This window comes from Georgenia wangjunii (assembly GCF_036421975.1).
GTDB lineage: Bacteria > Actinomycetota > Actinomycetes > Actinomycetales > Actinomycetaceae > Georgenia_A > Georgenia_A wangjunii.
In genome coordinates, this window is record NZ_JAZGON010000001.1 from 683,313 (window position 1) to 798,655 (window position 115,343).

The window sequence follows — 115,343 nt, forward strand, 5'->3', positions numbered from 1 at the left end:
TCGGCCGCCCGGGCGGCTCCCGGTACCGGCGCGCGCCCCGACGTGGCCGCGGACAGCGTCCCCCGCCCGGGGGCGGCCGACGTCGTGTTCTTCCCGGCGTGCATCGGGGCGCTGTTCGGGCCCGAGGGGACGAGCGGCGGTGTCAGCGAGGCGTTCGTGCGCCTGTGCGAGCGCGCCGGGCTGGCCGTCGCCGTCCCGGAGGGCATCGACGGCCTCTGCTGCGGCACGGTCTGGGAGTCCAAGGGACTCACCGACGGCGCGGCGACGATGGCGCGGCGCGTGGCGGCCGCGGTATGGGACCTCACGGACGGGGCGCGGCTGCCACTCGTGAGCGACGCCTCGAGCTGTACCCACGGCCTCACGAAGATCGGCGCCTCGCTCAGCGGCGAGGACGCCCGCCGGTGGGCGCGGCTGCGCGTCGTCGACGCCGTGACGTTCACGCGCGAGCGGCTGCTCCCGGCGCTCGACGTGCCCGCGGACCGCCGCCTCGACCGCCTCGTCGTCCACCCGACGTGCTCGGCCGTCCACCTCGGCGCCGTCGAGGACCTCGCACAGGTCGCGCAGGCCGCCGCCCAGACGGTCACCGTGCCCGTCGGGTGGGGATGCTGCGGGACCGCCGGCGACCGCGGGATGCTCCACCCCGAGCTGCCCGCCGGTGCGACCGAGCTCGAGGCCACCGAGGTCGCCGAGCTCGAGAGCGCGGGCGGCGCTTTCGACTCCTACGTCTCGTGCAACCGCACGTGCGAGATGGGGATGACGGCGGCGACCGGGCGGCCCTACCGGCACGTGCTCGAGGTGCTGGAGGAAGTCACGCGCTGAGGTGCTGCTCGCCGGGCCGGGGCCGGGGCCGGGTAGCGGGCGGGCCGGGCTGCGCCCGGTCTTCCATCCGCCGCTCGTTCCTCGCGGCTCCCGCCAGGCCCGCCACGACGCGGGCGCAGCCCGGCCCGCCCGCCCGGTCATCCATCCGCCGCTCGTTCCTCGCGGCTCCCGCCAGGCCCGCCACGACGCGGGCGCAGCCCGGCCCGCCCGCCCGGTCATCCGCCGTTCGTTCCTCTCCACCGGGCCCTGCGAAAGTCCGACCCATCCGGGTGGCCGTCGGCTCCGAACTTCCGGTGACAGATGAGGAACGACCACGGAGGAACCGATCATGAGCACCATCCGCCCCACCCGAGCCACCGCCTCGCTCGCCATCGCGCTGGCCCTCACCCTCGGCCTGTCCGCCTGCGGCAGCGACATGGAGGACGAGGCGACGCCGCAGAGCACGCAGTCGACGACCACGACGCCGGCACCCGAGATGACCGACCACTCCACGATGGACGGGGCGGCGAGCGCCGTCATGCCGATGGGCACCGGCGACCCCTTCGCCGACGCGCGCACCGCGGCGCAGCACATGCCCGAGACGGCGCTGACGCTCGCCTCCGGCTTCGTCACCGCGCTCGAGATCCCGGGCGAGGTCGACTCCGACGCTGCGGGCCTGCGCGCAGCCCTCACCTCCCTGCTCCAGGAGCATGTCTACCTCGCCGGCATCGCCGTCGCGACGGCGTACGTCGCCGGGCCGGACTCGGCCGAGTTCGAGGGCGCGGCCGCCACGCTCGACGTCAACTCCGTCGCCCTCTCCGAGGCCATCGGCTCGCTCGCCGGCGCGGAGAAGGGGGACGCGTTCCTCGCCCTGTGGCGCGAGCACGTCGGCTACTTCGTCGACTACGCCGTCGCCGCCCAGGCCGGGGACACCACCGCGCTCGAGGAGGCCACGGCCAACCTCGAGGGCTACACCCAGGACGCCGGCGCGTTCTTCGAGGACATCAGCGCCGGGGCCCTGCCCGCCGCGGACATCGCCATGTCGCTCCAGATGCACGTGACCACGCTCAGCGCCGCGATCGACGACCTCGCCGCCGGCAGCCCGGAGGCGTACGCCTCCCTCCAGGAGGCAGCCGCCCACGTCGGTGAGGGCGCGGCGACCATCGCCGCCGGTCTCGCGACCGCCACGGAGATGACGGGAGACCCGAACGACGAGGCCTCGACCCTGCGCGCCCAGCTGACCGCCGGGTTGCAGGAGCACGTCTACCTCGCCGGGATCGCCGTCTTCACCGCCTACACGACCGAGGGCGGTACGGAGTCGGAGGCCTTCACGGCCGCGGCGGGCGTCCTCGACGCCAACTCGGTCGCGCTCTCCGAGGCGGTCGGCTCCCTCGCCGGTGAGGAGCAGGGCGCGGCGTTCCTCGAGCTGTGGCGCGAGCACATCGGCTACTTCGTCGACTACGCGAATGCCATCGCGACGGGCGACGACGAGGCGGCCCAGGCGGCCCTCGTCGAGCTCGACGACTACCGCCCCACGGCGGGTGCGTTCTTCGAGGAGATCTCCGGCGGCGAGCTTCCCGCCGACGCGATCGCCGAGGGCCTGGCCATGCACGTGCAGACCCTGGCCGGCGCGATCGACTCCCTCGCCGCGGCCCTCGTCACCACGCGCTGACGGACCACTCCGGCGGGGCCGCGGATCCCCGGCCCCGCTGGACGGCTGTGGACAGCCCCGGTCGGACGCGGGTGCCCCGACCGAGGCCCGCGTCTGCGGGGCCGGCTCCCGCAGGGCACACTTGCGCGGTGACCTCGCCCGGGCGTGACTCCGCCGGTACGGCGCCCCGGACCGAGCGGGGCGCCCGCGCGACGACGCTGCTCGCCCGGGTCGCGGACGGGGACGAGGTCGCGTTCGCGGCGCTCTACGACGAGGCCGCACCGACCGTCTACGGGACGGCGCTGCGGGTCCTGCGGGACCGGGACCACGCCGCCGAGGTGACCCAGGAGGTCATGACCGAGGTGTGGCGGACCGCGGCCCGGTTCGACGCCGCCCGCGGGTCGGCCCTCGCGTGGATCTCCACGATGGGTCACCGCCGCGCGGTGGACCGGGTGCGGGCCGTGCAGTCCCAGCGCGACCGCGACGGCCTCGCCGCCCAGCGGTCCTACGAGCGTCCCTACGACGACGTCCAGGAGACGGTGGAGCGAACGGTGGAGCAGAGCAGGGTGCAGGAGTGCCTCGGCGGGCTGAGCGACCTCCAGCGCGACGCCGTCCTTCGGGCCTTCTACGGCGGCCGGAGCTACCGTGAGGTGGCGGCCGACACCGGCGCCGCCCTTCCGACCATCAAGTCCCGCATCCGTGACGGGCTCATCCGGCTCCGCGACTGCCTGGGGGTGGACTGACCGTGCGTGAGCAGGACGAGCGCGACCTCCTCGGCGCGTGGGCCCTCGACGCCCTCGACGGGCCCGAGCGCGACGCCGTCGAGCGGGCGATGGCGCGCGACCCCGAGCTCGCCGCTGAGGGCCGCGCGCTCCAGGAGGTGGCCGCCCTGCTGGCCGCCGACTCCGCCGCGCCCCCGCCGGGGGCGGTGCGGGCCCGCACGCTCGACGCGATCGCGCGGACCCCGCAGGAGCGGCCCGCACCCGGGGCCGCGGAGGGCGGGCCCGCTTCGGCGCCCGCCGGGAGCGGCGGGCCGTCCCGGGCACCCGCTCGCGACGCGGGGCCGGCCGCGACGACCGCCCAGGGACGCGGCTCTGCGAAGGGCGGCTCCGCCGACGTCGTCCCGCTCGGTGCCTACCGCGCGCGCCGGAGGGAGCGGTGGCTCGCCGCCGCGGCCGTCCTCGTGGCCGCAGCCGTCCCGAGCGTCCTCGCCATCGAGCAGGGCAGGCGGGCGGACGAGGCCGAGGAGCAGGTCGCGATCGTGGCGGAGGCGCTCGCCGAGCCGGGTGCGACGCTCGTGAGCGAGGACGTGGCCGGGGGCGGGCGGGCCGTCGCCGTCGTCGGTGCGGAGGCCGCCGTGTTCGCCGCGGACGGGCTCGGCGAGCTCGCCGCCGACGAGGTCTACCAGCTGTGGGTCATCGACGACGGCGGCCCCGAGTCCGCGGGCGTCCTCGTCGTCGCCGACGGGCGGGTCAGCGCCGAGGTCGAGGACCTTCCGGCCGGGGCCGTGCTCGCCATGACGGTCGAGCCCGCCGGCGGGTCGACCCAGCCGACGAGCGACCCGGTCGTCGCGATCTCGGCCGGCGGCTGAGCGGCGCCCCGGGCGCGGTCCTCAGGACGGAGCGGGCAGGACCGTGACGAGCGGCGGCCGGGGGGTGAGCGTGCCGGCGAGGGCGCGGAGCGCGAGGAGCTCGGCGCCGTCGAGCGCCCCGCCGAGCGGCGGCGCGAGGACGACGTCGGGGCGCAGCCGCGACAGCTCGGCGGTGAACGGCGCGGTGAGGACCTCGCCCGCGCCGAAGATCCCACCGGTGTAGGACGCGCGCGCCGGGACGGGGTCCCGCAGCGCGGCGGCGAGCGTGCGCGCGAGCTCCCCACCGGCGGCCGCGACGATCCCGGCGGCGACCGGGTCCCCCTCCCTCGCGAGCCCGACCGCGTCCTGGGCGAACGAGGCGAGCAGCCCCGCGCGGTCGTCCCGCGTGTAGACCTCGCGGATGAGGGCGTCCGGCTCCCCGAACCGGCTGCGGGCGGCGGCGAGGAGCGCCGCGGCGTCCGCGCGGCGGCCGTCGTGGTGCTCGAGGGCGGCGGTGAGCGCCCGCCCGCCGATCCACGACCCGGACCCGGCGTCGCCGAGGACGTGGCCCCAGCCGTCGACCTTGCGCCACGTCTCGCCGAGGTCCGTGCCGAGGGCGGTGCAGCCCGTGCCCGCGAGGACGACGGCTCCGGCCGTGCCACCGAGGGCACCGACCGTGGAGGTGACCGCGTCGGAGGCGACGACCGTCGGCGCGACCCCGAGCCGGGTGTGGACGACGTCGGCGAGGCCGGCGGCGCCGTCGGCGAGCGTGAGGAGGCCACTGAGGCCGAGGCACGCCGCAGCAACGTCCCCGGCACCGAGGTCGAGCTCGATGAGGAGCGTCTCGACGAGCGGCGCTGCGACGAGGCCCGCCGCCGACACCCGCAGCCCCGGTCCGGTGGCGGTGCGCGCCCCCTCGGGCCGGACGCCGCCGCCCGCGAGCGGCGTCCACCGCGCCCGTGACCCGGAGCCGCCGAGGTCGACGGCGAGCACGCCCTTCACGGTTACTTGCCCATCCCCGCGGTGAGCCCGGTGATGATCTGCTTCGTCGCGACGAGGAAGAGGAGCACGAGCGGGAGCGTAGCGATGACGAGCCCGGCGAAGAGCGTCGACCAGTCGGTCTGGTACTCCCCGAAGAACGTCGTCAGCCCCACCGGCAGCGTGTAGTTCTCCCGGTTGCGGATGAGGATGAGCGGGTAGAAGAAGTCGTTCCAGATCGGCACGAACCGGAAGACGACCACCGTCGCGATCGCGGGCCGCACGAGCGGGGCCATGACGCTCCAGAACATCCGGAACGGACCCGCGCCGTCGAGCCGCGCCGCCTCCTCGAGCTCGCCCGGCAGCTGCCGGAAGAACGTCGTGAGGACGAACACGGAGAACGGGATGCTCACCGCGGCGTAGACGAGGACGAGCCCGAGGCGCGTGCTCACGAGGTCGAAGGAGTCGAGCAGGTAGAAGATCGGCACGATCATGAGGAACACGGGCATCATGAGGCCGGAGATGAACACCGACTCCACGACGGCCATGAGCTTCGACCGGCTCCGGGCGAGCGCGTAGGCGGCGAGCAGCGACACGGCCGTCGAGATGGCCACGGAGCTGACCGTCACGACGATCGAGTTCCAGAAGTACGTGCTGAAGGAGGCCTCGATCCAGGCCCGTCCGTAGCTGGAGAAGTCCGGCGGGAACGGCATGCCCAGTGGCTCGGTGGCGAGGTCGCGGTTGGTCCGCAGGGAGTTCGTCACCATGACGATGAGCGGCACGACCGCGATGAGGGCGTAGAGCCACAGGGACGTCGTGATGATGCTCTGCGACCAGCCCCCGCCCTGGGGCCGCCCGGCGGGGCGGGGGCGGCGCGTCGCCTTGGGCGCGTCGCCGCTCCCGCTCGTGGCCGGGGGCGTGGTTGTCGTCGTGGTCACGGTCAGAACAACCTCCGCTCGGTCCGGCGGAACCACCGGGTGAAGAAGACGGACAACCCGAAGATGACGAGGAAGAGCAGGATCGCCACGGCCGAGGAGGTCCCGATCGCGTTGGACGAGCCGGACTCGAACGCCGTCCGGTAGAAGACGAGGGACATGACGTCCGTCGCGCCGGCCGGGCTGCCGGTGGACCCACCGAGGGCGTAGGGGATGGGGAAGGACTCCATCGCCCCGATGAACGTCAGGACGCTCACCGTGCCGATGACCGGGGTGAGCAGCGGCAGCGTGATCCGGAAGAACCGCTGCGGCCCGGTGGCGCCGTCGAGCTCGGCCGCCTCGTCGAGCTCGGGGGAGAGCCCGCCGAGGGCCGCCCCGTAGAGCAGCATCGGGAACCCGACCCACTGCCACGAGGTGACGAGGACGACGACCCACAGCGCGGTGGACGGGTCACCCAGCCACGGGAGCGCGAGCGCGTCGAGACCCACGCCCCGGAGCAGGGCGTTGACGGGCCCGAAGAGCGGGGAGAGCAGGAGCGACCACAGGTAGCCGATGACGAGCGGGCTGACGAGGTAGGGCAGCGTGTAGATGACCTGGAAGAACCGGCGGAAGCGCGCGCGCCGGTGGAGCAGCACCGCGAGGAGCATCCCGACCGAGTTCTGGACCACCATCGCGCCCGCGAAGAGCAGCAGGTTGTGCCCGAACGCGCGGGGCACCTGGCTGCGGTACGGCTCGGCGGTGAAGAGGTGGATGAAGTTGTCGAGCCCGACGAACTCGCCCTGCGTCGTGCCGCGCCAGCTGAACACCGAGTACGTGAACGCGGTGAACATCGGGTACAGCACGAAGACGGCGAAGAGGATGGCAGCCGGGGCGAGGAAGAGCAGCCCCGTGCGCGCGGGCAGCGCCGCCGTGCGGCGGCGCTGCCCGGTCCCCTTGCGGGCGAGCGTCTGTGCGGGGTCGCTCACGCCCCGGGAGTGAACCACGCAGAGATCCCGTTCTGGATGTCGGCGGCGACGCCTGCCGCGTCCTTGTCACCGAGGAAGAGCTCCTGGCCACCCTGGCCCACGAGGTCCGTCCCCGACGGCGTGCCGTAGCGGAAGTTGACGAGCTGGAGGTAGGGGGCGGGGCTCTCCTGGTAGAGGTCCCACATCTCCTGCATGAGCGGCTCGTCGAAGGTCACGCCGGGGACCGGCGAGAACTGCTTGAGGTCGTTGGCCATCATCTGGCCGTACTCCTCGGTGGCGAGCCACTGGATGAGCTTCTCGGCGGCCTCGGGGTTGGCGCTCTGCGCACTCATGCCCCAGTTGCCGTCCGCGTACGCGGGGGTGACGGCCTCGTCGAGGGCGGCGCCGGGGGCCGGGGGCACCTGGAAGACGCCGAGCTCGAGGTCCGGGTTCTCGCTCTGGAAGAACGCGAGCTCGAACGAGCCGCCGGGGAACATCGCCGCCTGCTCCGTCGTGAAGAGCACCTGGGAGTCGGTGTAGCTGACGCCCACGACGCTGTCCGACATGTACCGGGCCATGTCCGCCATCGTCTGCAGCGACGCGACGTAGGCCGGGTCGGTGAAGTCCGTCTCGCCGGCGAGCACGGCCTCCTCGAACTCGGCTCCGCCGTAGACGGCGGAGCCGAGGATGTCGTGGACGATCGGGATGATCCACGCGTCGAGCGCACCGACGGACATCGGCGTCATGCCGGACTCCGCGACCGCCTCGTTGACGGCGATGAACTCGTCCCACGTCGTCGGCTCCTCGAGGCCGAGCTCGTCGAAGACCGCGACGTTGTAGTACATCTGCAGCGTCTGCGAGGCGAAGGGGACGCCGTAGATGTTGCCGTCCTCGCGCCCCTTGGCTCCGGCGAGGATCGTCTCGTCGAACTCGGCGACCTCGGGGACGATGTCGTCGAGCGCGACGAGGTTGCCGCCCTCGACGAGCGGCTGGAGCAGGCCGTAGCTGCGCACCTGGGCGATGTCCGGGCCGTCGCTGCCGGTGAGGCCGGTCTGGAGGATCTGGTTGTACTCGGTGTTGAGGAAGGCCTGGAAGTCGACGGTGATGCAGGGGTTCTGCTCCTCGAAGACGTCGAAGATCGTCGCGTAGGCGTCGGCGTCCTCCGTGCGCCACGACCACACGCGCAGGGTGGTCTCCTCGTCGGTGCACTCACCGCCGGTGGCGCCGGTCGTCTCGCCTCCCGCGGCGACGGTCTCGTCGGGGTCGGGCGCGTCGGAGGACGGCGCGCAGGCGCCGAGAGCGAGGAGCGTGGTGAGTGTGGCGAGCGTGAGGACTGGCTTGCGGCGTTGCATCAGGGTGTCCCTTCATCGGGTCGGGCGAGGGTGTGGGGCAGGGGGGAGAGGCCGGTGGGGTCGGCGACGGCGGCGCGCACGGTGCCGTCCGCACGGTCGAGGGCCGCGCGGGCCGCCGCGACGTCGAGGCCCGCGAGCATCATGACGAGGGCGAGCTTGAGGTCCCCGTCGGCCCGGTCGAGCACGTCGGCGCACTCCTCGCGGGACGCGTCGGTGGCCTGGGCGAGGATCGTCAGCGTGCGGGCACGCAGCTTCTGGTTGGTCGCGACCATCGAGACCATGAGGTTCGACCACGTGCGGCCGAGGCGGACCATGAGCGCCGTCGAGAACGTGTGGAGGACGAGCTTCTGCGCCGTCGCGGACTTCATCCGCGTCGAGCCGGCGAGCGCTTCCGGCCCGGTGTCGAGGATGATCTCGACGTCGACGTCCCCGCGCAGCGCCGAGCGCGGGTTGGAGGTGACGAGGGCGGTGAGTGCCCCGACGGAGCGGGCGTGGGCCAGCGCGCCGGCGACGAACGGCGTGCGGCCGGAGGCGGCGATGCCGATGACGACGTCGCCCGCGGTCACGTCGGCGACGTCGAGCGCACCCGCCTCGGCGTCGTCCTCGACGTTCTCCGCCGCCCGCACGAGCGCGGCGTCGCCCCCGGCGTGGTGCGCGACGACGACGCCCGGCTCGAGGTTGAAGGTCGGCAGGAGCTCAGCCGCGTCGATGACGCCGATGCGCCCGCTCGTGCCGGCGCCGACGTAGTGGATGGTCCCGCCGGCGCGCACCCGCGCCGTCGCGCCGTCGACCAGCTCGGCCAGCGCAGGAAGGACGTCGGCGACCGCACCCGGGACGAGGTGGTCCTCGGCGTTGATGAGGTGGAGCAGGTCGAGAGTCGGGACCGTGTCCATCTCGACGGTCCGGGGGTTGCGTTCCTCGGTCGGGGAGTCCACGAGCACCCCCCACCGGGGTTCGCTCCATGCTGGCATCATCGACCTCCTCGGGCGGGCACGGTTGACGCCGGTCGGCGCACGGACCCGTTGCGCAGGACGATGCCCGTCCGAGCCGTGGATGTCAATCCTTTTCATCTACGCTTATGTACAACGAAGTATGTTTCAGCCGCCCCGGGCGGTCGAGGGAAGAAGGAACGACCGATGGCAGGTATGTCGAGCATCCCCGCGGAGTCCGCCGGGGCGGGGCTGGTCTCGCGGGTGCGCGCCTCGCTCACCGACCTCCGGCCGGCGGAGCGGCGGGTCGGCGAGGCGGTCGTCGCCGACCCCAACCTCGTGGCCCGCGAGTCCATCACCGCGCTCGCGGCCCGGTGCCGTACGTCCGCGCCGACGGTCGTGCGGTTCGCCAAGCGCATGGGCTTCTCCGGCTACCCCGAGCTCCGGCTGGCCCTCGCCGTCGCCGCCGGGATCGAGGAGGGGCGCAGCGCCCGCGGGCCGGTCTCCGGCACCCTCGACGCCTCCGACACGCTCGAGGACATCATCACGAAGATCGGCTACGCCGACGCCCGCGCCGTCGAGGACACCGTCTCCATGCTCAGCGTCGGTGAGCTCGAGCGGGCGGTGGACGCCATCGTCGGCGCGCGCCGGATCGACGTCATCGGCGTCGGCGCGAGCGCGCTGACGGCGGCCGACCTGTGCCAGAAGCTCGCCCGGGTCGGGTACAACGCCGTCGTCCACCCGGACCGGCACGCGGCGGTCACAGCCATCTCCCTGCGCCGGCGGGGCGACGTCGTCATCGCCATCTCGCACTCGGGCGCCACCGCTGACGTCCTCGAGCCGGTCCGGCTCGCCTCCGGCGTCGGCGCGACGACGATCGCGCTGACGAACCACCCGGGCTCGCCGCTGGCGAAGGCGGGCGACGTCGTCCTCGTGACGACGAGCCGCGAGACGACGTTCCGCACCGGCGCGATGGCGAGCCGCATCGCCCTCCTCACCGTCATCGACTGCGTGTTCGTCGCCGTGGCCATGCGCGACATGGACGCCACCCGGGCGGCGCTCGACGCGAGCTTCAAGGCGATCGCCGACCTGTAGCGGGCGGTCGGCGGGTGGGCAGCCGGACTCGTTGACACCCCCGGGAGGGTGCGGGAAGGTGAGGCGGCGGCGGCACGGCGGTGCGCGGCCGCACGCCTGGCGGGGACGATGCGAGGAGTGCTCGATGACGAGGTCGCGCGCGGCGTCGCCGACGGTCCTGACCGTGGGCCGCTCCGGCGTCGACCTCTACCCGCTCGAGAGCGGCGTGCGCCTCGAGGACGTGACGACCTTCGGCAGGTTCCTGGGCGGCAGCCCGACGAACGTCGCCGTCGCAGCCGCCCGCCTGGGGCAGAGCGCGGCGGTGCTCACGGGCGTGGGGGACGACCCGTTCGGCCGGTTCGTCCGGGCGGAGATGCGCCGGCTGGGGGTGAGCGACGCCTACGTCGTGACGACGCCGGACCTGCCTACGCCGCTGACGTTCTGCGAGATCTTCCCGCCCGACGACTTCCCCCTCTACTTCTACCGGCGCCCCGGCGCGCCCGACCTCGAGATCACGCCCGACGACGTCCCCGCGGAGGCGGTGCGCGACGCCGCGGTCGTGTGGTTCTCCGCCTCGGGCCTGTCGCAGGAGCCGTCACGCTCGGCGCACGTCGCGGCGCTCGCGGCCCGGCAGCGCCGCACGCACACCGTCCTCGACCTCGACTACCGGCCGATGTTCTGGCCCGACCGCGACGAGGCGTCGGCGCAGGTCCGGGCTTTCCTCCCGGGGGTGACCGTCGCCGTCGGCAACACCGAGGAGTGCGACGTCGCCGTCGGCGAGCGGGACGCGGACCGGGCGGCGGATGCGCTCCTCGAGGCCGGCGCGGACGTCGCTGTCGTCAAGCAGGGACCGCGCGGCACGCTGGCGAAGACCGCCGACGAGCGCGTCGTCGTCCCGCCGCTCGAGGTCGACGTCGTCAACGGGCTCGGGGCGGGGGACGCGTTCGGCGGGGCCCTGTGCCACGGGCTCGTCGAGGGGTGGTCGCTCCACCGGACCGTCTCCGCCGCCAACGCCGCCGGCGCGATCGTCGCCGGGCGGCTCGAGTGCTCGACCGCCATGCCTGCGCTCGCCGAGCTCCTCGCCGTCCTCGACGACCGGGTCCCGCCCGGCGTCGTCGAGCGCGTGCCGGTGGCGGCGCGGTGAACGAGCACCTCGTGCGCGCCGGCGAGACCGCCCACGGCCGGTGGGCCGTCGACGTCACCCCCGAGCGCGCCGGCTGGCGGTACTGCGGGCTCGGTGTCCTCGACCTCGAGCCCGGGGGCCAGGAGGTGGTCCGCACCGGTGGCGACGAGCTCCTCGTCCTGCCGCTGGCCGGCGGGTGCACGGTGCTCGTCGACGGCACCGAGCACGTGCTCACCGGGCGGGCGGACGTCTTCTCCGCCGTCACCGACCACCTCTACGTGCCCGCCGGCAGCGACGTCGTCATCACGGCCGACGACGGCGCGCGGCTCGCCCTGCCGCGAGCGCGAGCCGCCCGCCGGCTGCCCGCGTCCTACCGCGGTGCTGACGAGGTCTGCACCGAGCTGCGCGGCGCCGGGGCGTGCTCGCGCCAGGTCAACAGCTACGCCCTCGGCAACGCGCTCGCGACCGACCACCTCCTCGTGTGCGAGGTGCTCACGCCGGGCGGGAACTGGTCCTCCTACCCGCCGCACAAGCACGACGAGCACACCGCCGACGAGCGCGAGCTCGAGGAGATCTACTACTTCGACGTCCGCGGCGGCCCCGACGGCCCCGGGTTCGCGTTCCACCGGACCTACGGCACGGTGGAGCGCCCGATCGAGCTGGCGGCCGAGGTGCGCCCCGGCGACGTCGTCCTCACCCCGCACGGCTACCACGGGCCCTCGATGGCCGCGCCGGGCTACGACCTGTACTACCTCAACGTCATGGCCGGGCCCGCGGCGGACCGCGCGTGGCTCACCACCGACGACCCGGCCCACCACTGGGTCCGGGCCACGTGGGAGTGCACGGCCGTCGACCCGCGGCTGCCCATGACGGTCCCCACCGGGCGGCCGGCGACCGGCATCAGCGAGCCGTCGGGGGCGGAGCCGTGAGCGCCGGCGGCTCGCGCGGCACCGCGCCCTCCGGGACGGTGCGCCTCACGGTCGGCCAGGCGATCGTCCGGTTCCTCGCCCGCCAGTACACCGAGCGTGACGGGCAGGAGCAGCGGCTCGTCGCCGGGGTGTTCGGCATCTTCGGGCACGGCAACCTCGCCGGCCTCGGGCAGGCGCTCCTCGAGAACGAGGTGGACCCGGGGCCGGGCGCAGACCGGCTCACCTACTACGGCGCGCGCAACGAGCAGGGCATGGTCCACGCCGCCGTCGGGTACGCCCGCACCCGCAACCGGCTCCAGACGTTCGCGTGCGCGGCCTCCGTCGGACCGGGCTCGACGAACATGGTGACCGGCGCGGCCCTCGCGACGATCGACCGCATCCCGGTCCTCCTCCTGCCGTCGGACACCTTCGCGACGCGCGCGCCGGACCCCGTCCTCCAGCAGCTCGAGGACCCCGGCGAGCCGGGCATCTCCGTCAACGACGCCTTCCGGCCGGTGTCCCGCTACTGGGACCGCCTCACCCGCCCCGAGCAGCTCCCGGCGAGCCTCCTCGCCGCCATGCGCGTCCTCACCGACCCGGCCGAGACGGGCGCGGTGACGCTGTGCCTGCCCCAGGACGTCCAGGCCGAGGCCTTCGACTGGCCCGCCGGCCTCTTCCGCCGGCGCGTGTGGCACGTCGCCCGGCCGGTGCCCGAGCCGGCGGCCCTCACCCGGGCCGTCGCCGTCATCCGCTCGGCGCGCACCCCGCTCCTCGTCGCCGGTGGCGGGACGATCTACTCCGGGGCCGCGGACGCCCTCGCCGCCTTCGCCTCCGCCACGGGGATCCCCGTCGCCGACACCCAGGCGGGCAAGGGCGCGCTCCCCTTCGACCACCCGTCCGCCGTCGGCGGGGTGGGGGCGACGGGCACCGCCGCGGCCAACGCCCTCGCCGCCGAGGCTGACGTCGTCATCGGCGTGGGGACCCGGTACACCGACTTCACGACGGCCAGCCGCACCGCCTTCCGCCACCCCGGCGTCCGGTTCGTCAACGTCAACGTCCATGCCTTCGACGCCGCCAAGCACGCCGCCGAGATGGTCGTCGCCGACGCCCGGGAGGGGCTCGACGCCCTCACCGAAGCCCTCGCTGGCTACCGGGTCGAGCCCGCGTACGCCGCCCGGGCCCGCGCCCTCGCGCAGGACTGGGTGCGCGTCACCGAGAAGGCCTACCACCGCGGCCACGGGCCCCTCCCCGCCCAGACGGAGGTGCTCGGTGCGCTCGACGAGCTCATGGGCGCCGACGACATCCTCATCAACGCCTCCGGCTCCATCCCCGGAGACCTCCAGGCGCTGTGGCGTGCTCGGCGGCCGGGGCAGTACCACCTCGAGTACGGGTACTCGTGCATGGGCTACGAGATCCCCGCCGCCATGGGCGCCAAGCTCGCCGAGCCCGGCCGCGAGGTCGTCGCCGTCGTCGGGGACGGGTCCTACCAGATGCTCCCCGGCGAGCTCGCGACGATCGTCGCGGAGAACCTCAAGGTGACGATCGTCCTCCTCCAGAACCACGGCTACGCCTCGATCGGCGCGCTCTCCACCGCGCTGGGTTCCCAGGGGTTCGGCACCCGGTACCGCCGGCGCTCGCCCACCTCGGGCCGGCTCGACGGGGAGCGGCTGCCCGTCGACCTCGCCGCCAACGCCCGCAGCTTCGGGATCGACGTCCTCGAGGTGGCGACCGTCGCCGGGTTCCGCGCGGCCTTCACCCGGGCGCGCGCCTCCGCGCACGCGACGCTCATCCACATCGAGACCGATCCCGAGGCGCCGAGCCCGCCGTCGTCGGCGTGGTGGGACGTCCCCGTCGCGGAGGTCTCCCGCCTCGCGAGCACGCGGGCGGCCCGCGCCGAGTACGAGCGCGCCAAGCAGCAGCAGCGGCCCCACCTGTGAGCGTCGAGGAAGGACGTGCCGTGAGGACGATCAGGCACTGGGTCGGCGGCGCCGCCGACGACGGCACGGGCGCGACGTCCCCCGTCCACGACCCCGCGACGGGCGAGGAGACCGCCCGGGTGGCCCAGGGCGACGCCGGCGTCGTCGCGCGGGCCGTCGCGGCTGCGGGCGCGGCGCAGCGGGAGTGGGCGGCGACGTCCCTCGCCCGCCGCACGGAGGTCATGTTCCACATGCGCGAGCTCGTCGTCGCCCGCACGGAGGAGCTGGCGCGCCTCGTCCAGTCCGAGCACGGCAAGACGCTCGCCGACGCGCGCGGGGAGGTGGGGCGCGGGCGCGAGACCCTCGACTTCGCCTGCGGGATCAACCAGGCGTCGAGGGGCAGCTTCACGGCGGAGGCCGCCTCGGGCGTCGACGTCCACAGCCTGCGCCAGCCGCTCGGCGTCGTCGCCGGCATCACGCCGTTCAACTTCCCCGTCATGGTGCCGATGTGGATGCACCCGATCGCCATCGCCACGGGCAACGCGTTCGTCCTCAAGCCCTCGGAGCGGGACCCGTCCGCCGCGAACCTCGTCGCCCGGCTCTACCAGGAGGCCGGCCTGCCCGACGGCGTCTTCACCGTCGTCCACGGAGGCAAGGAGGCGGTCGACGCGATCCTCGCCCACCCCGGGATCGCGGCGGTGTCCTTCGTTGGGTCGACGCCGGTGGCCCGGTACGTCCAGCGGGAGGGCGTCGCGCACGGCAAGCGAGTCCAGGCGCTCGGCGGGGCGAACAACCATGCCGTCGTCATGCCGGACGCGGACATCGCGTCCGCCGCCGCCCAGATCGCCGCCGGCGCCTTCGGGTCGGCCGGCGAACGGTGCATGGCCGTGCCCGTCGCCGTCGCGGTGGGGGCCGCGGTGGACCCGCTCGTCGCCGCGCTGGCGGCCGAGGCGGAGGGGATCACGGTGGGCCCCGGGAACCGCCCGGGTACCGACATGGGGCCGGTCATCTCCGCGGACGCCCGGGAGCGGGTCGTCGCGTACGTGACGGGCGCCGTCGAGGCGGGCGCCGTCGCCGTCGTCGACGGGCGGGGTCTGACGGTCGAAGGCCACGAGGGCGGCTACTTCGTCGGGCCGACGGTCCTCGACCGGGTCTCCCCGGACATGGCGGCGTACCGGGACGAGGTGTTCGGCCCGCTGCTGACCGTCGTGCGCGTCGGCACCCTCGACGAGGCGCTCGCGCTCGTCAACGCCTCGCCGTTCGGCAACGGCGCAGCGATCTTCACGACGTCCGGGGAGCACGCGCGCCGGTTCAGCCTCGAGGTGGAGGCCGGCATGGTGGGGGTCAACGTGCCGATCCCGACGCCGGTGGCGTACTACTCCTTCGGCGGGTGGAAGGATTCCCTCTTCGGGGACCACCACGCGCACGGACCCGAGGCCGTGCGCTTCTACACTCGGAACAAGGTCGTCACGACGCGGTGGCCGGCGCAGGACCGCCCCGGCGCGGCCAGCATGAGCTTCCCGAGCACGACCGACTGACCACCCGGGCGCGGTACCGGAGCAACGACGCCCGCCATGTACGAGAGCAGCGCCCCGAGGCGCGAGAGAAGGAGCGGCACGTGAGGATCGCGGGAGCACCGATCAGCTGGGGCGTGTGCGAGGTCCCCGGGTGGGGGCACCAGATGCCGCCCTCCCGGGTGCTCGCCGAGATGCGGGACCTCGGGCTCGAGGCGACCGAGTTCGGGCCACAGGGCTGGCTCCCCGTCGCCCCGGACGAGCGCGCGGCTGTGCTGCGCTCGCACGGCCTCGCGGCCGTCGGTGCCTTCGTCCCGGTGCTCCTCCACGACCCGGACCACGACCCGGTGCCCGAGGTGGACCGGGAGCTGGAGAGCTTCGAGGCGGCGGGTGGCGACGTCCTCGTGCTCGCCGCGGCCTCCGGCCAGGACGGCTACGACGAGCGCCCCGAGCTCGACGAGCGGGGCTGGGCGACGCTCCTCGCCAACCTCGACCGGCTGCGCGACCTCGCCGCCGCCCGCGGCATCACGACGACCCTCCACCCGCACGTCGGCACGATGGTCGAGACCCGCGAGGACGTCACGCGTGTCCTCGACGGCTCGGGCGTGGGCCTGTGCCTCGACACCGGCCACCTCCTCATCGGCGGCACGGACCCCGTCGCCCTCGCCCGCGACCACGCCGCGCGCATCACGCACGTCCACGCCAAGGACGTCCGGACCGCGCTCGCCGAGCGGGTCCGCGCCGGCGAGCTCACGTACACCGAGGCGGTGCGTGCGGGGATCTACGCCCCCCTCGGGGAGGGGGACATCGACCTCGCCGCGATCTTCACGGCGCTCGACGCCGCGGGGTTCGGCGGCTGGGTCGTGCTCGAGCAGGACACGATGATCGACGCCGAGCCCGCCGGCGAGGGGCCCCTCGCCGACGTCCGCACGTCCCTCGCCCACCTCCGCGACCTGGCGGCCCGGGCATGACGCTGCGCGTCGGCGTCGTCGGCACCGGCGTCATGGGGGCCGACCACGTCCGCACGCTCACCACGCGGGTGTCCGGTGCCGTCGTCACCGCCGTGACGGACCTCGACGCCGGGCGGGCCGCGTCCGTCGCGCGCGAGGCCGGCGCCGGCACGCGCGTGACCGCGTCGGGTCTCGAGCTCATCACCGCCGACGACGTCGACGCCGTCATCATCGCCTCGGACGACGCGAGCCACGCCTCGCTCACCCTCGCCGCCGTCGCCGCGGGCAAGCCCGTCCTCGTGGAGAAGCCCCTCGCACCGACGGTCGCGGAGTGCCGGCGGGTGGTCGACGCCGAGCGCGACGTCGTCGGGGACGGGCCCGCGCTCGTCCACGTCGGCTTCATGCGCCGCTTCGACCCCGCGCACGTGGAGCTGCGCCGCGCCGTCCAGGGGGGCCGGATCGGTCGCGCCCTCGTCGCGCACGCCGTGCACCGCAACACCCGGACGGCGCCGGGCGGGACGTCCGAGACCACCGTGACGAGCTCGGCCATCCACGAGCTCGACTCGCTCCCGTGGGTGCTCGGCAGCGCGCTGAGCGAGGTCAGCTGGCACGCGCCGAGCGCGCCCGGCTCGCTGCCGGGCCGCGCCGACCCGCAGGTCCTGCTCGTGCGCACGGCCGACGGCGCCCTGTGCACCGTCGAGCTCTTCGTCAACGCCGGGTACGGGTACGACGTGCGCCTCGAGGTGGCTGGGGAGGGCGGCACGCTCGCGCTCGCGGACTCCTCCCTCCTCGTGCGCAACGCCGAGCTCGGCCGCGCGCTCGACTACCCCGCGGACTGGCGACCGCGGTTCGCCGAGGCGTACCGCGCCGAGCTCCAGGCGTGGGTCGACGCGATCGTCACCGGGCGCCCGGCTCCCGACCTCGCGTGCGCCGCCGACGGGCTCCGGGCGGCCCAGGCCGCCGACGCGGTCATCGCGTCGATGCACGCCGGCGGAGCGCCCGTCCAGGTCCCGCCCGCCCCGGCCCCTCGCGTGATCATGCAGTAGTGCCGGCCCGCCCCTGCAACCGTGTTGCGCCCCAGGTCCTGATCAAGCAGAAGCTCCGGCGTGCCCCGCTCGTCCCCCGGTGATCGTGCAGACGTGTCCGGGTACGTCTGCCTGATCACGAGGGGAGGGGGGCGGGTCAGTCGAGGGCAGCGGCGATATCGGGGACGGCCTCGCGGTAGCCGTCGAGGAGCGTGCGCCCGACGGCGATCGAGTCGACGAGCGGGTGCGTCGCGAACGCCCTCCACGCGAGCTCGGACGAGCGCTCCGCCGAGGCGCGCAGGACGAGCTGCTCGCTCGCCTTGACGGCGAGCATGAGGCCCGCCATGTCCGCGGCGAGGGGCGCGACGCGGTGGGGGTGGACGCCGGCGTCGTCCACGGTGCACGGCACCTCGATGACGGCGTCGGCGGGCAGCTGCGCCACGAGCCGCTCCCCGCCGGCCGCGTCGTTGCCGACGTTGAGGATCATCGTCGCGCTCCGGCCGGTGGACAGCGCGGTCATGAGGTCGAGCGCGACCTCCTGGTAGCCGCCGCCCTCGACGTCCTCCGCGCGCCGGCCGTAGCGCTCCTCCTCGGCGCGGGACTCACCCATGTACGTCGACTCGCGCTCGTGCCGGGCACGGTCCCACTCCTCGAGCGCGTGCTCGGGCCGCTCGGCGGCGCTCGCGTAGAACGCGTTCTGCTGGGCGTCGAGGTACTCCCCCCGCGTGGGGCCGCCGCCACTGATCCGCGCGACCGCCTCCCGGTTGGAGTAGTAGTAGAAGAGGTACTCGTTCGGCAGGGCGCCGAGGGCGCGGACCCAGTCGAAGCCGAAGAGCCGCGCCTCCTCGATGCCGTCGAGGTGCTCGTCCGAGGCGAGCAGCCCGGGCAGGACGTCCCGGCCGTCCACGGTGACCGTGCGCAGCCAGCCGAGGTGGTTGAGGCCGACGTAGTCGAAGCCGACGGCGCGCGGGTCGCGTCCCACGGCACGCGCGACGCGGCGCACGAGGCCGATCGGGGTGTCGCAGATGCCGACGACGCGCTCGCCGAGGATGGCGCGCATGGCCTCGGTGATGATGCCGGCGGGGTTGGTGAAGTTGATGACCCAGGCCTCAGGGGCGACGTCCCGCACCCGCTCCGCCAGGGCCCGCGCCTGCGGCAGGGTCCGCAGCGCGTAGGCCAGCCCTCCCGGGCCCACCGTCTCCTGCCCGAGGACGCCGTGGCGCAGGGCGACCTGCTCGTCGCTGATCCGACCGGCGGTGCCCCCGACGCGGATGGCGGAGAAGACGAAGTCCGCGCCCCGCAGCGCCTCGGTGAGGTCACCGGTCGTGCTCAGCGCGGGCGGGTGCGCGAGGCGGGGGGAGAGCTGGTCGAGGACCGCGGCGATGACGCGCATGCGCTCCGGCGAGGCGTCGTAGAGGCAGATCTCGTCGACCCGGATGCCGGCGTCCGCGGCGGCGACGGCCGCGAAGATCTGCGGCACGCGGAACCCGCCTCCGCCGATGATGGTGAGCTTCACGTGGTGATGACCTCCGTGTCGTGGTGGTGCAGCTGGGTGAGGCCGGGGGAGTCGGCCGCCGCGGTCGTGATGACGACGTCGATGCGGTCGGGGCCGCAGACGGCGAGCAGTCCCGAGCCCGGGAACTTGTCCGCGTCGGCGACGAGCACGCGACGCTCGGACGCGTCGAGGATCGCGCGCTTGACCGGCACCTCGATGCTCGTGGAGTCGAGGACGCTCCCGTCGTCCCGCACGCCGCTCGTGCCGAGGAAGCACAGGTCGGCCGTGATGTGGCTGAGCGCCTGCTCCGGCAGGGACCCGACGAAGGAGAGGTAGGAGCGGCGCAGGACGCCCCCGAGCAGGACGAGCTCGACCACCGGGTCGTCGCGCAGGACGTCGACGACGGCGAGCGAGGGCGTCACGACGGTCACCCTCCGGCCCCGCAGGTGGCGCGCGACCTCCGCGACGGTGGTCCCGATGTCGAGGATGACGACGTCACGGTCGGCGACGAGCGCGGCCGCCCGTGCGCCGAGCACGGCGAGCGAGCCGGCGCGGTCGGTCGTGACGTGCTCGACGGGGCGCGGGACCGGCTCGATCGCGCCGCCTCCGCGGACCCGCTGCAGCCGGCCCTGGCTGCTGAGGGTGTTGAGGTCCCGGCGTATCGTCGACGTGCTCACGCCGAACGTGCTCGCCAGGCGCGCCACCGAGACCTCACCGGCGCTCGCGAGCTCGGCGAGGATCAACTCCCGGCGGGTCGAGGTGAGCACGTGCAAAGTTTAGCAGGATCGCGCACTAGTGGGCATGAGTGTGCATAGAATGCGGATGTATCGATCAGGAGCGGCGGAGGACACGTGAGGACGAGCGGCGGCACCCACGCGCCCGGCTCCGGCGCGCGTCCGGCCGCCGCAGCGGCGGCGACGGCAGCCACCGGGGCACCCGTGACGGCGGCGGGCGAGCCGCCGGTGCCGCTCGACGTCTTCCTCTGCGGGCCGATCTTCCTCGACATCATCTTCTCCGGCCTGCCGGCCGAGCCGCGGCCGGGCACGGAGGTGTGGGCGGCGGGCATGGGCTCGCTGCCCGGCGGCATCGCCAACCTCGCCGTGGCGACGAGCCGCCTCGGGCTCTCCACGGGTCTCGCGGCCGGCTTCGGCGGCGACGTCTACGGGCAGTGGTGCTGGCAGCTTCTCGCCGAGGAGGGGATCGACCTGTCGTGGTCCACCCGCCTCGGGGACCAGCACACGTCCGTGACCGCCTCCTTCGCCTACGGCGACGACCGCTCGATGGTCACGCACGGCCACGACCTGCCCATCACGCACGACGAGCTCATCGGCGACCCGCCGGCCACCCGTGCCGTCATCACCGACCTCGGCGGTCACCGTGCCGCGGAGACGTGGTGGTCCCGCGCGGCCGACGCCGGGGCGAAGGTCTTCGCCGACGTCGGCTGGGACCCCACCGGGGTGTGGGACGTCGCGGCGCTCGAGCCCCTCGCGCGGTGCCACGCCTTCCTCCCGAACGAGGTGGAGGCGATGGCGTACACCCGCACCGCCGACCCCCGCGCCGCGCTCCACGCACTGGCCGACCGGGTGCCCGTCGTCGTCGTCACGTGCGGGCCCCGCGGGGCGTACGCGATCGACAGCACGACGGGCGAGGAGGTGCACGTCCCCGCCGTCGCCGTCGACGCCATCGACCCGACGGGGGCCGGCGACGTGTTCGCCGCCTCCTTCGCGAGCGGGACGCTGTGGGGCTGGCCGCTCGCGGACCGGATGGCCTTCGCGTCGCTGTGCTCCTCCCTCGCCGTCCAGCAGTTCGGCGGCTCGCTCGCCGCGCCGGGCCTCGGTGACATCCACGACTGGTGGGCGGGGCTCGGCCTCGCCGCCGACCGGGGGGACCCTGGGGCGCGTGAGCTGCGCGCCCGCTACGCGTTCCTCGACGGGGCGCTGCCGGCCCGGCCGGCGAGCGTGGCGCGCCGCGCCGAGGCAACCTTCGCCCTGGATGCCGACCTATGACAGCCCGGGACGACGCACGAACGGTGACAATAGGAGCCGGCGGTTCACCGGGCGCCGCCAACGAGGAGGAGGAACGACCATGAGCGCAGCACTCCGTCGCAGGAGGCTCGCCGCGGGTGCGGCGACGATCGCCGCGACCGCACTGGCACTGGGGGCGTGCACGCCCGGGTCCAACGGCGGGGACGACCCGACGACCGACGGCGAGACGTCGGCGACGCCCGGGAACGGCGAGGTCGACACCGACATCGCCGCCATGGAGGACCAGACCCTCGTGGTGTGGGACCAGGAGGTCCGTGGCGGCCAGAACGAGCAGATGGAGCGCCTCAACGAGGCCTTCATGGAGGAGTACCCGAACATCGAGATCGACCGCGTCACGCAGTCGAACGACGACCTCACCGCCACGCTCCGCCTGGCGCTGACGGGCAACGACGCCCCCGACGTCACCCAGGCGAACAACGCGCGCGCGCAGATGGGCCAGTTCGTGGCCGGCGGCCAGCTCATCTCCCTCGACCCCTACGCCGAGGCGTACGGCTGGACGGACCGGTTCTCGGACAGCGTCCTGCAGAACACGAGCTACAGCGAGGACGGCGTGACGTTCGGCGAGGGATCGCTGTACGGCCTCCCGCAGGTCGGCGAGATCGTCGGTGTCTTCTACTCCAAGGCCAAGCTCGGCGAGCTCGGGCTCGAGGTGCCCGAGACGTGGGGCGACTTCGAGGACCAGCTCTCGACGATCGCGGACGCCGGGGAGACCCCGCTCGTGCTCGGCAACCTCGAGCAGTGGCCCGCGCTGCACGTGTTCGGCCCCATCCAGGGCGCCTACGTCGACGCGGACGAGATCCGTGCCCTCGGCTTCGGCAACGCCGGCGCGAGCTGGACGAGCGAGGGCAACCTCGAGGCCGCCGCGAAGACCGTCGAGTGGGTCGAGGCCGGCTACTTCAACGAGGGCTTCAACGGCGCCGACTACGACGCCGTGTGGCAGGCGTTCACCGAGGGGACCGGGGTCTACCTCATCGGCGGGTCGTGGCTCGCCGCGGACATCGAGGCGGCCATGGGCGACGACGTCGGCTTCTTCGCGCCGCCGCCCGTCGAGGCCGGCGCCGGCTCCGTCACGACCGGTGGCATCGGCATCCCCTTCGCCGTCACCTCCGCGGCGGAGAACCCCGACCTCGCGGCCGCCTACATCGACTTCATCACGAGCGAGGACGCCATGGCGATCCTCGCCGAGACGGGGAACATGCCCGTCGTCGAGACCGCCGAGCACATGCCCGACGGCGGCCTCCAGGCGGAGATCTACAGCGCCTACGGCGACGTCACGGAGAACGGTGCGCTCCTGCCCTACCTCGACTGGGCGACGCCGACGATGGGCGACACCCTCGGCCAGGCGCTGCAGGGGCTCATGGACGGGCAGATGACCCCGGAGGAGTTCACCGAGACCGTCGAGACCGACTACGCAGAGTTCGTTGCCTCGAACGAATGAGACCGGGGGGCGTGGCGGCCACCACCGTCGCGCCCCCGGCTCCTCGCCGAGCGTCCCGGCCGCCGCGCCGGGCACCTCGCCGACGGGCCTGGCCCCCGCACCACCGGCTGCACGGCGCCGGCGCGGGGGCAGCTACGGCCTGACGCCGTACTGGTTCCTCCTGCCCGCCCTCGCCGTCTACGGCGCGTTCATGCTCTACCCGCTCGGCCGGGCCGTCCAGATCTCGCTGTACGACTGGGACGGGCTGAGCCTGGCGACGTTCGTCGGCCTGGCGAACTACGCCGACGTCGCCACCGACCCGGCCCTGCGCGACGCGTTCGGGCACGCGCTCGTCCTCATCTTCTTCTTCTCCCTCCTCCCGCTCGGCATCGGGCTCGTCCTCGCGGCGCTGCTCACGCGCGCGCGGGTGCGTGGGCTCGGGTTCTTCCGGACCGTCGTCTTCCTCCCGCAGGTCATCGCGATGGTCGTCGTCGCCGTGGCGTGGCGTCAGCTCTACGCGCCCGACGGCGAGATCAACACCCTCCTGCGCGCCCTCGGGCTCGACGCGCTCACCCGGACGTGGCTCGGGGACTTCACGCTCACGCTGCCCGCCGTCGGGGTCATCGGCACGTGGGTCTCGACCGGCCTCGTCACCGTCCTGCTCATGGCGGGCATGGCGCGCATCCCCGGTGAGCTCTACGAGGCGGCCACCCTCGACGGCGCCGGGCCGGTGCGCACGTTCCTCGCCATCACCGTGCCGTCCGTGCGGGCGGAGATCGTCGTCGCCCTCACCCTGACGATCATCGCCGCGCTCAAGACCTTCGACCTCGTCTACGTCACGACCTCGGGCGGACCGGGGCGCACGACGACCGTGCCGAGCTACGAGGTGTACCGCCGGGCGTTCCAGCTCGGCGAGGTCGGCTCGGCGGCGGCCGTGGCCGTCGTCCTCACCGTCCTCATCTTCGCGATCAACGTCGTCGTCAACCGGGTCGGGGAGCGCGAGCGGTGAGGGTCTCCAGCGTCGAGCGGGCGTGGAACTACGCCATCCTCATCGTCTTCGCGGTCCTCGCGCTCGCGCCCGTCGTGACGATCCTGCAGACCGCGCTCTCCCCGGAGACGCCGGCGGACGCGGCCGCGGGCGGCCCGCTGCACTGGGAGAACTTCGCCCGGGCGTGGGAGCAGGGCCGCTTCAGCGAGTACATGGGCAACTCGCTCAAGGTGGCGGTCGTCGTCGTCGGGCTCTCGACGATCCTGTCGATCATGGCCGGGTACGCGTTCGGCGCCTTCGAGTTCCGCGGCTCGCAGCTGCTCTTCTACGTCTTCCTCCTCGGGATCATGGTGCCGACCGAGGCGATCGTCGTGCCGCTCTTCTTCGACCTCCAGGCGCTCGGGCTGACGAACACGATCTGGGCGATCGCCCTGCCGCAGGTGGCGCAGTCCGTCGCGTTCGGGACGTTCTGGATGCGCGCGTACTTCCGCGGCGCGAACCGGTCGATCATCGAGGCCGCGCGGCTCGACGGCGCCGGCCACCACCGGGTGCTGTGGCAGGTGCTCGTCCCGGTGGCCCGCCCCGCCGTCGTCACGCTCGTCCTGCTCACCTTCATGTGGACGTGGAACGAGTTCCTCATCCCGCTCGTCATGTCGCCCAACGCCCAGCTGCGCACCGCGCCGCTCGGCCTCGCCATGTTCCAGGGGCAGTACGTCCAGGGGACGACGCTCCTCGCGGCCGGCGCGGTCCTCGTCGCCCTGCCGATGGTGATCCTCTACCTCTTCCTCCAGCGGCACTTCATCCAGGGCATGCTCGAGGGCGCGGTCAAGGACTGACCGCCGGACGGGTCGGCTCACAGGGCAGGTCTCGCGGGCGCGGCACTTTCGTGCAGACGCTCGCCCGAGATGTGAGCACTCCCTTGCAGCTGTGAGCACCGCGTCGCTAGGTTTGCCAGGAAGGCAGACGGCGTGGTCTGCGACCACAGCTGCGGACGTCGCCGTCCGCACCGCACCGGGAGGTCCTCGTGAAACGGAAAGCCCTGGCACTACCGGCGGTGCTCGCGCTGCTGCTCGGCGGCGGGATGTCCGCCGCGGCCGCGCAGGCGACGCTGCCGCCGCTCGAGGTCGGTGAGCCGTCGATCTCCACCGAGGTAGACCCGACCAAGATCGACATCATGGGGCTGTGGGCCCACCCCGACGACGACGCGAGCTTCACGACCCCCTGCGGTGTGTGGCACGACCTCTACGACATCCGCTGCGGCATCGTCATGGAGACGCGCGGCGAGGGCGGGAGCAACTCCGTCGGTGACGAGGCCGGCCCCGCGCTCGGCCTGCGCCGCGAGAACGAGGACCGCGCCTCCCACTGGCGCTCCGGCACGATCGACATCTACAACGTCGACCGCGTCGACTTCTTCTACAACACCAGCGCACCTCTGACGGCGCAGGTGTGGGACGCCGAGGAGGGGCTGCGGCAGACCGTCCGCATCATCCGGGAGACCCGCCCCGAGATCCTCATCGGCTTCTCCCCGGCGCCCGCCGGGCACGGCAACCACCAGTACGCGGGGCGCCTCATCTGGGAGACGGCCGCTGCCGCGGCGGACCCGACGATGTTCCCCGAGCAGCTGACCGGTCCCGACGCGGTCGAGCCGTGGCAGGTGAAGAAGATCGTCTCCGGCGCCTCCAACCAGGGTGAGGGCGGCACGGCGGGACCGAGCTGCACCGTCGGCTTCACCCCGGCGCCGACCAACCCCTTCACCGTCCACGGCGTGTGGACGGGTTACGAGTCGCCGTACACGTGGGCCGAGGGCAACGTCCAGGGCCAGCCGGCCGGGACGGCGAAGACGTGGGCCCAGGTGGGCCGCGAGGGGGCGCGCGCGCACCCGACGCAGGCGCGCTCGATGGAGATGGGCGTGACGGAGCCCGGGTGCACGCGCTACGGCGTGGCCCAGGCGTTCGTGCCGTTCCAGCCCAACAGCTCACCGGAGGCCGGCAACGACGACGCGCTCTTCTACGGCGCCTCGATCCCGGACCCGGGCGGCATGCCGCTCGGCTCGCTCCTCCACCTCGCGACGGACGACTACTTCCACGCGGCCGGCGAGCCGTTCGAGGTCACCGTCCACTCCCGCTCCGGTGAGGGGACGCTCCCCGCCGGCTCCGTCGAGCTCGACGTGCCCGCCGGCTGGGACGTCTCCGCCGCGCAGGACATCGGTCCGATCACGCCGGACGCCGACGCGACGGCCACGTTCACCGTCACCCCCGGCGACGACGCCACACCCGGCCGCTACAAGCTGGCGGCCACCCTCACGTCGGGCGCCATGACCGGGTACACGGACTCCCGGGTGGAGATCGCGGCGCCCGTCGAGGGCCGGTTCGCGCGCTGGGGCAACTTCGTCGAGTACGAGGAGTGGGCCGCGGCCAACACCTACATCTCCGGCCGTGCGCCGGCACGCGAGCAGATCGGCGCGGGCGAGACGATCTCCCTGCCGGTCGTCGTGACGAACCGGACGTCCGCGGACCAGGACGGCGAGGTGAGCATCACCCTGCCCGAGGGCTTCACCGCGGACTCGACGACGCTGCCGTACACCGGCCTTGCCGGCGGCGCGGAGACGACCGTGACGTTCGAGGTCACCCACACCGACCCCGACGCCGCGGGCGGCACCACCGTCGACATCCCCATCACGACGACGTACAGCGAGCCCGCCGGCTCCGCGAGCGAGACGCTCCAGGTCATCGTCGTCCCGACGACGGTCATCCCCGAGCTCGACGCCACGCCGACCCTCGACGCCGTCGACGACGACGAGTACGGCGACGCGATCGAGATCGGCGGCCGCTGGGAGGGCGCCGAGTGCGACCCCGACGGCACCGACTGCGGCGACGGCAGCTACGCGAAGATCGCGTGGCAGGACGACGCGCTGTACGCGTTCATCCACGTCGTCGACGACACCCAGAGCGCCGCCGCCCCGCCCGAGCGGTGCTTCGGTCACTGGCTCGTCGACTCCGTCGAGGTCCTCCTCGACCCGCGCGGTGACTCGGTCGACACGTCGACGACGTTCAAGTCCGGGATCTTCCCCTTCACCGACGACCCGACCGGCAGCGCCGGCAACGGCGAGAACGGCCCGTGCTGGACGCGCGACGCCGACAACCATCAGGGCTTCTCCTCCGGCCCGCTCGCCGACACCGTCGAGGACGGCCCCAACGCCCCCGGCATGGAGGTCGTCAGCGACGCCGAGATCACGCCGGACGGCGCCTACGCCGGCGGCGCCTACAACGTCGAGATCAAGATCCCGCTCGACGTCCTGCCCGCCGCCGTCGGGCCGACGAGCACACCGCCGACGGGCGAGGCGGAGACGAACGACGTCGACCCCGACTACCTCGGGCTCAACATCACGCCGTACGACTCGGACAACCAGGACTTCATCGGGGAGACCCGGACCGCGTGGTCGCCCTTCGGCAGCCAGCAGTCCGAGCCCTACCGCTGGGGCCACGCGTACCTGGACGGGTACACCCCGCCCGAGGGCCGGTCGACGACCCCGGACGCCCCGCGGATCCCGGACACCGCGCTCCAGGGCGTGGAGTCCCCGCAGACCGTCCACCAGTCCGCCGTGCGCGGCGTGACGATCTCCGGCCTGCAGCCGAGCCGGGCGATGACGGTCACCGACGTGACGATCGACGGCGACTCGGTGGACATCGCGGTGGAGTCGACCGAGCAGGGAACCGCCCGGGCGTTCCTCTGGCACGGCGAGCACGGCTTCATCCCCGTGTGGGAGTCGAGCTGCCCGGGTGACACCGACGGCTTCGACGCCTGCTCGCTCGAGGACGGCTCGGCCCCGCCGTGGAGCCCCGACATGGGCGGGCGCCTGCTCGGCATGACGACGGTCCAGGTGGGCGTCGGCGTGAGCGGGATGACGCTGCCCATCGACGACGTCGTGCGGGAGGCGCTCCGGGCCGACGGCTCGATCCTCATCTCCTTCCAGTCGGCGGAGAACGAGGTCAACGCCTGGTACTTCCCCGTCGTCGAGGGCGAGGTCCCGACCCCGACCCCGACTCCGACGACGCAGGAGCCGACGACGGACCCGACGACGGACCCGACGGGCACCCCGACCGACCCGGCGACCGACCCGACGACGCCGGGCGGCGAACCCACGCGTCCGGGTGGTGGCGGGGAGCTTCCCTCGACCGGTGCGCCGCTCGCGCCGGTGGGCTGGGCCGCGCTGGCGATGCTCATCGTGGGCCTCGCCGTCATCGGCGCCCGCCGTGCGGGGGTGGAGCACTGACGACGGGCTGACCCACGCAGGACGACGGGGCCCCGGCAGCCGCGCGGCTGCCGGGGCCCCGTGCGTCCGGGGCAGGGCGCTGCGGTGGCGCGCCGGCTGCCCGGGACGTTCCGGTCGGCGTCGACCCGCAGGGCCGTCGGTCGCCGGACTACGTGTCCGAGACGTCAGTCCCGTCGCGGTGTCGATCTGTGGACCGGGTGACCGCCGCAAGCCAGTAGGAGTCCTCGTCGTCGGCGCTGACGACGACATTGCTCTCATCGGCGGTGATGTCAGGTGCGTTCCGAGCCATTCCCATCTGCCCGTTGTCGCACCGAACCGCCCCGGAGTCGCTCGGTTCGCCGTTGAAGCGCACGTCCAGAGTCGCTTCACCGATGCAGTAGATCGTGAGTACGAACCCCTCTTCGACGTCGAAGTCGAACGCGGGGAGGGCGGCCGATCCGCGAGCGAGGACGGGTGGAACGAGAACGCCGTCGCCGGCGAACTCCTCCTGGAAGTGCTCGAGCCTGTCCGCGACCAGCACCAGTCGCTCGTCACCCTCGGACTGTGAGCACCCCGCGAGCAGCAGCACGGCCAGGGCCGCCAGGGCCGCCGTTCTCCTCGTGTCTCCCATGTCTGCCACCGTATCGACGGGTGCAAGCACGGGGCGGCGTGCATGTCCGGCCGCGGCGTCTACGCCCCGACGGGAAGGACCGCCCGGAACGGCACGGTGAGCAGGCCGGCGCGGGTGCGCACGTGGTAACGGGTGCGGCCGCGCTTCTCGACGACGCCCTGGACGCCGGCGTACTTTCCGCGCACCCGGAGCGCGACGGTGCTGCCGACGGGGAGGCCGCCGAGCGCGGCGAGGACGGCCCGCGACGACGTCCCATCTCCTTCGGCCACCGGGTCGTCGTCGGAGTCCCACAGGGTCGGCGTGTGCGTGCCCGTCCGGCTCCGGCCGTCCCGAGCTACGGCCGTGAGGGCGGCGAGCCGCTCGATGACGGCCCGCTGGTCCGCGATCTCGCGTTCCGACGCCCGGTACCCGGCGGACATGGGGACCTCGCGCCCGTGGAAGCGCCACGTGAAGAGCAGGTCCGGCGAGAAGTCGCGGCTGCACCGGGTGCACGAGGACGCGCGGGCGGGCTGGCGGTGCCGGGTGACCGAGTGCCCGTTGGGGCACGTGCCCACCCATGGCGCGGGCGCGCGCGGGGCCTCGGGTGCCACGCACCGGGCGCCGGTCGAGCCGATGCGGCGGGCCGTCGCCCGCCAGACGGCGTCGTGCCCGTGACCTGGCCCGGCGAGGGCGTGCGCGATCTCGTGGAGGAGGGTCTCGCGGACCTGCGAGCGGCCGTACAGGACGGTGAGCGGGCGGCTGAGACTGATCGTGCGCCGGTCGAAGCGGCACAGCCCCGCCCGTACCTTGGCGTCGTCGAACTCGAGCGTCCAGCCGGACAGGCCGTGCACGGCCATGAGCTCGACGCCCATCGTCCGGGCCGCCTCCAGGTCCATCGCTCCTCCTCCGCCGCGTGCCTGAGGAAGACGGTACGAGGTGGCGCCGACACCCGGCCGACGTTGTCCACACCGCCCGCGGCGGGAAGCGGACGCGCAGCCGGGGTGTTGCCCCTCGTGTGAGTGACCCGACGGGCGACGCGCCCCGTGCCCGGCCCGTCGACGTCGTCGTCATCGGCGCGGGCCAGGCCGGGCTCTCCGCCGCGTACCACCTGCGCCGACGCGGCTTCGTCGCCCCGGCGGAGGCGGCCCCGGGAGCACGCACCTACGTCGTCCTCGACGGGGAGGCGGGACCGGGCGGCGCATGGCGTCACCGCTGGCGCTCGCTGCGCATGGCGACCGTCAACGGCATCCACGACCTGCCCGGCATGGCCCTGCCCGACCCGCCGGCGTGCGAGCCGGCGAACGAGGCCATCCCGGACTACTTCGCGCGGTACGAGCGCGAGCTCGACCTCGCCGTCGTGCGGCCCGTCATGGTGCGCGCCGTGCGCCGCTCGCCCGCGGACGCGGCACTTCTGCATGATCACGAGGAGGGGTTGGGGGGCCCGGACGAGGTGGGGGGTGGCGCCCACGCGGCCGAGGAGAGGGACGGAGACGGGGTCGGGGCGGGGGGTGAGGGAGGGAGGCTCCTGGTCGAGACGGATGCGGGGGCGTGGGGCGCCCGGGCGGTCATCAATGCGACCGGCACGTGGCGCAAGCCCTTCTGGCCGCGGTACCCCGGCCAGCTCGACTTCCGTGGGACCCAGCTGCACGTCGCCGACTACGAGCGGGCCGAGGACTTCGCCGGGCGCCACACCGTCGTCGTCGGGGGCGGGATCTCGGCGGTCCAGCTCCTCGACGAGATCTCTCGCGTGACGTCGACGACGTGGGTCACCCGGCGGGAGCCCCTGTGGCGCGAGGACGACTTCGACCGCGAGGCCGGGCGGCGCGCCGTCGCCCTCGTCGAGGAGCGGGTCCGCGCCGGGCTGCCGCCGCGCAGCGTCGTCAGCGTCACCGGCCTGCTGTGGACACCCGCGCTGCGGGCCGCGAGGGAGCGGGGCGCCCTCGAGCGGCACCCGATGTTCACCCGCATCGAGCCCGACGGCGTCCGCATGGCTGACGGCTCCTTCCAGCCCGCGCAGGCCATCCTCTGGGCGACGGGCTTCCGCGCCCAGCTCGACCACCTCGCCCCGCTCGGACTGCGAGGCCACGGCGGCGGGATCGCCGTCGACGGCACGCGGGTCCGCGCCGAGCCGCGGGTACACCTCGTCGGGTACGGGCCGTCGTCGTCGACCGTCGGGGCGAACCGGGCCGGGCGGGACGCGGTGCGGGAGATCACGGCTCTGCTCGACGCCTGAGCGGCGACGACCGGGTCAGCCGGGGAAGAGCCAGGCGAGTGCGGTGATGCTCTTCGCGGCGTACGCGCCGCGCCCGGCCTCGAGGCCGTAGGCGAGGTCCTCCAGCGCCCCGCACCGGGCGTAGAAGAGCGCGCGCTCCGGCAGACCGCGGTCCTCGTGCCCCGACGCGGTGAGGGCCGTGTCAAGCGCCGCCGGGCCGAGATCGCGCAGGACGAGCCCGAGGTCACGCGCCGGGTCGACGAGCGCGGCGTCGCTCCAGTCGATGAGACCGGTGACGTGCCCTCCCGCGTCGACGAGGACGTGCTCGATCCCGAGGTCGTTGTGAGAGAGGACGGGCTGCCCGGCGGACGGGGGCGGGGCGTCGAGGAACGCGCGGACGGCGGGACGGACGTGCCCGGCGAGGTGGCCGGCGACGGCCGCGTGGTGCTCGGCGGCGTCGGCGAGCCACTCCTCGAGCGCCGTGGCGTCGTGCGCGACGAGCCCCGCGACATCGTCGGCGGGTACGGCGTGGAGGACGGCGAGGACCGCTCCGAGCCGGGCGCCGACGGCCGTGGCGCGTGCCCGGGCGACCTCGGGGAGGTCGAGCAGCGGCCGCCCAGGGAGCAGCGGGTACGCGAGCGCCCCGCGGCCGGGGTCGACGAGGACCGGCTCAGGCACGGCCACCGGTAGCGCCCCCGCGAGGAGCCGGAGGAGCCGGGCCTCCCGCTCGACGTCAGCGAGGTCGCCGCCGTGCGCCCCCGCTGCGCTCCCGTCCGGCGCGCCGTCGTCGTCGTGCGCGAGCGGGAGCCGGACGACGAGCGTGCCGTCGACGAGGAACGTGCCGTGGTCGAGCCCGGAGCCGAGCGGGACGATCGTCGCGGCCGGGACGTCGGGCAGGTGCGCCCGGAGGAGCGCCCGCACCGCCCGCACCGCCCGCACCGCCCGCGCGGCCCACGGGTCGAGCGGGGCGGCGTCGCGCGGCACGGTCGACCTCAGGCGCTCGCGAGGAGCTTGCGGATGCGCTTGTCGGAGACCTTGACCGGCGTGCCGAGCTGCTGGGCGAAGAGGCTGACCCGCAGCTCCTCGATCATCCAGCGGACCTCCTCCAGCGTCGCGGTCCGCGCCGGGTCGGGCGCGCTCCGCTCGGCGGACTCGACCGCCGCGGCGAGCTCGTCCTCGAGCTCGCCGACCCGCCACGCGAGGTCCGCGTCCTGGTGGACGTTGTCCTGCGCCCGCTCCACACGGCGCTGGGCGGCCCGGAGGTAGCGGGGCAGGTGGACGAGCCGGTCGGGCGGGGTCGCCGAGACGAAGCCGGGGTAGACGAGCCGCGCCGCCTGGTCCCGTACGTCGGTGAGGGTGTTGAGGAGGAACATCGACGTCGCCTGCTTGATGGCGACCTCGAGGTGGCGGTGGGCCTCGAGCGCGGCGACGACGTGCCCGACCACCTGGAAGACGCGCTCCTCGAGCTCGCCCCGCACGAAGGCGACGACCGCCCGGTAGGCCTCGGCGTCACGGACGGGGTCACCGCCGTGGTCCGTGGTCCACACGTCCACGAGGGCCCCGACGGCGGCGAGCTGGACGTCCTCGACGAGGGCGGGGGTGCTCGGGTACGGGCTCGCGGCCAGCGTGAGCGCCTGCGTGCCTGTCCACCGCGTGGTGACGCGCTGCGTGCTCAGCGCCGTCTCGAGGAGGACGAGGCGGCGCAGACCGAGCCGGTGCGCGACGGCCTGCTCCCGGGCGTCGGCGAGCAGGCGCAGCGCGACGCCGGCGGGCGCCTTCCCGCGGGCGGGGACGTCGACGAGCGCGGGGTAGGCCCGCACGATGAAGCCCTGCCCGCTCGTCGTCTCGACCTGGCGCGGGATGGTGCCGCCGGGGAGCTCGGGCCAGCCGGTGACACCCTCCTGCTCGGCCAGCCCGCCCCCCGACGGGACGCCGGCGCCGGCCGCCGCACCGGCCGGCACCGGCCCGGCACCACCCGCCGCGGCCGGCGTCGTGCCCGTCGTGCCCCCCGCCTGCCCGGCCCCGCGACCGGTCTGCCCGGCGGCGTCCCGCGCCTCGGCCATCGCCTGCGCGACGGCGCCGCGCACCGCCGACCGCACGGCGCTCTGCGCCTGCGGGGCGAGGCGTCGCTGGAGCGAGAGCAGGCTCTTGCTCTCACCGAGCACCGCGCCCTCCTCGGACAGCACGCGGAACGTCATGCGCAGGTGCGCGGGGAGACGCTCGGCGTCCCACGCGTCGTCGGGCACCTCGACCCCGCGGATCGCGCGGACGGCCCTCGCGAACGCCTCGGTGAACGACGGTGCACCGGGCGGCGCGGGGGCCACCTCGGGCCAGTCGGGCAGGAGGCCGAGGACCTCGCGGGCCACGTCGGGTGCGGGCACGAGCTGGACGCGGATCTTCTTCGGCAGCGCGCGGATCGTCGCGGTCGTCAGCTCGGCGAGGAGGCCGGGGACCATCCAGTCGAACCCCTCGGGGCGCAAGCGGCCGAGCACCGCGATCGGGACGTGGACGGTGACGCCGTCGGCGTCGGCCCCCGGCTCGAACTGGTAGGTGAGGGGGAGGGTGAGGTCCCCCTGGTGCCACGTGTCCGGGAAGTCCGTGCCCGAGACCGCGTCCGCGTCGGGAAGGAGCAGCTCGCGGGTGAACGTCAGAAGCTCGGGCTCGTCGCGCCGGGCCTTCTTCCACCAGGCGTCGAAGTGGCGGGCGGTGACGATGCCCTCGGGCAGGCGCTCGTCGTAGAAGTCGGCGAGGCCCTCGGCGTCGATGACGAGCCCGCGCCGGCGGGCGCGGTGCTCGAGCTCCTCCGCCTCGGCGAGGAGCTCGCGGTTCCGGGCGAAGAACTCGTGGTGGGTACGCCACTCCCCGCCGACGAGCGCGTGCCGGATGAACATCTCCCGGGCGAGCGCCCGCGCCGCGTCGGTCCCCACAGAGGCGAGGGGCACGGTGCGGTCCGCCACGAGGGTCATCCCGTAGAGGAGCACCTTCTCGTGGACCATCGCGGCGCCCTGCTTGCTCGACCAGTACGGCTCGGAGTAGGTCCGCTTGCTCAGGTGCGCCGCGACCGGCTCCACCCACTCCGGCTTGATCCGCGCGACCGTGCGCGCGAAGAGCCGCGACGTCTCGACGAGCTCGGCCGCCATGACCCAGTCGTACGTCTTCTTGACGAGCCCGGAGCCCGGCCAGACGACGAACCGGGTGCCGCGGGCCCCGGCGTAGTCGCGGCGGCGCTCGTCGTAGCTGCCGAGGTTCGAGAGCAGACCCACGAGGAGCGACTGGTGGAGCGCGTCCGCGCTCGCGGCATCGCTCGAGCGACCGACGGCGACGGCGGCGGCCGCGGGGTCCTCGCCGACCTCCTCGGGGTGGGGCAGGGCGAGGGGGCGCATCGTCAGGCCGAGGGGCTTGGCGAGCTGGCGGAGCTGGGCGACGACGTCCTGCCACTCCCGCACGCGCAGGTAGTTGAGGTACTCCGCCCGGCACATCCGGCGGAACGCGGAGCCGGACAGGTCGCGCTGCTGGGTGCGCAGGTAGCGCCAGAGGTTGAGGTAGGACAGGAAGTCCGACGTGGTGTCGGCGAACCGGCGGTGCTTCGCGTCCGCGGCCTGCTGGTGCTCCGTCGGGCGCTCGCGCACGTCCTGGACGCTCAGCGCGGCGACGATGATCATCACCTCTGCCGCGCAACCGTTCGTCTGCGCCTCGAGCAGCATCCGCCCGAGCCGCGGGTCGATGGGAAGCTGGGCGAGCTGGCGGCCGACGTCGGTGAGCCGGGTCCCGCCCGCTGCCCCGGCAGACGGACCCGCCATCGCCCCCGTGGTCCGCCCGGCGGGGCCGGACGGGGCGTCGGTCGCATCCGCGCCGTCGGGGGCCTGGGTGCCCTCGGGGGCCCGCTCGAGGGCGCCGATTTCGTGGAGGAGCTGGACGCCGTCGCGGATCGCACGCGTCTCGGGCGGGTCGACGAACCCGAAGCGCTCGACGTCCCCGAGGCCGAGCGCAGTCATCTGGAGGATGACCGCGGCCAGCGACGTCCGCAGGATCTCCGGCTCGGTGTACTCGGGGCGGGACTCGAAGTCCGAGCGGGCGTACAGGCGGATGGCGATGCCGTCCGCGACGCGGCCGCACCGCCCTGAGCGCTGGTTCGCGCTCGCCTGCGAGATCGGCTCGATCGGCAGCCGCTGGACCTTCGTGCGGTTCGAGTAGCGGGAGATGCGCGCCGTCCCGGGGTCGACGACGTAGCGGATGCCCGGCACGGTCAACGACGTCTCGGCCACGTTCGTCGCGAGGACGACGCGCCGGACGGCGTGCGGCTCGAAGACGCGGTGCTGCTCGGCCGCCGAGAGGCGGGCGTAGAGGGGAATGACCTGGACGGCCGACGGCGGGTGCGCGCCACCCTCGTCCGGGGCGACGTACCGGGCGCCGAGGTGCTCGGCGAGCGCCACGTGGGTGTCCCGGATCTCGCGCTCGCCGGAGAGGAAGACGAGGACGTCACCGGACCCCTCGGCGACGAGCTCGTCGACGGCTTGGCAGATGGCCGTCGGCTGGTCGAGGTTGTCCGCGGGCGGGACGGTGACGCCCACGTCCGTCCCGTCCTCCTCGGTGTCCTCGGTGTCCGGGACGAGCGGGCGGTAGCGGATCTCCACCGGGTAGGTGCGCCCGGAGACCTCGACGACGGGCGCCGGGCGCAGGAGCGGACCCTCGCGGCGGGCGCCCTCGCGCACGCCGAAGTGCTCCGCGAACCGGGCCGAGTCGATCGTCGCCGACGTGATGATGACCTTGAGGTCGGGGCGGTCGGGGAGGAGGCGGGCGAGGTAGCCGAGGATGAAGTCGATGTTGAGGGACCGCTCGTGCGCCTCGTCGACGATGATCGTGTCGTACCGGCGAAGGAGCGGGTCGCGCTGGATCTCGGCGAGGAGGATGCCGTCGGTCATGAGCTTGACGAGGGTCGTCGGCCCCACCTCGTCGGTGAAGCGCACCTGGTAGCCGACGGCGCCGCCCATGCTCACGCCGAGCTCGTCCGCGATGCGCTCGGCGACCGTGCGCGCGGCGATGCGCCGCGGCTGGGTGTGGCCGATGGTCCCGGTGATGCCCCGGCCGAGCTCGAGGCAGATCTTGGGGATCTGGGTGGTCTTTCCCGAGCCCGTCTCGCCCGCGACGATGACGACCTGGTTCTCCGCGATCGCCCGGGCGATGTTCTCCCGGCGGGCGGAGACCGGCAGCTCCTCGGGATAGGTGATGACGGGCAGGGCGGCGCGGCGAGCGGCGAGCTGCTCCTCGCTCGGCGGACGGAAGCCGCGGCGCCCTGACCGCTGCCCGCGCGGAGGGTCGGTGCCCGCGCCGCGGAGCCTCGCGGGCTGCGTGCGGGAGGACTGCGCGCGGGTCTCTTCGGTCCTGACGGCGCCGCTCTCGTCCTCGGCGGTGGCGCGAGGGCCGGACGCGGGACCGCCCGCCCTGCCCCGGCCGCGTCCGCGGCGCCGACCGCGAGGCGAACCCGGCCCGCGCGGGACACCGCCGTCGGGAGAGCCGCCGACGGGCGGCGCCGCCGGCTCTGCACCCTCGTCGTGGCTCACGGTCGACCATTCTCGCCGATGGCCACCCCGGCTGGCACACCCGCCGCGCACGTGGCCTCCGAAGGACCGGCGGGCGCCGGTCGGCGCGCGGCCGCCGGCGCTCCCCGACCGGCGGACGCGGGGTGCGTGCGTGTCGTGTCAGGCGGCGGGTCCCGGCGTGGCGAGGGGCGCGCCGGCGGACCGGCGACCGGGACGCGCCGCGGCGCTCAGCGCCCCGCGGGTCAGGTAGGTCGTGAGCCACGCGGTGTCCATGAGCGACGGGGTGATGCTCCGCGGGGCCGGGGCGCTCACCGTCGGGGCGTGGATGAGGCCGCTCTCTCCGGCGAGCACCCGCCGGTCGATCTCCGCGGCCAGCTCGACGAGGCGCCTGCCGAGGTCGGCATGAGGCATGTGGCTGCCCACGTCCGCTGCGAGCGCCGTGGCCCACTCCTGCTCCAGCACGTCGCTGGGTACGTCCCTCCACGAAGTCATCGAGCACCTCCACCTCGTCGGGGCCTGCCCGTCGCTCGACGGCCTGGCCCCTCGTCACCGAAGCCGGGACGCCCCGCACTGCGTCCGCAGACGCGGCGCGAGCGCCGTGGGGAACGCGCTGGGCTCGGGAGCCGTGGCACGCTCCATACCGATCCTTGCCCTACCCGTGACGTGGTCTCACGGGTTCTCATTGTGGTTCTCACGCGCGGGCAGCCGCAATAGATCAAAGTCGAGAACCGCCGGCGTCTCCCCGGTGCCGGCGCCGGGGAGACGCCGGCCACGACGACCCATCCGCGTACGGGAGGATGGAGGCGTGGGAAGAGTCGTGGGATGGGCGGTGACGCTCCTGCTCGCCGTCGCGGCCGTCATCTCGCTCGACCCCGCGCGCGTCGGGCTCTCGACCGTCGTCCCGGTCGCGCAGGTCCTCCCTTTCCGCACCGTCCTCGCGGCGGCGTTCGTCCTCGCCGGGCTCGCCCTGCTGCTCGCCGCCCTCGCCGGCGCCCTCCGCCGCCGCGGCGGGACGAGGCGCACGGTGCTCGCCGCTGTGCTCCTCCTCGTCGGAGCCGGGCACGGCTGGGTCACGCTCGACCGCGGCGTGACGAACGATGGCGCGCTCGGCGCGGAGCCCGGCGCGGCTGACATCACGGTGCTCACCCTCAACACCTACGGCGGCGCGTCGAGCGCGGAGGAGGTCGCCGTGGCCGCCGTCGACGTCGGTGCCGACGTCCTCACCCTCCCCGAGACGGCCGCCGACGACGCCGCGCGCGTGGCCGCCCTCATCGCCTCCTCCGGAGGCCCCACGTTCCAGGTGTTCGTCCGCACGAGCGGCGGCTGGGACGCCCGCTCGACGGCGCTGCTCGTCAGCGAGCGGCTCGGCCGCTACGCGGAGGCCGAAGGGCCGGGCACGACGCTCGGGTCCGTCCGGGCGGAGCCCGTCGACGGCGCGGGGCCCGTCCTCGTCGCCGTCCACCCCGTCGCGCCCGTGGCGGAGGCGATGGAGGAGTGGGAGGCGGACCTCGAGGCCGTCATGGAGGTGTGCCGCGCGACGCCCGGGGTCATCGTCGCGGGCGACTTCAACGCCACGCTCGACCACGGACCGATGCGCGACGCAGGGGCGTGCGTCGACGGCGCCGTCGCCGCGGGCGTCGGGGGTGTGGCGACGTGGCCGGCGCGGCTTCCCGCGCTCGTCGGCACGACGATCGACCACGTGCTCGTCGACGGCGGTGCGTTCGACGTCGTCGACGGAGCGGTCCTCGAGGTGGGCGGGAGCGACCACCGCGCCGTCGCGGTGCGGATGGCGCCCCGGCCCGCCGCACGCTGAGCCGCACCACCTCGACGCCGCCGTGCCCGCGGGCTGGTCCTCCGGCCGCCGTCGTCTCGTCAGGTGGACGGTCATTGATCGCGGGACGGAACGCCGCCACGATCGCACCACCATCCAGAGCGGCTGAGAGTCCTGGCTCATCGACGCCGCAGCAACCCCCCGTCCCCGGGTGAGGGTGCTTCCGCCAGGTTCGATGGGGGAGTCGACGTCTGTGAGCACCGCTAGCCTCGTGAACGTGCCGACCGCGCGTCCGACCGTCTCGTTCGAGCTCTACCCGCCACGCACCGCCACCGGTGCCGCGGCCGCCTGGGAGACCGTCGAGCGCCTCGCCGGCGCGGCCCCGGACTTCTTCTCCGTCACGTACGGGGCGTCCGGCTCGTCGCGCCGGGCCTCGCGCGACGTCGTCCAGCGGATCCTCGCCGAGACGTCCGTGACGCCGATCGCCCACCTCACGTGCGTGGGCAGCTCGCGCGCCGAGCTGGCGCGGCTCGTCGCCGACCTCCTCGACGACGGCGTGCGGGACTTCCTCGCGCTGCGCGGCGACCCGCCGCAGGGTGAACCCGAGTGGGTGCCACGGCCCGACGGGCTCAACCGCGCGAGCGAGCTCGTCGCCCTCATCCGGCAGGTGGAGGAGGCGCGCCTCGGGCCCGCCGGCGGGGTGAGCATCGCCGTGGCCGCGTACCCGAGCGGCACGACCCACTCCCGCTCCCAGGACGTCCGGGCGCTGCGCGAGAAGCAGGACGCCGGGGCGGACTTCGCCATCACGCAGGTCTTTTACGACGCCGGCGCCTACGTCGACCTGTGCACGGAGGCCCGCGCGGCGGGCGTCCACCTGCCGATCGTCGCCGGCGTCATCCCCGCGACCGACCCCGGACGCCTCACGCGGCTCGCCGAGCTCACGGGCGTCGACGTGCCGCCCGCGCTCCTCGACGCCCTCGCCGTCGAGGACCCGGCGCTCCGCCACGAGCGTGGGATCGCCGCGACGCTGCGTCTCATCGATGCCGTCCTCGCCGCCGGCGCCCCCGGCCTGCACATCTACACGTTCAACCAGCACCGCCCGGCGCTCGACGTCATCGAGCACCTGCGCCGCCGCATCCCGACGTCGCACGACGACGCGTGGCCGTCCCCGGCACCCGTGTACCCGCCCCTGCCCCAGCCCGCCCCCACCGCGTGAGGACCTCATGACCGACACGACGATCCCCAACCTGCCGACGGCGACGATCCTCGGCTACCCGCGCATCGGACCCGACCGCGAGCTCAAGCGCGCGACCGAGTCGTTCTGGGCCGGCCGGTCCGAGGTCGACGACCTCGAGGCCGCCGCCGCCGAGCTGCGCCGGGCCACGCGAGCCCGGCTCGTCGGTCTGGGGCTGGGCCGTGACGACGCCTCCATCCCGAGCGACTTCTCCTACTACGACCAGGTCCTCGACACCGCGACGACGCTCGGCGCGGTCCCGCCCCGGTTCGCCCGCGAGCTCGACGCCGAGGGGCGCCTGGACCTCGCGGGGTACTTCACCGTCGCGCGCGGCGAGGGGGAGCGCGCGCCGCTGGAGATGACGAAGTGGTTCGACTCCAACTACCACTACCTCGTCCCGGAGATCAGTCCGGAGACCGGGTTCCGCCTCGCGGACGACCGCGTCGTGCAGCTCTTCCTCGAGGCCGCGGGCGAGGGCATCACGACCCGCCCGACGATCGTCGGCCCGGTGACGTTCCTTCTCCTGAGCAAGGCCGTCGGGGCCACGCCCGCCGCGGACGGTGCCGCCCCGGTGGTCCCCGCCCCCGAGGGCTTCGACCCGCTCGACCGCCTCGAGGACGTCCTGCCCGTCTACGCCGAGCTGCTCCGCGCCCTCAGCCAGGCCGGCGCGCCGTGGGTCCAGCTCGAGGAGCCCGCCCTCGCCGTCGACACGTGGGACGTGCCACGCGAGCGCGTCCTCGCCGCGACGGCCCGCGCGTACGAGGCGCTGTCCGTCGAGCTGCGCCGCCCCGAGCGGCCCGCCATCTTCGTGCCCGTCTCCTACGGCGCGGCCGACGACGCCCTCGCGGTGCTGGGCGCCACCGACGTCGAGGCCGTCGGCATCGACCTCGTGCGCGGGGACGTTCCGGCACCGGAGGTCCTCGAGACCCTCCGCACGACGATCGTCGTCGCCGGCGTCGTCGACGGGCGCAACGTGTGGCGCGCGGACCTCGACTCCGCGCTCGGCACCCTCGAGCGCCTCGCCGCGGGCCTGCGCCCTGACGCCGTCGCCGAGGGGTGGCTCGCCGTGGCGACCTCGACCTCCCTCCAGCACGTCCCGCACGACGTGGCCGCGGAGCCCAACCTCAGCGACGAGCTGCGCAGCTGGCTGGCCTTCGCCGACCAGAAGGTCGGCGAGGTGAGCACGCTCGCGACCGGCCTCAGCGCGGGACGCGACGCCGTCGCCGACGCGCTCTCCGACGCCGCGCACGCGCGCCGTACCCGGCTCGAGCACTCCGGCGTCACCCGCCCCGACGTCCGTGAGCGCGCCGCCGCCCTCGGCGAGGACGACTACCGGCGCAGCGACTTCGCCGCCCGGACCGAGGCGCAGAACCGCGTCCTCGACCTCCCCCCGCTCCCGACGACGACGATCGGCTCCTTCCCGCAGACGCCGGAGATCCGCCGGGCGCGCGCCGCGCACCGCAAGGGGCAGCTGAGCGCCGAGGAGTACACGGACGAGATGCGCGCGGAGATCCGGCGCGTCGTCGAGCTCCAGGAGGAGATCGGCCTCGACGTCCTCGTGCACGGGGAGCCTGAGCGCAACGACATGGTGCAGTACTTCGCCGAGAACCTCGACGGGTTCGCGGTGACGGAGAACGGCTGGGTGCAGTCCTACGGCACCCGGTGCACGCGGCCGTCGCTGCTGTGGGGCGACGTCACGCGTCCCGCCCCCATCACCGTGGAGTGGGCCACCTACGCGGCGTCGCTCACGGCGAAGCCGGTCAAGGGGATGCTCACCGGACCCGTGACGATCCTCGCGTGGTCCTTCGTCCGCGACGACCAGCCGCTCGCGGACACCGCCACGCAGGTGGCGCTCGCGCTGCGCGAGGAGGTGAGTGACCTCGAGGCGGCAGGAATCGGCATCATCCAGGTCGACGAGCCCGCGCTGCGCGAGCTGCTGCCGCTGCGGGCGGCGGACCAGCCCGCGTACCTCGACTGGTCGGTCGGGTCCTTCCGGCTGGCGACGGCGGGGGTGCGCGACGAGACCCAGATCCACACCCACCTGTGCTACTCCGAGTTCGGCGAGGTCATCGGAGCCATCGACGGCCTCGACGCCGACGTGACGAGCATCGAGGCGGCTCGCTCGAAGATGGAGATCCTCCCGGACCTCGCCTCGTCCGGCTACGCACGCGGCATCGGCCCGGGCGTCTACGACATCCACTCCCCGCGCGTGCCGAGCACCGAGGAGATCGCCGAGCTCCTCGCCGACGCGGCGCGCTCGGTGCCCACCGGCCTGCTGTGGGCGAACCCGGACTGCGGGCTCAAGACCCGCCGGTACGAGGAGGTCACCCCCGCGCTCAAGAACCTCGTCGCAGCGACGGCGCAGGTGCGCGCGGGCCTGTAGACCCGCAGCGCCGGCCCTGCGGGGCCTCAACCTCCCCCTCGCTACAGAACGGGCCCGGCACCGTGGAGGTGCCGGGCCCGTTCACGTGCGTCCCGCCGTCGGGCTCGTCACCCCGGGCGGTCAGGCTCGATGATCAGCGCACGGTGTCGAAGATGCCCCACCCGTTGCCGACCTGGACGCGGGCGCCGAACGTGCCACGACCGGTGCTCGGGTAGATGTACGCGTTCCCCGAGCGGCCGTCGACGCCGAGGATGTCGCTGCGACCGTCGCCGGAGAAGTCACCGACGGCGGAGATGTGGTCGAAGCCCGCCCAGCCGCTACCGATCTGGGTGCGAGCGGACATCGTGTTGCCGGCCCTGCTGTAGTAGGCGTAGAGACGTCCGCTGCTGTCGCGGGCGAAGATGTCCCCGCGGCCGTCGGCGTTGAAGTCGCCACCGTCGAAGATGTCGGTGTAGCCGGCCCAGCCGAAGCCGATCTTGGCGGAGCCGCTGATGCGCCCGGTGCCGCTGCCGTAGTAGACGTGCATGTCGCCGGCTGCGGTCGTCGCGAGGATGTCGGCCCTGCCGTCGCCGTTGAAGTCACCGGGAGAGAAGACGTTGGTGAAGCCGCCCCAGCCGTTGCCGATCTGCACCTTGCCCGCGAAGCCGCTGCCGGTACCGGCGTAGAGGTAGAGCAGGCCGTTCGGGGCGATGGCGAGGATGTCGGCGCGTCCGTCGCCGTTGAAGTCACCGGGTGCGATGAGCTCGTACCCGGTCCAGCCGGTGCCGATGGTCCTCGGGGTTCCCCAGCCGTTGCGGCCGTTGCCGGGGTACAGCGCGAGTCGGCCCGTGGAGCTGATCGTCAGGACGTCGGCCCTGCCGTCACCGTTGTAGTCCTTGTTGCCGGGCGTCCCGGTGGGCGCCGGAGCCGGCGCCGGGGCCGTGCTGCCGGCGTAGGCCGCGAAGTTCTGCGTGGCGTAGTAGCGGCCGGAGGAGGCCATCGCCCAGCCCACGCCGATGTCCGTGAGCGAGGGGTTGAGGATGTTCGCGCGGTGACCCGCCGAGTTCATCCAGCCGTTGAAGACGGCCTGCGGGTTGTTCTGGGAGTGCCAGGCGACGTTCTCGGCGCCGCGCGTCCATCCCGCGGGGTAGCCCGAGGTGAAGTTCGGACGGTGCGACATCGTGTTCGCCGCGGCCTGACGCTGCGACCAGTCCTGTGCGATCGAGGTGAGCGAGCCGTTGACCCGCATCGGGCGCAGGCCGTGCTGGGCACGCGCCTGGTTGACGAGCGAGACGATCGTGTCGGCCTGCGCGGGGGCGGCCTGCGCGCTGGTCGGGACGGCGACGAGGAAGGTGGCGACCAGGCCGAGTGCCATGGCCACGACTAGCATGAGGCGCGAGGTGGAGCGGACGGTAGACGTATGCATGGGGCTCCCTGACAGCGGTGCTGGATGAGGCGGAGGGCCTGGCGAGCGGTGTGATCGGACCGTGCGCTTCGAGGGCCGGTGCTGCGGGCTCTGCGTCCCGGAGGGGGAGGGACCAATCCCGACGGCTTCAGTTTAGCGAGAACCTTGCCGAGCAAGCATGTGAGCCGTATTACGCAAATACCTACATACGTAGACTTCTGGCGCGGGATGTCGCCACATGTGCCGGGCGACAAGCGGATTCGTAGAGAATGTGATACGCGTCACACCCCGTGGGAGGTTCGCTCGCGCGGTGTTTTTACCCAACGCACGCCCCGGATGTTCAAGAGTTGCCGCCCACAGTCTCGACGATCGTCTAGTCGCCGAAAGTTGCTGAACCAGCACGTCGAGATGCGATCTGCGCTGGTGCACGGTTGTCTCGTGGGCAAACTGCCCTCGAGCCCCCGCCGTGCCCCGGCCGGGCGACCGCGGCTCTCCGCGCGCGATGAAGAGGGCGCGCGGGGTGCCCAGCGTCGGCCGGCTCGGACGGCCGCGACTGGGGCGCGCGCAACCCGGCAGACCGGCTCGAGCCGTCAGCGCGCGCTGGTACGCCGGTGCCCATAAGGTGATCAACCAAGAAGTCCGGACTTTGAGGAGGCGCATCGCGATGGGCAAGTTTTCGTTCGTACTGGGCGCCGGTGTCGGTTACCTGCTCGGGACCCGCGCTGGCCGCCAGCAGTTCGAGAAGATCAAGCACGCCAGCAAGAACGTCTGGCAGGACCCGCGGGTCCAGCAGGGCGTGCACAAGGTCGAGGACAAGGTCGGCCAGGTCGCGCGTGAGCAGGGCTCGGCCGTGACCGACAAGGTCGCGGGCATCGTGAAGTCGAAGATCGGCTCCGAGGGTCGCCACAGCGACTCCTCGAGCACGGGCGCGAGCGACTCCGGCGGCACGATGGAGCCGACGCCCCCGCAGCCGGACATCAGCCGCTAGGCCACGCGCACGCGCACGACGACGACGCCGCACCGTTCCGGACTGGGAGGGTGCGGCGTCGTCGTTCGTTCGTGCGGGCGGGCGTGCTCGGCGCGGATCCGACCGGACGGCGGGCCGGCTCGGGTCGGGCCCGGGGCCGGGCGTGCTCGTCGCGGGTCAGGCGGGGTCCACCGCCGTGACGGTGACGGGTACGTTCCCACGGGTGGCCTTGGAGTACGGGCAGACCTGGTGCGCGGCCTCGGCGAGGCGCTGCACCGTCGGCAGGTCCTGCCCGGGGATCGCGACGGCGAGCTCGACCGTGAGGGCGTAGCCGCCGCCCTCCGGGCCGAAGCCCACGGTCGCGGTCACGGTGGAGCCGCTCGCGTCGACACCCTCCTTCTTGGACACGCCGCCGAGCGCGCTGTTGAAGCACGCGGAGTAACCGGCGGCGAAGAGCTGCTCCGGGTTGGTCCCCGTGCCCGGCCCGCCCAGCTCGGACGGCGCCGTCAGTGCGACGTCGAGGACGCCGTCCTCCGAGGTCGCACGCCCACCGCGCCCTCCGGTCGAGGTGACGCGCGCGGTGTAGATGATCTTGTCCGGTGTCTGCTCAGCCATGTCCCCACATGATCATCCCGGTGCGCCGCCCGCCACCGGGGGGTGTGGCTGTGCCTCTGTCGCTGCAGGACTCCCCGGTGCCGGGGAGGTTGTCCCGCCGGCACGGTGGCGCCGGGAGCAGCGCGCCCGCCATGCTGGGTGCTCGCGACGAAGGGCACGACGATGACGGCACCACTACGCACGGCACTGGTCGGCTTCGGGCACGCGGGGCAGGTGTTCCACGCGCCGCTCCTCGCCGATGACCCGGCGTACTCGCTCGATGTCATCGTCACCGCGGACCCGGGCCGCACCGCCATCGCGAACGCGCGGTACCCCGGCGCCCGGGTCGTCCCCTCGGCCACCGACCTGCGCGGGCTGGCCGGGGAACTCGACCTCGTCGTCGTCGCGACGCCGCCGTCGACGCACCTCGAGGTAGCGCACGCTGCGCTCGACGACGGGCTCGCCGTCGTCGTCGACAAGCCGCTGTGCGCGAGCGCGGCGGACGCCGAGGCGCTCGTCGCGCGGGCGGAGCGCCTCGGGGTGCCGCTGACGGTGTTCCACAACCGGCGCTGGGACGCGGAGTTCCTCACCCTGCGGGGCCTCCTCGCGGACGGCGCCCTCGGGGAGGTCTTCCGGTTCGAGTCCCGCATCGACCGGTGGAAGACGGCCGAGACCAAGCCGTGGAAGGCAGCGGCCACCACCGCCGAGGCCGGCGGCGTGCTCTACGACCTCGGCACCCACCTCATCGACCAGGCGATCACGCTCTTCGGGCCGGTGGTCGACGTGCACGCCGAGATCGACGTCCGGCGGCCGCACGCCGGCACCGACGACGACGTCTTCGTCGCGCTCACGCACGCGAACGGCGTCCGCAGCCACATCTCGGCGGGCAACGTCGCGGCCCAGGCCGGCCCGCGCATGCGCGTGCTCGGCTCGCGGGCGGCGTTCGTCAAGCAGGTCGGTGACGGCCAGGAGGCGGCTCTCACCGCGGGGGCGGTGCCGTCGGACACCGGTTACGGCGTGGAGCCGGCGTCGACGTGGGGGACGCTCGGCGTCGGCGAGGACGCCGAGCCGGTCCCGACCGAGCGCGGCAGCTACGACGCCTTCTACGCCGAGCTCGCCCGGGCCCTGCGGGAGGATGGTCCGCTCCCGGTCGACCCCCGCGACGCCGTCGCCGTCATCGCTCTCATCGAGGGCATCCACCGGACCGCGGGGCGCGCCTGAGGGGACCACGTGCACCGGGCTACGCGCCGACGTCTCCCGCCGGCCGGATGGACCTGGGATCCTGGGTCCGTGACGACGCCCGAGCCCCGCCCCGACATCCCGCAGGACGACGACGCACCTCGCCCGGAGCCGACGCGGGCGCAGGTGCGGCGCTGGCGGGGGCACCTCGCCGACGAGCAGGCTGAGGCCGCCGTCTACCGGGACCTTGCCGGGCGTCGCACCGGCGAGGAGCGCGAGATCCTCCTCGCGCTCGCCGAGGCGGAAGGGCGGCACGAGGCCCACTGGCGCGCGCTCCTCGGCGACCGTGCGGGTCGCCCCCGCGGGGGCGACCCCCGCGCCCGGGTGCTCGGCTGGCTCGCCCGCCGGTTCGGCTCCGTCTTCGTCCTCGCGCTCGCGCAGCGGGCCGAGTCCCGCTCCACCTACGACACCGACGACGACGCGACGCAGGCCATGGCCGCCGACGAGCGCATCCACGAGGAGGTCGTGCGCTCGCTCGCCACGCGCGGTCGGAACCGGATGTCGGGGATGTTCCGCGCGGCCGTCTTCGGCGCCAACGACGGCCTCGTCTCCAACCTCGCACTCGTCCTCGGCATCGGCGCGACCGGGGTGTCGAACCAGACCGTCCTGTTCACCGGCATCGCCGGGCTGCTCGCGGGGGCGCTGTCGATGGGTGCGGGTGAGTACGTCTCGGTTCGCTCGCAGCGCGAGCTGCTGGAGGCCTCGCGCCCGGGCCCGCAGGCGGCCGCTGCCATCCCGCACCTCGACGTCGACGCGAACGAGCTCGCGCTCGTGTACCGGGCACGCGGGATGAGCGCGGAGGAGGCGGCCGAGCACGCCGCCGAGGTCCTCGAGGACCAGTCGACGCCGCGGCGCACCACGCCGGCGACAAAGGACTACGAGGAGATCGGCACGGGCTGGAACGCCGCGTTCTCCAGCTTCCTCTTCTTCGCCTCCGGGGCGCTCCTGCCCGTGCTGCCCTACCTCTTCGGCCTGAGCGGCATGACGGCGATCGTCGTCGCGACCGTCATCGTCGGTGCGGCGCTGCTGCTCACGGGGGCGACGGTGGGCGTCCTTTCCGGTGCCCCGCCGCTGCGCCGTGCGCTGCGCCAGCTCGGGATCGGCTACGGCGCCGCCGCGGCGACGTACCTCCTAGGCCTCGCCTTCGGCGCCACGGTGAGCTGATCGACCGACGAGGTGTCGGCGCGTCACTCCACCGCCCGGGCCCGCCCCGCACCCGCCCGTCCGACGTGGCCGAGGGCGTCGACCATCGTCGATGCCCCCAGCGGGTGGTCTGACGCGCGCTCGCGTCGGTCGACCTGAGTCGATTCCCGTCCGGAGTGGCGGGGGTGCCGCAATCGCGGGCGAGCACCGCCCCGGGCAGTCTCGCAGCGCGGGGAATTCGGTTGTTCATCGTGTCGAAATCTGGCGCTGACTTTCGTCTAACTCGTGCCCGGAACTGGCGACGTTGGTCTATCTCGAAATCCTTGTCCGGCCGGACGCTCCGCCGCTAGCGTCATCCACGTCAGCGCGGGCCGGTTACGTTCCCTGGTCCGTGATGACCGACGGCATGTGCCGCCGGGGTGAAGGTCATGGGCTGCAGGCCACGGCTTCTCAAATACCCATCCGCAGTTCCTCCCATGGGATCACACATCCATCCAGACATTGCAGGGGAGAAACACGATGAACAGTTTGGTCACGCAGTGGAAGGACCCGCTCGCGGCGCGCACCGATGCGCACCCGGCCGGCGTTGTTCTGCTCGACGACGAGGAGATGGGCCAGCTCAACGGTGGCTGGTCGACGAGCATCCCGTGCGCGGGGTTCATCGTCACGACGATCACGGCCTGCTTCAACGACACGGTGGTCTTCGGGTCGTGCAAGCTCGGCACACGCGGCTGCTGCCGGTAAGGGGGCGAGTGATGAGCACGATCGACGCATGGAAGAACCCTCTCCTGCGTTCCGGCGCGGACGTCTCGCACCCGAGCGGCAGCGTGGACCTGACGGAGCTGTCCGACCTCGAGCTCTCCGGCGCGGCCGGAGGGGTGGGCACGAACGTCGCCGGCACCTTCGGGTGCTGCTGGTGCATGCCGTGGTACTCGAGCTGGACGAAGTGCGGCCTCGTCTGCAGCAGCAAGTGCAAGTGGTAGTCGCCTGATGCGCCAGACCGGCACCGGGCCGGCCAGCCCGAGCACCCGGTGCCGGTCCGGCCTCACGAATCGAGAGCATTGATCACATGACCTCCCTCATCCCTTCCCTCCAGGCCGACGCCGCGGCACCCGTCGTCTCCGCTGCGCCCACGACGATGACGCCGTCGGGCTCCGCGCCGCTCCCGTGGCAGCGTGCCGCCACGCTCGCCGAGCGCCTCGACTCTGCCCCCACCGAGCCCGACGACGAGCTCGGCCGCCTGCGGTACGCCCGCTGGCGCACCCTGCCGGCCTTCCGCGCGCCCGGCGCCACCGAAGAGAGCGCGATCCGCCCCCTCGGCGTGACCCCCGAGCTCTTGCGCGAGCTGCTCGGCGAGCCCGACGCGTCGCTGCGCGCCCGGCTCGGGGACGCCCCCGCGTGGGTCCGGACCTTCGAGGAGCTGTGGGCCACCGGCACGCGCCAGATGGAGGAGGACCGCGAGCACATCCCGGACCTGCGCCTCCTGGCCCCGGTCCTGCCGCTCGTCCTCGGTGCACGGGTCGCACTCGCCGAGCGAGCCCGGGCGGCCCTCGGCGCGGGGAGCTCCCGGTACCTCGACGCCGACCTCGCCGAGCAGGTCGTCACGGCGATGGTCGACGACCCGCCCATGGACGAGCTGTCCCTCATCGTCGTGCCGACGACCGTCCTCGAGGTCAACGTCGCCCGCGAGAGCGGGCTCCTGCACGGTGAGACACCGCAGGAGCGGTTCGACGACTTCGTCCACCTCATGAGCAATCCCGAGCGGTCGCGCGCGCTGCTCGCGGAGTACCCCGTCCTCGCGCGGGCCGCGACGGAGCGGCTCACGTTCTGGATCGAGCGGCGCACGGAGCTCGCGGAGCACCTCGTCGCGGACCTCGACGCGATCGTCGAGACGCTGTGGCACCGGCCGCCGTCGACGCTCACCGTCGACTTCGGCCAGGGCGACAGCCACCGGCGCGGACGCAGCGTCGCCATCGTGCGCACAGACGCCGGCGCCGTCGTCTACAAGCCGCGCCGCTCGGACATGGACGCCGCCTACGGCGACGTCGTCGACTGGTTCAACCGGCACACCCCTCAGCTGGACCTCGGCCTGCCGCTGCGCATCGGGCGGGGGGACTACGCGTGGTTCGAGTTCGTCGTCGCGCAGCCCGTCACCGACGACGACGCCGCGGACCGCTGCGTGTGGCGGGCCGGTGCCACGAACGCCATCATGCACGCGCTCCAGGCCACGGACATGCACCACGAGAACCTCGTGCTCGCCGGCGAGCACCCGTACCCGGTGGACCTCGAGTCGCTCCTGCACACGGACAAGCGGTACGCGACCGTCGTCGAGCAGGTCGTCCCGAACATCGCGCACGAGGCGCTCAACGGGTCCGCGCTGTCCGTCGGCATCCTGCCCAACACGATCATCACGGGCCACGGCGCGGACGTCGTCGCCACGGACATCACGCCGCTCGGGTACCGCGGCGGGCAGGTCGGCAACCTCACGATGGCGCAGGTCCAGGGCGACGAGACGGACGAGGTGCGCCTCGGCAACGCGCGCCCCCCGCTCGACCCGGAGGACGCCGACGACGCGGACCGCCCCGCGGACGGCTTCCTCCTGCGGCCGGAGGCGTTCGAGAGCGGGTTCACCGCGGCCTACGCCCTCATTGCCTCGCAGCGCGCGGAGTGGGCGGCGCCCGGCGGCCTCCTCGACGGCTTCCGCGGCGCGCGGACCCGGTACATCCCGCGGCCCACGATGATCTACGCCAAGGTCCTCAGCGAGTCCTACCACCCGGACTTCATGCGGGACGGACTCGACCGGGCGCTGTGCCTGGGCAAGCTCCTCGCGGGCTACACCGACCGGCCGGTGCGCGATGCGATGATCGCCGGCGAGGTCGACGACCTGCTCGTCGGCGACATCCCGTTCTTCGAGATCGACGTCGCCACGGGGAGCATCCTGCGCCTCGACGGCGAGGAGTCGATCGAGCGCGACGGCGACACCCCTCTCGAGGTGGTGCGCGCCGTCGTCGGCGCGATGGGCCCGGCCGATGCCGAGATCCAGCGCCAGGTCATCCGGTACAGCTTTGCCTCCGCGCTGCTCGCCGGGCGCGACGCGACGGGGTCCGACGCGCACGCCGAGGACGAGGTCGACCTCGCTGCGCTCCTGCCGCCGACGATGCCGGACCCGGCCCGCCGGGAGGAGAAGATCGAGGCGGCGCTCGAGGTCTCCCAGCTCCTGCTCGACCGGATGGTCCGCCGCCCGGGCGGGGTCGGGTGGCTCTCCCTCACCGCCGTCGCGGAGCGGCACTGGGTCATCAGCCCCGCTGTCATGGACACGTACGCGGGCCTGAGCGGCATCGGCCTCGGCCTCACCGCCGTCGGGCAGATCGCCGGAGACGAGCGGATCTCCGCCGCCGCCGAGGAGGTCATGGACCAGGTGGTCGGCTACGACCCCCTCATCCTCACCGACCCGACCTCCATCGAGAAGACGCGCGAGGCGTTCGGGACCGGCGCCTACGGGCACCTCACCGGCATGGCGGTGGCCCTCGCCCACACCGGCGCCCGGTTCGGGCGTGCCGACTACACCCGGACGGCGCTGCGGGCGCTGGACCTCATGGCCCACCTCGCGGACACAGACACGGACCATGACATCGTCGCCGGCAACGCCGGCGCCGTCCTCGGGGTCCTCGCCGTCATGGAGCGGGCGGAGGTGCCCGGGGGCCGGGCGATCCTCAGCCGGCTCGTCCGGCGGCTCATCGACGCGGGCCAGGAGCGCGACGGCCGGTGGAGCTGGCCCCAGGCGGGCGGCGGGACACCGCTCGTCGGCTTCTCCCACGGCACGACCGGGATCGCGCTCGCCCTCGCCCGCGCCGGACGCCTCCTCGGCGACCGGGACGCCGCAACGGTCGCCGCTGGGGCCCTCGAGTACGACCGCCAGCACCTCGTGCGGGCCACGGGCGACTGGGTGGACCTGCGCACGGAGGCGCGAGACACGGACGACGGTGAGATGCACATGCGGGCGTGGTGCCACGGCAGCCCCGGCGCCGGCCTCGGCCGCGCAGAGCTCGTCGCCCTCGACCTCCTGCCCGCCGTGCGCGAGCCGGTCGAGGCCGAGCTCGCGCTCGCGGCCCGGGCGACGGCCGAGGCGGTCCTCTACCGGCCCGGCGAGCCGGTCGGTACGGGCAACCACTCGCTGTGCCACGGCGACATCGGCAACCTCCTCGCGCTCGAGGCGATGTGGGCGCCGTCCATGGCGCCGGGCGAGGTCGCCGAGCGCACCGGCCGGACGTGGGCCGACCTCATGCGGCGCGGGCGGGACGAGGGGTGGGCGTGCGGGGTCCCCGCGGGCGTCGTCGTCCCCGGGCTCATGATGGGCCTGGCCGGGATCGCGTGGGGGTTCGCCTACGGGGCGGCGCCCGAGGGCCAGCTCGACGTCCTCACCCTGCGCACCCGCGTCCAGGGCGGGGGTGCGGCGTGAGCGCCGTCGTCCGGCCGCCGCGCCGCGACGCGACCCTGCCCGAGTTCCCCCCGAAACGGCTGACGATCGTCCTCACCCTCGTGACGACGGCGGCGCTCGTCGCGTGCGTCCTGCTCGTCCGCGTGCCGCAGGTGGCCGAGCTGACGCTCGTCGGCGTCCGGGCGGACGAGCTGCGCGTCGCCGGGCTCAATGTGCCCGAGCTCGAGGACGGTGACCGCGTGACCATCTGGGTCGGCGAGACCGAGGTGAGCGGCACCGCCTCCGGCCTCGAGGCGATCCCCGAGAGCGAGGCGCACGCCTTCCTCCTCGACCTCGACGAGAACCTCGTCGACGTACCGGTCCAGTACTCGACGGCGCGCGCCGACTTCGGCGCGACGAGCGTCCTGGATGCCCTCGTCGGGCAGTGGTGAGGATGGGCATGCGCACGCGACGACGGATCCCCATCCAGCTCCAGGCCACCCCGACGGAGTGCGGTCTGGCCTGCCTCGCGATGATCTCGTCCTTCCATGGGCGGGCGACCACGGTGAGCGAGGTCCGCCGCGCCATCGACGTGGGCCGCGACGGCGCGAGCCTCAAGCAGATCAAGGACCACGCCCAGGCCGAGGGGCTCGTCGTCCAGGCGGTGCGGTGCCCCATCGAGCACGTCCCGACCCTGCCGCGCGCCACCCTCATCACGTGGACGAGCTCGCACTTCGTCGTCCTCGACCGGGTGACGAGCCGCGGCGTGCGGATCCTCGACCCGGCCGACGGCGAGCTGGTCGTCACCCACGAGGAGTTCGCCCAGTCCTACACGGGCGTCGCGCTCACCTTCACCCCGGGCCCGGAGTTCGAGCCACGGCGGCGCTCCGGCCTCGGGTTCCGCCGGTTCGTCGCGCCGTACGTGCCCCGGGCGCGGGCGAAGCTCGCCGGGCTCATCGCGCTGGGCTTCGTGCTCACCGCCGTCGGCGCGATCCCGGCGCTGCTGACGAAGGTCGTCGTCGACAGCCTCGTCCCGGCGGGCGACGTCGGGCCGATCGGTGCGATGGTCGGCATCAGCGCCGCCTTCGCGCTGTCCTACCTCTTCACCGGGCTCCTGCGCGCCGAGCTCCTCCTCTGGCTGGAGAAACGGCTGGACGCCTCCCTCATGGCGGGCATCCTCGACCACCTGCTCGTCCTGCCGTACCGCTACTTCCAGCAGCGCAGCACCGGCGACCTCCTCGTGCGGTTCTCGAGCACGGCCTACATCCGCGACGTCCTGAGCGGGCGCCTGCTGCCCATGGTCATCGACGCGGTCTTCGTCGTCGTCTACCTCGCGTTCATCGCGGCGAACTCGCTCGTCTACGCCGGGCTCATCCTCGCCGTCATCGTCATCCAGGCCGTCGTCATCGCGGCGTTCGCGGCACCGGCCCGCCGCCAGGCCGAGCGGGAGATGGCGGAGATGTCCGCCTCGCAGAGCGTGCTGCTCGAGACGATCCGGGCCGTGGAGACCGTCAAGAGCCTCGGCACCGAGGACCAGGCGTACCGCCGCTGGGGGGCATCGTTCGCGCGTCAGCTCGACGCCGGCGCACGCCGGACGCGCCTGGACAACACCCTGGGTAACCTCCTCGACTCCGTCTCCTACATCGTGCCGGTGCTCATGCTCCTGCTCGGTGCCGTCATGGTCATCAACGGCGAGCTGAGCCTGGGCACGATGCTCGCACTCAACTCCCTCGCGGGGATGGCGCTCGGGCCGGTGCGCTCCATCGGGATGAACCTCCAGGTACTCCAGACCGTCCGGGTCCACCTCGCCCGGCTGCGCGACATCCTCGACGAGAACCCCGAGGACACCCACGAGGACATGCCCGAGCGGGAGCTGCGCGGGGCTATCGACGTCGAGAACGTCTCCTTCCGCTACGGCGACTCCTCCCCGTACGTCCTCGACGGCATCGACTGCCGCATCCGGGCGGGGGAGTTCGTCGCCGTCATCGGCCCGAGCGGGTCGGGCAAGAGCACGCTCGCCCGCCTGCTCCTCGGGCTCCTCGACCCGTCTACCGGGCAGGTCCGCTACGACGGCGTGCCGATGGATGAGATGAAGCTCTCCTACCTGCGGCGCCAGTGCGGGATGGTCACCCAGGACTCGGAGGTGACGAGCGGGTCGCTCCTGTCGAACATCCGCGCAGGGCGCGAGGAGGTGAGCGACGAGGACGCCGTCGCGGCAGCGCAGGTCGCCGCGCTCGCGGAGGACGTGGCTGCCATGCCCATGGGGTTCGACACCCCGCTCGGGGAGTCCGGCGTCGGGCTCTCCGGTGGGCAGCGCCAGCGCCTCGCCATCGCGCGCGCGGTGGCCGGGTCGCCGAAGATCCTCGTTCTCGACGAGGCGACGAGCCACCTCGATGCTCCCACCGAGCAGCGCATCACGGAGCAGCTCGAGCGGCTGCCCGTCACGAGGGTCGTCATCGCCCACCGGCTGAGCACGGTCGTCAACGCTGACCGGATCATCCTCATGCGCGGTGGCCGGGTGGCGTGCAGCGGCACCCATGCCGAGATGCTCGGGCAACCGGAGTACGTCAGCTTTATCGGAAACCAGCTGGGCCGACCGGCCGTGGGAGCACTCCCGTGAGCGGCCGCAACGAAAGGACAGGACACATGAAGCAGTGGGGAATCGTCATGATGCTCGTCGGGATCGTGGTCCTGGCAGGCAGCGCCCTTTTCGTGGGCGTCCACGTGCTCAATTTCATCGGCGCCGCACTCATCCTCTTCCCGGTCGTGCTGTACCTGATCCGCCTCGCGGAGAGCTCGTGGAAGGGCGCCGCGCGATGACCGGGACCACCGTGGTGGTCGAGGGGCTCGCGAAGTCCTACCGCGGCCACCGCGCGGTGCGCGACCTGTCCTTCACGGCCCACCCCGGGCGCATCACGGGGCTGCTCGGCCCCAACGGTGCCGGGAAGACGACGACGCTGCGGATGCTCCTCGGCCTGGTCCAGCCCGACGCCGGGTCCGCCACGTTCAACGGCACGGCCTACCGCGACCTCACGACCGCCCCGCGCACCGTGGGAGCCGTCCTCGACGGGACCGGCTTCCACCCCCTGCGCTCGGGGCGTGCGCACCTGCGCACCACGGCCAAGGCCGTCGGGGCGACGCGCGCCCGACTGGACGAGCTCGTCGAGCTCGTCGGCCTCGGCGAGGCGATCGGCCGGCGCGTCGGGGGGTACTCCCTGGGGATGAAGCAGCGGCTCGCGCTCGCGGACGTCCTGCTCGCGGATCCGGAGGTGCTCATCCTCGACGAGCCGACGAACGGTCTCGACCCCGTGGGGATGGCGTGGCTGCGGGGGCTGCTACGGGCGAAGGCCGCCGCGGGCGCGACCGTGCTCGTCTCCTCGCACCTCCTCGCCGAGGTCGAGCAGGCCGTCGACGACGTCCTCATCATCGACGGCGGCACCGTCGTCCTCGCAGACTCCCTCGAGGCGCTGCGGGCGCGGGAGAGCGACTTCAACCTCGAGCGGCTCTACCTCGAGGCCGTCCACGCCTCGCCGGCGGGAGCGTGGTCCGCGTGAGCGCCGTCGCCGTCGAGTGGCGTAAGGCCGTCACCACCCCGACGTGGTGGCTCCTCGCACTCTGCGCGTTCCTCTTCATCGCCCTCATCGGGGGGCTCGTGACGATGAACATCACGGGGCAGGTGCCGGACGACCTCGTCTACACCGAGGGCGGGGCCACTCACCTCGTCAGCACCCCGCTCGAGTACATCTACTCGTTCGCCGCCCGCGCGGGTTACGTCTTCCCGTTCCTTCTCGGGGCGCTTCTCATCACCGCCGAGTACCGGCACGGGACGCTGTCCCGCTCGCTCCTCCTCAGCCGGTCCCGGCTCGACTTCTACACGGCCAAGACGGTGGTCGGGGCAGGCACCGGCCTGGCCTACGGGATCGCCGCTGCCGCCGTGGGCGGGGTGACGACGGCGGCCGTCCTGACGATGCGCGGCATCTCCAGCGACGTCGGCACGGCCGAGATCCAGGGCATCCTGCTGCGGACCGTCGCCGCGTTCGTCCTGTGGGCGCTCATCGGGGTGGGCCTGGGGGCGCTCCTGCGCAACCAGGCCGTGACGATCGGTGTCGTCCTGCTCTTCACCCTGTTCATCGAGCCGACCCTCACGTCGATGGGCAACGAGAACGCCGACCTCAACGCCTTCGCCAAGTACCTGCCCGGCGCCGCGAGCCTCTCGCTCGTGTGGCCGCCGAGCGGGTCCGAGACGCGGGGGATGGGCGCCGCGCTCGAGTCGCTCGGCTGGGTCGAGGGCGGCCTCGTGCTAGCCGCCTACGCAGCGGTCGCCGTCGTGGCGGGGTACCTCGTGAGCCTGCGGAGGCGGGACATCACGAGCTGAGGTTCTCGCTCTTGCTGCGCCCGTCGGATCTACGAGCCGGCGGGCGCGGTGGTGGGCGGGAGCAACTCGCCGCCGCGGTATCCGAACACGTGCACTCCAACCAACTTCCGACCAGTGGAGGCTCACGCAGAAAGCGATTCGTTGCTAGTTCACGGCCGTGCCGGCGGCTCGGTGCTCGTCCCAATGCTTGCCCAGCCAGGCGACATGCTCGTCCCGCAGTCGCGACGCCAGTCGTCCACCGTGTAGCCGTGCGTACTGTGGAAACTCCGCGAGTTCTGGCGCGACGTCGACCCTGAGCCCCGACGGGTCCACTGCGAGGGTTCCGTCGTCGAAGAGCCGATGAATGTCCCGCCGGAGCATCAGCCCGCCGTGCTCGAAATGCGTACCGAGCTGGGCGTAGCTGTAGAGATGACCCGCCTCCAGGACGCGCGTCGGAGCGTCACCAGTGAAGGCGCACACGCTCCCCTGGGCCGCCAGGAGCTGCTCACGGAACTGCCGCTGTCCCCGGCGGACGCGAACGAGTGCGCGGGAGAATCCCTGAGGCAGCTCGACGTGCAGGCTCGGGGGCTGCCAGCTCATGTCAACGCGCGCGGTCACACGGTCGACGGCGCGGGTAGCGCCCTTCGAGGCGAGCGCCTCGCTCAGGGCGGCCCAGTCGATGGGGCGCATCGCGTTAATGTCACCACGATTCACCGCTAGAGACCGGATCTCCTTCTCCCCGACGAGCCCGTCGAGCGGAGCCCAGGCCGCGTCGTACCGCGCCCGGTACAGGTCCACCTCGATGACGTCGGCGAGGGGAGTCTCGAACTCGTAGCGGCACTTCATACACCGATACCGCGGCTTTGCTCTCTTACGTGGGTCGATGCGAGTAGTGCTGCAGACCGGACACCGTTGAAGCACCTTTGTACCTGGCCAAGTGTCGATCTCCTCGATCACCGAGACGCCGAGTAAGCGCTCCTTGTCCCACAGGGCGATGGGATCGCCGACACGGAGGTTCCTGTGGTTGGGGACTTTGCTGTCCCACGAGTAGTAGGCGTCGTACTGGTCGTCATATCCGGAGTTTCCCCCGTGGCCGCGGTTGTCGCCTGCAGCCATGAGCAACCACGCTCGCTGAGGGGCACCGCTCTCCATGCGTCCCAGCTTGGCACAGCGTGCCCATGACTGGGTCGCCACGGACCGGCGAACTTCGGAATTCAGGCCTGGCGTAATCTCTCATGATTCGGCGCTACGCTGTGCGGCAGTTCCCAGAGCGATGACGTTGATGTCCCGCGCGGGTGCTCTCACATCACTCGCACGAATGGACCTGCGCGCTATGAGCACGTTTATCGACTATGTCCGGAGGCACAAGGCCATCACCGCAGCCGCCGTCGGGGTGCTCGTTGTCGGTGGCGTCGTTGGCGCGACCGCGACGACGGGGGACGGAACTGTCCTGGTCGCCGAGGTCCTCGACGGCGACACCATCACGATCGAGGACGGGGGCGACGAGCGCGAGGTGCGCCTGCTCAACGTCGACACTCCCGAAGAAGGTTTCTGCCTCGACGCCGACGCGAAGGAGTTCCTTGAGTCGCTCCTGCCCGCCGAGACGAAGGTGCTGCTCGAGTACGACGAGGAGACTGTCGACTCCAGTGGCCGGGACCTCGCTGGGGTCTTCAAGGGAGAGGTGCTCGTCAGCGCCGAGATCGCGCGCGCGGGGTACGGCGTAGCCGTCCACATGGACGAGAGCGACCTCTTCTACGACGAGGTGCTCGCCGCCGAGGAGGAGGCACGGGCCGCCGGCGTGGGGCTGCACGCGCCCGACCTCGAGTGCTCGATCGAGGCCGAGGTGAGTGCCTACGTCCTCCTGAGCAAGAGCCTGCGCGACGAGGCCATCGTCGCTGGGGCGACCCTCAGTGAGCTCGATGAGCACCTCGACCGGACGGCTGCTGCCCTGGCCGTTGGCGTCGGTCTCGCCGAGACCCTCGACGGCGACCGGGACCGTCACCCGCTCGTGGTCTACCCCGCCGACAAGCTCGACGAGCTCCGCCGCGCGGTGACCACCGCCGACGAGACGGTGGCCGCGAAGACCGCCGAACTCGAGGCCGCGCGCGTCGTCGAGGAGGACCGCCTCGCGGCGGAGGAAGCGGAGCGTGTGCGGATCGAGGCAGAGCGGATCGAGGCCGAGCGTCTCGCAGCCGAGGAGGCCGCTCGCCTCGCGGCGGAAGAGGCTCAGCGTGAAGCGGACGCTGCTGCCGCTGCTGAGCGGGAACGAGCCGCAGCGGCCGAGGCCGAGCGCGAGGCGGCCGCCCGTCGAAACTCCGAGGGCTCCGGCGGGGGAGCCGGTGGCTCCGGTGGTGGATCGGGTAGCGGCTCTGGCGGCTCCGGTGGTGGCTCGGGCGGAGGACAGTCCGGGGCGTTCGCGAACTGCACCGCGGCCAGGGATGCGGGCGCGGCCCCGGTCTACCGAGGACAGCCTGGGTACGGAAGCCATCTCGACCGCGACGGCGACGGGATCGGCTGCGAGAGCTGACCCGGCCGAGGGAGCCGGAGCGCCGGGACGTTCCCGCGGCAACGTCCCGGCTGCTCACTGTCGCGTTCCCGCCGGAACGCGACAGCCCTTCCCGACACGTGCGTCACCAACTGACCTCACACCTGCGTCACTGGCCAAAACTCGCGCGGAGAGCACCACACGCGGCGGCCGGTTCCCACGAGCGGCCGCCTAGCCTCAGTAGATGTTCCGGTCCTCCCGGAACCTGCGCCAGACGTTCTCGAAGAAGTCGTCGTCCTCGGGGATAGGCCGGATGGGCCGCCAGCGGAAGGCCGGCGTGCCGGCGTAGTCCGGGACGCCGTCGGGGCCCGTCTCGGACCACGACGTCTCCTGGATCTCCCCGCTGAGCGCGCCGTCGTCGAGCGAGAAACGGAAGATCTCGGGGAGGTCGAGCTCGTCGGCGGCCCGCTCGCTGTGGCCCACGAGCGGCAGCGTGCCCTCAGGGTCGGTGTAGAGGACCGAACCGCGGCTGCGCCCGCCGTGCTCGAGGTAGTCCGCCATGGCGGCGAGGTAGATGACCTGGCTCGTCATGATGTCGCGGATGAGGAACGTCCGGTTGATCGATCGGCGGCTGCTTGCGTCGGCCGAGACGAGGGTCTCGTAGCGGCTGAGCTTGTCCCGCACGCGCACGAGGGCCTCGGCGACGCTCTCGCGTGAGCGCACGACGCCGGCGTGGGAGCTCATGAGCTCCGTCGTCTCGCGCAGCAGCTCGCCGGTGTTGTCCGGGGTGCCGGCCTCCGCCGTCGAGCTCGCCGCGGCGAGGAGCTCGCGGGCGTGCGCCAGCGGCCCGGAGGCGGCGACGGCGAAGGCATCGACGTCGAGCGGGTCCTCGGTGCGCCGCGCGGCCACGAACTGCGCCGCGCGCGTCGCGCCCACCTGGCCGCTGTTGAGCGCCGCGCCGCCGGGGCGGTAGACGCCGTGCGCTCCCGCGGCCTCGCCGACGGGGAAGAACCCGGCGATGTTCGACTGCCACCAGTCGTCGACCGCGAGGCCGCCGTTGTTGTGCTGCGCGCACACGGCGATCTCGAGCGGGTCCGTCTCGAGGTCCACCCCTGGGTTGCGCCCGAGGTAGAACTCGTACGCGGGCCGGTTCATGTGCTGGAGCCGCTCGATGGGCGTGCCGAAGAGCACCCCGGCCCGCTCGAGGTACTCGCGCGCCTCGGGCGAGAGCGCGTCGGCGTCGAGCTCGCGGCCCATGGGGTTGGAGCGGAAGTCGAGGAAGACGCGCCGCCCGCGCAGGACGGTCTCCTGGTAGACGAGGAGGTCGACGATCGAGGAACCGTCGCGCGCCTTGCGGATGTCGAAGGGCCACTGGTAGCCCTTGAGGAAGATCATCGAGAGCTGGCGGCCGTAGTCCGGCAGGTGCTCGGTGAGGAACTCGCGCTCGTCGTTGCCGTCCGCGTCGGTCGAGATGAAGCGGGGCAGGACCTGCATGTACGTCCCGGAGACGTTCCACCGCGGCTTCGTCGAGGCGAGCCCGAACTGCCACTCCGTGAGGTTCTTGCCGTGCACCCCGGCGCGGTAGGCGGCCCCCGAGGCCCCCCACTGCCCGTGCGGGTAGACCGCGTCCGCGTACATCCCCGCCGGCCCCCCGACGGCGTAGATGAGGTTCGTGCACCGGAAGAGGATGAACGGGCTCTCGCCGTCCTGCGGCCGCACGTCGGTGCGCAGGCACAGCAGCCCCGCTACCTCGCCGTCGGAGACGACGATGTCGACTACGCGGCACGCGTCGAACGTCGGCGTCCCGTGCCCGCGGACGCGCTTCTCGAGCTGCTCGACCATCGTCTTGGAGGTGAACGGCCCCACCGACGTGGCCCGCCGGCGGGGGTCGTGGTCCGTCTTGTACCCGATGAACTCCCCGGACCGGTTCTGCGGGAACGGCACGCCCGCCTCGCACAGGTGGAGGAAGCACCGCGCGGAGAGCGCGGCCTCGGCGAGCGCGATGTCGCCGTCCATCGACCCGCCTGCGAAGAGCGTCTCGGCCATCTCGCGCACCGAGTCGCCGTCCCCGCCGGAGAGGGTGAGCTTGTAGTACGTCTGCTTGTCCGAGCCGGCGTTGCGCGAGGCGCCGGCGTTGACCTTGTCGGTGACGACGACGACGTCGTCCTGCCCGAGCTGGACGAGGCGGTCGGCGGCGCAGTAGCCGGCAGCGCCGGTGCCGACGACGACGGTGTTGGCCGTGACGACGGGGACGTCGGCGCCGGCGATGCGCAGGGTCTGGGTGCTCATGCGGGCGTCCTCACGGTCGGGGCTCACAGGCGGGTGATGTGCATGCCGCCGTCGACGTTGACGACGTCACCGGTCGAGTACGGCATCTGCCCGGCCGCGAGCTGGGCGACGGCCCCGGCGACGTCGGCGGGGCGTCCCCAGCGCGGGATCGGCGCGAGACCGCCCGCGAAGAGCGCGTCGTACTTCTCCTGGACGCCGGCCGTCATGTCCGTGGCGACGACGCCGGGCCGGATCTCGTAGACGACGATCCCCTCGGGCGCGAGGCGCACGGCCCACAGCCGGGTGGACATCCCCATCCCGGCCTTGGAGATGCAGTACTCACCGCGGTTGGTCGAGACGGCCACGGCGGAGACGGACGAGACGTTGATGATCGTGCCGACCGGCGTCTGTGGGAGCTCGGTGAGCGGGCCCCGCTGCTCGATCATCGTGCGGGCGACGAGCTGGGTGAGGAAGTACGGGCCGCGCAGGTTGATCCCGAGGACGCGGTCAAAGCTCTCTGTGCTCGCCTCGAGGATGTCCTCCCGGACCGTGGGCGCGACGCCCGCGTTGTTGACGAGCAGGTCGATGCGTCCCCACGCCTCGAGCGTCGCGTCGACGTACCGCTCATGGTCGGCCGGCTCGGCGACGCTCCCGCGGACGTACATGACCTCCCCGCGCGTGCGCAGGTCCGCCATGAGCTCCGCCGGTTCCTCCCGGGTGGCGAGGATGGCGACGGCGTACCCCTCGTCGAGCAGGCGGGTGGTGATCCCCAGACCGATGCCGCGGTTCCCCCCGGTCACCATGGCTACCTTCGGCACGCGCTCATCTCCTTCGACGACGACGACGGCGGATGGGACTTCCCACTCCGCCTGCGGCCATCATGACCGACTTGCCGCGCTGAGAGCAAGCGCTTTCCGGCGCGGGTATCGGCGGAAATGCTACGGGCCGAGCGCCACGCCGCCCTCGTGCGAGCCGTCGCGGACCCCTTGTGCGGGAAGCGCTTTCTGTTACCGTGGGCCCGATCCTGGTTCGCCGTCGAGCTTCGGCGGAGCCGTGCAGACGAAGGAGTCCCCCACATGGCCGAGATCCTCGAGCGCCTCACCGATGCCCGTCTGGTACCTGTCGTCGTCCTCGACGACGCCGCCGCTGCGGCGGACCTGGGCGCCGCGCTCGTCGAGGGCGGGTTGCCCGTCGCGGAGGTGACCTTCCGGACCGCCGCGGCCGCGGACTCCATTCGGGCGATGTCCGCGAACAGCGACCTCCTCGTCGGCGCCGGGACAGTCCTCACCGCCGCGCAGGTCGACGAGGCCGTCGACGCCGGCGCCCGCTTCGTTGTCTCGCCCGGCTTCTCGCGCGCCGTCGTCGACCGCTGCGCCGAGCGCGGCGTGCTCGCGCTGCCCGGCGCCGTGACCGCCTCCGAGGTCATGATGGCCCTCGAGGCCGGCCTGACGACGGTGAAGTTCTTCCCCGCTGAGACCTCGGGCGGGGCGGCCGCCATCAAGGCGCTCGCCGCACCCTTCGGCGGCGTCCGGTTCGTGCCCACCGGAGGCATCGGCCCCGACAACATCGCCGAGTACCTCGCCCTGCCCGCCGTCGCGGCCATCGGCGGGAGCTGGATGGTGCCCCGCGCCGCCGTCGCCGCGGGAGACTTCGCGCAGGTCGCGGCACTCGTGGCCGACGCCGTCGCCCTCGTCCGCTAGCGCAGCACCGGCCGCCGCCGGCGCCCACCCCTGACCCACCCCTCGAGGAGGAGCACCGTGAGCCTGAGCATCAAGGACGCCGACCAGTGCCGCTACGACGTCATGTCGCTCGGGGAGGTGATGCTCCGCCTCGACCCCGGTGAGGGGCGCATCCGCACCGCGCGCTCGTTCCGGGCGTGGGAGGGCGGCGGTGAGTACAACGTCGCCCGCGGCCTGCGGCGCGCCTTCGGCCTGCGGGCCGGGGTCATCACCGCGCTCGCGGACAACGAGGTGGGCAGGCTCGTCGAGGACTTCATCCTCACCGGCGGCGTCGACACCTCCCTCATCCACTGGGCCGCCTACGACGGCATCGGGCGCGGGGTCCGCAACGGCCTCAACTTCACCGAGCGTGGCTTCGGCGTACGCGGCGCCGTCGGCGTCTCCGACCGCGGGCGGACGGCGGCGTCCCAGCTGCGCCCCGAGGACATCGACCTCGACCACGTCTTCGGAGAGCTCGGCGTCCGCTGGCTCCACACCGGTGGCATCTACGCGGCGCTGTCCGAGACGTCGGCCGAGATGGTCCTCGCCACCGTCCAGGCCGCGAAGCGGCACGGCACGGTCATCTCCTACGACCTCAACTACCGCCCGAGCCTGTGGCAGGCCATCGGTGGCAAGGCGAAGGCCCAGGAGGTCAACCGGGAGATCGCCCAGCACGTCGACGTCATGATCGGCAACGAGGAGGACTTCACCGCCAGCCTCGGCTTCGAGGTGGCCGGCGTGGACGAGAACCTCACCGACCTCGACGTCGCGAGCTTCCGGGCGATGATCGAGGAGGCCTCCGCCGGCTACCCCAACTTCGAGGTCATCGGCACGACGATGCGCGGGGTCCACAGCGCCACCGTCAACGACTGGGGCGCGATCGCGTGGTCCAAGGACGAGGGGTTCGCCGAGGCCACCCACCGCACCGGCCTCGAGATCCTCGACCGCGTCGGCGGCGGCGACTCCTTCGCGTCCGGCCTCATCTACGGGCTCATGGCCGGCGAGCCGCTCGCCACCGCCGTCGAGTACGGCGCCGCCCACGGGGCGCTGGCCATGACGACGCCGGGCGACACGTCGATGGCGACGAAGGCCGAGGTGCTCAAGCTCGCCGCGGGAGGTAGCGCGCGCGTCCAGCGCTGAGGTGCCCAGCGCGCAAGGGTCAGGCCGCGCGCGGGAGCGGAGGCTGTCCGGGATCGGTCGGGCCCTGGGGAAGCGCCGACCGCATGAGGCGTCGCGGTGCGATCATGCTGGCATGACCCCTCCGGCCGAAGCGGCGGGACGACGGCCCCGCGCCTCGTCCCGTGATCGCGCAAGGGTGACCCTCAGCGACGTCGCGCGCCGGGCGGGTGTCTCGCTGGCGACGGCGTCACGCGCCATCAACGGCAGCACGGACCGGAAGGTGGGTGAGGACCTGCGCGAGAGGGTCCTCGCCGCCGCGCAGGAGCTCCACTACTCCCCGGACGCCAACGCCCAGGCCATGGCCCGCGGGCACACCTCCACCCTCGGGCTCATCGTCCACGACATCACCGACCCCTACTTCTCCTCGATCGCGGCCGGGGTCACCCAGGCCGCCGACGAGGCCGGCCTCGCGGTCACGCTCGCCGACGCCAACCACGACCCGTCGCGCGAGCTGACCTTCGTGCGCACGCTCCAGAACCAGCGCGTGCGGGCGATCATCCTCGCGGGCGGGCGCCGGGACGACGACGCCATCAACAGGCGCCTGCGGACAGCCCTCGCCGCCTACCGGCGCAGCGGCGGCACCGTCGCGCTCGTGGGCCAGCCGATCCCCGGCGTGGACGCCGTCCGCGCGGACAACACCGGCGGCGCAGCGGCCCTCGCCACCTCGCTCCACGGCCTGGGGTACCGCCGGTTCGGGGTGCTCGCCGGCCCGGTGGTGCACCTCACGGCCCGGGAGCGGGCGGACGCCTTCGTCGGAGAGCTGCGCCGCCTCGGCGTCAGCGTCGAGCCCGACGCCGTCGTCCCCGGAGAGTTCACGTGGGCGGGCGGGCACGCCGCCATGACCGAGCTCCTGACGCGCCGGGTGGACGTGGACCTCGTCTTCGCCGTCAACGACGTCATGGCGCTCGGGGCGATGTCGGCGGCCCGCGAGGCCGGGAGGTCCGTGCCGGGGGCCCTCGCGCTCGCAGGCTTCGACGACATCGTCACGCTGCGCGACGTCACGCCGGGACTGACCACGGTGCGGATCCCCATGGTGGAGATGGGGCGCGCGGCGACATCGCTCGCACTCACGCCGTCTGCCGGCGAACCGCGGCTGCTCACCCTTCCGGGCTCCGTGCTGCTGCGAGAGTCCACACCCGCCGTCTGAGCCGAAACCGTTCCCGCTTTCCCCCTATCGCTGGCCCCCCGGCAGCGGTACCGTTTTCGTTGGCCCTGGGACGGGTGCGGGTTGCTCGGCGTGCGTTCGTCCCGTGGCGATGTGCTCCGGCACCACCGCGGCATGCAACGCCGCAAGCGGACCCGGGGCGGAGCACCACGACCACTGGCAGTCGTCGCCGTCGTGGCCGCTGCGCCGTGACGTCCACCCACCACTCGTGAGCACCGTTCTACCGCGCCCTGGGGCGCCAGGTGGACGGGCCGCACCCGCGCTGCCGAGCAGCAGCGCGCGAGAGGACGATGTGAGCTTCCGCCGAACCTTCGCTCTGGCTGCGACGTTGACTCTGACCGCGGGCCTCGCCGGTGCCTCGGTGCTCGTGGAGGCTGACGACGACGTCGGCCGCGCCGCCGTCGTCGCGCTCGCGGACGACAGGGAGGGCGGCGCGGCGCGCGGTGCGCGGCACGACGGCGGATCGACCGGCGCCGGCGACGGCGGGTGGCCGCTCGCGGAGACGCCCGAGGCGCCGGAGGTGCCGGCGACGGCGGACGGCGTCCGGGACCCGGAGGCGTCGCACGGGGCGGTGGCCCCCGGGGCGTCCGAGGAGCCGGCGTCCTCGGGTGTGCCGGACGGCGCCACAGGCGGGGCGGCCTCGGTCGGGGCGGGTGGGTCTGGGGTCCCGGCGGCGCCCGCGTCGCCCTGGCTCCCGACGGCTCCCGAGCTCCCCGGTGTGCCGGACGGTCCGACGGTCCCCGACGTCCCGGGCGTGCCCGGCGTGCCGCAGGCACCGGTGGACCCCGGAGCACCGGAGGTCCCGGCGGAGCCGGGTGGACCCGAGGCACCCTCGCCGGGTAGCCCGGCACCGGGCGGGCCGGCGTGGCCCGAGGTCCCCAGCGCGCCCGACGAGCCGCAGCACCCGGAGGACCCCGCCCCGTCCTTCACCGCGGCGCTGACGATCCCGCCGCTCGCCGACTCGTACGTGGACGAGGCCGGCACCCGGGTCTTCCAGCTCACCGCGCAGGAGGGCGCGATGTCCTTCTTCCCGGGCCAGGAGACGAGCACGTGGGGGTTCAACGGCGACTTCCTCGGCCCCACGCTGCGCGCCCGGCAGGGTGAGCAGGTGGCTGTCGAGTTCACCAATGCCATCGGCGAGACGACGAGCGTCCACTGGCACGGCATGCACCTTCCGCCGGAGATGGACGGTGGCCCCCACCAGGAGGTTGCGCCCGGCGCGACGTGGCGGCCGACCTGGCTCATCGACCAGCCTGCCGCGACCCTCTGGTACCACCCGCACCCGCACGGCCTCACCGAGAAGCACGTGTACCGGGGCCTGGCCGGCATGTTCATCCTCGACGACGAGACCACCGACGCCTCCGGGCTGCCGAGCGAGTACGGGGTGGACGACATCCCGGTGATCGTGCAGGACAAGGACTTCGACGAGGACGGCGAGCTCACCCTCGTGTCCCAGCTGCCCAGCGGTGTCATGGGTCAGACGATCATGGTCAACGGCACCGTCGGGGCGGTCCAGGAGGTGACCACCGAACGGGTCCGCCTGCGCCTGCTCAACGGGTCGACGCTGCGGAGCTACAACTTCGGCTTGGACGACGACCGCGCGTTCCAGCTCGTCGCCAGCGACGGAGGCCTCCTCGAGACGCCGCACGTCACCGACCGGATCCAGCTCAGCCCCGGCGAGCGGGCCGAGATCGTCGTCGAGCTGGAGGCGGGCGAGGACGTCATGCTCCGCTCCTACCCGCAGGACCTCGGCGCGATCATCGACCCCGAGGGCTACGGCGCGTTGCAGACCCGCGACGTCCTGCGGCTGCACGCGGCGGCGGAGCTCTCCCCGTCGGCGGAGGTGGCGCCCCGGCTGTCGGACTACGGCAGGCTCTCCGAGGCCGACGCGACCGTCACCCGCCGCTTCGAGATGCTGGGCCTGCGGCTCAACGGCGAGCGGATGGACATGAACCGCATCGACGAGGTCGTCACGGTGGGCACGACCGAGATCTGGGAGATCGTCAACCACGACGCCATCCCGCACAACTTCCACATCCACGACGTGCAGTTCGAGGTGCTCTCGATCGACGGCCAGTCACCGCCGCCCGAGCTCGCGGGTCGCAAGGACACGATCTACACCGAGCCCGGCGCGGAGATCCGCCTCATCATGAGGTTCGAGCACTACTCCGACCCCGATACGCCGTACATGTACCACTGCCACCTGCTGCGCCACGAGGACTTCGGCCTCATGGGCCAGTTCGTCGTCGTTGAACCGGGCACCGAGCCGCCGCGGACGCTCCCCGGCACGGGTCACGGCCACGACGGGGCGCCGCACGACCAGGGCGAGGTGCACGATGACCATGCAGCGCCCGCGCCCGCGCCCGCGCCCGACCACGGCGAGGCGCATGACGACCACATCGCCCCACCGCACGACCACGACGATGACCCCGCGCCCGCGCCCGCGCCCGCGCCCGCCCATGGCGAGGCGCATGACGACCACATCGCCCCCGCGCACGACCACGACGATGACCCTGCGCCTGCGCCTGCGCCTGCGCCTGCGCCTGCGCCTGCGCCTGCGCCTGCGCCCGCGCCCGTGCACGACCACGGCGAGGCGCCGCACAGGCACGGCTAGGCGCCGCTCCGAGCAAGCGCCTGATCGGTCGACCTTCAGACCATTGCCACCGGCGCCGGGCGGGAGTAGCGTCCGACTCGCGTGAAAGCGCTTCCCAACGTAGAGGAGCAGACGATGAAGTCCGCAGAACGTTCGGTTCGGCACGGGAGGGCAGGCCTCGCGGCCGCCCTGGTCACGGCACTGGGGGCTGCCCTTCTCGCCCCACCAGCGGGGGCGGTGGTGGTCGAGGACGGGTTCGAGCTCCTCACCTTCGAGGGCTACACCGTCGGGCCGCTCCACGGTCAGGACGGCTGGACGGCGCACTCGTCCGCCGTCGTCATCCCCGACCCGGTCAACCAGAACAACCGGGTCCTCGAGATGACGGGCCCGTCGCGGAGCTCCTACCGCGCTATCCCGGAGATCGAGAACGGTAGTACCGGTACGGTCTTCTTCCGGATCCGACGTGACTCGAACATCGACACCTCGTTCGGCGTCACGGACAACGACAACCCGTCCGACTACCCGCACAGCCGCGCGTACGTCAACAACCAGAACAACGACACCCTCCTGGTGCGCAACGGTGGAGCGTTCGCGCCCGCCGGCACGTGGTCGGAGGACGCGTGGCAGTGCGTGTGGATCGTCGCGGACAACGCCACCGACAAGGTCGCCGTGTACAGCCAGGGCGGCATCTACGACGAGCAGACCCGGCTGCCCGAGGGCTCGGAGACGCTCTTCAACTTCCGCGAGAGCGTCACCGGTTCGCTCGACCGGTTCTTCTGGATCAACGGGGCGAACAGCGCCGGCCGCCTCATGCTCGACGACGTCGCGATCGACAACAGCGGCGTCAACCTCGACCTGCCCACCGGCAACGAGGCCGACTGCGAGACCACCGAGGGTCCGGCGCAGCCGCTCCTCAACCCGCTGCCTGACCCGGAGCCGTCGGCCCTCGGCATAGAGGTCGAGGAGCTCGTGCAGCTCCCGGAGTCGTCGACGACCCCGGCGGCGAGCGACCAGCGCCTCATCCGCCACAACCGCATCACGCACCTCGACGAGGTGCCCGACGGCTCCGGCCGTCTCGCGGTGCCGGACATGAACGCGAGCCTCTACATGGTGGACGAGGAGACCGGCGAGTACGTCAACTACCTCAACGTCCGCGAGCAGTTCATCGACAACTTCCACAACCACGCGGGCCTCGGCACCGGGTTCGGGTTCGTCGAGTTCCACCCGGAGTTCGCCGAGAACGGCATCTTCTACACGGTCCACACGGAGGCCGGTAGCGCCCTGACCCAGGACACGCCTGACTTCCCGGCGTTCGGCGGCACCGGCTTCCACAGCGTCATCACCGAGTGGACGGCCACCGACCCGGCCGCGGAGACGTTCGCCGGGACGAGCCGCGAGATGATGCGCGTCCCGTTCAGCGGGCGCGTCCACACCGTCCAGCAGATCGCGTTCAACTGGACCGCCGAGGAGGGGGACCCGGACTACGGGAACCTCTACATCCTCGTCGGCGACGGCGGTAACGGGGTCGGGAACAACAACCCGCAGAACCTCGCGACGCCGCAGGGCAAGATCTTCCGGATCGACCCCATGGGCGACAACAGCGGGAACGGCGAGTACGGCATCCCGGCCGACAACCCGTTCGTCAGCACCGCCGGTGCCCTCGGCGAGATCTACGCCGTCGGCATGCGGGACCCGCACCGGATCAGCTGGGACACCGAGACCGGGAAGATGTACCTCGGTCACATCGGCGAGTGGCAGGTCGAGTCGATCTACGAGGTCCAGGCGGGCGACAACTTTGGCTGGTCCCTCCGGGAGGGCCCGTTCCGCGCCGAGAACCGGCAGATCTACCCGCTCCCGGCGAACGACGCCGAGGAGTTCGACTTCACCTACCCGGTGGCGGCGTACGACCACAACCGTGACCCGGGCCAGACCGGCGACGCCGGCATCGCGGTCAACGGCGGCTACGTCTACCGCGGTGACATCCCGGAGCTGCGCGGGAAGTACCTCTTCACCGACATCGTCCGCGGCACCGTCATGGCCACCGAGGCCGACGAGATGGTCCGCAACGACGGCGACCTCGAGGACCTCGCGCCCATCGCGCAGCTGAGGGTCTTCCACGACGGTGAGGAGACGACCTTCCAGGAGCTCGTCGGCCACGCGCGCGTCGACCTGCGCTTCGGCGCCGACGCCGAGGGCGACCTCTACCTCATCTCCAAGGCCGACGGGAAGGTCTGGAGGGTGACGGGTGCCCGGTACGCCGGCGCGAACTCGCCCCACGCCCTGCCCGAGCTCGCCCCCAACCTCGTCGCGCACTACGACTTCGACCACCCGGTGGCGGGCAACCCGACGTGGGAGGAGGACCAGGGCTGGTCCGGCACCGACATCGAGCTCGTCAACGGCGGCGTCGAGATGCGCGTCGCGGACCGGGCCTACCCGGGTGCCGGTGAGGCGCTGCAGACGCAGCAGATGAGCCCGACGGCGTCGTCGAACGACGACTGGAAGGCGGGCATCTACGACGCCGACGGCGTCGACTCCCTCGGGGCGTTCGCAGCGACCGACGAGATCTCGATCATGGGCTGGTTCAAGCCGACCGGTCTTCACCCCGCGCTCAACTCCGGGTCTGCGAACGCGACAGACCGGTACAACGCCGTCGGTCTCGCCGGCGTGCTCACCGGCGACTCCGACGGGCACGGAGTGCGCGCCCTTCTCGAGGTCATCACGGTCAACGGCGAGCTCAAGCTCGTCGCCCTCGGACGCCGCGTGGACGGCGCCGGGTCGTGGACCTTCGCGGCGGACATGCCCTGGGACCAGATCCTCGAGCGCAACAAGTGGGTCCACCTCGCGGCGACGTTCGACTTCGCCGGCGGGGAGATGAAGCTCTTCATGAACGGCGAGGAGCTCGAGGGGTCCTACACGAGCTCGACGAACCCCTGGGGCCAGGGCGCCACCTCGGCGACCGACCCCGCCGGTATCAAGATCGGCGGCAGCTACCCGCAGGACACCCGTGAGGCCAACCCGTTCAACGGGCGCATGGACGACCTCATGTTCCTCAACACGGTCCCGACGGCGGAGCAGATCGCGGCGCAGTACGCGCTCTTCGGCGCCGAGCCGTACGAGCCGCCGCCCGCGCCGTCCTGCTCGCCGTCCGGGCAGGTCATCACGGACGTCATGGCCGGGGAGAACTGGACGCCGCGGACCCCGAGCAAGTGGCAGTTCCCGGGTGAGGAGATCATCCTCGCCGAGGCCGGCACCAACCCGAACGACGGGATCCGCCGTCCGTTCGAGTACGCCATCCTCAACGAGGGGCCCGAGGTCGGCTCTGTCGAGATCGAGGCTGAGGTCCGGCTCGACGCCCCCGCGTCGGTCAACAACCGGGACGTCATCATCGTCTTCGGCTGGCAGTCGGACACGGAGTACTACTACGCCCACCTCTCGCAGGACAACACGATCTACGCCCACAACGGCATCTTCAAGGTCAACAACGCTGACCGGGAGCGGATCGAGGTCCAGTGGGACGGGACGGTCGGCGCCCCGCCGGCCATCACGGACGAGGAGTGGCACGACGTGCGGCTCGTCCACTGCGCCGACTCCGGTGACATCGCGGTCTACGTCGACGGGAACGAGGACCCGCTCATGACGGCGAACGACACCACGTTCGACGGCGGGCGCGTCGGCTTCGGCTCCTTCGACAACACGGGCCGTATGCGCAACCTCACCGTGACGACGACGCCCGAGCCGGCCGGCCCGGAGGTCTCCGTCGTGGCGGACACCCGCTGCGTCGTCGGCCGAATCGTCGAGACGGTGCGCGTGACGAACGAGTCGGCGGTGCCGGTCGAGGCCGTCATCTCGAGCTCGTACGGCTCGCGGACGGTCACCATCGCCCCGGACCGCACGACGGCGGTCGCTTTCAGCACCCGCCAGGCCTCGGTCGGCGCGGGCGAGGTGAGCGTGACGGCCAGCGCGGAAGGGATGCCGGACAGCACGGCGACCGCGTCCTACGCGGCGCGCTCGTGCAGCTGAGGTAGGTCCCTCGGCGCGGTAGCGCTGAGCCCTGGCCGGCCGGCGGCGGAACCTCGCCGCCGGCCGGCCCAGGGCTAGCAGGACGAAATGAAGGGTGGGTCGGCGACGCCGGCCCACCCTTCGCCCTGTGCCCCTAGGAGGCCCGAACGCGGGCCCGCGCTCGCGCTCGGTCTACCCCAGCCGGGGTGTGGGGAGCGGGACACAAGATAGGCCCCGTGCCCCCAAAGAAAAAAGAGGTGCGCCTCGACACGCGCTGTGCCCCTGGTCTACCAAGGGCACAGCGCGTGTCGAGGCGCACGGGCGGAGGATCGGCCCTTCTCGGGCCGCCACCCGGTCACCCGGTGGGATGGCGCGCGGCGGGGGCCGACGGCCCGGGGGGTGCGGGGCCGACCACTCGCGGGGCGTGGGGCGGGGCCGACCACTCGCGGGGCGTCGTGCGGACCGCCGACCCGCGGGGCGTGGTGCGGGGCCGACGGACCGCGGGGCGTGGCGCCGACCGCGCCCGGGGCTACGGCCTCGCGTCGGGGTCGGCGAAGAGCGGCTCGGCCGCCGCGCGCATGATCGCCGTCGGGTCCGGCGCACCGGTCCACCGGGAGAACGTGACCGCCGCCTGGTGGACGAGCATGTTCTCCCCGTTCGCGACCGGGTGGCCGGCGGCGCGCGCCTGACGCAGGAGCTCGGTCTCGCGCGGGACGTAGACGATGTCGTACACCGCCGCCCCCGGCTTGAGGGACGTCACCGGCACGACCGGACCGACGCTGAGCATGCCGACCGTCGTCGCGTTGACGAACAGGTCCGCCGCGCCGAGGCGGTCGTCGAGGGCGTCGTCGTCGAGCGCCATCGCCTCGATCGGGGCAAGTGCCGCGTACTCGTCCGCGAGGCGCTGCGCCCCCGGGAGCCGCCGGGCGACGATCGTGATGTGCGCGGGCCGCTCGCCCGCGATGCCGTAGACCGCCGAGCGTGCCGCGCCGCCCGAGCCCGCGATGACGACGTGAGAGCCCGCGAGCGGCCGGGTGAGCACCGGCGCGAGGCCCGCCATGAACCCGAGGACGTCAGTGTTGAACCCGACGAGGCGGCCGTCGGGCCTCACCTCGACGCAGTTCGCGGCGCCGATCGCGGCGGCCACGGGCTCGACCTCGTCGAGGAGCGCCATGATCGCCTGCTTGTGCGGCGCGGTGATCTGGAAGCCGAACCACCGCTCCGCCCGCGCCCGCTCCACCTCGGCCGGGAGCTCGTCCGCGGTGAGCTCGCGCAGGACGTACTCGCCGTCGATGCCGAAGGCCGCGAAGGCGGCGTTGTGCATGGCGGGGGAGTGACGGCGGTTGAGCGGCAGGCCGAAGAGTGCGGCTCGGCGCATGGAGGGCTCCTCAGTGGTCGGTGTTCAGCGGTGAGCGGGTTGAGCGGTCGAGTGGGCGCGCAGGTGGATGTCGAGCGGTCGTGGGTCAGTGGCCGGTGAACCGGGGCGTGCGCTTCTCGCGGAACGCGCGGGCGCCCTCGAGCATGTCCTCGCTGTCGAAGACGTCCTCGGACGCGTCGAGCTCGAGCGCGAGGCCCTCGTCGAGGGTGCGGTCGAGGGAGGAGTCGATGAGCCACTTGGCGAGGCGGGCGGCGCGGGGCCCCCGGCTCGCGATGGTGTCGGCGAGCTCGCGGGCGACGTCGAGAGCGCTCCCACGCGGCGCCACACGGTTGACGAGCCCGATCTGCTCGGCGCGCTCGGCGGTGACGACCTCGCCGAGGAGGATGAGCTCCTTGGCGCGGGCGAGGCCGACGACGCGCGCGAGGCGCTGGGTGCCGCCGCTGCCGGGCAGGACGCCGAGCTTGAGCTCGGGCATCCCGAGCTTCGACTGCTCGCTCGCCACGCGGAGGTCGCACGAGAGGGCGAGCTCGAGCCCGCCGCCCAGCGCGTGCCCCTCGATCGCGGCGATCGTCGGGATCGCCAGCCGCGCGAGCTGGCGGTAGACGAGCTTCTCGAGGAGGAGCTTGTCCTCGGCGGCGCGCCGGTGGAGCGCCTCGAACTCGGCGATGTCCGAGCCGGCGCAGAAGGCGCGGCCGCCGGCACCGGTGAGGACGAGGACGCGCGCCTCGGGGTGCGCGGCGACCTCCTTGAGCGCCGCGCGGAGCTGGACCGTGAGCTCATGGCTGACGACGTTGAGCGGGGGGTTCGCGAGCGTGATCTCGCAGCGGGTGCCGAGGGTGAGCTCGAGAAGGGCGGTCATGCCTGGGCCTTCCGTGCGAAGTCGGCGGCCAGGCCCATGGCGCCCGCCCGAAAGATGCGTGGGTCCATGACGGCGAGGTCGGTGGAGACCTCGGGCCGGAAGCCGAGGTGGGCGAGGACGTCCCGTTCGACGTCGAGCCCCTCGGCCACCTCGATGAGGACGAGGCCGTTCTCACCGAGCGCGAAGACGGCCCGCTCGGTGATGTAGCGGACCTGCTGGCCGCGCGCGCGCGCCATCGTGGCGTTGAAGCTTATCTCCTTCACCCGGGGGACGAACTTGCGCTGGCTGCCCTCCTGGACGATCTCGAGCCGGCCGTCGCTCACCCGTGCGGACAGGCCCCGGGCGGTGAGCGTGCCGACGAAGCACAGGCGCTTCGTCCGGTTCGCGATGTTGATGAAGCCGCCCGGGCCGCGGGGCCGCTCGTCGAAGGCGTGGACGTTGACGTTGCCCTCGGCGTCCACCTCGGCGAAGGACAGGCTCGCGATGTCGAGCCCGCCGCCGTCGTAGAAGTCGAACATCGACGGCTGCTCGAGCATCGCCTGGAAGTTGACCCCGGCGCCGCCGTCGGGCCCGCCGGCCGGGGCGCCGCCGAAGATCCCCTGCTCGACCGTGAGGGTGAGCGCGCCCGTGATGCCCTCCCGGGCGGCGATCTCGCCGATGTGCTGGCTCACGCCGTAGCCGAGGTTGCAGATGTCACCGGGTGCGAACTCGAGCAGCGAGCGGCGCGCGATGACCTGGCGCACGTCGAGGGCGTCCGCGGCGGACGGCGCGGGGTCGGGCCGGCGGAGCAGGCCGGCGTAGTACGGGGAGTACGCCGTGGCGTAGGTCTGGCGCTGGTCGGGGTCGACGTAGACGTGGTCGACGAGCGCGCCCGGGACGCGCACGTCCCGGGGACGCAGGCTGTGGCGCTGCGCGAGCGCGCCCACCTGGGCGATGACGATGCCGCCGTTGTTGTGGGCCGCCATCGCGAGCGCGAGCGCGTCGCTGTGGACGGCCTCGTGCTCCATCGTGAGGTTCCCGTCCTCGTCCGCCGTGCTCGCCCGGATGACGGCGACGTCGATCGGCAGCGCGGGGAAGAACAGCCACTCGCGCCCGGCGAGCTCGACGACCTCGACGAGCTCGGTCGTCGTCGTGTCGTTCTGCCGGCCGCCCGTCTGGCGCGGGTCGACGTACGTGCCGAGGCCGACGTCGGTGACGAGCCCGGGCCGGCCCGCGGCCATCTCACGGGTGAGGGCCGAGAGCACGCCCTGCGGGAACGAGTACGCCTCGAGCTGGTTGGCTCGCACCATGGCGCCGAGGCGGGGCTCGTTGCCGATGTTGCTGCCGATCGTGCGGGCGTGGAGCCCTGGCAGCGCGAGCTGGGACATGCCGCGGTCGGCGAAGTCACCGACGCCGACGACGCGCACGGTCGTCAGGCCGCGCGGCGACGCCTCGGCCGCGAAATGGGCCGCCAGCGCGTCGATGAAGGCCTGCGGCACGGCGTGCCCCGCACCGGACCCGCCGATCCACAGGGCGTCGCCGTCGCGGACGAGACGTACGGCCTCGTCCACCGTCAGGAGGTTCATCGCTCGCTCTTTCCTTGTTCGTAGGGTTCTGGGTGTTCCGTGCCGGACGTCGCGGGGGCTGATCCCGGGGACAGCGCCGCGCGCTCCTCGGGCGCCGTCGGCCCAGGACGGGCGCTACGGCATGAGGCCGCCGGCGTTGGGGCACAGCGTCTGGCCGAGGAAGAGGGCACCGGCGTCGGAGAGGAGGAAGACGACGGACTCGGCGACCTCCTCGGGCTCGGCGAAGCGGCCCAGCGGCAGCTCGGCCATCCGCTTGCGCCCGACCTCGCCCTCCATGACCGTGCGCCCCATGTCCGTGTTCATGACGCCGGGGGAGACGGCGTTGGCGCGGATGCCCTGCTGCCCGAACTCCCGGGAGATCGACTTCGCGAGCGCGATCGAGCCCGCCTTCGCTGCCGCGTAGTGGGCGACCCTCGGCCAGCCGACCTGGCCGAGGCGGGAGGCGATGTTGACGATCGAGCCGCCGCCGTTGCCGAGCATGACGGGGATGACGGCCTGGCTGGCGAAGAAGGCACCGGTGAGGTCGGTGCGCATGACGTCGTCCCACTGCTCCTCGGTGATCTCGAGGAACGGGTGCTCGGGCATGACGCCGGCGTTGTTGACGAGCCCGTCGATGCGTCCGAAGCGCTCCTCCGCCCAGGCGACGGCGCCGTGGACGTCGGCGCGCTCACGGACGTCGCACGGGCGGACCTCGCACCGCACCCCGAGGGCGCGCGCCTCCTCCGCGGTCCGCTCCGCCGAGTCCTCGCTCGTGTAGTACGTCAGCGCGACGTCGCCGCCGGCGGCCGCCACCGCCAGGGCGACGCACCGGCCGAGGCCGGTGCCGCCACCCGTGACGAGCACGACCCGGCCGGCGAGGGAGCCGGTTCCGGTCGAGGGGGCGGGAGCGGGCGGGGGAGACGTCGTCGTCATCGGGGCTACTTTCGTGGAAGCGCTTTCAGTCTGTGTAGGCTCCCACGGTGTGACCTACGACGCAATAGCCTCCCCCACACCAGTCGACGAACTGCGGCGGGTCTACGACGTCCACGCCCACATCGTGCCCGCCGCGCTCGTCACCGCCCAGGCCGGCGGGCAGCCCCGCGTACGCGTCGGTTCCCGGGAGACGCCGCCGGTCCCACGTGCTCTGGCCGACGTCGGGACGCGCCTGGCCGCGATGGACCGCGCCGGGGTCGACGTCCAGGTGGTCTCGCCCTGGGTGGAGCTCCAGCCCGCGGGTCTGCCGCCGGCGGAGGCGCTCGCGCACGTGCGCCGGGTCAACGACGCCCTCGCGGAGGAGGTCGCGACGGCGCCGGGGCGGCTCGTCGCGATGGGCATGCTGCCGCTCCACGACGGCGAGGCCGCGGCGGCGGAGCTCGAGCGTGTCGTCGCCGCGCTCGGGATGTGCGGCGCGCTGCTGACGACGTCCGGCGTCGGGCTCGACCTCGCCGACGCGGCGCTGGCGCCGTTGTGGGAGGCGGCGCGGCGCCGGCGGGCGCTGCTCATGCTCCACCCGTACCGGCCCGTGGCCGCGGACCGGACCGTGCCGGCCGGCACGGGTGACCTCGTCGGGACACCGCTCGAGAGCACCGTCGCCGTCGCCGGGATGTTGCGTGCGGGGGTCCTCGAAGGCGGGCCTGACCTGCGCCTCTGCGTCGTCCACGGCGGTGGGGCGCTGCCCGTCCTCGCCGGGAGGCTGGACGCGCTGTGGGGCGCCGACCAGCCCGGTCGGGCGCCGTCGTCCCAGCTTGCCGACCTCTACTTCGACACCCTCACCCATGACGTCAGGGCGCTCGGCTGGCTGCGTGAGTTCGCTGGGGACGACCGGCTCCTCCTCGGCAGCGACTTCCCGTTCCCCACGGGGGACCCGGACCCCGTCGGGAGGGTCGACGCCCTCGCCGGCCTCGCGCCGCACGCCCGCGCCGCGATCCTCGGCGGCACCCTCGAGCGCGTCCTCGCCGATGTCGATCATGCCCGCGGTGGGCGCGAGGGTTGACAGGCCGCGCGGCGGCGCGATAGAAAGCGCTTTCATAACGGCGTGACCCCCGACACACATTGGAGTGGATCGATGGACGACATCCGTCTCGGCATCATCATGAACGGCGTCACGGGCAGGATGGGCACGCGCCAGCACCTCGAGCGCTCGATCGTGGCGATCCGGGACCAGGGCGGTATCGACCTCGGCGACGGGCGGCGGATCGTCGTCGACCCGATCCTCGTCGGGCGCAACCCGGACAAGCTCGCGGACCTCGCGGAGCGGTACGGGATCGAGCGGTGGACGACGAACCTCGACGAGGCGCTCGCCAACCCCGAGGACCAGATCTACTTCGACGCCCAGACGACGCAGCGCCGCTACGACGCCATCACCCAGGCCATCGCGGCCGGCAAGCACATCTTCTGCGAGAAGCCCACGGCCACCTCGCTCGGGGACGCGCTGGAGCTCGCGCGCCTCGCGCGGGACGCCGGCGTCAAGACGGGCGTCGTCCAGGACAAGCTCTTCCTCCCGGGGATCCAGAAGCTCAAGCGTCTCATCGACGGCGGCTTCTTCGGTGACCTCGTCAGTCTGCGCCTCAACTTCGGCTACTGGGTGTTCGAGGGGGACTGGCAGCCGATCAACCGCCCCTCGTGGAACTCCCGCAAGGAGGACGGCGGCGGCCTCATCCTCGACATGTACCCGCACTGGCGGTACGTGCTCGACAACCTGCTCGGCCCCGTGCGCTCGGTGTTCTGCCACGCGCAGGTCCACCTGCCCAAGCGGTGGGACGAGAACGGCAACGAGTTCACCGCCACCGCCGAGGACGCCGCGTACGGCATGTTCAAGTTCGACTCCGACGTCGTCGCGCAGTTCACGACGTCGTGGGCCACGCGCCCCTACCGCGACGAGATCGCGGAGTGGCAGCTCGACGGGACGCTCGGCAGCGCCATCGCCGGGCTGCGGGACTGCAAGGTGCAGTCGCGGGCGACGACGCCGATGCCCGTGTGGAACCCGGACATCCCCAGCCCCATCGACTTCCGCGCCGGGTGGGAGGACGTGCCGGACAACGGCGTGTTCGAGAACGCCTTCAAGGTGCAGTGGGAGATGTTCCTCAAGTACGTCGTCGGCGGCCAGGCGGACTTCCCCTGGGACCTCCTCGAGGGCGCGAAGGGCGTCCAGCTGGCCGAGCTGGCGCTGCAGTCGGTCGAGGAGCGTCGCTGGATCGACGTGCCGGAGCTCGAGATCCCCCAGTCCTGACCCGCGTCGGCGTAGAGAGGCAGGACTCATGGCGGACATCGCCCGCTTGAGCATCAACCAGATCACCGTGCGCGACTGGACCCTCGAGCAGGCCGCCGCCGGGCTCGCACGGCACGGGATCGGCGGGATCGGGCTGTGGGTGGACAAGGTCGAGGAGGCCGGCCTGCCCCGCACGGTCGAGCTGCTGAGCCAGCACGACCTCGCCGTCTCGAGCATCTGCCGCGCGGGGTTCTTCACCGGCGCGGGCGCCGGCGACGGGGTGAGCGACGACAACAAGCGGGCGATCGAGATCGCGCACACCGTCGGCGCCGACTGTCTCTACATCGTCTGCGGTGCGCTCGGGGCGGACAACGACCTGCCCGGCGCCCGCCGGAAGGCGCTCGAGGGGCTCGCCGCGATGGCACCGCTCGCCCAGGAGGCGGGGGTGGCCCTGGCGCTCGAGCCGCTGCACCCGTCGATGACGGCGGACCGGTGCGTCGTCGTCACCCTCGACCAGGCCCTCGACATGCTCGACGAGATCGCCAGCCCGGCCCTCGGGGTAGCCGTCGACTCCTACAACGTGTGGTGGGACCCCCGGCTCGCGGCTGCGATCGAGCGGGCCGGAGAGCGGGTCATCAGCTACCAGGTGTGCGACTGGCTCGTCCCGCAGCCGCACCCCACGTTCGGGCGCGGCATCCCCGGCGACGGCGTCATCGACTTCGCGTCGATGACGGGGGCCGTCGCCCGGGCCGGGTACTCCGGGCCGATCGAGGTGGAGATCTTCAACGAGGAGATCTGGTCCCGCGACCCCGACGACGTCCTCGCCGCCGTCGCCGCGTCCTTCGCGGTGGTCTGAGGCGGTCGGGGCGCCAGGCCGCCGGGCGCCCCGCCCCCACCGGCGGCCCCGCCTCGCCGCGCCGGCGGCCCCGCCCAGACGACTGGCGTCCCGCCCCGCCGGCCTGGAGGTCTGGGCGCCGTACCTGGCCTCGCTGCTCCCTACCAGGAGTCGGTGCGCCTCGACACGCCGAGCGCCCCTGGTAGACCAGGGGCACAGCGCATGTCGAGGGGCACAAGAGCTGGGGACGTCGAGACGGGAGGGCTGGGCGGGGGTGGCGTGGAAGCGCTGCTGGCGGGCGGGCGGTGGGGTGGGCTTGGCCGTCGGTGCGCCGGGCGGCCACCGTCCGGCCGCCCGGCCGCTGGGGCCGTCGGGGGCGGCCGCACGTGCACTGGACGGGGCCGGCTGGGACGGCGGTGCGTCAGGCGCGCGGCGGAGCGGTGCTCTCCCGCATGACGACCTCGCCCGCGAAGGAGACCGTGCGTCGGACGTTCGGCTCCTCCGACAGCGCGAGGTCGACGGCCTGCCTCCCGACGAGCTCGAGCGGGAGGCTGACGCTCGTGAGCGCGGGCGTGATGTCGGTGGCGACGGGGATGTCACCGAAGCCGGCGACCGAGATCGTCCCCGGCACGTCGATCCCGGCGTCCCGGAAGCCGGCGACGAGGCCGGCGGCCACGACGTCGAACGAGCCGAAGACGCACGTCGGCAGCGTCGTGCGGCCCGCGATCGCGGTCGCCATCTGGAACCCGCTGTCCCGGGTGGCGTCGCCGTTGAGGACGGCGGACGCGTCGAGCTCGATCCCGCGCTCGGAAAGACCGCGGCGGAACCCGGCCAGCCGGTCGCGCACGGTCGTTAGGCGCGCGGGCCCCGTGGCGACGGCGAAGTCGCGGTGGCCGAGGTCGACGAGCGCGTGGGCGAGCTGGTACGCGCCGTCCTCGTTGCCCACGCTGATGGTGTGCCCGACGTCCTGGCGCCCGAGCGTGACGACGACCCCGCCCGTCTCCTCGAAGCGCGCGAGCTCGGCCTGGATCGGCCCGTGGCTCGTCCGGTTCGTGAAGCCGCTGCCGGCGAGGATGATGGCGCGCGGGCGCTGTGCGCGGAGCACCTTGAGGTACTTCACCTCCTGCGCGGGGTCACGGTAGGTCGAGACGATCGTGACGAACATGCCGTGCTCCTCGGCGGCGCTGACGACCGCGCCGGCGATGAGGGCGAAGTAGGCGTCCCGGATGTCGTGGACGACGAGGCCGATCGTCGTCGACGTCGAGCTGGCGAGGGCCCGCGCGTGCGGGTTGGGCTCGTAGCCGAGCTCCGCGGCGGAGGCGAGGACGCGCTCGCGCAGGAGCGCGCGGCCGCCGTACGGGCGCTCGGAGTTGAGGACGCGCGAGGCCGTCGCGAGCGAGACGCCGGCGTGCTCGGCCACGTCGACGAGCCGGACGGGCCGGAACTCCACCTTGCGCTCTGGCGCCACCCACTGCTCCTTCGTCGGTTCCGCCCGCTCCGGCGCGGTGCGGGTGCTCCACCTTGACACCGTCGGAGCGTCGGAGCCTACAGGGAGGACGAAAGCGCTTTCAACCGTCCGCGCAAAACTCTGCTCAGGCAGCCCGTGAGGACGACCAACGGGGCCGCGCGGGGTGACCCGTGTCACTAAAGTTACCGAAAACCCCTTGCGCGGCGCAGGCCGGGGCGTCTACCTTGCTGAAAGCGCTTTCGAAGCGTGGTCCGGACCAATGGAGGAGGACGTATGTCGACAAGGACGTTGGCGCGCTGGGGCGCAGTGGGCGCCGTGTCGCTCCTGGCGCTAGGAGCATGTGGATCCGGTGGCGGGGACGAGGACGCCACGGGCGGTGGTACGAGCACCGGGGGCGAGGGGTCGGACGACCCCATCCGCATCGGCGTCTCCCTGCCGCTCACCGGCGACTTCGCCGAGCCCGGCAAGGGGGTCCAGCGGGGCTACGACGCATGGGTCGAGCAGGTCAACAACAACGGGGGCCTGCTCGGGCGCCAGGTCGAGCTCCTCGTGCTCGACGACGCCTCGGACGCCGCCCGCGTCGTCTCCGACTACGAGTCGCTCATCGCCCAGGAGGAGGTCGACCTGCTCTTCGGCCCGTTCTCCACCCGCCTCGTCGTCCCCGCCTCCCGCGTGGCGTCGGAGTACGGGATGCTCTTCGTCGAGCCGGCGGCGGCAGCGGCGGAGGTCTTCGAGAACGGCTTCGAGAACATCTTCTACGCGGCCCCGGCGATCGCGCCGGACCACTACAACCACCTCGCCGAGTACATCCTCGCGATGCCCGAAGACGAGCGCCCCCAGACGATGGCCGTCACGTCCATGGACGACCCGTTCGCCCAGGGCACCGCCTACGGCCTGCGCGACGCGCTCGCCGAGGGCGGCGTCGAGGTCGTCGTCGACGAGGTCTACCCGCCGAACGCGACCGACATGAGCGCCATCGCCGCCCAGATCGCCGACGCCGACCCGGACCTCCTCGTGGGCGGCACGCTCTACCAGGACGCGGTCAACCTCATCCTCGCGCTGCAGCAGCTCGACTACCAGCCGCGCCTGGCCGCCTTCTCGACCGCTCCGACCAACCCGGAGTTCCCCGAGGCAATCGGTGGCGCCGTCGACGGGATCCTCTCGCCCACGGGGTACTCCCTCGCGGCCGAGTGGCCCTCGAACGCGGAGTTCATCGAGGTGCACAACGAGCTCCACGGCATGGACCCGCAGGAGGACGAGGCCAACGGTTACACGACCGGCCAGGTCGTCCAGGCCGCCGTCGAGGCCGTCGGCTGCGCCGACCCGAGCACGGAGTGCCAGCAGCAGCTCATCGACTGGCTCCACGAGAACACCGTCGACACTGTCGTCGGACCGCTCGCGTGGGACGAGGCGGGGCGCCCGAACGGGGCCCACATGATCCTGCAGTACACGGATGGTGAGATCCAGATCGTCCTGCCGGAGGACACCGCCCAGGCCGAGCTCGTCTACCCCAAGCCGGAGTGGTGACCCGACAGTGGTCTCAGGTGCACTGCTCTTCCAGAGCCTGATCCTGGGCGTGCTGCTAGGAGGGCTCTATGCCCTCCTAGCAGCGGGCCTCACCCTCTACTTCGGCATCATGCGGGTGGTGATGCTGGCGCACTCGGCCTTCATCATCCTGTCCGCGTACATCGCGTGGCGCTTCGCCACGCTCACCGGGCTCGACCCGATGATCTCGCTCGTCATCACGATCCCGCTCTTCTTCGTGCTCGGGTTCGCCATGCAGCGCTACCTGCTGGCACGGCTGCGGCCCGCGACGATGACGATGATGTCGGTGCTGCTCACCTTCGCCATCGCACTCATCATCGAGGGCCTCCTCGGCCTCGTGTTCTCGGGCACGCAGCGCCGGATCAACCTGCCGTACGGCACCTCGAGCGTGGAGTTCTTCGGGGCGCAGATCCCGGTCGTCCAGATCATCTCGTTCGCCCTGGCGACCGTCAGCCTCGTCATCCTCTACCTCCTGCTCAAGAAGACGCGGTTCGGCCGGGCGCTGCGCGCGACGATCCAGCACCGCGAGGCCGCCCAGCTCGTCGGCATCGACACCGGGAAGATCGCCGGCTTCGGTTTCGGGCTGGGCCTGGCGACGGCGGCGGTCGGCGGCGCGGCGCTCTCGCTGCAGGCGACGATCTACCCGTCGCTGCACTGGCACTGGATCGGCCCGCTCATGGCGATCATCGTCGTCGGCGGACTAGGGAGCATCCCCGGTGCGGCGCTCGCCGCGCTGGTCCTGGGCGTGGTCCGGCTCATGCTCGAGATCCCGCTCGGCCCGACGTGGGCCCAGACCATCTTCTATCTCGCCCTGTTCCTGACCCTCATGGTCCGGCCGCAGGGGTTCTTCGGAGGTCGCCTTGCGCAGCGTTTCTGAGACTCGGGCCGAGCGCACGGCGGCTCGGTCCGCGGCAGCCGGCGGCGGAAGGCCCGGGCGCCTCAAGCCCACGATCATCATCGCGCTCGTCGCCGGTGTGCTCGCCCTGTGGCCGCTCATCGCGGACAACCCGTACATGCTCAGCGCGGGCGTCATCGTCCTCAACTTCGCGGTGTTCGCCACGGCGTGGAACATCATGGGCGGCTTCACCGGGTACATCTCGCTCGGGCACACGGCGTTCTTCGGGCTGGGTGCCTACGGGACGGCGCTGCTCGTCATCAACTGGGACGTCCCGAGCTTCGTCGCGCTGCTCGTCGCGGCCGTCGGCACCCTCGTCATCGCCATCCCGGTGGGCTTCGCGGCCCTGCGGGTGCGGGGGGCGTCCTTCGTCATCGTGACGATCGCGCTCGTCCTCGTCCTCCAGCTCGTCTTCCAGAGCTGGCGCGACGTGACGGGCGGGTCGAACGGCCTCGTCGTGCCCCGCCCGTTCCCGGACCTGCTCCGGCCCGAGCACCACCTCGTCTTCTACTTCCTCTTCCTCGCGCTCCTCGTCGTCGTCCTGCTCGTGTGGATGCTCATCGACCACTCGCGGTTCGGCGCGGCGCTCAAGGCGGTCCGTGAGGACGAGGACAAGGCCGAGTCCCTCGGCGTGGCGACCGGGAAGATGAAGCTGGTGGCGTTCGCCGTCTCCGCCTTCTTCGTCAGCCTCTCCGGCGGCCTGTACGGCCTCTGGTTCGGCGACCTCGACCCGATCTTCCAGTTCGACGTCGTCCTCTCCGCCCAGATCGTCCTCATGGCGCTGCTCGGCGGGATCCGGTACCTCTTCGGCCCGCTCGTCGGCGCGGTCATCGTCGGTGCGGCGCTGGAGTACTTCCTCCTCAACTTCGGGGAGACCCAGTTCCACCTCGTCGCGACCGGCCTGCTCCTCGCCGCCGTCGTCCTCTTCGTCCCGGACGGCGTGCTCACGGGGGTGGCCCAGCTCATCGGGCGCTTCAAACCACAGGCGGCGTCGATCCGGGAGCAGTCGGCGGAGCAGCTCCGTGACGCACGCGAGGCCGAGAAGGCCGAGAAGGCAGGGCTGGCCAAGCCCGAGCAGGTCCAGGACGAGCAGGGGATGGAGGACGACCGTGGCTAGAGCCACCGGCACGGCCGGCACGACGACGACCGACACGGCGACGGCGGTGCTCCGCACCGAGGGGCTGACGAAGTCCTTCGGCGGGGTGCACGCGGTCAACAACGCGAGCGTGAGCTTCCTCGAGGGGAAGGTCAACGGGCTCATCGGCCCCAACGGCTCAGGCAAGACGACGTTCTTCAACTGCGTCACGGGCATGATCAAGCCGGACTCCGGCAAGGTCTTCCTGCGTGGCAAGGACGTCACCGGCTGGGCGCCGCACCGGATCGCCCGGGCGGGCCTCGGCCGCAGCTTCCAGCTGTGCCGGGTGTTCCCCCGGATGACCGTCCTGGAGAACATGCTCGTCTCGGTCCAGCCCGAGTCGATCGCCCAGCAGATGGAGCTGCCCCGGAACCGGGAGATGGTCGCCCGCGCCCGCGAGATGCTCCACCGCGTCGGCATCGACCACCTCGAGAACTCCGAGGCCCGCGACATCTCCTACGGCCAGCAGAAGCTGCTCGAGCTCGGGTCGACCCTCATGTCGGACCCGCCGCTCGTCATGCTCGACGAGCCGGCGGGCGGGGTGAACCCCTCGCTCATCGAGCGGATCGCCGTGCTCGTCACCGAGCTCAACCGCGAGGGGACGACGTTCCTCATCGTCGAGCACAACATGGAGCTCATCATGAAGCTGTGCGACCACATCGTCGTGTTCGACCGGGGCGCCCCCATCGCCACCGGCACGGCCGACGTCATCCAGTCCGACCCGCGAGTCCTGGAGGCCTACCTTGGCGTCTGACGTCGTCCTCGAGCTCGAGGACATCGAAGCCGGATACGGCAAGGCCGCGCTCGTCCTGCGCGGGCTCTCCGTCCAGGTCCGCAAGGGCGAGGTCGTCTGCCTCGTCGGTCCCAACGGTGCCGGGAAGTCGACGGTCCTCAAGGTCGCGAGCGGGCTGCTCAAGCCACGCGGCGGCCGGGTGATCCTCGGCGGGAAGGAGGTCACGGGCCGCGGCCCGCAGGAGCTCCTCCGCAACGGCCTGTCCCACGTGCTCCAGGGGCACAGCGTCTTCCGGGAGATGACGGTCGAGGAGAACGTCATGCTCGGCGGGTACACGGTGGCCGACCAGTCGTCCCTGAGCGAGCGGTGCGACTTCGTCAAGACCGTCTTCCCCGTCGTCGGGGAGCGGTGGACGTCGACGGCAGGGCTCCTCTCGGGAGGCCAGCAGAAGCAGGTCGAGTTCGCCCGGGCGCTCATGGTGAGGCCCGACGTCGTCCTCCTCGACGAGCCGTCGATGGGGCTCGACCCCAAGCGTGTGACGACGGTGTTCCAGCAGGTGGCCCGCATGCGTGACGCGGGGGTGGCGGTGCTGCTCGTCGAGCAGAACGCCCGCCGCGCGCTCGAGATGGCGGACATCGGCTGTGTGCTCGACCTCGGCCGGGTCTTCGCGAGCGGCCCCGCGGCCGAGCTCCTCGCCGACCCGAAGCTGAGCGACCTCTACCTCGGAGGCCGCCCGGCGGCCTGACCTGCCGTACCGCTCCACGCTCCGGAGTGGATCACGCCGCGTCTGCGGGGGTGATCCGCTCCGGAGCTTCTGCGTAGGGCGGGTGGACCACCCCGGTGCGGTGAGACCGATCCGGGCCTTCCAGGCCTTCCGGGGGTCGGAAGGGGCCCGGACAGGCCGCGGCGACGGCCTCGCTCACTGTTCACATGCGTGCCTTCTGTGAGTCGTGCGGGGTTTCCCTGCTGCACGCTCCGCTCCGCTTGTGTGTGCGGTGACCGTTCTCGGCGCGACGGCTGGTGCCTGCGCCGGACCCGCATCCACCGGAGGTTCCCCCTTGAAGCGTTGCTCCCTTGCCGGGCGAGTGGCACTCGGCACGCTCGCACTCGGGCTCGTCGCGCCCGTCCTCACCATCGCCGGGCCGGCCTCAGCCGCGATCGGTGACGTGCTGCTCGACCCGGGCAGCACCTGGCAGTACTGGGACGCCGGCACGGACCCGGCCACCGGGTACGCCGACAACCTCGCGTGGACCGCCTCGGACGCCGCGTTCGACGACGCAGCCTGGGAGAGCGGCTCCGGCTCCTTCGGGGTCGAGCCGTCGACGACGATCACGACGCCGTGGCAGCGCGCCTACGACAGCGGCGACAACATCCCCACCTACTTCCTGCGCACAGACGTCACCCTCGACGCGTCCGACCTCGAGGGGGCGACCGCCTTCGACGCCACGTTCGCCTACGACGACGGGGCGATCCTCTACGTCAACGGCGAGGAGGCGTACCGCACCACGACGGTGTCCGACCTCGACACGGCGACGAACCTCCAGTACAGCCACGACCAGAGCAACGACATGACGCAGGAGACCGCGTCCCTCGACCCGGCGCTGTTCACCGAGGGTGAGAACACGATCGCGGTGTCGGTCCACAACCGGTCCGCGTCGAGCTCGGACGTCTACTTCGAGTGGCGCTCGCTCGTCGCGACGGACGTCGTGCCGCCCCCGCCGCCCGTCGTCTCCAACGTCAGCCTCCACGTCGGCGCCGACGAGACGCAGGTCAACCTCGCGTGGTTCTCGGTCTCCGGCGTCACCGAGTCGGTGCAGATCGCCCCCGCGACGGACGGGGACTTCCCCGCCGAGTCCGCGACGACGTTCGCGACCACCGAGAGCGGCCCGGGCTTCAACGGTCAGACCTACCACCACGCCGTCGTCACCGGGCTCGACGAGGACACCGACTACGTCTACCGCGTCGGTAGCGACGAGGGCCGCTGGTCGGACACGTTCGAGTTCTCCACCGAGGACTTCGGCACGAAGGACTACAACGTCCTGTGGGTCGGCGACCCGCAGATCGGCAGCGGCGGCAACGGCAGCGTCGAGGGCGACGGCGCGGCATGGGAGGTGACCATGTCGACGATGACCAACCTCTTCCCGGGTTCGGACTTCCTGCTCTCGACGGGTGACCAGGTCAACGCCTCGGGCAGCGTCGCGGAGTACGACGAGTTCATGTACCCGGAGGAGATCAGGCAGCTGCCGATCGCCGTCAACGTCGGCAACCACGACACCGGTTCCGTCGCCTACGACCAGCAGTTCAACCAGCCGAACTCGACGACCGACGGCAGCGCGACGGGGCGCGACTACTGGTACACGTACAACGACGTGCTCTACGTCGGGCTGGACTCGAACCGGTCGTCCGACAGCGACATCGAGGCGCACGCGCAGTTCCTCGAGGACGCCGTGACGACAGCGGGGGACGTCGACTGGACGATCCTCACGTTCCACCACGCGCCCTACAGCCAGGCGAACCACCTCGACGACGGCAACGTCATCAACATCCGGGAGAAGCTGACGGACGACATCTCCCGCGTCGGCGTCAACCTCGTGCTCTCCGGCCACGACCACATCCACACGCGCAGCTACCTCATGGAGGGCGGCACCCCCGTCGTCCCGGACGTGGCGCCGGCACCGGGTGACGTGCTGACGCCCGCGGAGGGCCAGGTCCTCTACATGACGGCCAACTCCGCGACCGCGAGCAAGTTCTACGACTACTACAGCCCCGGCGGCACGGGCGACCAGCCCTACACGGCGTTCTGGGAGCAGGACTACTCGCCCGACTTCTCGAACATCGAGATCTCGGAGAACGCGCTCACGCTCACGACGTACGACGTGTACGGCCTCGACATCGTCGACCAGGTGACGCTCCAGCGCCCCGACGCCGACGAGCCCGTCCTCACGCTGCCCGCAGCGACGGAGATCGAGGTCGGCCAGGCGTTCGACCCGATGAGCGGGGTCATGGCGGTCGACGCGATCGACGGTGACCTCACCGCCCAGGTGAGCGTGGTCGGAGCCGTCGACACGTCGGTCGCCGGTGAGTACGTCCTCGAGTACACCGTCTCCGACTCGGCGGGCAACACCGCGACCGCGACGCGCGTCGTCACGGTGACGGCACCGGTCCCCGGTGACGGCGACGGTGACGGTGACGACGACGGTCTGCCGGGTGACGGTGACGACGACGGTCTGCCGGGTGACGGTGACGACGACGGTCTGCCGGGTGACGGTGACGACGACGGTCTGCCGGGTGACGGTGACGACGACGGTCGGCCGGGTGACGGTGACGATGACGGTCGGCCCGGTAACGACGACGACGGCGACGGGCAGCTGGGCGACGGCGACGACGCGGGCCGCTCGGACGGGGACCGCCTTCCCGTGACCGGCGTGGAGGTCGGTGCGATCGTGCCGATGACGGTCCTCGCGCTCCTCGTGCTCGGCGCCGCGCTCCTCACCGTGCGCCTGCGCCGCAGCACCCAGCGCGACTAGCCAGGCACGGGTGGTCCGCGCCGGGACGAGCGGCGCAGCCCCGAGACGGCCGGCACGGGAGGTCTCCCGTGCCGGCCGTCTCCGCGTCCCCGGTGGGGGCGGGTGCCGGCGGCGAGGGTCAGGCGCCGTCGCTCAGGGCGATGAACGCCCCGAGCTCGGCGAGGCCGGTGGGCGTGCCCGGGAGGTAGTCGGTGAGCGCCTCGGAGCGCACGAGCACCGCCGCCCACTGGGCGCGCGAGACCGCGACGTTGACCCGGTTGCGCGAGAGCAGGAACGACATCCCGCGCGGGACGTCCTCCACCGCCGAGGCGGCCATCGAGACGACGACGACGGGCGCCTGCTGGCCCTGGAACTTGTCGACGGTGCCGACGCGGACCTCGTCCAGGCCGGCCTCGGCGAGCCTGCGCCGGATGAGCGCGACCTGCGCGTTGTACGCCGCGACGACGAGCACCCCGCCCTCGCCGAGCGGCCGCGGCGGAACCCCGCCGGCGACGTCGTCCGTCCATCCCCGCTCGACGACCGCCTGCACCTGGGCGACGACCTCCGCGGCCTCCTCCTCGGAGACCGTCGCGTTGCCGGTGTGGGCCAACCGCACGGTGCGGACCCCGGGCTCGACGCCGGTGAGGCGCCGGTTCGTCGTCACCGTCTCCATCGACCGCAGGCGCCCCGAGTACGCGAGCCGCGAGACCCGCTCGCACAGCGCGGGGTGCATCCGCCACGTCCGCTCGAGGAAGTACCCGCGCTCCGGGGGCAGGGTCTCGTGCCCCTCGGCCAGCCAGCCGAGGGCCGAGTCGTCAACCGGTTCCGGGTGCGTGCCCTGGCTCACCTGGGGGAGCTGCTGCGGGTCGCCGAGGAGGAGCAGCCGCTTCGTCGCCGCGGACACCGCGATCGTCGCGGCGAGCGAGAACTGGCCCGCCTCGTCGACGACGAGGAGGTCGAGGTCCTGGCGCCCGACGCGCTTGGTGTTCGTGAAGTCCCACGCCGTGCCGCCGACGACGCACCCGAGCGGGCCGTGCCCGCCGAGGAAGGCGGCATGGCCGTCGGTGGGCAGCGGCGTCCACGCGCAGGGCTGGTCGCCCTCGTACTTCTTGCCGACCCGTTCCCTCGGCACGCCGGCGTCGACGACCCGGTCGAGGAGGTTCTCCACGACGGCGTGCGACTGCGCAACCACCCCGACGCGCCACCCCTCGCCGACGAGCGCGGCGATAACACGGGCGCCGACGTACGTCTTGCCCGTCCCGGGCGGTCCCTGGACGGCGAGGTAGGAGCGGTCGAGCGCGCGGACGGCGTCGGTGATCGCCTCGACGTACCCCCCGTCCGTTCCGGGGGCGGGCAGCGCCGCGAGTCCGACGAGGCGCGGGGGCCGCCGGCACAGGACGTCGAGCGCCGGCTGCGGGTCGGGCCCGGCGTCGAGGACCTGCTGGGCCACCTCCTCGATGGCGCTCACGAGGTTCTTGGTCTGGGGCGGCGCGCCCGGGGTCACCGCCATGGGCAGGGCGTCGTACGGCTGGAGCGCCGCCGGGATCGTCTCCTCGACGACGAGCACGTCGCCCGCGTCCTCCTCGCTCCGTGCGAGCACCTTCGCCGAGGAGTGGGCGACGCGCACCTCGCCGGGCCCTGGCTCGAGGTCGCGCGGGTACGGGGGCCCGCCGTAGAGGAGGAATCCCCCGGCACCCACCCGGATCGTCGACCCGGTGGGCAGCGCGCCACTCATCCGCAGGTGCCGGCGGAGGTTGCGCTGCTTGCCCTCCTTGAACCACTCGCGCTGAGGCGTGACGGACCGTGCGACGAGGACGTCCCGGTTCTCCCGCCACTCCTCGACATCCGCGCTGAGCCGGTCGAAGTGCTCCCACCAGAAGGGCTTGTCCTCCCGCCGGTGGTAGCCGAGCGCTGCGGCGAGGAGCGCGTGCGCCTGCTCCTCGGGCGTGCGCTCGGCGCGGGTCCCGGGCCCCGCGGCGGCGAGGAGCGCCCGCTCGAGGGGGTGCGGCTCGGGCTCCTCCTCGGGCGTGACGGGTGCCGCGCTCGCGGGCTCGACCCCGTGGGCGCGCCCCTGCGCGAGGAGCCACTCGTGGAGCCGGTAGGTCGAGAGGCAGTCGTAGGCGTTGTACGCCTCGATGCTCGCGAGCTGGTCCCGGTAGGCGGCGACGTCCCCGCGCTCGCGGGCGGCGGTGGCCTCGGCGTAGGCGACGATCGAGTCGGCGGCGTTGTCGAGCCCGGTGCGCGCCTCGGTGCCCATGTACAGCGGCTCGAGCTTCTTGATCGAGTAGGAGGGCTGGGAGACGCGGATGCCCTGGCGGACGGTGGCGTAGAGGTCGACGAGCACGCCGTGGCGCAGGAGGTCGTCGAGCACCTCCTCGCCGACGCCGTGGCGGCCGACGAGCCGGCGCAGGGCCGTCTTCTCGTACGGGGCGTAGTGGTAGACGTGCATGCCCGGGTGCGCCTCCCGCCGCGCGGTGACGTAGGCGAGGAAGTCCTCGAGGGCCGCGCGCTCCTCGGCGCGGTCGTGCGCCCAGAAGGCGCGGAAGTCCGCCGCGGGGCCGGCCTCGACGACGCCGAAGAGGTACTCCAGGCCCCACTCGTCCGAGCCGTCGGCTGACCACAGCGGGTCGCCCTCGAAGTCGAAGTAGATGTCCCCCGGGTCGGGTGCCGGGAGCGCCGCGAGCACCTCCGGGGCGACGACCTCCGCCCGCACGAGCGGCGCGCCGTCGGGGCCGCGGGGAGAGCTGTCCTGCTCGGACTGCAGCCGTGCCTGGTCGCGCAGCCCCGCGAGCGTCGCGGTGCCGATGCCGCTGACCGGACCGGTCGAGGCGGCCAGCTCCTCGACCGTCGTGATCCCGGCGGCGTGGAGGCGCGCCCGCTGGGTGGTGCGCAGCCCGGCGACGAGGAGGACGTCGCGGTGGGCGGCGACCTCGGCGGCGCACGTCTCGCACCGGCCGCACGCGAGCACCCCCTCCTGACCCCAGGTGACCGGCCCGGCGTCGAGGTGGGCGGTGATGAGGGCGTCGAGACGGGCGCGGCGCTCGCGGAAGACGGGGACGATGTCCTCGAGCTCGTGGCGGGACTCGTGCCCGTCGCCGAGGACGAGGACCCCGGCGGCGTCGACCCCGATCCCCGCGCGCTGCATCTGCTCGGCGTAGGCGGCGAGCTGGAGGAGCGCCGGGATCTTCGCGTGACGGGCGAGCTTGGCGTCGTGGACGGCGTAGCTCACCCCCGCGCCGGCGGTGCGGCCTCCGCCGTCGGCCCGTTCGACCCTGCCGTCGTCAGCCTGTTCCGTCCCGGCCCCGCCCGTCCGCCCTCCGCCGCCGCCCCCGGGTGCGCGCCACCCGCCGTCGGCTCGCCCCTGTCTGCCGTCGACGCGGACGAGGAAGTCGGCGCGGCCGTAGAAGGTCCCGTCGAAGAAGGTGCCCTGGTAGACGGCGTCCGTGCCGGAGCGCAGCGCCTCGAGCGTGCGGTGGTGGGCCGCCCGGAGCCCCGCGAGGTCGTAGGCACCGGCGTCCGGGAGCTCGAGGACACCGCGCCCGGCCGTGGGGTCGTATGGCCCGAACCGCGCCCGCAGCACCTCGAGCACGCCGTGCTCGTGGACGTCGCCGAGCGCGGCGACGCGCCGCATCATGGCGTCGGCGTCACGCGGTGGCGGGTCGGACCGGCCGAGCCGCGCGTCGAGCAGCCGCAGGAGGGCGAGCTCGCAGGTCGAGGCGAGGGCGACGTCGGTCGCGCTGGTGACGACCGCGCCGTCGAGGATGAACATCGCTCCTCACGCTACCGCCGGGCACCGACACGTGCGGGCCGACGGGCTCCCGTGGTGCGCGCACGAGCGTGCGCCCCTGCGACCGCACCTGTACCCGGTCGGACCGGTGGACGACCGTCCGCGGGCCGACCGGCTACACGGCTCCCGGCTCGCCCGCTCCGCGCTCGAGGAGCGGCAGGAGGAGGCGGCCGATCGCGTCGCCGTCCTTGCCGCGCACGAGGGGGACGGCGTGATCGAGGGCGCCCTGGCGGTTCTCCGCCGGCTCCTCCTGGGCCGTCGGCGTACCGTGCGCGAGCACCTGCTCGGCGGGTGTCAGCTCGCGGATAGCGATCGCCGCGACGTGCTCGGGATGGTCGCGCGCGAGCTCGTCGTAGATCATCGGGTCGTGCTGGCCGTCGTCGCCGACGAGCACCCACCTGATGTCCGGGAACTCGATGACGAGGCGCCGCAGCGCGGTGCGCTTGTGCTCCTGCCCGCTGCGGAACCAGCCGGTGTTCGTCGGTCCCCAGTCGGTCATGAGCATCGGCGCCTCGGGAAACCCGTAGGAGCGCATGAAGCGCACGAGCGTCGGGACGACGTTCCACGCACCGGTCGAGAGGTAGAAGACCGGCGTGCCGGGGTGGGCGGCGAGGATCTGCCGGTAGAGGTCCGCCATCCCGGGGACGGGCTGGCGCGCGCTCGTGTGCCGGACGAACGTGTTCCACGCAGCGATGAGCGGACGCGGGAGCCGCGTCACCATGACGGTGTCGTCGATGTCGGAGACGAGGCCGAGGCGCACGTCGCGGCCCACGACGGTGACGACCGCCTTGGCCGGCCGCGCGCCGCGGGCCTCGATGACGACGTCGTGCTCACCGGGCGGGAGGCCGTGGTCCCGGACGACGAGGTCGACGTACCCGCCCCGGTCGGTGCGGGTACGGATCTCCTGCTCGCCGGCGCGCACGACGACGGGCAGCTGCGCCACCTGGGCGGTGAGGAAGGAGCGCCAGCCACGCTGGGCCTCGGTCGCCTCCTCGAGCTCGGCCGAGGACGCGTCGACGTCGGCGCTCGCCGCCGGCTCGTCCTCCTTGGCCATGAGCACGCGCGCGAGCACCCGCACCGAGTCAGGGTTGCCGTAGCCGGTGAACCCGACGGTGCGCGGCGCCCAGCCGCGTGCCCGGAGCGCGGGGATGAGCCGGCGGTTGAACGCGTCCTCGATCGCGGCGCCGGCCTGGGACAGTGCCATGCGTCAGCGCGCGGGCGGCGGCGGGTTGCCGATGTCGCGACGCTCGACGTACTCGCTGTGGCTCGTGTTCGCGCGCTGCTTCTGCATGACGAGGGCGATGATGATCGCGATGACGCCGACGGCGATGCAGATGTAGCCGATGGTGTTGAGGTTGAAGACCTCCCACGCATCCGGCTCCAGGCCGAAGGCGAGGACCGCCCCGACGACGATGAGGAAGATTCCTCCACCGATACCCATGGTCTGTCCTTCCGCCGGGACCCGCGGGGGCGGGTCTGTCCTGGCCAGTGTGGTGCGCGCGACGGCGTCCCGCACCCCGAGTTGATCACGGGACGGGGACGCTCCCGCCCCGGTGGGCGCCCGTGCCCGCGGCACCGCGCCGTCGCCGGAGCCGTCGGCGGCCCCGACGGCCAGCGGGCGCCGCCGTCGTCGGCCAGCCCGCGGCCGGCGGTCCGACCCTGCCACCCGTCCGCCGGCGTCACCCGTCCGCGAGGGGGGCCGGCTCGATGAGCGGCTCGGTGCGGGTGCGCGTCGCGAGCGTTCGCGCGCCCGTGAGCGCGGCGACGACGGCGAAGCCGGCGGCACCGGCGACGACGGCGAAGCCCCCGTGCGAGCCGGACGCGTCGACGGCCATCCCGGCGAGGGAGGAGCCCGCGGAGACACCGATGCCGATCGACGCGCCGAGCCACGTGAGCCCCTCGGTGAGCCGCCGCGCGGGCACGAGGGCCTGGACGATCGCGTTGCCGTTGATGACGGTCGGGGCGATCGCGAACCCGGCGACGAAGCCGACGGCGGCGAGCACGGCGAGCGAGGTGACGAGGAAGAACATCGACACACCGGCCGCCAGGACGCACACGCCGACGAGGAAGCGCAGCCACAGCGGGCTGAGCCAGTGGCGAGCGCCGTAGAGGAGCCCGGAGATGAGCGACCCGAGCGCGAACGTCCCGAGCACGGGCCCCGCGAGGGCCTTGTTGCCCTGCTCCTCCGCGAAGGCGACGACGGAGACGTCGACCCCGCCGAAGATCGCGCCGGTGCCGAGGAAGACGGCCGCGACGGCGAGCATCCCCGCCGAGCCGATGACGCTCGTGCGCGCCTCGCCCTCGACGCGCGGGGAGGGGACGGGCTCGGTGGCCCGCTGGGAGAGGAACCAGTAGCCGCCGAGGAACGCGCCGGCGAGCGGGACGACGAGGGCGGACCACGGCGTCACGCTCGTCGCGAGGATCGTCGCGAGCACGGGCCCGACGACGAAGGTCAGCTCGTCGAGCGCCGACTCGAGCGAGTAGGCGGTGTGGAGCTCGCGGCCGTCCTTGACGATGAGTGCCCACCGGGCGCGCACGAACGCCCCCATCGACCCGATCGTCGAGCCGCCGACCGCCGCGGTGAGATGGAGGACCCACTCGGGGGATCCGGCGACGGCCGCGACGATGAGGCCGACGAGACCGAGGCACGCGACGGCGAGCGCCGGGCGCATGACGCGCGCCTGCCCGTGGCGGTCGACGAGGCCGGCGAGGCGGGGGGCGCACAGCGCCTGGACGACGACGTACACGGCCGAGACGCGCCCGGCCATCCCGTAGGAGCCGTAGAGCTCGGAGACCATGAGGACGATCCCGATGCCCACCATCGAGATCGGCAGGCGCGCGACGAGCCCGGCGGCCGAGAAGCTGAGGGCGCCGGGCCGCGAGAGGATCGCACGATAGGGCCGCAGCACGGGCGACAGTGTCTCACCGCGCGGGGGCGCGAAGACGCGGGGCGCGGAGACGCGCTGCCCGCGGTCCCGCGCCCCGCGCCCCGACGCGGCGACCGGTCGTCAGCGACGGCGCAGGAACCCGGCGACGGGCCTCTGCTGCTCCCCCTGCTGGGCGCCCATGACGACGAGCGTGCCGGTGACGAGGGGGATCGCCCACTGCGTCGCCTTGAGCTGACGCTGGGCGGCCTTGAGCTTCTTCGAGGCCCTCGGTGACGGCTCCGTCGCACCCGCACCGCCCTCGTCGGCCCGCTTGGCGACCTTGGCACCGAGCATGCCGCTGTACGCGGTGAGCAGGAGGGCCACGCCGGTGAGCGCGGCCTTGGTGGCGGTGTTGCGCTGGGCCTCGGGCTGCTTCATGAGCCGCGCCTCGTTGCCGGCGATGAGCCCGAGGCTCCCGACGACGTGGGCGCCGATGGCCAGGGCGTTGACCGGAGCCCAGCGTCCCCAGCCGGCGGAGGAGAGGGAGAGGCGTTCGCGGGGGTCGACCGCCTTGGCGGCGGCGCCGTTGAGGCCGACGGCCCCCATGAGGGAACCGCCGAACCAGGCTGCCAGGCCCAGGTCGTGCATGCTTCGGACGACGGTGTTGCGCTCGGACATCGGGAACCTCGCTCGGTCGAAGGGTGACGGGCCGTCAGTCTCATCCCGCTCGGGCGAAGGCGCACCTCGTACGCCGGGCTCGCACGGGAGGCGCTGCGGCGCGTCCGCGCTCCGGCCGGTCCGCGGACGGGTCAGAGGACCTTCGAGAGGAACGACTGGGTCCGCGGGTGCTGCGGACGCGTGAGCACCTGCTCCGGGTCGCCCTCCTCGACGATGAGGCCGTCGTCCATGAAGATGACGCGGTCGCCCACCTCCTGGGCGAAGCCCATCTCGTGCGTGACGACCATCATCGTCATGCCCGAGCCCGCGAGGCCGCGCATGACCTCGAGGACCTCCCCGACGAGCTCGGGGTCGAGCGCGGACGTCGGCTCGTCGAAGAGCATCATGTCCGGGTTCATGCACAGGGCCCGGGCGATGGCGACGCGCTGCTGCTGGCCCCCGGAGAGGTGCCCGGGGAAGGCGTCCGCCTTCTCGGCCAGGCCCACCCGCTCGAGCATCGCTCGGGCCACCGTGGCGGACTCCGCCTTGCCGCGGCGCAGGACCCGGCGCTGCGCGAGGGTGAGGTTGCCCATGACGCTCAGGTGCGGGAAGAGGTTGAACTGCTGGAACACCATGCCGATGCGGGTACGGACCGCGTCGACGTCCCCGTCCGGGTCGAGGATGTCGATGCCCTCGATGTGGACCGAGCCCGCGGACGGCTCCTCGAGCAGGTTGACCGTGCGCAGGAGGGTCGACTTCCCCGACCCTGACGGGCCGATGACGCACACGACCTCGCCGGGCGCCACGGTGAGGTCGATGCCCTTGAGCACCTCGTGGTCGCCGAAGCTCTTGCGCAGGCCGCCGAGCGCGATCGCCGGCACCTCCGCCGACGGCGTCGCTGTCCCGGGTGTGTTCGTCATCGCGTCTTCTTCAGCCGTCGTTCGAGGACCGCCACCAGCCGGGTGAGCGGGATGGTGATGAGGAGGTAGAGCATCGCCGCCATGACGAGGGTCGTGCCGTTGCTGTACGTCGTCAGGCCGTCGCGGGCGAACGTCGTCAGCTCCTTGGTGAAGATGGTGGAGCCGGCGATGAAGAGGAGCGAGGTGTCCTTGAGGAGGATGACGAACTCGTTCGTCATCGGCGGGATGATGATGCGGAAGCCCTGCGGCAGGACGACGGAGACCATGGCACGCGCGGGGGTCATGCCGAGGGAGCGCGCCGCCTCGGTCTGCCCCTTCGGCACGGCCTCGATGCCCGCCCTGATCGTCTCGGCCATGTACGCCGAGGCGACGAGGATGAGGCCGACGAGCCCGGCCCCCACCTGGCCCCCGGGCAGGCGCACTCCGAGGGCGATGGGGAGCATGTAGGCCGTGGCGAAGATCGTCAGCAGCGCGGGCAGGCCGCGGAAGAGCTCGATGAACCCCGTCGCGAACCACCGGTACGGCGCCACGGGCGAGAGCTTCATGAGCGCAAGCACTATGCCCAGCACGAGCCCGCCGAAGAAGGCGACGAGCGTGAAGATGATCGTGTTCTTCAGCGCGATCGTGATGATCTCTGGGAACTGCTCCCGCGCGATGTCGATCCGGAAGAAGACGTCGGCGATGCGCTGCCAGTCCGTCGCGAGACCGACTGCGACGACTGCGGCGACGAACACCGCGTAGAGCAGACCGCGGTAGAGGCGCCGCTTGGTCGTGCGTCGCATCGGCGAAGGCTCCTATCCCGCGTGTCAGGAGGCGTCGGCGGTGAAGTACGAGTCGTAGATCCGGTCGTACTCGCCGTTGTCGCGCAGCTCCGCGAGCTCCGCGTTGATGGCCTCGAGCAGCTCGGGGCGCTCGCCCTTGGCGAGGGCGAAGCCGTACTGCTCGTCCGTCGGGTACTCCTCGACGATGACGTAGGTGTCGTCCGCGGTCGCGTGCTCGACGTTGACGGGGAGGTCCTGGAGGATGGCGTCGATCTGGCCCGCCTGGAGCGCCGGCCACAGCTCGCCGTCCCCGGGGTACTCGACGATCTCGGTGCCTTCGGGGGCGTTCTCCCGCGTGTAGTTCAGCCCCGTCGTGCCGGCCTGGACGCCGACGGTCTTGCCCGCGAGGTCGTCGATCGAGGTGATGCCCGAGTCGGCGGAGGCGAGGAGGGACTGCAGGGAGTCGTAGTACGGGTCGGCGAAGTCGATGTTCTCCGCGCGCTCCTCGGTGATGGTGATGGCCGAGGCACCGACGTCGCACTGGCCCGCCGCGAGCACGGTGCCGCTCTGGAGGGCGTCGAAGCTGACGTCCTCGACCACGAGGTCGAGCTCGAGGCCGTCGGCGATCGCCTGGAGGAGGTCGATGTCGAAGCCGCTGTACCCGCTGGGGGCGTCGGGGTCCTCGACCTCGAACGGCGGGTAGGGCACCTCCGAGCACGCCGTGAGGGTTCCCTCGGAGACGAGGCCGAGGTCGCTCCCGGAGTCGCTGCCGCCGTCCGCCGTCGCGTCGTCGCCGCTGTCCCCTCCGCCGCAGGCGGACAGGAGGAGAGCCGCACCGAGGACGGTGGCAGCGGTGCGGTAGGGGCGTGCGTTCATGGAGGGATCTCCCGGATTGTGGGCCTGGGCATGAGGTGTCGTGGCCTTCGCACGAGACCGCCATCGGCGTCGGAGTCTACGGGTCCGTCGCCACGGTGCTGAGCGAGTTCCAGCGGGAATCCTACATTTCGCCTGTTTCGATCACGTTGCGAGGGCCGCGTCGACGACGGCCGTCGCCTCGGCCTGGACCCGTGCGAGGTGCTCCGGGCCCCGGAAGGACTCGGCGTAGATCTTGTAGACGTCCTCGGTGCCCGAGGGGCGCGCCGCGAACCACGCGTTCGCCGTCGTCACCTTGAGGCCGCCGATCGAGGCGCCGTTGCCGGGCGCCTCGACGAGGCGGGCCGTGATCTCCTCACCGGCGAGGGTCGTCGCCGCGACCTGCTCCGGGCGCAGTGCACCGAGGCGCGCCTTCTGCTCCCGGGTGGCGGGGGCGTCGACGCGTGCGTAGTCCGAGGCGCCGTACCGGTCGACGAGCTCGGCGTGGAGCTGGCTCGGGCTGCGGCCGGTGACGGCCTGGATCTCGGAGGCGAGGAGGGCGAGGATGAGCCCGTCCTTGTCGGTGGTCCACACGGTGCCGTCGGCACGCAGGAACGACGCGCCGGCGGACTCCTCGCCACCGAACCCGACGGAGCCGTCGAGGAGGCCCGGGACGAAGTACTTGAAGCCCACCGGGACCTCGAGGAGCCGGCGCCCGAGGCCGTCCGCTACCCGGTCGATGAGGGCGGAGGAGACGAGCGTCTTGCCGATCGCAGCGCCCGCGGGCCAGTTCGGACGGTGGGTGAAGAGGTACTCGATGGCGACGGCGAGGAAGTGGTTGGGGTTCATGAGGCCGCCGTCGGGGGTGACGATCCCGTGCCGGTCGGCGTCGGCGTCGTTGCCCGTGGCGATGTCGTACGGCGCGGACGCCCCGCCCCGCATCGTCGTGACGAGGGACGCCATCGCCGACGGCGAGGAGCAGTCCATCCGGATCTTGCCGTCCCAGTCGAGCGTCATGAAGGACCAGCGTGGGTCGACCGCGGGGTTGACCACCGTGAGGTCGAGGTCGTACCGCTCGCCGATGACGCCCCAGTACTCCGCCGCCGCGCCGCCGAGGGGGTCCGCCCCGATCCGGATGCCCGCCTCGCGGATGGCACGCATGTCGATGACGCTGACGAGGTCGTCGACGTAGGCGGTGAGGTAGTCGTTCTTGCGGGTCGTCTCCGCTGCGAGCGCCTTCTCGAGGCTGACCCGGGGCACCTGGCCCACCCCGGTGCGCAGGATCTCGTTCGCGCGGGCGGCGATCCAGCCCGTCGCGTCGGAGCCGGCCGGCCCGCCGTGCGGCGGGTTGTACTTGAAGCCGCCGTCGCGCGGGGGGTTGTGCGAGGGGGTGACGACGATGCCGTCGGCCCGGCCCGGGCCCTCGACCCGCACGCCGCCGGAGGTGCCGGCGCCGTTGGTGCGCAGGATGGAGTGGGAGACCGCGGGCGTGGGCGTCCACGAGTCCCGCGCGTCGACCCGGACCTCGACGCCGGCGGCGGCGAGGACCTCGACGGCGGTCCGCCAGGCGGGCTCGGACAGCGCGTGCGTGTCGCGCCCGATGTAGAGGGGTCCGTCGGTGCCCTGGGCGCGCCGGTACTCGACGATCGCGGCGGTCGTGGCGACGATGTGCGCCTCGTTGAACGCCCCGTCGAGGCTCGAGCCGCGGTGCCCCGAGGTTCCGAACACCACCTGCTGGGCCGGGTCGTCGACGTCGGGCGTGCGGTCGTAGTACGCCGAGACGACGGCATCGACGTCGATGAGGTCCTCGGCCTGGGCGGGGGTTCCGGCGCGTTCGTGCATGCCTGTGATCCTGCCACCGCGGGGGGCCGCGCGCCCCCCGCTCAGCGACCGTTCGTGCGGGCCGAGCGGCGGGACGGCCGGTGCGCCCCGGCGGGAAGGAGCGCGGGGCGGCGACGGGCGGCCGTCGTGGGTACCGTGCTGGGCATGGACGCCATCGACATGCCCGAGGACCTCACGGTCGACCAGCTGGACGCGAGCAACCCGGTTCCCGCCGGTGCCGTCGTCCTCGACGTACGCGAGCAGGACGAGTGGGACGCCGGCCACGTCCCCGGCGCGACGCACATCCCGCTCGGCGAGCTGCCCGCGCGCACGGCGGACGTCCCCGAGGCGGACCTCGTCGTCGTGTGCCGCTCCGGGGGGCGCTCCGCCCGGGCCACGGCGTGGCTCACCCAGGCCGGTTTCGACGCGCGCAACCTCGACGGAGGCATGAAGGCGTGGGAGCGGGCCGGCCTGCCGATCACCCGGGACGACGGCGGCGAGCCGACGGTCGTCTGAGCAGGGAGCCCCGCGCACTGCGGCGCCCCGGGCACATGACCGCGCCTCGACCCGCGCGGCGTGCGCGTTGCCACCCGCGCTCGACCGGTGGTGGCCCGAGGGCCGTGCGGGAACGGGCGCGGTGGTGGGCCGGCGCGGCCGCAGGCGCGGCGCGCAGGGCTGGGGGCGCCGCGTAGGGTTGGGGCCCATGGGTAAGCAGAGCCGTCAGCGAGCCGCCGCGAGGAACGCCGCCGCGAGCAAGACCAAGCGCCCCAGGCGCGCCGAGATCCCGTTCGTCGAGCGGCCCTTCGAGGGCCTGCCGGGCGAGACGGACTGGGTCGCCATGCGCGAGATCGTGCCGGCCGCGACCGCACGCGTACGCACGACGGCGGAGTACGGCTCCCGCGACGTCACCGTCGCGACCATGCTCCCGGAGCTGTGGCCGGCCCTCCACCGCGAGGACGGCGAGCTCTTCGTCGGCCTCCAGACCGCCGCGAAGTCCGGGGACGCCAGCCGCGACGTCGCCGCCGCGCTCATCGCCGCGCTCGACCTCGAGGCGGGGGAGCCGCTCACGCAGCTCGGGCTCCTCGACCCCGGGCCGCGCCTCCAGGACGTCCTCGACCTCGACGTGCCGTTCGAGCCGGTCCTCTACGACGACTTCGCGTTCTGGATCTCCAGCACGGAGGAGCGCACCGCCGAGCTGGAGTCCGCGCTCGAGGAGTCGAGCGCCGGGATCGTCCCGACCGCGGCGGTCGAGGGCGTGACGTCGGCGTACTGGTGCCGCATGGGCCGGGAGTTCCTCCGCTGGGCGCGTCCAGAGGCGCAGGAGGACGTGCTCGACGCCATCGCGCGCCTCCACGCCCGCCGCGAGTCCGCTCTCGACGAGGGTTCCCGCTTCGTCGGCGCCTTCCGCACGAGCGGGATCCTCGTGCCGGTGTGGGAGCTCGCCCCGGGCACCGAGGCCGACGAGCTCGCCGGCCCGTGCGCGGACCTCGAGAAGCGGCTCGTCGCCGCTCTCGCCGAGACCGAGCCCCTCGACGCCGAGGCGCGGCGCGCCCGGGCGGGGATCGTCTCCCGCCAGGTCACGCTGCGCTGACGGGGTGAGGCGCCTGCGCGCCTCACGCGCCGCGGGGGACGACCCCGCGGCGCAGGCGGGCGGTCCGGCCAGGAGGGCGACCTGCGCGTGCCCACGGACTTGACTAGGCTTTGGTCTGTGAACGGGCAACGGCAGACCCAGCGGGTCGCCGTCGTCATCCCTGCGAAGGACGAGGCGGCGCGCATCGCGGCGACCGTCCGCGCGGCCCGCGCCATCCCCCACGTCGACCTCGTCCTCGTCGTCGACGACGGCTCGGAGGACACCACGCAGCACGTGGCGCGCGCCGCGGGCGCCGTCGTCGTGCGCCACTCCGTCAACCGCGGCAAGGCCTCGGCCATGGAGACGGGCGCGTCCGTCGTCGCCATGCGCGACGTCGAGGACGGCCCGGCCCGGCTCCTCCTCTTCGTCGACGCCGACCTCGGCGAGACCGCCGTGGGCGTCGCCCCGCTCGTCACGCCGGTCCTCGAGGGTCGCGCGGACTGCGCCATCGCCGTCCTCCCGCCGCAGCCAGGCGCGGGGGGCCGCGGGTTCGTCACCGGCCTCGCCCGGCGCTCGATCGCCCGCGCCACCGGCTGGGTGCCCACGCAGCCGCTGTCCGGGCAGCGGTGCCTCACCCGGGAGGCGTTCGAGGCCGCCGCGCCGCTCGCAGGCGGGTGGGGTGTGGAGACGGGCATGACCATCGACCTCCTCGTCGCCGGCTTCACCGTCGTCGAGGTGCCGTGCGACCTGCGCCACCGCGCGAGCACGAACGACCTCGCCGGCCAGCTCCACCGCGCGGCCCAGTACCGGGACGTCGCCCTCGCGGCGAACGTCCGCCGGATGCGCGGCAAGCGAGTCCCGCTCGAGCGGCTCGGCGACCGTCCCGCGCTCCAGCGACCGGGCCAGCCCTACCGCGCCGTCGGCTGACCTACCGGTGGTCCGCGCGCGGCCGGCTGCCCCTCGCGGTCCGGGCGCCGCCCCTCGACCGGACCCGCCGTCCGACCGCCTAGGGTGCGGTCGGCTGCCCCTGGGCCGGCGCCGGCGGGTCCGCCTCCGCCGCGGCAAGCCGGCCCGGCTCCGCCGGCGGCACCGCGTGGATCCCGAGCAGCCAGACGGCGAGGACGGCGATGAGGAGCGGCACGGCCAGCGCCACCCCGATCGCGGGGATGACGACGCCCGAGTCGTTGATCGCGAAGCCGATGCCGAGGCTGACGGCGAGCGCGACGAGCCCCGGGCGGAGCATGACGGTGTCCGCCCCCAGGCGCCGCAGCGAGGACCCCTGCGCGAGCCAGCCGTACGCACCGGCGTCGGAGTCGCGCGCCGCCCGCCGCAGCGGCTGGAGGAGGACGACGAGGACGAGGGCGATGCCGCCGGCGGCCATGAACGTCAGGGTGGAGCCGAAGAGGTTGCTGAGGTTCTGCTCGAGCTTGCGCCCGACGACGGAGAGGAGTCCGCCGTCGAGGACCGTCTCGACGAAGCGGCCGAGGTGGCTGCGCTCGTCGGCCGGCCGAAGCCAGTCGAGGACGGAGAAGGAGATCGCGGCGAGCGCCGTCCCGCCGAGGACGAGCACCATCCGTGGCCACGTGATCCGCACGCCGAGGGCGAGGAGCGCGAGGAGCGCGAACCCGGGGATGAGGGCGGGCGGGCCGCCGAAGTCGGCGCCGATCGACGGCATCCCGTTGAGGACGGTCGCCACGATCCCGAGGACGGCGACGACGGCGGCCGCCTCCTTGCGCCATCCCCGCCGCACGAGCGGCTCGGCGAGGCAGGCGGCGAGGAGGAGCGTCGCGGTGAGCCAGAGGGCGAACGAGGAGTTGTTGAAGCCGTAGAAGCGCCCGCCCACCTGCGGCTGGACCCCCATGAGGGCGGAGAGCTGGAGCCGGGCGCCGGTGGCGACGTCGACGGCGAGGACGGCCACCGTCAGCCCGGAGACGACAGCGATGGGTGCGAGCACGCGCGAGCGCCACGGCCGGGCGAGGGCGACGCCGGCGACGAGGGCGGCGATGCACGCCGTCGCGGTGAAGACGACGAGGCCCGGGGAGTCGGTGCGCCACCACGGGAGGAGATTGGCGAGGTAGCTCGCCACCGGGATGGCCCCGACGGCGATCGAGACGGCGCGGAGCAGGTGGAGGGCCGGGGCGAGGTCCTGGCGCCGCACGAGCGCGAGGAGGGCGCCGAGGGGCCCCGAGCGGTTCCTCCGTCCGAGCCAGGCGGAGGCGCGGTCGAGCACCCGCCGGTTGAAGCCGATCGTCACGGCGGCGTAGAGGAGGAGGTTGATGACGACGATGCCGGTGAAGAACGGCGCGATGAGCGGGCGGATGGCGACCGCGTGCCGGTTCTCGTCGACGAGGCCGGCGATGCGCCTCGCCCCGGACTCCGTGCTGGCCTGCCCGCTCATGGGGGCCCCGCTGAGCCCGGCGGGCGGGTCGAGCGCGAGGAGGGCGGCGAGGGTGGGCGTGAGGTCGGTCGACTGCACCATGCCGGGCTGGCGCGTCGACCGGGTCTCGAGGTGGCCGGGCGGGTAGTTCCCGCCGCGGGCCGCCATGACCTGCATGAGGGGCTGGGTGCCGGAGTCGGCGAGCGAGGCGAGCAGGACCGTGGCCGGCCGCAGGTCGGCGTCGCCGAGGGCGTCGAGGACGGCGCCGACGCGCGCGTCGACTCCCGCGACCTGCTCGGTGCGGTCGGGCTCGGCGAGGGTCCAGTCGTCCTGGGCGCCCGTGCCGTCGTCCGTAGGCTCCTCGGGCGCCGGCTGGGGGTCGTCGACAAGGCCGCGGCCCCGGTCACGCACGGCCCCGACGTCGACGACGAGGAGCTCGACGCCGGGGACCAGCGCGCTCACCTGGCGGGCGAGGGTCCCCGCCTGGGGGCTGCCGGGCATGGTCTGGCCGGCCACGGTGCCCGTCTGCGTGGCGAGCGCGACGGCCGCGCCGGGACCGATCGCCCCGGCCGCGACGCCGGCCTCGACGAGGAGGTCCCCGAGCAGGCCCGGCCGCGCGTCGTAGGAAGCGCCCTGGGCCGCGTCGAGGTAGTCCGTCCAGCCGGGGACGAGCCCGTCGGGCCCGACGTTCTCCAGGCGGCGGCACGTGCCGTACGTCTCGGTCGGCAGGTCCGCCGCGCGCCGCCCCGCGGAGACGGCGAGCCAGCCGTCGGCCGGGCACGCGCTCGAGCGGACCGAGCGGACCACCATGTTCGCGATCGCACCGTCCTCGGCGAGCCCCCACAGGTGGGGCGTCGCCACGGCCGAGAGGTCCTCCCACCGCACGCCGGCGGTGCCGATGAGGATGACGGGCCCCCTCGGGTCGTCAGCGGCGGTCGAGGAGGTGCCGGTCGCGTCCTCCGTGGCGCCGAATGCCCCGCCCGCCATCGGCAGGACGAGCGCGACGGCGAGGAGGACCGCGAGCAGGGCGAAGCCCACCCGCACGAGCAGCGTTCGGTTCCGTCGCATCATCGCCCCGAAGCCTACGTGGAGCCCCATGATCGCCGCCCTGAGGCGCTCCACTAGGCTCCCCACGGGCCGCCCGCCCGGCTCAGCCGCGCGGGGGCCGCCGCCAGGACGACGAAGGGGAGGGCCCATGCCCGAGCAGCAGCGAGCGCGCTACGCCTACCTAGGGCCGGAGGGCACGTTCACCGAGGCCGCCCTGCGCGAGATCGTCGGTGACGAGGACGTCGAGGCCCTCGGGTGCACGGACGTCGTCTCGGCCCTCGAGAAGGTGCGCGCGGGGGCCGCCGACTTCGCCGTCGTCCCGATCGAGAACTCCGTCGAGGGCGGGGTCAACGCCACCCTCGACGCGCTCGCCGCCGGGGAGCCGCTCGTCGTCGTCGGCGAGATGGTCGTCCCCATCGCCTTCGTCCTCGCCGTGAAGCCCGGCACGGCGCTGGCGGACGTGCGCCGCGTCGCCACCCACCCGCACGCGTGGGCGCAGTGCCGCCGCTGGGCGTCGGGCACCATCCCCGACGCCGTGCACGTCCCCGCCACCTCGACCGCCGCGGGCGCCGAGCTCCTCGCACAGGCACCCGACCGGGCAGCGGCCGGCTACGACGCCGCGCTGTGCTCGGCGCTGTCCGCCGCGCGCTACGGCCTCGAGACGCTGGCCGAGGGCGTCGCGGACAACCGGAACGCCGTGACGCGCTTCGTGCTCGTCGCGCAGCCGGGCGAGATCCCCCCGCCGACCGGGGCGGACAAGACGACCCTCATGGTGCACCTGCCGGACAACGAGGCCGGCGCGCTGCTGCACCTCCTCGACCAGTTCGCCGTGCGGGGGGTCAACCTCTCCCGGATCGAGTCCCGGCCGATCGGGGACTCGCTGGGCCGGTACTCCTTCTCGATCGACCTCGAGGGGCACATCGCTGAGGAGCGCGTGCAGGCCACCCTCATCGGCCTGCACCGGGTGTGCCCGCTCGTGCGGTTCCTCGGGTCCTACCCGCGGGTGGACGGGGTACCGGCTCGGCTCGCCCCCGGCACCTACGACGCGGACTTCGTCGCGGCCCGTCAGTGGGTGGAGGGCCTGCGCGACGGGAAGGTCTGAGGGGCGCCGTCGGCTCAGCCGCCGGCTCCGTCGAGGGCGCTCGCGCCCGGCGCGACGCCCGGGCCCCCGCTACGCCGTCCGGACCCGGAGGCCGGCCTCCTCGACGCGGGCGTGGACGACCGTCGCCATCCCGACGAGGTCGCCGTCGACCTGGACGTGCTCCGGCTCCTCGGTGCGCACCGTGACGGTGCGGGTGCGGCGGAACTCGATCGAACCGGTGCTGTAGGGCACGAGGTCCTTGCGCACACCCATGCCCTGGAGGGTGACCTTGCGCAGGAGGTCGGCCCAGCCGATGAGCCCGCCCTTGGTGTCGATCGCGCCGATGTCGAGCCAGCCGTCGTCGAGCTGCGCGTCGGGGAAGAGGACGACGCCGCCGGGCAGGCGCCCGCAGTTGGCGAAGAGGACCGTGCGGGCGGTGAAGGTCTGGGACGCCTCGGACTCGCCCATCTCGATCGTCGCGTGGATCTTGCGACCCGTGAGGTGCCGCACGCCGGCGACGAAGTAGGCCACCCAGCCGATCTTCGCCTTGAGCTCGTCGTCCGCGGCGCTGACCATGGCCGCGTCGAAGCCCATGCCGCCGATGACGAGAAAGACGTGCTCCTTGTCCGGGTCGGAGCTCGGCAGTGCGCCGGCCTCCACCTCCGGCGGCCCCTCGCTCGAGCCGTCCTCCGGCTTGGACGGGTCGTTGTAGCGCCCGACGGCGGCCTCGGCCGAGCCGGTCTTCTCCGAGCTCGCGGCGGAGGACGCGTCCGGGTTGCCGTAGACCTCCCGGGCGTGCTCGGGCGTGAGCGGCTCGGTGCGGAGCCAGCCGAGGTCCATCGGACGGTCGCGGCCGGTGAGCGCGACGGTGACCATCTCGCGCTGGTCGCCGAGGGGCAGGTCGAGGTTGCGCGCGAGGAGGTTGCCGGTGCCGAGGGGGAGGAGCGCCATGGGGGTGGTCGTGCCCGCGAGCGCCTCGGCGACGGCGCGCACCGTCCCGTCGCCCCCGGCCGCGATGACGACCGACGCGCCGGCCGCGAGAGCCTCGCGCGCCTGGCCGAGGCCCGGGTCCTCGACCGTCGTCTCGAACCACAGCGGCTCGCTGAGGCCTGCCTCGGCGGCCGACTGGGTGACGAGGGAGCGCAGGCGCTCGCCGTCAGCCGACTTCGAGGGGTTGAAGACGACCGCGGGCGGGCCCGTGGGCGTGCCCCGCTCCTCGGTGGCCGGCTCGTCGTTGGCGAAGCTCGGCGTGCGTGCCTTGACGGCTCGCCACACGGAGATGCCGACGGCGAGCGCGCCGACGGCGAGCACGAGCGCCGCGATGCTCACCCACTGTTCCCAGGTCACGCAGGCACCGTAGCGCCAAGGGAGCCCTCCCGAACCTTGAGCGCGTGTGCGCACCGTTCGCCAGGACCGGCCGGGGCTGTCGAGCGGGCCCGCCAGGGTCAGGCGGCGGGGGTCGCCGCGCCGTCGGCGCCCTGGGTCTCGTCGCGGAGCCGGGGCTCGGTGCGGTTCTTCGGGCGCAGACCGCGCTTGTCCGCGTAGAAGGCGCGGATCCGGTCCATGTCCGCCGCGACGTCCCCGGTGAGCTCGAGCGTCGGGCCCAGGCCCGTCGTCATCGTCGGCCGGTCGACGTAGCCGAGCGTGAGCGTCAGGCCAGCCTCGCGGGCGATGCGGTAGAAGCCGGACTTCCAGTACTCGGCCGCGCCACGCGTGCCCTCGGGGGTGATGACGAGGAAGAACCGCTCGCCCGCGCGGATCCGGCCGACGACGTCGTCGACGAGCCCGTGCGGGTCACGCCGGTCCACCGGGATCCCGCCGAGAGCGCGCATGAGCGGGCCGAACGGCGCCCGGAAGAGCGTGTGCTTGCCGAGGAACCTCACGTGGATCCCCGCCCGCCACGTGATCGCCAGCATGAGGACGAAGTCCCAGTTCGACGTGTGCGGGGCGCCGATGAGGATGCCCGTGCCGTTCGCGGGCGGTGGCTGAGAGCGCAGGGTCCAGCGGCTCAGGGCCCAGTAGGCGCGGGCGACGAGGCGGCGGGTTCTCACGCCGCTGAGCGTAGAGGACCGCGCCGGCGCGTCATGCGGCGACGGACGTCAGCGGCGCTCGGCGTCCTCAGGGCGTGAGTCGGCGAGCTCGGCGTCGGCCACCGCGACGAGAGGTGCGGCGTCGTCGTCGATCTCGTAGGTGACGGATCCGAGCGTGATGGCGGGGCCGAGAGCGCTGTCGAGGGGGCCGAGGCGCGTGCTCCGGGAGAACTCCCGGTCGACCTTCGCGGGTCCGCCTCGGCGCAGGAGCCCTCCCGTCACGACGAGGACCCGCTCGTCCGTCACGACGATGCAGGTCTCGTTGAGGGACACGCTCACGACGCCCATGATCTCCGCCATGACGGGGATGACGTGGCGAACCGACTCCCCGCGCCGCAGCAGGGGCGTGAACCGTTCCGCGGTGCTCGGTGCGACGGTCATGGTCTCCTCCTCGGCGAGGTCGTGACACCTCAAGGGTGCCACAGCGGCCCGCCCAGCGCGCGTGATCACACGCCCGGACGTGGGTCGTGGACCTTCCTCCCGGGCGGAGCCCCGGCCTACGCTGGGGCGGTGGACGTCACGCGCTGGGACGAGCGCCGGGAGGCCTTCGCCGAGGCGGCTGGGTGGTTCGTCCGGACGGCACCGCTCGCCGCCGGCCGCGAGCAGGAGCCGGGCCTCGGGGTGTGGACGGTCCGCGACCTCCTCGGGCACACGAGCCGGTCCTTCCTCACGGTCGAGGCCTACCTCGACTCGCCGGCGACGGCGGTGGAGGTCGCCTCACCGGCCGAGTACTTCCGCCGGGTGTCCGGCTTCGAGTCGGCCGCCGACCCCGAGGCGGTGGCCCAGCGGGGCCGCGACGCCGGGCGCGCGCTGGGGGAGGACCCTGCCGGCGCGATCACCGCCATCGCCGCCCGCGTCCTCGACCGCGTCGGGACCGCGGACCCGCACGCGGTCATCGCCACGCTGCTCGGTGCGATGCGCCTCACCGACTACCTGCCCACCCGCACCTTCGAGCTGACCATCCACACGGCCGACCTCCGTGCGGCCCTGGGCGAGGAGGAGGAACCGCCGCCCGGCGCCGCCCGCGCGGCCCTCGAGGTGCTGAGCGAGCTCGCCGTCGGGACGGGGCGCGCGGGGGCGCTCCTGCGCTCGGCGACGGGCCGCGGTCCGCTCCCCGACGGGTACTCGCTCCTCTGAGCGCCGCGGGGCGGGGGCGGGTCCGCGGGCGCCGACGTGAGGGGCTCGCCCCGGGGGGCCCCGACCGGGCCGAGCCCCTCGACGGAGGGGAGCCGCCGCCGGCATCCGCACCGGGTGGGTGCACCAACTAGGCTCGACGGCGTGATCGACCTACGCGCTCTTCGTGACAACCCCGACGTCGTGCGGGCGAGCCAGCGCTCCCGCGGCGAGGACCCCGCGCTCGTCGACGCCGTCCTCGAGGCGGACGAGCGCCGCCGATCGACGCTCGGCGCCTTCGAGCAGCTCCGGGCGGAGCAGAAGTCCGTCAGCCGCGGGGTGGGCAAGGCGAGCCCCGAGGAGCGGCCGGCCGTCCTCGCCCGCGCGAAGGACCTCGCCGAGCAGGTGAAGGTCGCCGAGCGGGAGGCCGCGGACGTGGCCGCCGAGGCGGAGGCGCTCGCGCTGCGGCTCTCGAACGTCGTCGTCGACGGCGTGCCCGCCGGGGGGCCCGACGACTTCGTCGTCCTGCGCGAGGAGGGGAGCGTGCGGGACCTGGTGTCCGAGGGCGTTCCGGTGCGCGACCACCTCGAGCTCGGGGAGGGACTGCGTGCGATCGACACCAAGCGGGGCACGAAGGTGTCCGGCGCGCGGTTCTACTACCTCACCGGGATCGGCGCGCGCCTCGAGCTCGCGCTCCTCAACGCCGCGATGGACCAGGCGGTCACCGAGGGCTTCGTCCCGATGATCACCCCGACGCTCGTCTCCCCGGAGATGATGGCCGGCACCGGGTTCCTCGGGGCCCACGCGGACGAGATCTACCACCTGCCCGCGGACGACCTCTACCTCACGGGTACGTCCGAGGTGGCGCTCGCGGGCTACCACGCCGGGGAGATCCTCGACCTCTCCGACGGCCCGCTCCGCTACGCCGGCTGGTCCACGTGCTACCGCCGCGAGGCCGGCTCGTACGGCAAGGACACGCGCGGGATCATCCGCGTCCACCAGTTCAACAAGGTCGAGATGTTCTCGTACTGCGCCCAGGAGGACGCGCAGGACGAGCACGCGCGACTCCTCGCGTGGGAGGAGCAGATGCTCGCCAAGGTCGAGCTCCCCTACCGCGTCATCGACGTCGCCGCCGGCGACCTCGGCTCCTCCGCCGCGCGCAAGTTCGACTGCGAGGCCTGGTTGCCGAGCCAGGAGCGGTTCATGGAGGTGACCTCGACGTCGAACTGCACGACGTTCCAGGCGCGCCGCCTCGGGGTGCGCGAGCGCACCGCGGCGGGGGAGACCCGCCCGGTCGCCACGCTCAACGGCACGCTCGCCACGACGCGCTGGCTCGTCGCCATCCTCGAGAACCACCAGCTCCCCGACGGTTCGGTGCGGGTCCCCGCGGGCCTGCGGCCCTACCTCGGCGGGCTCGAGGTCCTCGAGCCCACCGGCGGCGGGCAGCGGGCGTGAGCCCGGACGTCGTGGTGGGCACGGTCGGCGACGACGACGGCGGGCCCGCCATGCCGGGGCGCGTCGCGACCGCGCGCGCCGCGCTGCCGCCCGACCTGCCGCCCGCCGGGCCCGACCTCCTCGTCGCGCTCGACATCGACGGCACGCTCCTCAGCCACGAGCAGGTCCTCTCGCCGGCCGTGCGCGCGGCGGTCCGCGCGCTCGACGACGCCGGCGCCCACGTCGTCCTGTCCACCGGCCGGTCGCTGTCCGCCGTCACCCCCGTCCTCGCCGAGCTCGACCTCGTCACCGGCTGGGCCGTGTGCTCCAACGGGGCCGTGTGCCTGCGCCTCGACCCCGCCCTCGACGGCGGGTACGAGATCAGCGACGTCGTCACCTTCGACCCGGAGCCGGCGCTGCGGCTCCTGCGGGCCGAGCTGCCCGAGGGCCGGTTCGCCGTCGAGGACCTGGGCCGCGGGTTCAAGGTGAGCGAGCCGTTCCCCGCGGGTGAGCTGTCCGGGGAGGTGCACGTCGTCGACTTCGAGGAGCTGTGCGCCTCGCCCGCCAGCCGCGTGACGCTGCGGGCGCCCCACCTGTCGGCCGAGGACTTCCACGCCCTCGTCGAGCGCGTCGGGCTCCACGGCGTGTCCTACGCCGTCGGCTGGACGGCGTGGCTCGACCTCGCCCCCGACGGGGTGTCCAAGGCGAGCGCGCTCGAGATGCTGCGGGGGCGGCTCGGCGTCGGCCCGCGGGCGACGCTCGCGATGGGGGACGGCCGCAACGACATCGAGATGCTTCGCTGGGCGGCGCACGGGGTGGCCATGGGCGGGGCCGACGACGTCACGCGCGCGGCCGCCGACGCCCTCACCGACGCCGTCGAGGACGATGGGGCGGTCCCGGTCCTGCGGGCTCTCCTCGGCTGAGCACCGCCGCGTGAGGGGGCCGTGACCCGTCTCACGATGTGATCGGATCGTTACCCGATCATCCTGCGCGTTGCTTGCGCGAAGGCGTTGCACGGGATTGTCTGGGGACGCGTAGGGACGTCCGCTTCCCTGCGCGCGCATTACGACGCGGTAATGAGGAGGAATCGGCAATGGTTCGAACCGGACGACGCAAGGTCGCCGTGACAGCAGGCTCCCTGACCCTCGTGCTCGCGCTCGCCGCGTGCGGCGGCGCTGACGACCTCGGTGGCGGAGGTGGTGGCGGTGGCGGTGGCGGCGGTGACGCCAGCGCCGACGGCGACTGCTCGGCCTTCGAGGAGTACGGCACGTTCGAGGGTGAGGAGGTCACCCTGTTCACCTCGATCCGCGAGGTCGAGGCAGACCAGATGCAGGACTCGTTCGAGCAGTTCACCGAGTGCACCGGCATCGAGGTCACTCACAACGGCTCCGGCGAGTTCGAGCAGCAGCTCGTCGTCCAGGCCGAGGGCGGCAACGCCCCCGACCTCGCGGCGATCCCCCAGCCTGGCCTCCTTCAGCGCATGGTGCGTGACGGCCACGTCCTGCCCGCCACCGAGGAGGTCGAGGCGAACGTCGACGAGGGCTGGACCGAGGACTGGAAGACCTACGGAACGGTCGACGGCGACTTCTACGCCTCGCCCATGCTCTCCTCGGTCAAGTCCTTCGTCTGGTACCCGCCGCAGGCGTTCGAGGAGAACGGCTACGAGGTCCCCGAGACGTGGGACGCGCTCATGGAGCTGACCGAGCAGATCGCATCCGACCAGGGCTCCGACACCGTCAAGCCCTGGTGTGCCGGCATCGAGTCGGCCGGTGCGACCGGCTGGCCCGCCACCGACTGGATCGAGGACCTCGTCCTGCGCGTCGGCGGCGGCGACGTCTACGACCAGTGGGTCGCGCACGAGATCCCCTTCAACGACCCGCAGATCGTCGAGGCCGTCGACATGGCTGGCGCGATCCTCAAGGACGACAACTACGTCAACGGCGGGCTCGGCGACTCGCGCTCCATCGCGACGACGTCCTTCAACGACGGTGGCCTGCCGATCCTCGACGGCAACTGCTTCCTCCACCGCCAGGCTTCCTTCTACGAGGCCCAGTGGCCGGCGGGCACGGACGTCAGCCCCGAGGGTGACGTGTTCGCGTTCCCGCTGCCCGGCACGGAGGCCGGCGCGACCCCGCTGCTCGTCGCGGGCGAGTTCGTCGCTGCCTTCAACGACCGCGAGGCCACACAGGCGGTCCAGCACTTCATGTCCTCCGGGGAGTGGGCGAACACCCGCGTCGAGATCGGCGGCGTCACCTCGGCGCACCTCGACGTCGACCCGGAGCTGGCCACCTCCGACGTGCTCCGCCAGGCCATCGAGCTCTTCCAGGCCGAGGACACCGTCGTCCGGTTCGACGGCTCGGACATGATGCCGTCCGAGGTGGGCGCCGGCGCGTTCTGGACCGGGATGGTCGACTGGATCAACGGCTCCGACACGCAGTCGGTCCTCGACAACATCGAGGCCGCCTGGCCGGCCGGCTGACCTGACCGACGAGCGGGGGCACGGCGTATGCCGTGCCCCCGCCGCGGTCTCCTGAAGGGAGCTGCTCAGCGTGGACTTCTTCCTCTACTCCAAGTTCGGCCAGATGATCCTGGCGGTCGTCGCCTTCCTCGCCGTCGTCGCCGTCCTCCTCCTGCTCGCCAAGGTCGCGGACCGGGTGGCGGGGCGCTCGCGGACGATCTGGATGGTGCTGCTCTTCGGCGGCCCCGCCCTCGCGCTCCTCGGCGTCGGGCTCATCTACCCCGCGATCCGCACGACGATGATGTCCTTCATGGACCGCTCGAGCAGCACGTGGGTCGGTCTCGACAACTACGCGTGGGTCCTGAGCAACCCCGACTCGCTGCAGTCGTTCATCAACACCTTCTGGTGGGTCGTCCTCGTGCCGACCGTGTCGACCGGCGTCGGCCTGCTCTACGCGATCCTCATCGACCGCGCGAAGTTCGAGAAGGTCGCCAAGACGCTGCTCTTCACGCCGATGGCCATCTCGTTCGTCGGCGCGGGCATCATCTGGAAGTTCGTCTACGAGTACCGCGGCGCCGCCCAGGAGCAGATCGGGCTGCTCAACGCGATCATCACGGGCGTCGGGCTCGAGCCGGTGCGGTTCCTCCAGGACGCGCCGTGGAACACGTTCTTCCTCATCGTCGTCATGATCTGGATCCAGGCCGGTTTCGCCATGGTCCTGCTCTCCGCGGCCATCAAGGCGATCCCGGACGACATCGTCGAGGCCGCGCGCCTCGACGGCGTGAGCGCCTGGCAGATGTTCCGCAACATCACGGTGCCGAGCATCCGGCCCACGCTCGTCGTCGTCGTCACGACGATCACGATCGCGACGCTGAAGATCTTCGACATCCCCCGCACGATGACGGGTGCTCGGTTCGACACCCAGGTGCTCGCCAACATGATGTACGACCAGTCGTTCACGTTCGGCAACGCCGGCACGGGCTCGGCGCTCGCGGTCGTCATCTTCGTGCTCGTCATCCCCATCGTCGTCTTCAACGTCCGACAGATGATCAAGAACAGGGAGGTGCGTGGATCATGAGCGGCACCACACCTGCCAACCCCGCGATCGCGGAGCCGGGGCGCTCGCGCACGCTGCCCGACCCGATGACGTCGGGGCGCTCGGCCAGCAGCCGGGCCAAGCAGATGCTCACCTCCCGGGTGGGTTCCGCCGTCGCCGTCGTCGTCGCGCTCCTGTGGACGATCCCCATCGTCGGCATGCTCCTCAGCTCGGTGCGGCCCGAGTCGGACATCCGTACGTCGGGCTGGTGGACGTTCTTCGCCAACCCGGCGTTCACGCTGGAGAACTACTCCGAGGTGCTCTTCGGGCGCGCCTCCTCGGGTGCCCTGTCGGGCTTCTTCATCAACTCCGTCGTCATCACGGTGCCGGCGACGGTCATCCCGCTCGTCGTCGCGACGATGGCCGCCTACGCGTTCTCCGTGCTCCAGTGGCGGGGCCGGGACACCGTGTTCATCCTCGTCTTCGCGCTCCAGATCGTGCCGCTGCAGATGGCGCTCATCCCGCTCCTGCGGATCTTCTCCGGCACGGCCGCGAGCGAGGCGTTCCCCTACCTCGCGGTGTGGGTCGCGCACGCGTGCTTCGCCATGCCGCTGGCGACGTTCCTCCTCCACAACTTCATGTCGGAGATCCCGCGGGAGCTCATCGAGGCGGCGCGGGTGGACGGCGCCGGGCACGTGACCGTGTTCCTGCGCGTCATGCTCCCGCTCCTCGTGCCGGCGATCGCGAGCTTCGCGATCTTCCAGTTCCTGTGGGTGTGGAACGACCTGCTCGTCGGCCTCACGTTCACCGGCGGCAACAACGCCGTCCAGCCGCTCACCGCGCGGCTGGCGGAGATGGCCGGTTCGCGCGGTCAGGACTGGCACCTCCTCACGGCGGGCGCCTTCGTCTCGATCATCGTGCCCGTCATCGTGTTCCTCTCGTTGCAGAAGTACTTCGTGCGAGGACTCCTGGCCGGGTCCGTCAAGGGCTGAGCCGCGCCGGAGCCGCGGGTGCCACGGGCGCCCGCGGCTCCGTCGCGCCGGCTCGGAGGCTTCCGCCGTGCTGGAGGGCGGCCCGGGCGCAGTAGCCTCGGGCGGAAGCGATCAAGGAGGACCGATGACCTGGCTGGGCTCGAAGACCCACGCGCAGTGGTTGAGCGCCGAGACCGACGCACTGCTCGCCTTCGGACGGGGGGCGCGGCTGCGGACCGGCTTCGGGTACCTCGACGCCGACGGCGCGGTCGACCC

General features: G+C 73.1%; 92 protein-coding genes and 1 riboswitch (2 of these 93 cut by a window edge). Of the genes, 57 read left to right on the plus strand and 35 right to left on the minus strand.

Features of this window, described 5'->3' with window-relative positions; translation table 11 throughout:
- From V2J63_RS03115 to V2J63_RS03130, 4 genes are all read left to right on the plus strand, one after another.
- Positions 1–819, plus strand: partial view of an FAD-binding and (Fe-S)-binding domain-containing protein gene (locus V2J63_RS03115; RefSeq protein ID WP_331229508.1) — the 3' portion only. The gene continues 2,142 nt to the left of window position 1, outside the view; the window shows 819 of its 2,961 coding nt (coding positions 2,143–2,961); its start codon lies off the left edge, out of view; the stop codon is at positions 817–819.
- Positions 820–1,147: 328 nt separating this feature from the next.
- Positions 1,148–2,470, plus strand: coding sequence for a hypothetical protein (locus V2J63_RS03120; protein ID WP_331229509.1), 1,323 nt, complete (start codon positions 1,148–1,150; stop codon positions 2,468–2,470).
- Between the two features lie 128 nt (positions 2,471–2,598).
- Positions 2,599–3,192, plus strand: a complete 594-nt coding sequence (gene sigK, locus V2J63_RS03125) for an ECF RNA polymerase sigma factor SigK (protein WP_331229510.1) — start codon at positions 2,599–2,601, stop codon at positions 3,190–3,192.
- 2 nt (positions 3,193–3,194) lie between these two features.
- Positions 3,195–4,040, plus strand: a complete 846-nt coding sequence (locus tag V2J63_RS03130; RefSeq protein ID WP_331229511.1) for an anti-sigma factor — start codon at positions 3,195–3,197, stop codon at positions 4,038–4,040.
- Positions 4,041–4,061: 21 nt separating this feature from the next.
- Here the strand turns inward: V2J63_RS03130 and V2J63_RS03135 are convergent, their stop codons facing one another.
- The 5 genes from V2J63_RS03135 to murQ are packed head-to-tail and all read right to left on the minus strand — an operon-like array spanning position 4,062 to position 9,199.
- Positions 4,062–5,012 carry an N-acetylglucosamine kinase gene (locus tag V2J63_RS03135; protein WP_331229512.1) on the minus strand — a complete coding sequence of 317 codons (951 nt, stop codon included), beginning with the start codon at positions 5,010–5,012 and terminating at the stop codon, positions 4,062–4,064.
- Positions 5,013–5,023: 11 nt separating this feature from the next.
- Positions 5,024–5,935 (minus strand): carbohydrate ABC transporter permease, encoded by a 912-nt coding sequence (locus tag V2J63_RS03140; RefSeq protein ID WP_331229513.1) that lies wholly within the window; start codon positions 5,933–5,935, stop codon positions 5,024–5,026.
- 2 nt (positions 5,936–5,937) lie between these two features.
- Positions 5,938–6,897, minus strand: coding sequence for a carbohydrate ABC transporter permease (locus V2J63_RS03145; RefSeq protein ID WP_331229514.1), 960 nt, complete (start codon positions 6,895–6,897; stop codon positions 5,938–5,940).
- Complete coding sequence (locus V2J63_RS03150) at positions 6,894–8,228, minus strand: ABC transporter substrate-binding protein (protein WP_331229515.1); 1,335 nt, start codon at positions 8,226–8,228, stop codon at positions 6,894–6,896. Before V2J63_RS03150 ends, V2J63_RS03145 begins: the two co-directional genes overlap by 4 nt.
- Positions 8,228–9,199, minus strand: a complete 972-nt coding sequence (murQ, locus tag V2J63_RS03155; RefSeq protein WP_331240790.1) for an N-acetylmuramic acid 6-phosphate etherase — start codon at positions 9,197–9,199, stop codon at positions 8,228–8,230. Before murQ ends, V2J63_RS03150 begins: the two co-directional genes overlap by 1 nt.
- A 165-nt stretch (positions 9,200–9,364) precedes the next feature.
- On the opposite strand from murQ, the gene V2J63_RS03160 reads away from it, so the two are divergent.
- The 7 genes from V2J63_RS03160 (at position 9,365) to V2J63_RS03190 (ending at position 17,688) form a co-directional block, all read left to right on the plus strand.
- Positions 9,365–10,252 carry a MurR/RpiR family transcriptional regulator gene (locus V2J63_RS03160; RefSeq protein ID WP_331229517.1) on the plus strand — a complete coding sequence of 296 codons (888 nt, stop codon included), beginning with the start codon at positions 9,365–9,367 and terminating at the stop codon, positions 10,250–10,252.
- A 124-nt stretch (positions 10,253–10,376) separates the two neighbouring features.
- Complete coding sequence (gene iolC, locus V2J63_RS03165) at positions 10,377–11,375, plus strand: 5-dehydro-2-deoxygluconokinase (protein WP_331229518.1); 999 nt, start codon at positions 10,377–10,379, stop codon at positions 11,373–11,375.
- Positions 11,372–12,283, plus strand: a complete 912-nt coding sequence (gene iolB, locus V2J63_RS03170; RefSeq protein WP_331229519.1) for a 5-deoxy-glucuronate isomerase — start codon at positions 11,372–11,374, stop codon at positions 12,281–12,283. Before iolC ends, iolB begins: the two co-directional genes overlap by 4 nt.
- A complete protein-coding gene (gene iolD, locus V2J63_RS03175) occupies positions 12,280–14,199 on the plus strand; it encodes a 3D-(3,5/4)-trihydroxycyclohexane-1,2-dione acylhydrolase (decyclizing) (RefSeq protein WP_331229520.1) in 1,920 nt (639 codons plus the stop codon). The genes iolB and iolD overlap by 4 nt, the downstream gene beginning before the upstream one ends.
- Before the next feature lie 20 nt (positions 14,200–14,219).
- A complete protein-coding gene (locus V2J63_RS03180; protein WP_331229521.1) occupies positions 14,220–15,716 on the plus strand; it encodes a CoA-acylating methylmalonate-semialdehyde dehydrogenase in 1,497 nt (498 codons plus the stop codon).
- An 80-nt stretch (positions 15,717–15,796) separates the two neighbouring features.
- Positions 15,797–16,663 (plus strand): TIM barrel protein, encoded by an 867-nt coding sequence (locus tag V2J63_RS03185; RefSeq protein WP_331229522.1) that lies wholly within the window; start codon positions 15,797–15,799, stop codon positions 16,661–16,663.
- Positions 16,660–17,688, plus strand: coding sequence for a Gfo/Idh/MocA family protein (locus V2J63_RS03190; protein WP_331229523.1), 1,029 nt, complete (start codon positions 16,660–16,662; stop codon positions 17,686–17,688). The genes V2J63_RS03185 and V2J63_RS03190 overlap by 4 nt, the downstream gene beginning before the upstream one ends.
- A gap of 136 nt (positions 17,689–17,824) precedes the next feature.
- Here V2J63_RS03190 and V2J63_RS03195 read toward each other — a convergent pair whose 3' ends face one another.
- Both V2J63_RS03195 and V2J63_RS03200 read right to left on the minus strand, forming a co-directional pair.
- Entirely contained in the window at positions 17,825–19,183 is a 1,359-nt protein-coding gene (locus tag V2J63_RS03195; protein ID WP_331229524.1) for a 6-phospho-beta-glucosidase, read from the minus strand.
- Entirely contained in the window at positions 19,180–19,929 is a 750-nt protein-coding gene (locus V2J63_RS03200; protein ID WP_331229525.1) for a DeoR/GlpR family DNA-binding transcription regulator, read from the minus strand. The genes V2J63_RS03195 and V2J63_RS03200 overlap by 4 nt, the downstream gene beginning before the upstream one ends.
- Positions 19,930–20,013: 84 nt before the next feature.
- On the opposite strand from V2J63_RS03200, the gene V2J63_RS03205 reads away from it, so the two are divergent.
- The 5 genes from V2J63_RS03205 to V2J63_RS03225 all read left to right on the plus strand — a co-directional run bounded on the left by V2J63_RS03205 (position 20,014) and on the right by V2J63_RS03225 (position 27,885).
- Complete coding sequence (locus V2J63_RS03205) at positions 20,014–21,168, plus strand: carbohydrate kinase family protein (RefSeq protein ID WP_331229526.1); 1,155 nt, start codon at positions 20,014–20,016, stop codon at positions 21,166–21,168.
- Between the two features lie 79 nt (positions 21,169–21,247).
- Positions 21,248–22,645, plus strand: a complete 1,398-nt coding sequence (locus V2J63_RS03210; RefSeq protein ID WP_331229527.1) for an extracellular solute-binding protein — start codon at positions 21,248–21,250, stop codon at positions 22,643–22,645.
- A gap of 88 nt (positions 22,646–22,733) precedes the next feature.
- Positions 22,734–23,633, plus strand: a complete 900-nt coding sequence (locus tag V2J63_RS03215; protein WP_491062012.1) for a carbohydrate ABC transporter permease — start codon at positions 22,734–22,736, stop codon at positions 23,631–23,633.
- Positions 23,630–24,448, plus strand: coding sequence for a carbohydrate ABC transporter permease (locus V2J63_RS03220; RefSeq protein ID WP_331229528.1), 819 nt, complete (start codon positions 23,630–23,632; stop codon positions 24,446–24,448). The genes V2J63_RS03215 and V2J63_RS03220 overlap by 4 nt, the downstream gene beginning before the upstream one ends.
- A 188-nt stretch (positions 24,449–24,636) precedes the next feature.
- On the plus strand, positions 24,637–27,885 hold the full coding sequence (locus tag V2J63_RS03225; RefSeq protein ID WP_331229529.1) for an NEW3 domain-containing protein: 3,249 nt from the start codon (positions 24,637–24,639) through the stop codon (positions 27,883–27,885).
- 148 nt (positions 27,886–28,033) lie between these two features.
- Here the strand turns inward: V2J63_RS03225 and V2J63_RS03230 are convergent, their stop codons facing one another.
- A complete protein-coding gene (locus tag V2J63_RS03230; RefSeq protein WP_331229530.1) occupies positions 28,034–28,495 on the minus strand; it encodes a hypothetical protein in 462 nt (153 codons plus the stop codon).
- A 59-nt stretch (positions 28,496–28,554) separates the two neighbouring features.
- Positions 28,555–29,370, minus strand: a complete 816-nt coding sequence (locus V2J63_RS03235; protein WP_331229531.1) for a SprT-like domain-containing protein — start codon at positions 29,368–29,370, stop codon at positions 28,555–28,557.
- A gap of 119 nt (positions 29,371–29,489) precedes the next feature.
- On the opposite strand from V2J63_RS03235, the gene V2J63_RS03240 reads away from it, so the two are divergent.
- A complete protein-coding gene (locus tag V2J63_RS03240) occupies positions 29,490–30,707 on the plus strand; it encodes an NAD(P)-binding domain-containing protein (protein ID WP_331229532.1) in 1,218 nt (405 codons plus the stop codon).
- 15 nt (positions 30,708–30,722) lie between these two features.
- Here V2J63_RS03240 and V2J63_RS03245 read toward each other — a convergent pair whose 3' ends face one another.
- The 3 genes from V2J63_RS03245 to V2J63_RS03255 all read right to left on the minus strand — a co-directional run bounded on the left by V2J63_RS03245 (position 30,723) and on the right by V2J63_RS03255 (position 36,718).
- Positions 30,723–31,670, minus strand: a complete 948-nt coding sequence (locus V2J63_RS03245) for a phosphotransferase family protein (protein ID WP_331229533.1) — start codon at positions 31,668–31,670, stop codon at positions 30,723–30,725.
- A gap of 8 nt (positions 31,671–31,678) precedes the next feature.
- On the minus strand, positions 31,679–36,247 hold the full coding sequence (gene hrpA, locus V2J63_RS03250) for an ATP-dependent RNA helicase HrpA (protein ID WP_331229534.1): 4,569 nt from the start codon (positions 36,245–36,247) through the stop codon (positions 31,679–31,681).
- Positions 36,248–36,385: 138 nt separating this feature from the next.
- The gene (locus V2J63_RS03255; RefSeq protein WP_331229535.1) at positions 36,386–36,718 is read right to left on the minus strand and encodes a hypothetical protein; all 333 of its coding nucleotides are present in this window, start codon (positions 36,716–36,718) and stop codon (positions 36,386–36,388) included.
- A gap of 313 nt (positions 36,719–37,031) precedes the next feature.
- On the opposite strand from V2J63_RS03255, the gene V2J63_RS03260 reads away from it, so the two are divergent.
- The 3 genes from V2J63_RS03260 (at position 37,032) to metE (ending at position 41,614) form a co-directional block, all read left to right on the plus strand.
- The gene (locus tag V2J63_RS03260) at positions 37,032–38,039 is read left to right on the plus strand and encodes an endonuclease/exonuclease/phosphatase family protein (RefSeq protein ID WP_331229536.1); all 1,008 of its coding nucleotides are present in this window, start codon (positions 37,032–37,034) and stop codon (positions 38,037–38,039) included.
- 107 nt (positions 38,040–38,146) lie between these two features.
- A riboswitch (SAM riboswitch) is annotated at positions 38,147–38,239 on the plus strand.
- Between the two features lie 35 nt (positions 38,240–38,274).
- Positions 38,275–39,213 carry a methylenetetrahydrofolate reductase gene (locus V2J63_RS03265; protein WP_331229537.1) on the plus strand — a complete coding sequence of 313 codons (939 nt, stop codon included), beginning with the start codon at positions 38,275–38,277 and terminating at the stop codon, positions 39,211–39,213.
- Between the two features lie 7 nt (positions 39,214–39,220).
- Entirely contained in the window at positions 39,221–41,614 is a 2,394-nt protein-coding gene (metE, locus tag V2J63_RS03270) for a 5-methyltetrahydropteroyltriglutamate--homocysteine S-methyltransferase (RefSeq protein ID WP_331229538.1), read from the plus strand.
- Between the two features lie 133 nt (positions 41,615–41,747).
- On the opposite strand, the gene V2J63_RS03275 is transcribed toward metE, so the two are convergent.
- Complete coding sequence (locus tag V2J63_RS03275; protein WP_331229539.1) at positions 41,748–42,968, minus strand: FG-GAP-like repeat-containing protein; 1,221 nt, start codon at positions 42,966–42,968, stop codon at positions 41,748–41,750.
- 694 nt (positions 42,969–43,662) lie between these two features.
- On the opposite strand from V2J63_RS03275, the gene V2J63_RS03280 reads away from it, so the two are divergent.
- Entirely contained in the window at positions 43,663–43,986 is a 324-nt protein-coding gene (locus V2J63_RS03280; RefSeq protein WP_331229540.1) for a YtxH domain-containing protein, read from the plus strand.
- A 156-nt stretch (positions 43,987–44,142) separates the two neighbouring features.
- Here the strand turns inward: V2J63_RS03280 and V2J63_RS03285 are convergent, their stop codons facing one another.
- Entirely contained in the window at positions 44,143–44,580 is a 438-nt protein-coding gene (locus tag V2J63_RS03285; protein ID WP_331229541.1) for an organic hydroperoxide resistance protein, read from the minus strand.
- 138 nt (positions 44,581–44,718) lie between these two features.
- On the opposite strand from V2J63_RS03285, the gene V2J63_RS03290 reads away from it, so the two are divergent.
- From V2J63_RS03290 to V2J63_RS03335, 10 genes are all read left to right on the plus strand, one after another.
- Complete coding sequence (locus V2J63_RS03290) at positions 44,719–45,780, plus strand: Gfo/Idh/MocA family oxidoreductase (RefSeq protein WP_331229542.1); 1,062 nt, start codon at positions 44,719–44,721, stop codon at positions 45,778–45,780.
- A 69-nt stretch (positions 45,781–45,849) separates the two neighbouring features.
- Entirely contained in the window at positions 45,850–46,962 is a 1,113-nt protein-coding gene (locus tag V2J63_RS03295) for a VIT1/CCC1 transporter family protein (RefSeq protein ID WP_434056274.1), read from the plus strand.
- A 498-nt stretch (positions 46,963–47,460) separates the two neighbouring features.
- Positions 47,461–47,685 carry a hypothetical protein gene (locus V2J63_RS03300; protein WP_331229543.1) on the plus strand — a complete coding sequence of 75 codons (225 nt, stop codon included), beginning with the start codon at positions 47,461–47,463 and terminating at the stop codon, positions 47,683–47,685.
- Between the two features lie 11 nt (positions 47,686–47,696).
- On the plus strand, positions 47,697–47,924 hold the full coding sequence (locus V2J63_RS03305; RefSeq protein ID WP_331229544.1) for a mersacidin/lichenicidin family type 2 lantibiotic: 228 nt from the start codon (positions 47,697–47,699) through the stop codon (positions 47,922–47,924).
- An 86-nt stretch (positions 47,925–48,010) separates the two neighbouring features.
- Positions 48,011–51,400, plus strand: a complete 3,390-nt coding sequence (gene lanM, locus V2J63_RS03310; protein ID WP_331229545.1) for a type 2 lanthipeptide synthetase LanM — start codon at positions 48,011–48,013, stop codon at positions 51,398–51,400.
- Positions 51,397–51,810: a hypothetical protein gene (locus tag V2J63_RS03315; RefSeq protein ID WP_331229546.1), complete on the plus strand. Its 414-nt coding sequence runs from the start codon at positions 51,397–51,399 to the stop codon at positions 51,808–51,810. The genes lanM and V2J63_RS03315 overlap by 4 nt, the downstream gene beginning before the upstream one ends.
- An 8-nt stretch (positions 51,811–51,818) precedes the next feature.
- A complete protein-coding gene (locus V2J63_RS03320; RefSeq protein ID WP_331229547.1) occupies positions 51,819–53,978 on the plus strand; it encodes a peptidase domain-containing ABC transporter in 2,160 nt (719 codons plus the stop codon).
- Between the two features lie 26 nt (positions 53,979–54,004).
- The gene (locus V2J63_RS03325; protein WP_331229548.1) at positions 54,005–54,178 is read left to right on the plus strand and encodes a hypothetical protein; all 174 of its coding nucleotides are present in this window, start codon (positions 54,005–54,007) and stop codon (positions 54,176–54,178) included.
- Entirely contained in the window at positions 54,175–54,912 is a 738-nt protein-coding gene (locus V2J63_RS03330) for an ABC transporter ATP-binding protein (RefSeq protein WP_331229549.1), read from the plus strand. Before V2J63_RS03325 ends, V2J63_RS03330 begins: the two co-directional genes overlap by 4 nt.
- Complete coding sequence (locus V2J63_RS03335) at positions 54,909–55,733, plus strand: ABC transporter permease subunit (protein WP_331229550.1); 825 nt, start codon at positions 54,909–54,911, stop codon at positions 55,731–55,733. Before V2J63_RS03330 ends, V2J63_RS03335 begins: the two co-directional genes overlap by 4 nt.
- 144 nt (positions 55,734–55,877) lie before the next feature.
- Here the strand turns inward: V2J63_RS03335 and V2J63_RS03340 are convergent, their stop codons facing one another.
- Complete coding sequence (locus V2J63_RS03340; protein ID WP_331229551.1) at positions 55,878–56,828, minus strand: HNH endonuclease signature motif containing protein; 951 nt, start codon at positions 56,826–56,828, stop codon at positions 55,878–55,880.
- Positions 56,829–57,045: 217 nt separating this feature from the next.
- Between V2J63_RS03340 and V2J63_RS03345 the strand changes: the two genes are divergently transcribed.
- The gene (locus tag V2J63_RS03345; RefSeq protein WP_331229552.1) at positions 57,046–58,239 is read left to right on the plus strand and encodes an excalibur calcium-binding domain-containing protein; all 1,194 of its coding nucleotides are present in this window, start codon (positions 57,046–57,048) and stop codon (positions 58,237–58,239) included.
- 195 nt (positions 58,240–58,434) lie between these two features.
- Here the strand turns inward: V2J63_RS03345 and V2J63_RS03350 are convergent, their stop codons facing one another.
- Positions 58,435–60,486 carry an FAD-binding protein gene (locus V2J63_RS03350; protein ID WP_331229553.1) on the minus strand — a complete coding sequence of 684 codons (2,052 nt, stop codon included), beginning with the start codon at positions 60,484–60,486 and terminating at the stop codon, positions 58,435–58,437.
- 23 nt (positions 60,487–60,509) lie between these two features.
- Positions 60,510–61,283, minus strand: coding sequence for a 3-ketoacyl-ACP reductase (locus tag V2J63_RS03355; RefSeq protein WP_331229554.1), 774 nt, complete (start codon positions 61,281–61,283; stop codon positions 60,510–60,512).
- Positions 61,284–61,541: 258 nt separating this feature from the next.
- Here V2J63_RS03355 and eda point away from each other — a divergent pair, with 258 nt between their 5' ends.
- The 5 genes from eda to V2J63_RS03380 all read left to right on the plus strand — a co-directional run bounded on the left by eda (position 61,542) and on the right by V2J63_RS03380 (position 71,140).
- Positions 61,542–62,165, plus strand: a complete 624-nt coding sequence (eda, locus tag V2J63_RS03360; protein ID WP_331229555.1) for a bifunctional 4-hydroxy-2-oxoglutarate aldolase/2-dehydro-3-deoxy-phosphogluconate aldolase — start codon at positions 61,542–61,544, stop codon at positions 62,163–62,165.
- Positions 62,166–62,267: 102 nt separating this feature from the next.
- Positions 62,268–63,323 (plus strand): sugar kinase, encoded by a 1,056-nt coding sequence (locus tag V2J63_RS03365; RefSeq protein WP_331229681.1) that lies wholly within the window; start codon positions 62,268–62,270, stop codon positions 63,321–63,323.
- A gap of 175 nt (positions 63,324–63,498) precedes the next feature.
- Positions 63,499–64,509, plus strand: coding sequence for a LacI family DNA-binding transcriptional regulator (locus V2J63_RS03370; RefSeq protein WP_331229556.1), 1,011 nt, complete (start codon positions 63,499–63,501; stop codon positions 64,507–64,509).
- A 346-nt stretch (positions 64,510–64,855) separates the two neighbouring features.
- The gene (locus tag V2J63_RS03375; protein WP_331229557.1) at positions 64,856–67,141 is read left to right on the plus strand and encodes a multicopper oxidase family protein; all 2,286 of its coding nucleotides are present in this window, start codon (positions 64,856–64,858) and stop codon (positions 67,139–67,141) included.
- Positions 67,142–67,255: 114 nt separating this feature from the next.
- Entirely contained in the window at positions 67,256–71,140 is a 3,885-nt protein-coding gene (locus V2J63_RS03380) for a PQQ-dependent sugar dehydrogenase (protein WP_331229558.1), read from the plus strand.
- 508 nt (positions 71,141–71,648) lie between these two features.
- Here V2J63_RS03380 and V2J63_RS03385 read toward each other — a convergent pair.
- The 4 genes from V2J63_RS03385 to V2J63_RS03400 form a co-directional block, all read right to left on the minus strand.
- Entirely contained in the window at positions 71,649–72,497 is an 849-nt protein-coding gene (locus V2J63_RS03385; protein ID WP_331229559.1) for a shikimate dehydrogenase, read from the minus strand.
- Positions 72,498–72,582: 85 nt separating this feature from the next.
- Entirely contained in the window at positions 72,583–73,356 is a 774-nt protein-coding gene (locus V2J63_RS03390; protein ID WP_331229560.1) for an enoyl-CoA hydratase/isomerase family protein, read from the minus strand.
- Entirely contained in the window at positions 73,353–74,921 is a 1,569-nt protein-coding gene (locus V2J63_RS03395; protein ID WP_331229561.1) for an acyl CoA:acetate/3-ketoacid CoA transferase, read from the minus strand. The genes V2J63_RS03390 and V2J63_RS03395 overlap by 4 nt, the downstream gene beginning before the upstream one ends.
- A gap of 114 nt (positions 74,922–75,035) precedes the next feature.
- A complete protein-coding gene (locus V2J63_RS03400; RefSeq protein ID WP_331229562.1) occupies positions 75,036–75,833 on the minus strand; it encodes an SDR family NAD(P)-dependent oxidoreductase in 798 nt (265 codons plus the stop codon).
- Positions 75,834–75,882: 49 nt separating this feature from the next.
- Here V2J63_RS03400 and V2J63_RS03405 point away from each other — a divergent pair, with 49 nt between their 5' ends.
- The 3 genes from V2J63_RS03405 (at position 75,883) to V2J63_RS03415 (ending at position 78,964) form a co-directional block, all read left to right on the plus strand.
- Positions 75,883–76,893, plus strand: a complete 1,011-nt coding sequence (locus V2J63_RS03405; RefSeq protein WP_331229563.1) for an amidohydrolase family protein — start codon at positions 75,883–75,885, stop codon at positions 76,891–76,893.
- A gap of 72 nt (positions 76,894–76,965) precedes the next feature.
- Positions 76,966–78,129, plus strand: a complete 1,164-nt coding sequence (locus V2J63_RS03410) for a Gfo/Idh/MocA family protein (protein ID WP_331229564.1) — start codon at positions 76,966–76,968, stop codon at positions 78,127–78,129.
- 28 nt (positions 78,130–78,157) lie between these two features.
- Positions 78,158–78,964 carry a sugar phosphate isomerase/epimerase family protein gene (locus tag V2J63_RS03415; protein ID WP_331229565.1) on the plus strand — a complete coding sequence of 269 codons (807 nt, stop codon included), beginning with the start codon at positions 78,158–78,160 and terminating at the stop codon, positions 78,962–78,964.
- Positions 78,965–79,364: 400 nt separating this feature from the next.
- On the opposite strand, the gene V2J63_RS03420 is transcribed toward V2J63_RS03415, so the two are convergent.
- Entirely contained in the window at positions 79,365–80,471 is a 1,107-nt protein-coding gene (locus V2J63_RS03420; RefSeq protein ID WP_331229566.1) for a LacI family DNA-binding transcriptional regulator, read from the minus strand.
- 213 nt (positions 80,472–80,684) lie between these two features.
- On the opposite strand from V2J63_RS03420, the gene V2J63_RS03425 reads away from it, so the two are divergent.
- The 6 genes from V2J63_RS03425 to V2J63_RS03450 all read left to right on the plus strand — a co-directional run bounded on the left by V2J63_RS03425 (position 80,685) and on the right by V2J63_RS03450 (position 88,246).
- The gene (locus V2J63_RS03425; protein ID WP_331229567.1) at positions 80,685–81,938 is read left to right on the plus strand and encodes an amino acid ABC transporter substrate-binding protein; all 1,254 of its coding nucleotides are present in this window, start codon (positions 80,685–80,687) and stop codon (positions 81,936–81,938) included.
- Between the two features lie 49 nt (positions 81,939–81,987).
- Positions 81,988–82,833 (plus strand): branched-chain amino acid ABC transporter permease, encoded by an 846-nt coding sequence (locus V2J63_RS03430; RefSeq protein ID WP_331229568.1) that lies wholly within the window; start codon positions 81,988–81,990, stop codon positions 82,831–82,833.
- Entirely contained in the window at positions 82,817–83,968 is a 1,152-nt protein-coding gene (locus V2J63_RS03435; RefSeq protein WP_331229569.1) for a branched-chain amino acid ABC transporter permease, read from the plus strand. Before V2J63_RS03430 ends, V2J63_RS03435 begins: the two co-directional genes overlap by 17 nt.
- On the plus strand, positions 83,961–84,740 hold the full coding sequence (locus tag V2J63_RS03440; protein ID WP_331229570.1) for an ABC transporter ATP-binding protein: 780 nt from the start codon (positions 83,961–83,963) through the stop codon (positions 84,738–84,740). Before V2J63_RS03435 ends, V2J63_RS03440 begins: the two co-directional genes overlap by 8 nt.
- A complete protein-coding gene (locus tag V2J63_RS03445; protein ID WP_331229571.1) occupies positions 84,730–85,464 on the plus strand; it encodes an ABC transporter ATP-binding protein in 735 nt (244 codons plus the stop codon). Before V2J63_RS03440 ends, V2J63_RS03445 begins: the two co-directional genes overlap by 11 nt.
- 340 nt (positions 85,465–85,804) lie before the next feature.
- On the plus strand, positions 85,805–88,246 hold the full coding sequence (locus tag V2J63_RS03450; protein ID WP_331229572.1) for an immunoglobulin-like domain-containing protein: 2,442 nt from the start codon (positions 85,805–85,807) through the stop codon (positions 88,244–88,246).
- Between the two features lie 118 nt (positions 88,247–88,364).
- Here V2J63_RS03450 and V2J63_RS03455 read toward each other — a convergent pair whose 3' ends face one another.
- The 9 genes from V2J63_RS03455 to pgm form a co-directional block, all read right to left on the minus strand.
- Positions 88,365–91,994 (minus strand): TM0106 family RecB-like putative nuclease, encoded by a 3,630-nt coding sequence (locus V2J63_RS03455; RefSeq protein WP_331229573.1) that lies wholly within the window; start codon positions 91,992–91,994, stop codon positions 88,365–88,367.
- 133 nt (positions 91,995–92,127) lie between these two features.
- Positions 92,128–93,216 carry an App1 family protein phosphatidate phosphatase gene (locus V2J63_RS03460; RefSeq protein WP_331229574.1) on the minus strand — a complete coding sequence of 363 codons (1,089 nt, stop codon included), beginning with the start codon at positions 93,214–93,216 and terminating at the stop codon, positions 92,128–92,130.
- 3 nt (positions 93,217–93,219) lie between these two features.
- Positions 93,220–93,453: a DUF6458 family protein gene (locus V2J63_RS03465; RefSeq protein ID WP_331229575.1), complete on the minus strand. Its 234-nt coding sequence runs from the start codon at positions 93,451–93,453 to the stop codon at positions 93,220–93,222.
- Between the two features lie 238 nt (positions 93,454–93,691).
- Positions 93,692–94,921, minus strand: a complete 1,230-nt coding sequence (locus V2J63_RS03470; protein ID WP_331229576.1) for an MFS transporter — start codon at positions 94,919–94,921, stop codon at positions 93,692–93,694.
- 99 nt (positions 94,922–95,020) lie between these two features.
- Positions 95,021–95,557, minus strand: coding sequence for a hypothetical protein (locus V2J63_RS03475; protein WP_331229577.1), 537 nt, complete (start codon positions 95,555–95,557; stop codon positions 95,021–95,023).
- A 131-nt stretch (positions 95,558–95,688) separates the two neighbouring features.
- Positions 95,689–96,456: an amino acid ABC transporter ATP-binding protein gene (locus V2J63_RS03480; RefSeq protein WP_331229578.1), complete on the minus strand. Its 768-nt coding sequence runs from the start codon at positions 96,454–96,456 to the stop codon at positions 95,689–95,691.
- Positions 96,453–97,238: an amino acid ABC transporter permease gene (locus tag V2J63_RS03485; RefSeq protein WP_331229579.1), complete on the minus strand. Its 786-nt coding sequence runs from the start codon at positions 97,236–97,238 to the stop codon at positions 96,453–96,455. Before V2J63_RS03485 ends, V2J63_RS03480 begins: the two co-directional genes overlap by 4 nt.
- 24 nt (positions 97,239–97,262) lie before the next feature.
- Positions 97,263–98,093 (minus strand): ABC transporter substrate-binding protein, encoded by an 831-nt coding sequence (locus tag V2J63_RS03490; RefSeq protein ID WP_331229580.1) that lies wholly within the window; start codon positions 98,091–98,093, stop codon positions 97,263–97,265.
- Between the two features lie 141 nt (positions 98,094–98,234).
- Positions 98,235–99,911 carry a phosphoglucomutase (alpha-D-glucose-1,6-bisphosphate-dependent) gene (pgm, locus tag V2J63_RS03495; protein ID WP_331229581.1) on the minus strand — a complete coding sequence of 559 codons (1,677 nt, stop codon included), beginning with the start codon at positions 99,909–99,911 and terminating at the stop codon, positions 98,235–98,237.
- A 144-nt stretch (positions 99,912–100,055) separates the two neighbouring features.
- Between pgm and V2J63_RS03500 the strand changes: the two genes are divergently transcribed.
- From V2J63_RS03500 to V2J63_RS03510, 3 genes are all read left to right on the plus strand, one after another.
- Entirely contained in the window at positions 100,056–100,406 is a 351-nt protein-coding gene (locus tag V2J63_RS03500) for a rhodanese-like domain-containing protein (protein WP_331229582.1), read from the plus strand.
- A gap of 187 nt (positions 100,407–100,593) precedes the next feature.
- Positions 100,594–101,481 carry a DUF5926 family protein gene (locus tag V2J63_RS03505; protein WP_331229583.1) on the plus strand — a complete coding sequence of 296 codons (888 nt, stop codon included), beginning with the start codon at positions 100,594–100,596 and terminating at the stop codon, positions 101,479–101,481.
- A gap of 117 nt (positions 101,482–101,598) precedes the next feature.
- Positions 101,599–102,387 (plus strand): glycosyltransferase, encoded by a 789-nt coding sequence (locus V2J63_RS03510; RefSeq protein WP_331229584.1) that lies wholly within the window; start codon positions 101,599–101,601, stop codon positions 102,385–102,387.
- A gap of 79 nt (positions 102,388–102,466) precedes the next feature.
- Here the strand turns inward: V2J63_RS03510 and V2J63_RS03515 are convergent, their stop codons facing one another.
- The gene (locus V2J63_RS03515; RefSeq protein ID WP_331229585.1) at positions 102,467–104,908 is read right to left on the minus strand and encodes an alkaline phosphatase family protein; all 2,442 of its coding nucleotides are present in this window, start codon (positions 104,906–104,908) and stop codon (positions 102,467–102,469) included.
- A gap of 124 nt (positions 104,909–105,032) precedes the next feature.
- Here V2J63_RS03515 and pheA point away from each other — a divergent pair, with 124 nt between their 5' ends.
- Entirely contained in the window at positions 105,033–105,986 is a 954-nt protein-coding gene (gene pheA, locus V2J63_RS03520; protein ID WP_331229586.1) for a prephenate dehydratase, read from the plus strand.
- Between the two features lie 69 nt (positions 105,987–106,055).
- On the opposite strand, the gene V2J63_RS03525 is transcribed toward pheA, so the two are convergent.
- From V2J63_RS03525 to V2J63_RS03535, 3 genes are all read right to left on the minus strand, one after another.
- Complete coding sequence (locus V2J63_RS03525) at positions 106,056–107,312, minus strand: diacylglycerol/lipid kinase family protein (protein ID WP_331229587.1); 1,257 nt, start codon at positions 107,310–107,312, stop codon at positions 106,056–106,058.
- Positions 107,313–107,410: 98 nt separating this feature from the next.
- On the minus strand, positions 107,411–108,016 hold the full coding sequence (locus V2J63_RS03530; protein WP_331229588.1) for a 1-acyl-sn-glycerol-3-phosphate acyltransferase: 606 nt from the start codon (positions 108,014–108,016) through the stop codon (positions 107,411–107,413).
- Positions 108,017–108,064: 48 nt separating this feature from the next.
- On the minus strand, positions 108,065–108,436 hold the full coding sequence (locus V2J63_RS03535) for a hypothetical protein (protein ID WP_331229589.1): 372 nt from the start codon (positions 108,434–108,436) through the stop codon (positions 108,065–108,067).
- Positions 108,437–108,565: 129 nt separating this feature from the next.
- Between V2J63_RS03535 and V2J63_RS03540 the strand changes: the two genes are divergently transcribed.
- From V2J63_RS03540 to V2J63_RS03570, 7 genes are all read left to right on the plus strand, one after another.
- A complete protein-coding gene (locus tag V2J63_RS03540) occupies positions 108,566–109,192 on the plus strand; it encodes a maleylpyruvate isomerase N-terminal domain-containing protein (RefSeq protein WP_331229590.1) in 627 nt (208 codons plus the stop codon).
- Positions 109,193–109,333: 141 nt separating this feature from the next.
- Complete coding sequence (gene serS, locus V2J63_RS03545) at positions 109,334–110,623, plus strand: serine--tRNA ligase (protein WP_331229591.1); 1,290 nt, start codon at positions 109,334–109,336, stop codon at positions 110,621–110,623.
- Positions 110,620–111,525 carry an HAD family hydrolase gene (locus V2J63_RS03550; RefSeq protein ID WP_331229592.1) on the plus strand — a complete coding sequence of 302 codons (906 nt, stop codon included), beginning with the start codon at positions 110,620–110,622 and terminating at the stop codon, positions 111,523–111,525. Before serS ends, V2J63_RS03550 begins: the two co-directional genes overlap by 4 nt.
- 170 nt (positions 111,526–111,695) lie before the next feature.
- The gene (locus V2J63_RS03555) at positions 111,696–113,081 is read left to right on the plus strand and encodes an ABC transporter substrate-binding protein (protein ID WP_331229593.1); all 1,386 of its coding nucleotides are present in this window, start codon (positions 111,696–111,698) and stop codon (positions 113,079–113,081) included.
- Between the two features lie 103 nt (positions 113,082–113,184).
- On the plus strand, positions 113,185–114,138 hold the full coding sequence (locus tag V2J63_RS03560) for a carbohydrate ABC transporter permease (RefSeq protein WP_491062062.1): 954 nt from the start codon (positions 113,185–113,187) through the stop codon (positions 114,136–114,138).
- Positions 114,135–115,088 carry a carbohydrate ABC transporter permease gene (locus V2J63_RS03565; RefSeq protein WP_434056275.1) on the plus strand — a complete coding sequence of 318 codons (954 nt, stop codon included), beginning with the start codon at positions 114,135–114,137 and terminating at the stop codon, positions 115,086–115,088. Before V2J63_RS03560 ends, V2J63_RS03565 begins: the two co-directional genes overlap by 4 nt.
- A 124-nt stretch (positions 115,089–115,212) precedes the next feature.
- Positions 115,213–115,343, plus strand: partial view of an AGE family epimerase/isomerase gene (locus tag V2J63_RS03570; protein WP_331229595.1) — the start only. The gene runs 1,234 nt beyond the window's last position; only the first 131 of its 1,365 coding nucleotides appear in the window; its start codon is at positions 115,213–115,215; its stop codon lies beyond the right edge, outside the window.

Excerpts from the sequence above, each read along its gene's own strand:
- V2J63_RS03120 (WP_331229509.1), top strand. The coding sequence starts at position 1,148 with ATGAGCACCATCCGCCCCACCCGAGCCACCGCCTCGCTCGCCATCGCG.
- V2J63_RS03150 (WP_331229515.1), bottom strand. The coding sequence starts at position 8,228 with ATGCAACGCCGCAAGCCAGTCCTCACGCTCGCCACACTCACCACGCTC.
- murQ (WP_331240790.1), bottom strand. The coding sequence starts at position 9,199 with ATGCCAGCATGGAGCGAACCCCGGTGGGGGGTGCTCGTGGACTCCCCG.
- V2J63_RS03160 (WP_331229517.1), top strand. The coding sequence starts at position 9,365 with ATGGCAGGTATGTCGAGCATCCCCGCGGAGTCCGCCGGGGCGGGGCTG.
- iolC (WP_331229518.1), top strand. The coding sequence starts at position 10,377 with ATGACGAGGTCGCGCGCGGCGTCGCCGACGGTCCTGACCGTGGGCCGC.
- V2J63_RS03190 (WP_331229523.1), top strand. The coding sequence starts at position 16,660 with ATGACGCTGCGCGTCGGCGTCGTCGGCACCGGCGTCATGGGGGCCGAC.
- V2J63_RS03210 (WP_331229527.1), top strand. The coding sequence starts at position 21,248 with ATGAGCGCAGCACTCCGTCGCAGGAGGCTCGCCGCGGGTGCGGCGACG.
- V2J63_RS03230 (WP_331229530.1), bottom strand. The coding sequence starts at position 28,495 with ATGGGAGACACGAGGAGAACGGCGGCCCTGGCGGCCCTGGCCGTGCTG.
- V2J63_RS03235 (WP_331229531.1), bottom strand. The coding sequence starts at position 29,370 with ATGGACCTGGAGGCGGCCCGGACGATGGGCGTCGAGCTCATGGCCGTG.
- V2J63_RS03255 (WP_331229535.1), bottom strand. The coding sequence starts at position 36,718 with ATGACTTCGTGGAGGGACGTACCCAGCGACGTGCTGGAGCAGGAGTGG.
- metE (WP_331229538.1), top strand. The coding sequence starts at position 39,221 with ATGACCGACACGACGATCCCCAACCTGCCGACGGCGACGATCCTCGGC.
- V2J63_RS03275 (WP_331229539.1), bottom strand. The coding sequence starts at position 42,968 with ATGGCACTCGGCCTGGTCGCCACCTTCCTCGTCGCCGTCCCGACCAGC.
- V2J63_RS03280 (WP_331229540.1), top strand. The coding sequence starts at position 43,663 with ATGGGCAAGTTTTCGTTCGTACTGGGCGCCGGTGTCGGTTACCTGCTC.
- V2J63_RS03285 (WP_331229541.1), bottom strand. The coding sequence starts at position 44,580 with ATGGCTGAGCAGACACCGGACAAGATCATCTACACCGCGCGCGTCACC.
- V2J63_RS03300 (WP_331229543.1), top strand. The coding sequence starts at position 47,461 with ATGAACAGTTTGGTCACGCAGTGGAAGGACCCGCTCGCGGCGCGCACC.
- V2J63_RS03305 (WP_331229544.1), top strand. The coding sequence starts at position 47,697 with ATGAGCACGATCGACGCATGGAAGAACCCTCTCCTGCGTTCCGGCGCG.
- lanM (WP_331229545.1), top strand. The coding sequence starts at position 48,011 with ATGACCTCCCTCATCCCTTCCCTCCAGGCCGACGCCGCGGCACCCGTC.
- V2J63_RS03320 (WP_331229547.1), top strand. The coding sequence starts at position 51,819 with ATGCGCACGCGACGACGGATCCCCATCCAGCTCCAGGCCACCCCGACG.
- V2J63_RS03325 (WP_331229548.1), top strand. The coding sequence starts at position 54,005 with ATGAAGCAGTGGGGAATCGTCATGATGCTCGTCGGGATCGTGGTCCTG.
- V2J63_RS03330 (WP_331229549.1), top strand. The coding sequence starts at position 54,175 with ATGACCGGGACCACCGTGGTGGTCGAGGGGCTCGCGAAGTCCTACCGC.
- V2J63_RS03340 (WP_331229551.1), bottom strand. The coding sequence starts at position 56,828 with ATGGCTGCAGGCGACAACCGCGGCCACGGGGGAAACTCCGGATATGAC.
- V2J63_RS03345 (WP_331229552.1), top strand. The coding sequence starts at position 57,046 with ATGAGCACGTTTATCGACTATGTCCGGAGGCACAAGGCCATCACCGCA.
- V2J63_RS03350 (WP_331229553.1), bottom strand. The coding sequence starts at position 60,486 with ATGAGCACCCAGACCCTGCGCATCGCCGGCGCCGACGTCCCCGTCGTC.
- eda (WP_331229555.1), top strand. The coding sequence starts at position 61,542 with ATGGCCGAGATCCTCGAGCGCCTCACCGATGCCCGTCTGGTACCTGTC.
- V2J63_RS03365 (WP_331229681.1), top strand. The coding sequence starts at position 62,268 with ATGTCGCTCGGGGAGGTGATGCTCCGCCTCGACCCCGGTGAGGGGCGC.
- V2J63_RS03380 (WP_331229558.1), top strand. The coding sequence starts at position 67,256 with ATGAAGTCCGCAGAACGTTCGGTTCGGCACGGGAGGGCAGGCCTCGCG.
- V2J63_RS03385 (WP_331229559.1), bottom strand. The coding sequence starts at position 72,497 with ATGCGCCGAGCCGCACTCTTCGGCCTGCCGCTCAACCGCCGTCACTCC.
- V2J63_RS03390 (WP_331229560.1), bottom strand. The coding sequence starts at position 73,356 with ATGACCGCCCTTCTCGAGCTCACCCTCGGCACCCGCTGCGAGATCACG.
- V2J63_RS03395 (WP_331229561.1), bottom strand. The coding sequence starts at position 74,921 with ATGAACCTCCTGACGGTGGACGAGGCCGTACGTCTCGTCCGCGACGGC.
- V2J63_RS03400 (WP_331229562.1), bottom strand. The coding sequence starts at position 75,833 with ATGACGACGACGTCTCCCCCGCCCGCTCCCGCCCCCTCGACCGGAACC.
- V2J63_RS03410 (WP_331229564.1), top strand. The coding sequence starts at position 76,966 with ATGGACGACATCCGTCTCGGCATCATCATGAACGGCGTCACGGGCAGG.
- V2J63_RS03415 (WP_331229565.1), top strand. The coding sequence starts at position 78,158 with ATGGCGGACATCGCCCGCTTGAGCATCAACCAGATCACCGTGCGCGAC.
- V2J63_RS03425 (WP_331229567.1), top strand. The coding sequence starts at position 80,685 with ATGTCGACAAGGACGTTGGCGCGCTGGGGCGCAGTGGGCGCCGTGTCG.
- V2J63_RS03455 (WP_331229573.1), bottom strand. The coding sequence starts at position 91,994 with ATGTTCATCCTCGACGGCGCGGTCGTCACCAGCGCGACCGACGTCGCC.
- V2J63_RS03460 (WP_331229574.1), bottom strand. The coding sequence starts at position 93,216 with ATGGCACTGTCCCAGGCCGGCGCCGCGATCGAGGACGCGTTCAACCGC.
- V2J63_RS03465 (WP_331229575.1), bottom strand. The coding sequence starts at position 93,453 with ATGGGTATCGGTGGAGGAATCTTCCTCATCGTCGTCGGGGCGGTCCTC.
- V2J63_RS03475 (WP_331229577.1), bottom strand. The coding sequence starts at position 95,557 with ATGTCCGAGCGCAACACCGTCGTCCGAAGCATGCACGACCTGGGCCTG.
- V2J63_RS03480 (WP_331229578.1), bottom strand. The coding sequence starts at position 96,456 with ATGACGAACACACCCGGGACAGCGACGCCGTCGGCGGAGGTGCCGGCG.
- V2J63_RS03485 (WP_331229579.1), bottom strand. The coding sequence starts at position 97,238 with ATGCGACGCACGACCAAGCGGCGCCTCTACCGCGGTCTGCTCTACGCG.
- V2J63_RS03490 (WP_331229580.1), bottom strand. The coding sequence starts at position 98,093 with ATGAACGCACGCCCCTACCGCACCGCTGCCACCGTCCTCGGTGCGGCT.
- pgm (WP_331229581.1), bottom strand. The coding sequence starts at position 99,911 with ATGCACGAACGCGCCGGAACCCCCGCCCAGGCCGAGGACCTCATCGAC.
- V2J63_RS03500 (WP_331229582.1), top strand. The coding sequence starts at position 100,056 with ATGGACGCCATCGACATGCCCGAGGACCTCACGGTCGACCAGCTGGAC.
- V2J63_RS03505 (WP_331229583.1), top strand. The coding sequence starts at position 100,594 with ATGGGTAAGCAGAGCCGTCAGCGAGCCGCCGCGAGGAACGCCGCCGCG.
- V2J63_RS03515 (WP_331229585.1), bottom strand. The coding sequence starts at position 104,908 with ATGATGCGACGGAACCGAACGCTGCTCGTGCGGGTGGGCTTCGCCCTG.
- pheA (WP_331229586.1), top strand. The coding sequence starts at position 105,033 with ATGCCCGAGCAGCAGCGAGCGCGCTACGCCTACCTAGGGCCGGAGGGC.
- V2J63_RS03535 (WP_331229589.1), bottom strand. The coding sequence starts at position 108,436 with ATGACCGTCGCACCGAGCACCGCGGAACGGTTCACGCCCCTGCTGCGG.
- V2J63_RS03555 (WP_331229593.1), top strand. The coding sequence starts at position 111,696 with ATGGTTCGAACCGGACGACGCAAGGTCGCCGTGACAGCAGGCTCCCTG.
- V2J63_RS03560 (WP_491062062.1), top strand. The coding sequence starts at position 113,185 with ATGATCCTGGCGGTCGTCGCCTTCCTCGCCGTCGTCGCCGTCCTCCTC.
- V2J63_RS03565 (WP_434056275.1), top strand. The coding sequence starts at position 114,135 with ATGAGCGGCACCACACCTGCCAACCCCGCGATCGCGGAGCCGGGGCGC.